We start from the raw sequence: 89382 nt of genomic DNA, 5'->3' as shown, positions 1-89382 counted from the left end.
GGTTATAGCGAAGTGGGAAACGCCCGGTCACATTCCGAACCCGGAAGCTAAGCCCTTCAGCGCCGATGGTACTGCACTCGACAGGGTGTGGGAGAGTAGGACACTGCCGGACTAACATTAAAAAGAAGTTGGAGGCCGTTCCCGGGTAATACCGGGAACGGCCTCCAATCTTTGTTTATAGAGTCGGATCACGTCGCGTCGGGGTGCCGCCGGAGGCGTTGAAACCCCAGGCAGTTGTGCGGCGGTAGACTGGGTCGAATACCTGACCGGCGTGCGACGCGTGCGCGATGCAGACATATCTGAACCGAGAAAGTTGTACCGCTGTGGCTGATGAGAGCACCCCGAACGACGATGAGCGTCGAGACCGTGAAGGTCCGGCTCGAGGGGGATCGGGACGTTCTGGTCGGTGGGAGCGCGCTGCGGGCTCCGACGGGCCGGCTCGTCGTGATGACCGGGGCGGGTCCAGGGATTCGCGAGGTCGTGATGACCGGCCGCGTCGCGACGAGAGGCCTCGTCGTGATGAGAGGCCTCGTCGTGATGACCGGCCGCGTCGCGACGAGAGGCCTCGTCGTGATGACCGGCCGCGTCGCGACGAGAGGCCTCGTCGTGATGACCGGCCGCGTCGCGATAGTGGTGACCGGCTGCGTCGTGATGACCGGCCGCGTCGCGACAGTGACGCGAGCCCGCGTCGTGATGACCGGGGCGGACCACCGGAGTTTCATGGTCGAGACGATCAGCGAGGGCGACCCGAGCGGCGAGACAACGCTGACCGGGCAGTACGTGGCCCGCGCAGCTGGGATCGAGCCTCGGTGCGTGACGAGGACGGGCACCGTGAGCGACGCCGAGAGCCGGAGCTGCCGGACGAGATCACCGGCAAGGAGCTGGACCGGGCGGTCTGGACCCAGCTGCGGACGTTGACCAAGGAGAATGCGGACGGGGTGGCCCGACACCTGGTCGCGGTCGCTACCTACCTGGAGGATGATCCGGACCGAGCGCTCGAGCATGCGGAGCACGCGGCCCGCCGGGCGGGCCGGGTGCCCGGGGTGCGCGAGGCGCTCGGCCTGGTGCGCTACCGCCGGGGCGAGTTCGCCGACGCGCTGCGGGAGTTCCGGACGGCGCGCCGGCTTTCCGGGTCTCACCACCTGCTTCCCTACATGGTGGACTGTGAGCGCGGTCTTGGCCGTCCCGACCGCGCCCTGGAACTGGCGTCCTCGGCCGAGGCGGCGCAGCTGTCCGAGGCGGACAACATCGAGCTGGCCATCGTCGTGTCGGGTGTCCGGCGTGATCTCGGACAGCCGCAGGCCGCCGTCGTCGGGCTGCGAATTCCGGCGCTGCAGCGTGCTACGACTCAGCCGTGGGCAGCCCGCCTGTTCTACGCCTATGCGGACGCGCTGCTCGCCAGCGGTGACGAGGCACAGGCTCGCGACTGGTTCGCGAAGGCGTTGGACGCCGATGAGGAGGGTGAGACCGATGCTGCCGACCGGCTCGATCTGCTCGACGGGGTGGTGATGACGGACCTGCTCGAGGACGAGGACTGGTCGCCGGACGACGAGTCCACAACCTGACCTCCCGGAGCCTGTGTGTCCACCCGCGGCACATTTGAGTGGTGCCATCCAGCCGGCAGGAACCACCCTCGTGTGTACGACGGACATGAGGGGAGTGACGCAGATGGACGAGGTGGCGCAGGTCAATGAGGTGCGGCTCGTGGGGAGGCTGTCGGTGCTGCCGGTCCAGCGTCTTCTGCCGAGCGGAGATGAGCTGGTGACGCTGAGGGTGGTGGTCAAGCGACCGCAGCGGCGCTCGGGTGGCCGAGTCCGCGGCGGCGTCGACGCGATCGAGGTCGTCTGCTGGTCGGCGCGCACCCGGCGGCGGGCACTGACGCTGGCCGTCGATGACATCATCGACGTCAGCGGGGCACTACGCCGCCGGTTCTGGCGTGGTGGGAGCGGTGTGACGAGTATGTGTGAGGTTGAAGCCACGTCGATCTCCCGGGTGGCACGCAGTGCGTAGCCCGGCACCGGACACAATGAGTGCATGACGGACACACTCCTTTCACGCTATGACGCGCTGGTCTGCGACCTGGACGGGGTGGTGTATCGAGGGCAGCAGGAGGTGCCCTACGCGGCGGACTCGTTGAACGCGGCACGCAGCGCCGGCGCAGGGATCGTCTTCGCGACCAACAATGCCTCCCGAACTCCGGCGGACGTGTCGGATCACCTTGTGAGCCTGAAGGTCGACACCAACCCGGAGGAGGTGCTGACCAGCTCCATGGTGGGTGCACAGGTCCTTGGGGAGGCCTTGGCCAAGGGCGCGAAGGTGCTCGCGATCGGCGGCCCCGGCGTCGCAGTCGCGCTCGAAGCAGGCGGACTTTCCCACGTCACGCCGAAGGAGCATGCTGCCGGACGCGTGGTAGCCGGGGTGCTGCAAGGTTATGGGGCGAGTGTCACGGCCGGTGACCTCGCCGAGGCGGCCTACGCCATCCAGGCCGGTGCGCACTGGGTGGCCACGAACACCGACCGCACGCTGCCGACCGATCGTGGCGTCGCACCGGGCAATGGCACGCTCGTCGAGGCCGTGCAGACGACCGTGGACGTCAAGCCCGAGGTGGTGGGAAAGCCGGGGCCGCTGATGTATCAGCTGGCGGCGACGCGACTGGGGTCCGATGCCGGTCGGACGCTGGGAATCGGGGACCGCATCGAAACCGACATCGCCGGTGCGCATGCCGCCCACATGGACGCTCTGCACGTGCTGACCGGGGTGCACCGACTGGCGGATCTGGTGGCCGCGCCGAACGACCTGCGTCCTCGCTTCGTCGCCCGTGACCTGCGCGCCCTTGACGAGCCCTACGACGAACCCGTCGACGAGGGAGGTGGTCACTGGCGGGCCGACGGCGTCCGGGGAGCCCTGGTCGGCGAGGAGGAGTCGGCCCGCGTCGAGCTGGTGTCGGATGCACAACCAGGCGAAGGAGACGTTGAGATGGCGCAAATCCGTATTGCCCTGCGTGTCCTGTGGCAGGCTGTCGATACGCGTCAGTTGTCGGTGGCCCAGGCTGTGGCTGCGATGTCGGCGACGCACTAGCGTGAGAGCACTGATGCGCAGGTTCACGTCCGCACCACGAGGAGATCGATATGGCCATTGACAGTGTTCGCGCGGCTCTGCAGGTTGTCACGGGGGCCGGGGAGCTGACCCGGACCAAGGCGCTCGAAGCCGCCGGGGGGCTACTGGCAATCCCCGGCGTCGGCCCGACGGCGGCGCGCGCCACGCAGGCCGCGGGTCAGGTCAGCACGCTTGCGGACGAGCTCATTGCCGCCGCCGCCGCCAACCGAGAGATGATGCGCGACCTGGTCCGGCAGGAGCTGGAGGCGCAGCTGCAGCGACTGGGCTTGACCACGACCAGTGAGCTCGGGAGCGCCCAGGACGAGATCGACCGGCTCAAGGTCGAGCTGGCGCAGCTGAAGGTGGCCGTCGCTCGGGTGGGGGACGACCAGCGGGTCCAGGCAACCACGACGGCAGTGCCCGCACCGACGCGCCCGCGGCGTGCGGCCATGAAGAAGGCTGCGGCGCCGGCGAAGACGACCACGTCGAAGAAGGCGACGTCGAAGAAGGCGACCGCCAAGAAGGCGACGAAGAAGGCTCCCGCGAAGAGGACAACCGCCAAGAAGGCGACGAATGACTGAGGAAACACCTGGGGACGGCCCTGCGACGACCGGTGACGACGACGTCGATGCCGCGCTACGCGACTTGCCGACGGTGCCCGAGCGGCCATCGGCCGACGCCGACCTGGAGCTGGATGCGCACATCGAGTCAGTGACGGCGGTGCACCAGCGCCTGCAGCAACGTCTGTCCGACCTGTCGCGGTGACGGCGGGCCGGACACAGCGGGTCGACCAGGAGCTCGTGACCAGGGGCCTGGCGCGGTCGCGAGCCGTGGCGCACGAGCTGGTGCGCAGCGGCCGGGTCGTGCTCGAGGGCGTGACCGTCAGCAAGCCCGCGATGCCGGTGCGTGCCGACCAGGCGCTCTGCGTGTCGGGCGAGCAGGACCCGTGGGTGGGCCGCGCCGCCTACAAGCTCCTCGCCGCGTTGGACGCGTTTCCCGACGTGGACCCGCAGGGGCTGCGCTGCGTGGACGTCGGGGCGTCGACGGGTGGCTTCACCCAGGTGCTGCTGCACCGGGGCGCGAGCCACGTCATGGCGATCGATGTCGGCCACGGCCAGCTGGCGGCGCCGGTGCGCGACGATCCCCGCGTCTCGGACCTGTCAGGCATCAGTATCCGGGACGTGGTCGTGCCGGGTGACTCACGGCCGCGGCCCGTCGTCCCCGGGGTCCACCCCGGTCGGAGCGTGCTGGAGGTCGAGCCGGCGCCGGTGGTCGTGACCGACCTGAGCTTCATCTCTCTCACGCTCGTGATGGGCCGCCTCGCGGCACTCACCCAGCCGGGCGGCCATCTGCTCGCGCTGGTCAAGCCGCAGTTCGAGGTCGGCCGGGAACACCTGGGTCACGGTGGGGTCGTCCGCTCGCCGCAGCAACGGCACCGGGCACTTGCTTCCGTGCTGGAGGCAACCGGCCAGTGCGGGCTTTCGGTGCACGGGATTACCACCAGCCCGATCGTGGGCGGCACGGGCAACCGGGAGTACCTGCTGTGGGCGCGGCATATGCCGACCGGCAAGATGGCGGGCGTGGACACCTTTCTTGACTCGGTACTTCGCGGGGACCCCGCATGAGCACCCCACGAAGTCCTCGCTGCCGCTCGGTACTTCGCGGGGACCCCGCATGAGCACCCCACGAAGTCCTCGCTGCCGCTCGGTACTTCGCGGGGACCCCGCATGAGCCGGCGGATCCTGCTGGTCGGCCACCCGGGTCGGCCCGAGGCGCTGGAGGTGGCCGCGGCCCTGGTCACCGACCTTGCCCGGCACGACATCCAGGTCGCCGGAATGCCGGAGGAGCTGCAGTCGTTCGGTATCGCCGAGCAGCCGAACGTCGTAGTGGTGGACCCGCGAGACCCTGCTGACGGCTGCGAGCTGGTGGTGGTGCTCGGCGGTGATGGCACCATCCTGCGCGGCGCCGAGCTCGGGCGCCCGAGTGGGGTGCCGTTGCTGGGCATCAACCTCGGACATGTCGGGTTCCTCGCAGAGGCCGAGCGGGACGACATCCACATCACCGTCGACAAGATCGTCGAGCGGTCCTGGACGGTCGAGGAGCGCGAGACGCTGGAAGTGGAGGTCTCCCTCGACGGGCGAGCGATCTGGTCGAGCTGGGCCCTCAACGAGGCGACCGTCGAGAAGGCGGCGCGCGAGCGCATGGTCAGTGTCATCGTCGAGATCGACGGGCGCCCGCTGTCGACCTGGGCCTGCGACGGCGTCATCATGGCGACACCCACCGGCTCCACTGCCTACGCGTTCTCCGCGGGGGGCCCGGTCGTCTGGCCCGGCGTCGCCGCCCTGCTGCTGGTGCCCATCTCGGCGCACGCGCTGTTCGCCCGCCCCCTGGTTCTGGGCCACGACGCACAGATCGCCGTAGGCCTGGTGCCACACGGTGACGGAGGCGGCGGCGTGCTCTGGTGCGACGGTCGTCGGACCACCGATCTGCCCCCCGGGGCCCGCATCGATGTGCGACGAAGCGACCTACCGGTCCGGCTCGCGCGACTGACGTCGGCGCCTTTCAGCGGTCGCCTGGTGGCGAAGTTCGACCTGTCGGTGTCGGGTTGGCGCGGCACGAATCCGCCACGCCTGGGCCAGGAGTAGCCGCGCATGCTGCGCGAGATCCGCATACGGGGCCTCGGGGTGATCGACGACGCACTTCTCGAGCTCTCGGACGGGCTGAACGTCGTGACCGGCGAGACCGGCGCGGGCAAGACGATGGTCGTGCAGGGCCTCGGGCTCCTGCTCGGCGGAAGGGCGGACCCCGCCCTGGTGCGCTCCGGCAGCAACCGGGCGCTGGTCGAAGGGATCGTGGATCTGCCGTCTGGGCACCCCGCCCTGATGCGCGCCGGCGAGGCAGGAGCCGATGAGGAAGAAGCCGCCCGTGACGGACTGGTGCTGGCCCGCAGCATCGCCGAGCGAGGCCGCTCCCGTGCCCACATCGGTGGTCGATCCGCGCCCGTGGGCGTGCTCGCCGAGCTCGGCGAGCACCTCGTGGCGGTGCACGGCCAGGCCGACCAGTGGAGACTGCAACGGCCCGAGCAGCACCGTGTCGTGCTCGACGACTTCGGCGGTCGGCCGCTGCAGGCGGCGGCGTGCGCCTATCGCGACGTGCATGACGAATGGTCCGCGTGCCGGACCGAACTGGACGAGCTGACGCAGCAGTCACGCGAACGAGCGCAGCGACTCGACCTGCTGACCGCGGGCCTCACCGAGATCGAGCGGGTCGACCCGCGGCCCGGCGAGGACGAGACGACGGCGACCGAGGTGGACCGGCTGGCGCATGCCGACGGCCTGCGTGAGGGCGCCGCCGTCGCGCACCGCGCGCTGGTCGGTGACGAGGAGGCACCGGACGAGAGTGTCTCCGTCGCGGAGCTGATCGCCAGGTCACGCCAGGGGATGGCGGGTCTGACCGGTCATGACCCGACTCTCGAGGCCCTCGACCTGCGGCTGAAGGAGATCGGGATCCTGGCGGCGGACGTGGCCGGAGACCTGTCGTCCTACCTCGCCGACCTCGAGGTGGATCCGGCCCGCCTGGCCACGCTGCAGGACCGCCGCGCCGAGCTTGCGGGGGTCATGCGCAAGTACGGCGCCTCGATCGACGACGTGCTCGGGTGGGCCAAGGACGCCGCCGCGCAGGTCGACGTGCTGGCCGGATCCGACGACCGGATCGCCGAGCTGACCCAGCGGGTGTCCACCCTCGATGTCGCGCTGAAGGAAGCGAGCGGCCACCTCACCGAGGCTCGGGAGAAGGCTGCCGGAAAGCTGGCCCGAGCCGTCACCAAGGAGCTTGCACACCTGGCGCTGGGATCCGCGCGGATCGAAGTCAACGTGCGGCCCACCCCGGGGCGCTACGGCCCACACGGTTGCGATGAGGTCGAGATCGTCTTCGCCGCCAGCAAGGGAGCGACCGCCCGAACCATCGCCAAGGGTGCGTCCGGAGGTGAGCTGTCTCGGGTGATGCTCGCCCTCGAGGTCGTCACGGCCGGTGGCCAGATGCCGACGTTCGTATTCGACGAGGTGGACGCGGGCGTAGGCGGTGCCGCAGCCTTGGACGTCGGCGCTCGGCTGCAGGCGCTCGCGAAGCACGCGCAGGTGATCGTCGTGACCCACTTGGCCCAGGTTGCGGCCTACGGCGACCGGCACCTGGTCGTGCGCAAGCACAGCGACGGTCACATCGGTCTGAGTGACGTCGCGGTCGTCGATGGTGACGACCGGCGCAACGAGCTCGCACGCATGCTCGGCGGGGTGAGCGACAGCGCCGCCGCGCGCTCGCATGCGGAGGAACTCATGCAACTGGCACGATGAGCAGTGTGAGGACCTCGATCTGGCGCCGCCCCCGGGGCCGTGATGCCCGGATCGGCGGGATCGTGCGGATAGACGCACGCACCAAGAACCTCACCAAGAGACTGCGCCCGGGCGACATCGCGGTCATCAACCACCGCGACCTGGACCGGGTCAGTGCCGAGGCGCTGGTCGCCTGCCAGCCGGCTGCGGTCATCAATGCGGCACCGTCCACGAGTGGGCGCTACCCCAACCTGGGACCCGGGATACTCGTGGCGGCCGGTGTGCCGTTGGTTGACGCCGTCGGAGACACCGTGATGACGGCGGTCACCGAAGGGCAGCACGCCACGGTCGACGGTGGCTCGTTGCTGGTTGCCGGTCAGGCCGTGGCTCACGGTGCGCTGCTGGACGCTGCTGCCGTCGAGGCGGCGATGGAGGAGGCGCGCGCGGGTCTCGCCATCCAGATCGAGGCGTTCGCGAACAACACCATGGAGTACCTGCGCCAGGAGCGCGAGCTGCTGCTGGGCGACGTGGGTGTGCCGAGCGTGCGGACGCAGATCGATGGCCGTCATGTCCTCATCGTGGTGCGCGGCTACCACTACAAGGAAGATCTGCAGACGCTGCGGCCGTTCATCCGCGACTACAAGCCGGTGCTCATCGGGGTCGACGGGGGAGCCGACGCGCTCGTGGAGGCCGGCTACCGGCCGCACCTGATTGTCGGGGACATGGACTCGGTCAGCGATGACACCCTCCGGTGCGGAGCCGAGATCGTCGTGCACGCCTACCGCGACGGTCGCGCCCCGGGCCTGGAGCGCGTCGAGAGCCTCGGGATCAAGGACGCGGTGGTGTTTCCGGCGACGGGGACGAGTGAGGACATCGCCATGCTGCTGGCCGATGCAGAAGGGGCGACCCTCATCGTCGCCGTCGGCACGCACGTGACCCTGATCGAGTTCTTGGACAAGGGCCGCGCCGGCATGGCGAGCACCTTCCTCACTCGTCTGCGAGTCGGTGGGAAACTCGTGGATGCCAAGGGTGTCAGCCAGCTCTACCGCTCGAGAATCGGCGGACCGTGGCTGCTGCTTCTGCTGGGCGTCGGACTGGCCGCGCTTGTGGTCACCATGGCCGCCACCCCGGGTGGGTCGGCGGCCCTGCAAGTGCTGTTGTCTCGTTGGGATGACCTCTGGTCGTGGATCGTCGGGGTGTTTTCGTGATCGATTTTCGCTATCACATCGTGTCGCTTGTCGCCGTTTTCCTGGCACTGGCGATCGGTATCGTCATAGGAGGTTTCTCGTTGCGCGGTCAGGTCGGTGACTCCCTGAACGCGCAGGTGACCCAGCTGCGGTCCGAGAAGAACACCCTGCGTGGTCAGGCGAGCCAGTCTGCTGCCGCCACCAAGCAGCGCGACGCCTACATCGGCGCCGTGCTGCCAACGGTGGTGACCGGATCCCTCATCCACAAGTCCGTCGCCATTGTGGTCCTTCCCGGCACCGATGACGCGCTGGTGCGGTCCACCACCACGACGGTCAAGACGGCCGGCGGCAGCGTGGCCTCGACCAGCTACCTGTCCAAGGACTGGGCCGCCGCCGGCTTCAGCAGCAAGGAGGGCATCCCTGGGCTTGCCACTGCCCTGCACATCGACTCGTCGGACACCTCCGCGGATCGGCTTCCGGGCACGGTGCTGGGCAAGGCGGTGGCCGGGGGCAGTCCCCAGAAGAGCACTGCGAGCGCTGCCGGTGTCCTGCCGCAGTTGGTCAAGGACCAGGTGATCAGCGTGCACCCGGCGCGCCCCGCGGGCGCGTCAGCGGTCGTGGTCCTGTGGTCGCCGATGAGCGCCGGCAACAACAACGGCGACGCCATCACGGCCTGGACCAACTTGGTGGCTGCGGTCGGTGCGAGCGTGAACGCCGTTGTCGGCGTGTCCGCCGGAGACGTGGGCGACGACCCGAGCACACCCGACGCCTTGGTGACCGCGCTGCGTCGCACGCCGGATTCGGCGGCCAGGATGAGCACCATCGACGACGGGGATCTCTCGATGGGGCAAGGAGCGATGGCGCTCGCGCTCCGCGACGAGCTGCATGGCAAGTCCGGCCAGTACGGCGTGGCGCACGACGCGACGGCCACGCTGCCCAAGGACCTGGGGAAATAGGTGCGACGGCTGGTAAGCGCCGCGCTGGCCGCGGCAACGACCCGGACCGCCTACAGTGCGCTGGGTCGGGTGCCCGCAGTCGCGGAGGGGCTGGCGCGCGAGAACTACGCCGGCCGGGCTGTGACGCTGCTCGAGGGCCCCGCACTCGTGCTCGGCCTCGCGACCGCAGGGGCGCATGGCGCCGCCTACGGCATGGCCGTGGCAGGGGGCGGCGTTGTCGGTCTGCTCGACGATGTTGCGGGCAGCGGCAGCAGCAAGGGCCTACGCGGACACCTGCGAGCGCTTCGTCGGGGCGAGGTGACCACCGGCACCCTGAAGATTCTTGGCCTCGGCGCCACCGGGTTGACGACGGCTGTCCTGCTCGATGGGCGGGACACCAGAGTCGTGCGCACGCTGCTGGGCGGCATGCTGATCGCCGGCTGTGCCAACCTGGCCAACCTGCTCGACCTGCGGCCGGGCCGGGCGCTGAAGGCTGCCGCGCTGATCGGGCTACCTCTTGCCGCGGCGGGATCCGCACCGGCCGCCGTCGTGGCCGGCGCCGGGGCCGCGGCGCTGCCCGATGACCTTGCGGGGCGATCCATGATGGGCGACACCGGCGCCAACGCGATCGGGGCCGTCCTCGGCGCCGTCCTGGTCGAGCGCAGCGGCCGGCTCGGTCGCCTCCTGGCACTGACCATCGTCGTCTCGTTGACCCTGGCGTCCGAGACGGTGAGCTTCTCCCAAGTCATCGCCGACACGCCGGTGCTACGACGGCTGGATGCGTGGGGCCGCGGGTGACCCCGACCCCTCGGCAGACTGCTGGGATCGCGGGCGCCGCGGGGATGATCGCGGTCGTCACGCTGGTCGCACGAGCGGTGGGTTTCGGGCGCTGGCTGGTCTTCTCCCACTCGGTCGGCAGCACCTGTGTGGGGGAGGTCTACGCGACCGCGAACCTGTTGCCGAACACGCTCTACGAGATTGCGGCGGGCGGTGCGCTCGCCGCGGTCGTCGTACCCCTGGTGGCCGGCGCCCTCGCCGCGGGCGAACCAGGGCGGGCCGACCAGATTGCCTCCGCGATGCTGACCTGGGCCGTGAGCATCCTGCTGCCCCTCGCGGTGGTCCTGGCGGCGGTAGCCGACCCCTTGGCGACGGCCATGATGGGCGACGGCGGCCCGGACTGCCCGGCGCACGCCGCTCATGACCTGGGCACAACCATGATCGTGGTCTTTGCGCCGCAGGTCCTGCTCTACGGCATCGGCATCACCTTGTCCGGCGTGCTGCAGGCACACCGGCGGTTCCTGGCCGCGGCGATCGCACCCTTGCTGTCGAGCGTCGTGGTGATTGCGTCGTATGCCGTCTACGGCCGGCTCGCCGTCGGCCTGGGCAACACTCCGGGTGCCTTGTCGGACGCGGCGGTCACGGCGCTGGCGGGAGGCACCACGCTGGGTGTGGTGGCTCTCAGCCTTCCCCTGCTGCTGCCCACGGCACGGGCCGGAGTGCGACTGCGACCGACCTGGCGATTCCCTCCGGGCATGGGCCGCAAGGCGCTGCACCTGGCTGGGGCGGGTGTCCTCGCACTTGCGGCGCAGCAGGCCGCGGTGCTGGCGACCGCGTGGCTGTCCGACCACCGGGGAAGCACCGGCACGCTGCCGGTCTACCAGTACGTGCAAGCGATGTACCAGCTGCCGTACGCCGTGCTGGCCGTGCCGCTGGCGACCTCGGCCTTCCCGCACCTGGTCGCGCGCACCCACGAGGCCTTCAGCAAGACGTTTCCGGCGGTCGTGGCGGCCGGGCTGCTCGGCGCCGCGACGCTGGTGGCGGTGGCCGAGCCGGCCACCGGGTTCTTCGGTGCACTGGATGCGAGTCGAGCCGGCGGAGGATCATCGGCGATCGGCGCCCTCGGCGCCGGCGTGACGGCATACGCCCTTGGCCTGCCGGGATTCTGCGCCGTCGCACTGCTGCTGCGCACCGCGTATGCCGCCGGCCGGGCCTGGCAGGGCGGAGCCCTCGTCGCGCTCGGCTGGCTGATCTCGGCCTGCCTGCCGTTCGCCGTCGTGGGCGGCGGTACGCACTCCGCGAAGACCACGCTCGAGGCGCTCGGCTGGTCCTGCGCGGTGGGGATGTCCGTCGCCGGCTCTGGGCTGGTGTGGCTGGTGGCGCGCGAGTGGGGCGCGGACGTGGTGCGCCCGGCCGCCCGCACGCTGACCGTCGGTGTCGTCGGTGGGGCGCTCGCGGCACTGCTCGGAGTGCTGGTCGGCCGGACCCTGCAGCCGGGCGGGCTTCTCGCGTGCGCGGTCGTGGTCGTACTATCAGCGCTTGTGACCGTGCTCGTCTATCTCGGAGTCCTAAGGATCGGCGACCCGTCGACCGGCGGCCGACTCCTGTCGATGCTGGGTCGTCTGATGCCCGCCGACCGCAGCGAGGACCCCGCATGACTAGCACCCCACAAAGTTGCTCGCTACGCTCGCTACTTTGCGAGGACCCCGCATGACTAGCACTCCACAAAGTTGCTCGCTACGCTCGCTACTTTGCGAGGACCCCGCATGAACAGCACCCCGGAGAGTCTCCCGCCGCAGCGTGTTCTGCTGGTCGTCGGGATGGTGGCCGGCGGCGCCGGACGGCATGTCCGATCCCTTGCGGAAGGCCTGACCAAGCGCGGACATCGCGTCACGCTTGCCTGCCCGAAGCAGGTGGCCGAGCGGTACCAGCTCGCAGACACGGGCGCGGACATCGTGCGCGCCGAGATCGCCGAACGCCCGCACCCGGCGACGGACGCGCGCACCATGCGCACGCTGCGGTCACAGGCCGCGGACGCCGACATCGTGCACGCGCACGGGCTGCGCGCCGGCGCGATGGCCGCTCTGGCGAGCCGCCGCACGCCAGTGATCGTGACCTTGCACAACGCCTCACCGGAGTCGGGCGCGGCGAGAGTGGTCTTCCATGCGCTGGAGAAGGTCATTGCGTCGCGGGCCGCACTAGTCCTCGGGGTGTCCGCCGACGTCGTCGCACGGATGCGGTCGCTGGGGGCCGACCGGGCGGAGCTGGCCGTGGTGGCGGCCCCGGATCTGTCCCACCCGGAGCGATCGAAGGATGAGGTTCGCGCCGATCTCGGCAGCCCCGCTGTGATGGCGTTCGCCGTGGGCCGGTTGGCCCCGCAGAAGCGTATGGACCTGGTCGTCGAGGCCGCGGCCGCGCTGCACATGGAGCTGCCCGACCTGCAGTGGTTCATTGCCGGTGATGGTCCGCTGCAATCGGACCTCGAGCGGCAGATTGCCCGCACCGGTGCACCCGTGACCCTTCTCGGGCATCGACCGGACGTGCCCGACCTGCTCGGCGCCACCGACATCGCCGTGTCCAGTGCGGTGTGGGAGGGCCAACCGGTGTGGCTGCAGGAGGCGCTGGTGTGCGGTGCCCCGGTCGTGGCGACCGAGGTCGGCGGAACGGCCGCGATCCTGGACGACTCCGGCATCCTGGTGCCATTCGGGGACGGCGCGGCGTTGCAGGCCGCGGTGCGCGCCGTGGCCACCGATCCGGCATACGCCCACGACCTTCACGAACGTGCGCTGGCCCGCGCGAAGGTGCTCCCGACCGAGCGGGACGCGATCGACCACGCCGAAGACGCGTACCGCTGTGTGATCGCGCCGGTGATGGCCTAGGCTGGGGGCCCGTGGTGGAAACCAAGCACATCTTTGTGACCGGAGGCGTAGCCTCATCGCTCGGCAAGGGCCTCACGGCATCCAGCCTCGGACATCTGCTTCGCGCGCGGGGGCTTCGCGTGACGATGCAGAAACTCGATCCGTACATCAACGTGGACCCCGGGACGATGAACCCGTTCCAGCACGGCGAGGTCTTCGTCACCGAGGATGGTGCGGAGACCGACCTGGACATCGGGCACTACGAGCGGTTCCTCGATGTGAACCTCGTCGGCAGTGCGAACGTGACAACCGGCAAGGTCTACAGCCAGGTCATCGCCAAGGAGCGCCGCGGCGAGTATCTCGGTGACACGGTGCAGGTGATCCCGCACATCACCAACGAGATCAAGACGCAGATGCGTGACCAGGCCGGCCCAGAGGTCGACATCATCATCACCGAGATCGGTGGCACGGTCGGAGACATCGAGTCGCTGCCGTTCCTGGAGGCGGCCCGACAGGTGCGTCAGGACGTCGGCCGGGACAACGTGTTCTTCCTGCACGTTTCGCTCGTGCCCTACCTCGCACCGAGCGGCGAGCTCAAGACGAAGCCGACCCAGCACTCGGTTGCGGCGCTGCGACAGGTGGGCATCGCGCCGGATGGCCTGGTGCTGCGCGCAGACCGCGAGATCCCCGACGCAATCAAGGGCAAGATCTCGCGAATGTGCGACGTCGACCTGCCGGCGGTTGCAGCGTGCGTCGACGCCCCGAGCATCTATGACATCCCCAAGGTGCTGCACGCCGGCGGCCTCGACGCGTATGTCGTGCGTCGCCTGGGCCTGCCGTTCCGCGACGTCGACTGGCACGAGTGGGACGAACTGCTGCGGCGAGTGCACGAACCGGAGTACGAGATCGAGATCGCGCTGGTCGGCAAGTACATCGACCTGCCCGACGCCTACCTGTCCGTGACGGAGGCAATGCGAGCCGGCGGATTCCACCACGACGCGCGGGTGCGGTTGCGCTGGGTGCCCAGTGACGACTGCACCACCGATGCCGGTGCGCAGAAGGCACTCGGCGGGGTGGACGCCGTCCTGGTGCCCGGAGGGTTCGGCATCCGCGGCATCGAAGGCAAGCTCGGTGCGCTGAAGTGGGCTCGCACCAAGAAGGTTCCGACGCTGGGCATCTGTCTCGGGCTGCAGTGCATGGTGATTGAGCATGCCCGCAACGTTGCCGGTATCGCGGGTGCCTCGTCGACGGAGTTCGACCCGGAGACGAAGGACCCGGTGATTGCCACGATGGAGGAGCAGAGGTCCTTCGTCGAGGGCGCCGGCGACCTGGGCGGCACCATGCGCCTCGGGGCGTATCCCGCGCGGCTCGCGGATGGTTCCGTGGTCGCCGAGGCGTATGGCAGCACGGAGGTGTCGGAGCGGCACCGTCACCGGTACGAGGTCAACAACGCCTACCGGGATCGTCTGGAGAAGGCCGGTCTGGTCTTCAGCGGGACGTCACCGGACGGCCGGCTCGTCGAGTTCGTCGAGCTGCCGAAGGATGTTCACCCGTACTACGTCTCGACGCAAGCACATCCGGAGTTCCTTTCCCGGCCGAACCGTGCGCATCCGCTCTTCGCGGGCCTGGTGGGCGCTGCTCTCGAGGCGCAGAAGGCCGGCCGACTCGTCGAGGCACCACGAGCCCACGCAGGTGAGTCCGCGAATGAGATCCCGGTTGCACCATGAGTGAGCAGGACCAGCAGGCGATCCACCAGCGGCTCGACCCGGACCTGCAGGACCGGATCGAGCAGCAGCCGGTGATCTCCCGTACGAACGCCTACCAGGGTCGGGTCTGGAACGTGGTCAGTGACGTGGTCGACCTCGGCGGCGCCGGGCGGGTGACCCGCGACTACGTGCAGCACACCGGTGCAGTGGCTGTCATCGCGTTGCGAGGTGACGCGGGCGCCGAAGAGGTGGCGCTCATCCGGCAGTACCGGCACCCGGTGCAGGCCTTTGACTGGGAGATCCCGGCCGGTCTGCTCGACAAGCCGAGGGAGGACCCTCGCGTCGCCGCGGCTCGTGAACTGCGAGAGGAGAGCGACCTTGACGCGGACACCTGGAACGTGCTGCTCGACACCTTCACCTCACCGGGAGCGACGTCCGAGGTGATCCGGATCTTCCTGGCCCGTGATGTCCATCCGGCACCGGCTCATGACTTCGTCCGTGAGGGTGAGGAGGCGGACATCCACACCGGTTGGCTGTCCCTCGACGACGCGATCGAGGCGGTGATGAGCGGACGCATGCACAACGGCCCGGCAATCGCCGGCATCTTGGCGACTCATGTTGCCAGACAACGTGACTGGGCCACCCTGCGACCCGCCGACAGCCCCTGGCCAGAGCACTCCGCCTACAGATGAAAATCACCCCACGAAGTTCTCCGCTTCGCTCCGATACTTCGCGGGGACCCCGATGAAAATCACCCCACGAAGTTCTCCGCTTCGCTCCGATACTTCGCGGGGACCCCGATGAAGAGCACCCCTGACAGGCGGCGAGCGTCCTCGCGGAGCGATGTGCCGCCGTTCCAGGTGATGGAGGTCTTCAAGCAGGCCACCCGGCGGCAGGCCACCCACGGTGACCTGATCCTGCTGTGTGTAGGACAGCCCGGCACGCCCGCCCCGCGCCCAGTGATCGAGGCCGTGCATGCCGCCGTTGAGTCCCAGACCCTCGGATACACCGACCCGGCCGGGATCCTGCCGCTGCGCGAGACGATTGCACAGCACTACGCCACGGCCTACGGCATCGAGGTGCATCCGGACGAGGTGCTGGTCAGCAACGGTTCGTCGGGCGGGTTCAGCTCGGTGATCCTCGCGGCGTTCGAGCCGGGCGCGCGGATCGCGATGCCCCGGCCGGGATATCCGGCCAACCGCAGCACGATCCAGGCGCTCGGCTGCGAGGTCGTGGACCTGGAGTGCGATGCGTCGACGCGCTTCCAACCCACCGTGGCCCACCTTGAGGCGCTGCCGGCGTTGCCGGACGGGTTGATCCTCGCCAGCCCGGCGAACCCGACCGGCACGATCATCGACGCCGACGAGCTGGGTGCGGTGGCTCAGTGGTGCGAGGAGCGCGGGGTGCTGCTGCTGTCCGACGAGATCTATCACGGGATCTCGTATGGCCGGCGGTGTGCGAGCGCGTGGGAGTTCTCCCGCGAGAGCGTCGTGATGGGCTCGATGAGCAAGTACTACTCGATGACCGGCTGGCGGCTGGGCTGGTCGCTGCTGCCACGCCACCTGCAGCGTCCGGTGGAGCTGCTGCAGGCCAACCTGTCGATCTGCGCACCCGCGGTCTCACAGGTTGGCTCGGTCGCCGGATTCACTCCCGAGGCCGCCGCAGAGCTGGACGGCCATGTCGCCAGGTATGCGCGCAACCGTGATCTGTTGCTCCGTCGGCTGCCGGAGCTGGGCATCACCTCGTTCGCCCCGCCGGACGGAGCGTTCTACGCATACTGCGACATCAGCCACCTCACGAACGACTCGTTGCAGTGGTGCGCTCAGATGCTCGAGCGAACCGGGGTCGCGCTGGCGCCAGGGGTGGACTTCGACCCGGTGCACGGTCACCGGTTCATGCGGCTGAGCTTCTGCGGTGCGACGCAGGAGATCGATGAGGCGATCGACCGCCTCGCGGCTGCACTCTGACCGCCACGGCTGCATCCAAGGTTGGTAGTACAGACGGGATCCATGGATCCCTTCTGTACTACCAAGCCGGCAGGGGGATCAGGCCGGGCGCAGGATCGCGACCAGGAAGTCGGAGTCGTCGGTGAACGGGCGCAGGTCCCAGGTCGACAGGAGCAGATCCGGCACCAGGCCCGCGTGCTTGGCGTCGTTGAAGAACTCGTCAAACGGGTAGCCGCGGCCCGCGCCGAAGCCGAACACCGCGCGGCCGGTCGGGTGCACGGCAGCGCCGACGCGCCGAAGGACCTCTTCACGCGTGCTCGGAGCAAGGAACGTCATGACGTTGCCGGCGCACACGGCCACATCGAACCGGTCACCGATATCTAGACGTGTCAGGTCCAGCTCGGCGAGATCGCAGGTGTGCCAGTCCACCTCGGGGTAGTCCTGATGGGCGGCCTCGATCAGAATGGGGTCGACGTCCACCCCAACGACGGTGTGTCCGCGCCGGGCCAGCTCTCCGCCTACTCGCCCCGGACCGCATCCGGCATCGAGGACCCGGGACTCCCGGGCAACCATCGCGTCGATCAGGCGGGCTTCACCGACCAGGTCGGCACCCTGCGCGGCCATGGCGCGGAAGCGTTCGACATACCAGGCGGAGTGGCCCGGATCTTCCTCGACCTTGCGCATCCACGCGCTTTGCTCAACCATCTATGCATTGTGACTGACACGATGCGCATCCACGAGGGCGACCCTGACCGGGTGGGCTCGCATGATTGACGCCCGGGGGTGCCCATGCGGATCGGGGCAGCCGTATGACGGGTGCTGCGGTCCGCTGCACCGCGGAGAGCGGCAGGCGCTGACCGCGGAGTCATTGATGCGTTCCAGGTATGCCGCATTCGCAGTGCGGGACGGCGAGTACCTCTGGCGCACGTGGCACCCGCGCAACCGTCCACCGGCCGTCATCCTCGACCCGGATCGTGAGTGGGTGGCGCTGCGGATCACGGACGTCGTGGATGGCACCGCCGACGACGCCGCGGGCATCGTCGAGTTCACCGCGCGCTTCCGACAGATCACCGATGGCGCGACCGGTGAGCAGCACGAGCGCAGCACCTTCGCTCGTCGCGCCGGGCGCTGGTTCTACGTGGACAGTCTCTGATCCGCGGGACCTCGCCCGCCGAGAGGCATACAAAATCTCCGAGAGGTCCATATAGTTTGTGGGCCTGTCGTTAGGTATGTATGCCTCTCGGAGGGCCGCATGCCTATTCGACCAGCGTGGGTTTGCGCAGGTCGATGGCGTGCATGACCATGTCGAAGCGCTGGTGCTCATCCGGTGCCACGAAGTCCCTCAGGCGCCCATACTCCGCAAAACCCATGGACCGATAGAGCGATTCCGCGCCGGCGTTGTCGCCGCGGAAGTCGAGGGTGAGCATCTCAACCGACTCTACGCGGGCGTGACCGATGAGTGCGGCAAGCAAAGCGCGCCCCACGCCGCGGCGCTGGAAGTCGGGTGACACCGCGAGCTTCTCGATGTCCGCGTGCGGCCGGTGAGTCGGGCGGGCATAGCGCAGCCAGTATCCCAGTCCCGCAAACCTGGTGTTGTCACCGGCAATGACGAGGCAGGCGTCCTGGGTGCCGGCCTCGACGACTGACCGCAGGAGCGCGGTGACGTCAACTCGGTCAGGTGGCGTGACCCAGCCGAGCGCCGCCCCGTCGGCGACAAGCCGAGCGAGTGACGAGGTCGCCTCATCGATGAGATCGGGGGTGAGCTCGTCGACACGGGTGACCCGAGCGACCCTCGGGGCCGGTCGGCCAGGCAGCGATGTCATACCTTCAGACGATATCGACCGGCGTCGCGCGACCCGCGGCAGTCAGGGAGAAAACCGGTGGCGGGGGAGGGCCGGTGAGGTCGTACACTGGTGTTCGTTCTCGGCGGCGGAGTGACGACCCGTCAGGTGCGCATGCACCGGCCTGGGACCGCGCGTTCGGTGTCACCGACGAGAGGTCGAGGACTCCTCGGCAAAGGTGTGGTGGCACCGCGATCTGGCCCCCGCCCACACCTCCTGGGCTGCCTTTTCGAAGGCGGCGCAGAAGTGTCGCTCTCGGAAGTTGACCGAAAGGACACGCACATGATGCGAACTCATGACGCCGGCAGCCTGCGTGCCGCCGACGCTGGAACCACTGTCACCCTCACCGGCTGGATCGGCCGTCGCCGTGACCACGGTGGTGTGGCCTTCCTCGACCTGCGCGACGCGAGCGGGATCGTCCAGGTCGTGGCGCGAGACGAGGTCCTCACCGGCGCGGCCCACGGCCTGCGCAACGAATACTGCGTGAAGGTCACGGGGAAGGTGACGCCGCGCGACGCCAAGGACGTCAACGCCGACCTGCCGACCGGCGAGGTCGACGTGGTCGCGGACGAGATCGAGGTGCTCAGCGCCTCCGCCCCGCTGCCCTTCCAGATCGACGAGCGCATCAACGTGGGCGAGGAGGCGCGCCTCAAGCACCGCTACCTCGACCTGCGCCGGCCGGCGCAGGGCAACGCAATTCGGTTGCGTAGCAAGGTCAGCCAGGCGGCGCGGGCGGTGCTCGAGGAGCGCGAGTTCGTCGAGATCGAGACACCCACGCTGACCCGGTCGACCCCCGAGGGCGCACGCGACTTCCTGGTGCCGGCCCGTCTGGCGCCGGGCAGTTGGTATGCCCTGCCGCAGAGCCCACAGCTGTTCAAGCAGCTGCTGATGGTCGCCGGCATGGAGCGCTACTACCAGATCGCGCGCTGCTACCGGGACGAGGACTTCCGCGCTGACAGGCAGCCGGAGTTCACCCAGCTGGACATCGAGATGAGCTTCATCGAGCAGTCCGACATCATCGAGCTGGGCGAGGCGATCGCCAAGGCGCTCTGGAAGGTCATCGGGGTCGACCTGCCGACACCGTTCCTACAGATGACGTATGCCGAGGCGATGGCCCGGTTCGGCTCGGACAAGCCGGACATGCGGTTCGGCAACGAGCTCACCGAGTGCACAGACCTCTTCAAGGACACCACGTTCCGCGTCTTCCAGGCCGAGTATGTCGGTGCTGTGGTCATGCCGGGTGGCGCCTCGCAGCCTCGCCGGCAGCTGGACGCCTGGCAGGACTGGGCCAAGCAGCGCGGAGCCAAGGGACTGGCCTACGTGCTCGTCCAGGAGGACGGCACTCTCACCGGTCCGGTCGCCAAGAACCTCTCCGAGTCCGAGGTCGCCGCACTGCCGGCTCACATCGGTGCGAAGCCGGGTGACTGCATCTTCTTTGCGGCGGGTGCCACGAAGTCGTCCCGCGCGCTGCTCGGTGCGGCACGGCTGGAGATCGGCAAGCGCTGCGACCTGATCCCGGAGGGCGGGTGGTCGTTCCTCTGGGTGCTCGACGCACCACTGTTCGAGCCGTCCTCGGAGGCAGTGGCCTCCGGTGACGTGGCTGTCGGCTCGGGTGCCTGGACCGCGGTGCATCACGCGTTCACCATGCCCAAGAAGGAGTTCGTCGACACCTTCGACACCGACCCCGGATCGGCGCTGGCCTACGCCTACGACATGGTGTGCAACGGCAATGAGATCGGCGGTGGCTCGATCCGTATCCACCGCAAGGACATTCAGGAGCGGGTCTTCAAGGTGATGGGCCTGTCCGAGCAAGACGCTCAGGAGAAGTTCGGCTTCCTGCTCGACGCGTTCGCCTTCGGCGCGCCGCCGCACGGTGGCATTGCGTTCGGCTGGGACCGCATCTGTGCGCTCCTCGGCGGTTTCGACTCCATCCGCGAGGTCATCGCGTTCCCGAAGTCCGGTGGCGGCTACGACCCGCTGACTGCGGCGCCCGCGCCGATCACGGACGCGCAGCGCAAGGAAGCCGGTGTGGACGCGAAGCCCGAGCCGAAGGCGCCTGCGTCGCAGGGGTCTCCGGAGATCAACCCCAAGCAGAGCTGATGCCTGTGTGTCGGCCCGGTGCGGTGCTGTGGGATGCCGACGGCGTTCTACAGGCTGCCGCGCCGGGCTGGCGCGAGCGCCTGGTGGGGATCGGCGGCGAGGATTTCCTGCAGGATCTCTTCGATGCTGAGAAGCCCTGTCTGCGAGGGGAGTCGCGGTTTGAAGACGCCGTCGCACGGGTCCTTGCGCGACACGGCATACAGACGTCCGCCGGTGACGTGATGGCGTCGTGGGCCGAGATCGTGGTCGACACAGCGGCGCTGAGCCTGGTGGACGAGGTGCGCGGTCGTGGTGTGCGGTGCTATCTGGCGACCAACCAGCAGGACTATCGCCGGGATGTGATGCGGGCTCGGCTGCCGTATGCAGAGCATTTCGATGGCGAGTTCTACTCGTGTGATCTCGGAGTCGCAAAGCCGGAGGCTCGTTATTTCACAGCGGTGCTCGATGCAGTCGAACTTCCGGTCGGTCAGGTGCTGTTCATCGATGACTCTGGCCGCAACGTGAACGCCGCTCGCGCAGTCGGGCTGCAGGCCGTGCTGCACGACCCGATTGCCGGTGCTTCCGGCCTCGCAGCCATCCTGCGCCGATACGACCTGATCTGATCAGCTCGGGAAGCGAGCTGAGGCGAGCTGCCGCGAGTGCGCCACGAGTCGGCCGGTGCTGTCCCAGATCTGGGCGTCCTCCTCGAGCAGTCCACCCGTGACTGTGCTGGTGGACAACCGCATACAGAGCCATCCGGGTGCGGGCACGGCGCGCACGTAGCCGGTGAACTCCACCGTCGGGACCCAGCCCTGGGAACCGAGGTCGAAGGACACGGGCGGAAAGGCGTCCAGTGCCATGAGCAGGGAGGTTGCGTCGAAGTCACGCTCGTCAGCGAGCTTGAGCCAGCCGCGCATCTCGCCCTTGCCGCTCGGCCGACCGATCGCCCAACCGACGGTTGCCGGGTCCAGGCGCAGGTCGAAACGCTTGAGGAAACCGGAGCCGGTCAGGGGCGTGGGCGGCGCGTCGGCGGCACTGGGGCAGTCCTCCGGTCCGGGCATGTCCGGCGCGGGCTCGGACTTGAGGACCGGCTCGGCATACCGGTCCAGGTCGCCGAGCGTCAGGAGGGCGCGCGAACGCTCCACCTCGATCCCGTCGACCCGTTGTGTCGTGCGGACTTCCGCGGTCGTCATGGAGCGACCGGTGCGCAGGATCTGCGGATACGCGGTGATCTCGCCTGCGGTGCCGGGGGAGAGGAAGACCCCGCTGTAGGTGAGCGGGTCGGCGTGACCGTCTGCCGAGGTGCTGCACGCTGCGGTCGCCGCGGTGGCCAGCGACATGAGCAGGCCGCCGTTGACGGCTCCCCCGATGGCCCAGTCATCCGACAGGGTCCCGGTGTAGCGGCCTTGATCGTCCGGCCCGGTGAGCTTGATCGCCTCGTCGTACTCGGTCATGTCCACATCTTGCCGGATGCCGCCTGCCGCCGATGAGCCGTGTCGCCGTTAACCGTCGGACCACGACCCGATGGTGTCGAGATCTCGCACCATGGTGACTCGGCTCGCGCGCGTCGAGCACCTCGGCATACGTCGGGGTGGCGTTCGAGAACGGCGACAGATCGATGCCGTCGTCCGCGGTGCCAGCATCCAGCAGGAGGACGAGATGCCGCAGCGTCCGCGCGAACGACCGCTCGCCCGCGACTACCCCCGCTTGGCGGAGTCGACCAGCCAGACGAAGGGCTCGAACTGCACCGGGCATCCCTCGGCCTGCAGCTCGGGGTGCCACTGCAGGCCCAGGGCCGGTGCGGTGGTGTGCTCGATGGCCTCGACGCCGCCGTCCGCGGCACGTGCCGTGATCCGCAGGTCGCGACCGAGTCGTCGGACGGCCTGCTGGTGGAAACTGACGCCGATCAGCGCGGCGGAGCCCACGACCTGCGCTGTGAGAGAGTCGAGTTCGGTGATCTCGATGTCGTGGACGTTGTCCCAGTGCTCCACCGAGCTCGGCTCGAGATGCTGCACCAGGCTGCCGCCGAGGGCGATGTTGAGGGTCTGCATGCCGCGGCAGATGGCCAGCATCGGCATACGCCTGGTCAGGGCCGCGTTGATGATCGCGATGTCACCGGAGTCCTGCAACGGCTGGACCAGTCGCAGGTTGGGGTGGCGCTCGGTCTCGCCGTAGAGCGCCGGGTCGGAGTCCCCACCGCCCGGCATCACGATCGCGCTCACGGCATCGAGCGCGTCGCTCGCCTGTGTGAGGTCTTCGCAGCACAGCACGACGGGCTCACCACCTGCCGCGCGGACGCTGTCGATGACGCTGCGTCGTGCGCCGAGCAGCTCGGTCGGGCCATCGTCCGACGGGAGGAACTTGGGTGCGATGCCGATCAGAGGACGGGACACGTTGGTCATCCTTGCACGGCTGGGACGAGTAGCCGGGAGGACCAGGCGTGTGCCACCCGATAGCCGAGACGGGTGTATAACCCACGAGCGACGGCGTTCTCGGAGTACATCCCGAGCGAGCAGACGCCCTCCGCCTGCACGGCATACCGGGTCAGCGCCGCGGTCATCGCCAGCCCGAGCCGCTGACCACGATGCGACGGCGCGACCGTGATTCCGGTGAGGTGGGGTATGCCGCCCGAGGTGCGTTGCATCGCCGCTGCGGCGACCAGCGTGCCGGCGTCGCGCACACCGACCCAGCGTTCGCTGGCGCCCTCGCCAGGTCGTGACTCGGCGCTGGGATTGCCGACCTTGTTGAGCGCGGTGACATCGGCGGCGTCGGTGGCGTCATCGAGCACGATGAGGCGATCCTCCTCAGGGATGCGGGGTGGCGGTGCGAGCGTCCACATCCACTCCCAGTCGCCGCCGGTGGCGATCCGGTAGGTCGGGTGGTCGGCGAACGCGGCGACGAGGTCCGGCCGCAAGGCCCGGTCGACGCTGACGGCCGCGATGTCGGACAGGTCCATCGCGCCGGCAACAAAGGCCAGCAGGGCTCGGACGTCGTCGCGTGCACCGGTCACGGTGAGACCAAGCTGACAGTGCGACTGACGCAGGCGCGGAAAGGCGACGGCACGGCCTACGGCCCAGGCATTGTCGTAGGCACCCGCCGGCACGTCGTAGCGGATGAAGGGGTCCTGATCGGTCAGGGCGAGGAGCTCGTCGTGCGTCTCGACTCGCCGCACATCGTGCGTGGTTGTCACAGTATCCAGGATCTCAGACGGACTGGTGATCCGAAGGCGCGGTCCCGTCAACTACTGACTTCTCGGGTGCAAAACGTGACTACTCGGATGTAATTCGTGACTACTCGGGGGATCAACTCACTACTCGGGGGTGCGGAACTCACTTCTCGGGAGGGGTGGAGGAGCGGATAGCGTGTGGGGCGTGGCTGATGCACCTGATGACCTGTTCGCCGCCGGCCGGGCGCAGCGCTCCGGCGGCGTCCCCGAGGACGGCGCGCGGGAGGCGGATCTGCCGCCGCTCGCGGTGCGGATGCGACCCCGCACACTCGACGAGGTCCGAGGGCAGGGTGAGGCGCTGCGGCCCGGCAGTCCCATGCGGCGACTGGTGGAGGGAGCAAGCGGGGCGGCGGGCTCGCTGTCCGCGATCCTGTGGGGTCCGCCCGGGACCGGCAAGACGACGCTCGCCCACCTGATCGCACACGCCGGCGAGCGCCGGTTCGCCGAGCTGTCCGCGATCAACGCCGGCGTCAAGGATGTTCGAGCGGTCATGGACCGGGCCGCTCGAGACCGTGACCTCTACGGCCGCCAGACGGTGCTCTTCCTCGACGAGATCCACCGGTTCAGCAAGGCGCAGCAGGATGCCCTGCTGCCGGGGGTCGAGAACAGACTGGTGATCCTGGTCGCGGCGACCACCGAGAACCCCTCGTTCAGCATCATCTCACCGCTGCTCTCCCGGTCGATCCTGGTGCGACTGACCTCTCTGGAGGACGACGACGTCGCGGCGCTCATCGAGGACGCGGTGACGAGCGAGCGCGGGCTGGGGGGCGAATTCGAGCTGGCGGAGGACGCCCGCGACCATCTCGTGCGCATGGCCGGGGGAGACGCCCGGCGGTCGTTGACGGCCTTGGAGGCCGCCGCGGGAGTTGCCCTGGTCGCGGCCGCCGGCAGCTCACGGACCCCCATCGAGCTCGCTCATGTCGAGCAGGCGATGGCGACCGCCGCGGTGCGCTACGACCGGGCCGGTGACCAGCACTACGACGTCGCGAGCGCACTGATCAAGTCCATGCGCGGCAGCGATGTGGACGCGGCTCTGCACTATCTGGCGCGGATGCTCGAGGCGGGTGAGGATCCGCGGTTCATCGCCCGCCGCATCGTGATTGCGGCGAGTGAGGACGTCGGGATGGCCGACCCGACCGCGCTGCAGACGGCGGTCGCCGCGATGCATGCCGTGGCGCAGATCGGGATGCCGGAGGCCCGCATCATCCTGGGCCAGGCGGTCGTGCACAACGCCCTGGCTCCCAAGTCGAATGCCAGCTACGCCGCGATAAATGCGGCCATCGCGGACGTGCGCGCCGGCAAGGGCGGCGCCGTGCCACCGCACCTGCGTGGCAGCGGGTATGCCGGGGCGGAACGACTCGGGCACGGAGACGGCTACCGCTATACGCATGACGAGCCGGACGGCGTCGGTGAGCAGGCGTTCCTGCCCGACGACTTGCGGGGCGAAGCCGACTACTACCACCCGACGGATCGCGGCTGGGAGTCAAAACTTGCGCCCAGATGGGTCACGTTACGGTCGATCATCCGGGGAACGGCACCCAAAAAGTAACAATTAGGTTGCCAAGTCCCCGACCTGGTCGTTCGGGGGCGTGAACTGTGGCACAGTTCACCTCGGATCGGGAACCCGTCGGCCACCTGGTGAGACACAGACCGACCCAAACCGGGTCCATTGCAGCGCAATCGACCCGAGAATGACGTCCTCACCCCTAGGAGACCATCCGCCGTGTCTATGCCGATTTCCGACCTCAAGTCAGATGAGGGCGGCCTCGTCGAGGTGCAAGGGTCGGGCAAGGTCATTGAGGGCAAGTCCCCAATGCAACTGGCAATGACGCGGTTGCGCAAGGACCGCACCAGCATGATCGCCCTCGCGGTGGTGATCATCCTGCTCCTGATTGCGATCCTGGCGCCGATCCTGGACTGGGTCGGGATCCTGGACCCGCTCAGCATCCACAACTCCGGCCCCGGCAACCTCGTCTCGGGAATAGGGTCGGTCCCCACGGGGCCCCTGGGCGGCATCTCGTGGCAGCACCCACTCGGCGTGGAGCCCGGCACCGGCCGAGACCTGCTGTCCCGGCTGCTCGAGGGCGTCACCTGGTCGATGATCATCTCGATCAGTGCCACGATCATCGCCATCGTGACCGGTACTGTGCTCGGCATCATCTCGGGCTTCACCGGCGGCAAGGTCGACTTCTTCCTCGGCCGGTTCATCGACCTGATCCTGTGCTTCCCCCAGACCCTGATGCTGCTGGCCCTGTCGGGCACGTTCATCGCCTGGATCACCCTGGTCGGCGTCCCGTCCGGGAACCCGTCGACGGGGGTCTACGTGATCCTGATCATGGGTGCGTTCGGCTGGCCCGGCTACGCCCGCATCATCCGCGGCCTGGTGCTGTCGATGCGCAACCGGGAGTTCGTAGAGGCGGCCCGCAGCCTCGGTTCGAACCGACGTCGGATCTACTTCACCGAACTGCTGCCCAACCTATGGCCGCCGATCCTGATCTACAGCACACTGCAGCTGCCCGCCTACGTCTCGACGGAGGCCGCGCTGAGCTACCTCGGTGTCGGCATCCAGGCACCGACCCCGACGCTCGGCAACATCCTCACCGACTCGGTGAACTACTCCCAGGCCGACCCGACGTACTTCTTCCTGCCGGCCCTCGCGATCGCCATCATCGTGCTCGCCTTCAACCTGGTGGGCGACGGACTCGGTGACGCACTGGACCCCCGGCATGGTCGATAGACCCAGGCAAAATGCCTGCAGCACAGACCCCTGGCAGCAATCCTGCCCAGGACGTTGGAACGCCCCTCGGCGCGACGACACACACAAGGAGAGGCAATGACCAAGAAGACGAAGTCGATTTCCGTCATCGCGGCAGTAGTGGCGGCAACGACACTGGCAGCCTGCGGTGGCAGCAGCAGCGGCGGCAGCACCGGCAGCAGCGGCAGCGCCAGTGGCGGCTCGGCGAACAATGCGTCGGCCAGCAAGGGGGGCACCCTCTACTACACCAGCAACAAGCCGCGGCAGACCTGGGACCCGCAGCGCACCTACACCGGCGAGGGCATCTCGCTCGAGGGCCGGTTGTTCTCCCGGAGCCTGGTGCAGTTCCCGGTCACCAGCGACCTGAAGGCGTCCTCGACCCCGATCCCGGACCTGGCCACCAACACTGGCACCAAGTCCAATGGCGCCAAGACCTGGTCCTTCACGCTGAAGGACGGCGTGAAGTGGCAGGACGGCTCGCCCATCACCTGCGCCGACGTCAAGTACGGTACTTCGCGCACCTTCGCGACGGACGTCATCACCGGCGGACCGAACTACATCCTGTCCTACCTGAACATCCCCACGGACAAGAAGACCGGTCTGCCGGTCTACAACGGTCCCTACAAGAAGGCCGGCCAGAGCTACTTCGACAAGGCCGTCACCTGCAGTGGCAAGACGATCACCTACCACTTCAACAAGGCCTGGCCGGACTTCAACCTCTACCTCGCCGCGTTGCGTGCCGGTGACCCCTACAAGCAGTCGCAGGACAAGGGCAACAACTCCAACTACACGGTCTTCTCCGACGGCCCCTACAAGCTCCAGGGGACATGGACCAAGGGCCAGGGCGGCACGTTCGTGCGCAACCCGGAGTGGAGCTCCAAGACCGACAACATCCGCAAGGCGCTGCCGGACAAGATCGTCTTCCAGGAGGGCGTGACCCCGGAGATCGGCGTGCAGCAGATGATCTCCGACAGCGGCACCGCGGCCAACACGGTGACGACCAACGCGATCCCGCCGGCATCGTTCTCGCAGATCACCGGTGCGGTCGCCAAGCGGACGATCAACCCGCAGTCCCCGTTCACCGAGTACCTGGTGCCGAACATGCTCCGCCTGAAGAACCCGAAGGTTCGCGAGGCGCTGGCGATCGCGCTCGACAAGAACGCCTACATCCAGGCCGGTGGCGGATCCAAGATGTACGCACCGGCCTACACGGTGACGGCGCCGGGGATCCTCGGGTTCAAGAAGAACGCGACGTTCAGCGGTCTCCCGGATTCGGGTGACCCGGCCAAGGCGAAGGCACTGCTGAAGTCGGCCGGGGTCAAGATGCCCTACCCGATCAACCTGACCTACCCGGGTGGCACCCCGACGTCTGACAAGCAGTTCGGCGCCATTGCCGCGGCCTGGGGCCAGGCCGGATTCAAGGTGACTCTCAACGGTCTGACCGACACGTACTACAACGTGGTGCAGAAGGCTGGGTCGACCTGGGACGTCTGCTGGGGTTCGTGGGGCGCTGACTGGCCGGCCATGTCGACCGTCATCCCGCCGCTGTTCGACTCGCGCCCGAACCTGACCCCGACCACGACCGGTCAGGACTACGGTTCCTACAAGAGCGCTGCGGTCAACAAGCTGATCGACAAGGCGGCGGCGCAGACTGACGTCAACGCGGCGGCCAAGATCTACGACCAGATCGACGCCATCCTGGGCCAGGACTACGCCTACATCCCGCTGGCGATCGACAAGTTCTACCGGATCAACGGCTCGAACATCACCGGCTACGTCAACAACCCGGCCGAGGCGATGTACCCCGACCTGGGCGGTATCGGCGTCAAGCACTGACGAAGTCAGTCCGATCCGACCCCCCGGTCCGGTCGTCGAGCCTCCGCGCTCGACGACCGGACCGAGGGTGAGGTGACGAAACCACCGTCGCCGGTGGCCGTGAAGGTGCGGTCCACTTCAGGCTCGGACAGTCGAATCCCCTTGCGACAGCGCCGCAGTTCGCATCAAGCTTGAGAGGAGTGCCCACCGGGCACGTCTATGTTCGCCTATATCATCCGCCGTGTGTTCTCCGGCATCATCATGCTTCTGCTGGTGAGCCTGGTGACCTTCATCCTCTTCTTCGCATCACCGGTCAACCCCGCCCGCCTCAGCTGCGGCAAGATCTGTTCCCCTGCTCTCATCGAGCAGAACAGCAAGGCGCTCGGCTATGACAAGCCGATGATCGTGCAGTGGGGGCAGTTCGTGAAGGGGATCGTCGCCGGTCGCGAGTTCCCCGAGGACGCATCGCTGCGTAAAAGTGCGCCGGAGACCATCGCGACCTGTCCGGCGCCCTGCCTGGGCTACTCGCCGTTGAATGCCGAAACGGTCAGCTCCGAGTTGGGCCCCCGGATCCCCGTCTCGGCCTCGCTGGCACTTGCCGCCTTCGTGCTGTGGATGGTCTTCGGGATCAGCTTCGGCATCATCGCCGCACTGCGCAGAGGCAAGTTCCTGGACAAACTGCTCGTCAGTGCCGCGTTGGTTGCCTATGCGTTCCCGACGTTCTTCATCGGCCTGTTCATCTACCAGTTCATCGCGCTGAAATGGGGGCTGTTCCCCGTCCCGGTCTATACGCCACTCACCCAGGATCCACTGCTGTGGCTGCAAGGCCTGGTGCTCCCGGCGATCACGCTCGCCCTGGTCTACCTGGCCGGCTATGTGCGGCTGACCCGTGCGTTCATGCTGGAGTCGATGGGGGAGGACTACTTGCGCACGGCCAAGGCGAAGGGTCTGGCACCACGCAAGATCCTCTTCAAGCACACCCTGCGCGCAGCGCTGACCCCGATCGTGACTCAGGCCGGACTGGACCTGGGGCTGCTGCTGGGCGGTGCGATCATCACCGAGCAGGTCTTCAACTACCCCGGCGTCGGCAAGCTCGCGGTGCAGGCCGCCACGACCTACGACCTGCCGACCAACGTCGGCATCGTTATCCTCATAGCCAGTTTCGTGGTGGTCGCCAACATCATCGTCGATGTGCTCTACGGCCTGATCGATCCTCGCGTGACGCTGGCCTGAGGTGAAGGAAGAGATGACGACACAGAACACGACCCTGAACGCCGACAGGCCGACCGGGAACTCCGCCGGGCCCCTGCTGCAGGTCAACGACCTGCACGTGCACTTCCCGACCGACGACGGGCTGGTCAAGTCCGTCGACGGGGTGACCTTCGACGTGGAAGCCGGTAAGACCCTCGGCATCGTGGGGGAGTCCGGCTCCGGCAAGTCCGTGACCAGCCAGGCGATCATGGGGCTGCACCGCGGCTCCTCCGCGGTGACCTCCGGTCAGGTGCTGCTCGACGGCGAGGACCTCATGGAGGCGTCCGAGTCCCGGCTGCGCAAACTGCGCGGCAAGGACGTCGCAATGATCTTCCAGGACCCGCTCTCGGCGATGCACCCCTACTACACCGTGGGCAACCAGATCATCGAGGCCTACCGGGTGCACCACCCGGACGCCAAGAAGCATGAGGCGCGCGAGAAGACCATCGACATGCTGTCGCGCGTCGGGATCCCCAACCCGAAGGTGCGGGTCGACAGCTATCCGCACCAGTTCTCCGGCGGCATGCGGCAGCGTGCCATGGTGGCGATGGCCCTGATGAACGACCCGAAGCTGCTGATCGCCGACGAGCCGACGACAGCGCTGGACGTGACCGTCCAGGCGCAGATCCTCGAGCTGATGGTCGACCTGCAGAAGGAGTTCCACTCCGCCATCATCATCATCACGCACGACCTGGGCGTGGTCGCCGACATCGCCGACGACATCATGGTGATGTATGGCGGTCGGGCGGTCGAGCAGGGCGACGTCATTGACACCTTCGGTCAGCCGCAGCACCCCTACACCTGGGGGCTGCTGAACTCGATGCCCCGGCTGGACCAGGCCCGGCAGGACCGGCTCGACCCGATCCCCGGGAACCCGCCGTCGCTGATCAACCTGCCCCCGGGCTGTGCCTTCAGTCCGCGGTGTACCTACCGTGACCGGGTGCCGGGAGACCGGTGCAGGACCGAGGAGCCGGAGCTGTTCGCAATGGGTCATCTGCAGCACGCGCGGTGCTTCCTGACGGAGGCGGACCGAATCGAGATCCGTGGTGGCAGCGATCAGGATCCGTCAGCAGGACAGGAGGCGCAGGCATGAGCGAGCTGGACGATTCCGGGACCAGTGTGGCCACGGACGACGCCCTCGCGGGTGCCCGTCAGGTGAAGGTCGGCGAGACCGTCCTGAAGATCACCGACCTGCAGAAGCACTTCCCGCAGATGAAGCCGGGCATCATTCGCCGTCCGGACGCACCGGTGAAGGCGGTCGACGGGATCTCGCTCGAGGTGCACCGGGGCGAGACGATCGGGCTCGTGGGCGAGTCCGGCTGCGGCAAGTCGACAGCCGGTCGCACGATGCTCAAGCTGCTGGAGCCCACCGGCGGAAAGATCGAGTTCGCCGGCCAGGACATCACCCACGTCAAGGGCACCGAGCTGCAGAAGCTGCGGCGCGAGATGCAGATGATCTTCCAGGACCCGTTCGGCTCGCTGAACCCCCGGCACACGGTCGGCAAGGTGATCTCGGCGCCGTTCGTCATCCAGAAGGTCAAGCCCGAGGGCGGGGTGAAGAAGGCCGTGCAGGAACTGATGGCGCGTGTCGGGCTCAACCCCGAGCACTACAACCGCTTCCCGCACGAGTTCTCCGGTGGCCAGCGTCAGCGCATCGGCGTGGCGCGCGCGATCGCCCTCAAGCCGCAGCTCATCGTGTGCGACGAGCCGGTGTCAGCACTCGACGTCTCCATCCAGGCGCAGGTGGTCAACCTGCTGGAGGAGATCCAGGACGAGCAGCAGATGGCCTACATCTTCGTCGCGCACGACCTGTCCGTCGTGCGGCACATCTCCGACCGGGTCGTGGTGATGTATCTCGGCAAGATCATGGAGGTCGCCGACCGCGACACGCTCTACGAGCGCCCGCAGCACCCCTACACCCACGCGCTGATGTCGGCCGTCCCGATCCCGGACCCGCTGAAGGCCGGCGCCCGTGAGCGGATTCTGCTGACCGGAGACCTGCCGAGCCCGCAGAACCCGCCGTCGGGCTGTGTCTTTCGGACCCGTTGCTGGAAGGCGCAGGAGATCTGTGCCACCGAGGTCCCGACGCTCGACCAGGTCAAGGGGGAGGAAAGCCACCAGGTGGCGTGCCACTTCCCGGAGGTCAGGTCCGATCTGGCGGGTTGACCACAAGGGAGGTCGGTAGCGGTCCCGGATGCGCAAGGGTGCACCCGGGACCACTGCTGCGTCTGCCGGTAGGCTGTTTCGGGTGAGTCGAGGAGATGCGATGCCGCAGTGGGCCGGGGTGTGCGCGATAGCGTGCACCCGAGCTACCGAGGGCCGCTGAGCCCGTCCCTGCCCACCCGATCGCTCCCCGAACCCCAAGAGGACATCTTCATGGAAACCGCTGAGATCCGGCGACGCTGGCTGACGTACTTCGAGAGCAAGGGCCACACCGTCGTCGCGAGTGCACCGCTCATCTACGACGACCCGAACCTGCTGTTCGTCAACGCCGGCATGGTCCCGTTCAAGCCGTACTTCCTCGGCCAGCAGACCCCGCCGTGGTCGCGCGCCACCACGGTGCAAAAGTGCGTGCGCACCGGTGACATCGAGGAGGTCGGCAAGACCTCCCGGCACGGCACGTTCTTCCAGATGAACGGCAACTTCAGCTTCGGTGACTACTTCAAGCAGGGTGCCATCGAGTTCGCCTGGGGGCTCCTGACCACGTCGCAGCCCGAAGGTGGCTACGGCCTGGACCCGGAACGGCTGTGGCCGACCGTGTTCCGGGACGACGACGAGGCGTTCGCGCTCTGGCGGGACGTCATCGGGATACCGGCCGACCGCATCACCCGCCGTGACGAGGACGACAACTACTGGCACATGGGCGTGCCCGGCCCCGGTGGGCCCTGCTCGGAGATCTTCTTCGACCGCGGGCAGGAGTATGGCGCACCGGGCGGCCCGGCGGTCGACGAGGACCGGTACATGGAGATCTGGAACCTGGTCTTCATGCAGTACGACCTGTCGGCGGTGCGCAGCAAGGCCGACTTCGACATCGCCGGCGAGCTGCCGAACCGCAACATCGACACCGGCATGGGCTTGGAGCGGATGGCGTGCCTGCTGCAGGGCGTCGACAACCTCTACGAGATCGACGAGGTCTACCCGGTGCTGGACCGTGCCGCGGAGATGACCGGCAAGAAGTACGGCGAGCATTCGAGCCATGACGCGGCGCACAGCCACCCCGACGACGTCCACTTACGGGTGGTGGCGGACCACGTCCGGTCCGCGCTGATGCTGATCGGTGACGGGGTGACCCCGGGCAACGAGGGTCGCGGCTATGTCGTGCGCCGGATGCTGCGCCGGGCGGTCCGCTCGATGCGCCTGCTGGGCTATGGCGGCAAGGCCCTGCCCGAGCTGCTGCCGATCAGCATGGAGCGGATGAAGCAGTCCTACCCCGAGCTCGAGACCGATTTCGCGAGGATCAGCCAGATCGCCTACGGGGAGGAGGAGGCGTTCCGCCGCACCCTCGACCAAGGCACGACGATCCTGGACATCGCGGTGACCAAGGCGAAGCAGTCGGCTGCCTCGGTCGGTGGCGGTCGTGGCGCGACGCTGTCCGGCGAGGAGGCGTTCGCGCTCCATGACACCTACGGTTTCCCCATCGACCTGACCCTGGAGATGGCGCAGGAGCAGGGCGTCGAGGTCGACGGCGCCGGGTTCAAGCGGTTGATGCAGCAGCAGCGGGACCGGGCGAAGGCGGACGCCAAGTCCAAGAAGTCCGGGCACGCGCACACCGAGGTCTGGAAGAAGCTGCGCGAGCTCGGCGCCACCGACTGGCGGGCCTATGACGGTCTGGCCTGCGAGGCCACCGTGCGCGGGCTGGTCCTGGATGGAGACGAGACCAAGGAGCTGGTGCCAGGGGCGACGGGACAGGTCGTGCTCGACCGCACCACATTCTATGCCGAGTCCGGTGGCCAGATCGCCGACTCGGGCATCATCACCACACCCGCCGGCACCCTGAAGGTGCTCGACGTCCAGCGGCCGGTCAAGGGATTGGTCGTGCACACCGTCGAGGTGCAGGACGGGCCGGTGCAGGTCGGCCAGAGCGTCGAGACGAAGGTGGATCCCGACTGGCGGCTCTCGGCGTGCCAGGCACACTCCGGCACGCACGTCGTGCACGCTGCGCTGCGCCAGGTGCTGGGCAAGTCGGCGCTGCAGTCCGGTTCCTACAACAAGCCCGGCTACCTGCGACTCGACTTCGCGTGGAGCTCCTCGCTGTCCACGGAGACCCGTTCGGAGATCGAAGAGGTCGCCAACCTCGCTGTGCGACAGGACCTTCCGGTGAGTGCGCAATACATGTCGCTGCCGGAAGCGCGTGAGTGGGGAGCGCTGGCACTCTTCGGCGAGACGTATGACGAGCAGGTACGCGTCGTGCAGATCGGTGGGCCGTGGTCACGTGAGCTGTGCGGTGGCACCCACGTGTCGCACTCCTCACAGGTCGGCGCACTCAGCATCCTCGGTGAGTCATCCGTCGGCTCGGGCGTGCGTCGCGTCGAGGCCTTCGTCGGCATCGACGCGCTGCGCTACCTCGCCAAGGAGCGTGCAATCGTCAGTGAGATCTCGAGCCTGGTGAAGGTCGCGCCGGCCGAGCTGCCTGAACGGATCAGCGACCTGCTCACCCGGGTCAAGGACGCCGAGCGGGAGATAGGCCGGCTCAAGCAGGAGAAGGCGCTGGCGGCGGCCGGCTCCGTGGCCGACCAGGCAAGGGACGTCTTCGGCGTGCGTTTCGTCGGCTACCAGGCCGGTGACGTCTCCGGTGACCAGGTGCGCAGCCTGGCGACCGACCTGCGGGCTCGACTCGGAGACGACGCGCCCGCGGTCGTTGCCGTCACCGGCACCGCCGGGGACCGCCCGGTCATCGTGGTGGCCACGAACGGGCCGGCGCGCGAGTGGGGCGTGCGGGCCGGCGACCTGGTGAAGATCGCCGCGAAGACGCTCGGCGGTGGCGGTGGTGGCAAGCCCGACCTGGCTCAGGGCGGCGGCAGCGACGTCGGCAAGGTGTCCGACGCGCTCACCGATGTCGAGCATGCCGTGGGAGAGGCCGTCACCTCGCGATGAGGGACGGAGTGCGACTGGGGGTCGATGTCGGCTCGGTGCGCGTGGGCGTGGCCGCCTGTGACCCGGCAGGGGCGATCGCGACCCCGGTCGCCACCCTCACCCGAGCGCCCGCCAAGGGCACCGACCTCGACGCAGTCGTGCTGGAGGTCCATGACCGCAACGCGATCGAGGTGGTCGTCGGTCTGCCGCTGACCCTCTCCGGAGATGAGGGACCGGCCGCGCAGATCGCGCGAGCCTGGGCCACCGAGCTGCATCGCCGGCTACCGGGGGTGCCGGTGCGGCTGGTCGACGAACGCCTCACCACCGTCGACGCGCACCGCGCCATGCGAGACGCCGGCGTGGACCAGCGGGCGAGCCGCAAGATGATCGATCAGCAGGCAGCTGTGCTGATTCTGCAAGTCGCGCTTGACTCCGAGCGCAATTCCGGCAACCCTGCCGGAGAGTCTGTGGGGGGACGTAAACCACGGCATCGCTCAAGGCGGGCGAACGCAGAAGGGCAGTCCTGATGAACGACCCCCACCTCACCGACTCGATCTTCGACGACGGTGATCCTGCTTCCGCGTCGGCGGGGCAGGGGGGTGATCGGGCTTCCGCGCCGACGGAGCCGGGGCGTTCGCGTCGAACTCCTGGCCGCACCCGGCACGAGCCGATCACCCGCCGGAAGGCGGGCTGCTCCTGCCTCGCGATTCTGGTCGCCTTCGTCCTCGTCCTCGGGGCGGGAGGGTATGCGCTGCGGGACGCGCTGCCGCACTTCGCCAGCAGCGCACCGACCGACTACGTCGGCAACGGTACGGGCTCGGTAGACATCACGGTCAACCGCGGCGACACGGGATACGTCATCGGGCAGACCTTGCAGAAGGCCGGCGTGGTGATGTCCGCGACGACGTTCGCGAGCACCGCCAACAGCAACACGAAGTTCGCGCAGGTCCAACCGGGCACCTACCGCCTGCGCAAGCACATGAGTGCCAGTGCGGCGATCACGCTGATGCTGCAACCGGCGGCGCTGGTCAGCCACGGGATCGTGATTCGGGAGGGACTCTGGGACCAGGAGATCTTCGCGCTGCTGTCCAAGAAGACCCATGTGCCCCTGGCCGACTACCGGAAGGTCGACCCGCGGACACTCGGTCTGCCGGCCGCCGCGCGCGGCAAGCTCGAGGGTTTCCTGTTCCCCTCCACCTACACCTTCGACAAGGGTGCGACCGCCCAGCAGCAGCTCAAGATGATGGTCGCGCTCGGCAACAGCAACCGGGCGAGCCTCGGGATACCCGATGGCAAGCTGCTGCACATCATGACGGTGGCGTCGCTGGTGCAGGGGGAGTCGCGCCTGGGCAGCGACGGCCCGAAGGTTGCGCGCGTGGTGCAGAACCGGCTGGCGATCGGTATGCCGCTGCAGATGGACTCCACGGTGCACTTCGCCGAGAGGCAGCGGGGCACAGTGACGACCACGAACGGTCAGCGGGCGAGCAACAGCCCGTACAACACCTACAAGGTCCGCGGGCTGCCGCCGGGCCCGATCAACAACCCCGGGCTGGCGGCCATCACGGCCGCGCTGCATCCGGCGAGTGGGTCGTGGCTGTACTTCGTGACGGTGAACCAGGCGACGGGCAAGACGTTGTTTGCCACCACCTATTCACAGCAGCAGGTGAACGAGGGTAAGTTCCACGCATGGTGCAGGGCTCACCCGGGCAAGTGCTGATGCATCGGGCCGCGGTGCTCGGGAAGCCGATCGAGCACTCGTTGTCGCCGGTGCTGCATCACGCCGCGTACAACGCGCTGGGGCTCACCGACTGGGAGTACACCCGGCACCAGGTCGACGCGCACGGCCTGGAGGGGTTTGTGGCCGGTCTGGATCACACCTGGAGAGGGCTGTCGCTCACCATGCCGCTGAAGGAACAGGCCCTGCTGATGGCCTCGTCGGCGAGTTCCGTGGCGCTGCGCACCGGCTCGGTCAACACGTTGGTCCGGTCTACCGACGGATGGTTCGGTGACAACACCGACGTGCATGGGATCCGTCAGTCGCTTGCCGACGCGGGCCTTGGGATCGACCTTCCCGGCGGCGAGGCCGTCGTCATCGGGTCCGGTGCGACCGCGCGGTCCGTGCTTGCCGCACTGGCAACCTTCGGGGTGCGCCGAGTCACCTTCCTCGTCCGCTCGCGGGCCAGGGAGTCGACCCTCGCGCAGGCTCGAGACCACGGCATGACGACGGCGGTTCGGCGGATGCCGGATGGCGCGTCGTCCTGCGCACACGCTGCACTGGTCGTCAGCACTGTGCCGGCCGCCGCGGCGGACGGGCTGGCCGCCGCCATTCAGGACGAGAAGTCCGACAGCGAACGGATCACCAGACCCATCTGGCTGGACGTGGTGTATGCCGGATGGCCGACGATGCTCGCCCGTGTCGGCGCCGCGCGGGGCGCGGTTCTGGTGCCGGGCATCGAGATGCTGATCCATCAGGCGGCACAGCAGGTGCGCCTGATGACCGGTCTGGAGCCGCCACTTGCCGCCATGCAGGCCGCCGGACGGGCCGCGGTGTCGTCGTTGTAGCCACCACAGGGCGGATAGGTGCGGCCCGTCGCAGCCGCGACGCCCGCGTGTGAGACGGGGTCCAGGCGCATTCCGGGCGCGTGGGAGGATCGGCACATGCTTCGATGGTTGACCGCGGGAGAGTCACACGGCCCGGCCCTTACGGCCGTCATGGAGGGCCTTCCGGCCGGCGTGGAGATCGACAGCGGGCGGGTGGCTGCCGCGCTGGCACGGCGGCGGCTGGGATACGGCCGTGGTGCCCGAATGAAGTTCGAGCAGGACAAGGTGAGCTTTGTCGGCGGGGTTCGACACGGCTTCACCCTCGGATCGCCGATCGCGCTCACCATCGCCAACACCGAGTGGCCCAAGTGGGAGGTCGTGATGAGCCCCGACCCGGTCGACGAGAGCGCGCTGCAGTCCGCGGACGACGTCGGCGCGCCGAAGGAGCTGGCGCGCAACAAGGCGCTCACTCGCCCGCGGCCCGGTCACGCGGATCTGGTGGGCATGCAGAAGTACGGCTTCGAGGATGCGCGACCGGTGCTGGAACGAGCCTCCGCCCGGGAGACCGCCGCACGGGTGGGACTCGGCGCGGTGGCCGCGGCGTTTCTGGAGCAGGCCTACGGCATCCGCCTGGTCTCGCACACCGTGGCCATCGGCGGAGTCGGCAGCGACGACGACGCCTCGCTGCCCCGCCCGGGCGACGTGGCGGCGCTCGACGCCGACCCGGTGCGGTCGCTGGACCCGGCCAGTTCCCGGGCGATGATCGAGGCGATCGATGCGGCGAAGAAGGATGGGGACACCCTCGGAGGTGTGGTCGAGGTGCTCGCCTACGGCCTGCCGCCGGGTCTGGGGTCGCACGTGCACTGGGACCGCCGGCTGGACGCGGAGCTCGCTGGCGCCCTGATGGGGATCCAGGCGATCAAGGGGGTCGAGGTCGGCGACGGCTATCGCACCGCCGCTCGGCCCGGTTCCGCTGCGCACGACGAGATGGTGCGTTCGGACGGGATCATCCGCCGGGTGTCCAACCGGGCCGGGGGAACCGAGGGAGGCATGTCGACCGGTGAGCCACTGCGCGTCCGGGCGGCGATGAAACCCATTTCGACGGTGCCGCGCGCACTGCGCACGATCGACGTGTCATCCGACGAACCGGCGACCGCGATTCACCAGCGCTCCGATGTGTGTGCCGTGCCGGCTGCGGGCGTCGTCGCCGAGGCGATGGTGGCGCTGGTGCTCGCCAAGGTGGCACTGGAGAAGTTCGGTGGCGACAGCGTGGCCGAGACCGCCCGCAACCACGCCGCCTACCTGGCCGCCATCCCCGCGGGTATGCGGTCGTGGTGAGCCCGCGCGTCATCCTCATCGGACCGCCGGGAGCGGGCAAGAGCACGGTCGGAGCGATGGTGGCCGATCGGCTGGGCCTGCCGTTCGTCGACACGGACGCGCTGATCGTGCAGGAGCAGCAGCGCAGCGTCAGCGACATCTTCGTGGTGGACGGTGAGGAGACCTTTCGTCGGCTGGAGGCCGACGCAGCGCGGCGGTCGCTGGATGCCGAGACCGTGCTGGCCCTGGGCGGTGGCGCGCCGATCCAGGACGCGGTCGCCGAGCTGCTGGCCGGCCACCGCGTGCTCTTCCTCGATGTGGCGATCGCGGATGCGTCCGGTCGGATCGGGTTCGACCAGTCCAGGCCGTTGCTGGCCGTCAATCCCAGAGCGACCTGGTCGCGCATGATGACGCAGCGACGCCCGGCCTACGAGCGCCTGGCAACGTGGGTGGTGGACACCGCCGGCAAGGATGTCGAGACGGTCGTGGAAGAGGTCCTCGCTCACGTGACGAAGGTCGATCATGACTGAGCACAGCGTGATTCGCGTCGCAGACGGTTATGACGTGGTCATCGGCGAGGGCGTGCTCGCGCAGGTCGGCGGAGCGCTGCCCACCGGCACGGCTCGGGTCCTGGTCGTGCACGCCCCGGTCATGGAGCCGCAGGCCGGTGACCTCGCAGCCACGTTCGATGCGCAGGGGCTGCAGACGCAGATCGTGGCGCTGCCCGATGCAGAGGGCGCCAAGACGGCGCAGGTCGCGGCCGACCTGTGGGCCCGCCTGGGGCAGGCCGGTTTCACCAGGTCCGACGTCGTGGTCGCCGTCGGTGGCGGGGCAACGACCGACCTCGGTGGGTTCGTGGCCGCCACCTGGCTGCGCGGTGTGCAAGTGGTGCAGGTGCCGACCAGTCTGCTCGGGATGGTCGATGCCGCCGTGGGTGGCAAGACCGGCATCAACACGGCCGAGGGCAAGAACCTCGTCGGTTCGTTCCACCCGCCGCACTCGGTCTGGTGCGACCTCGCGGTGCTGCGCACGCTGCCTCCGGCGGATCTTGCCGCCGGTCTGGCGGAGGTCGTCAAGTGCGGATTCATTCGTGACCCGCGTATCCTCGACCTGGTCGAGCAGCACCCCAGGGAGGCGGTCGACCCCACGAGCGCGGTCCTGCGTGAGCTGGTCGAACGTGCGGTGCAGGTGAAGGCCGACGTGGTGGCGGTCGACCTCAAAGAGTCGTCACTGCGCGAGATCCTCAACTACGGGCACACCTTCGGGCACGCGATCGAGCAGCGGGAGCACTACACGTGGCGGCACGGTGACGCCGTGGCGGTGGGCATGGTGTATGCCGCAGAGCTCGCCCGTCTGGTCGGCCTGATTGGCGCGGATCTGGTGGAGCGACACCGCCGGGTGCTCGCTTCGCTCGGTCTGCCGACGACCTACCCGGCCGGGCACTTCGACGAGCTGCTCACCGTGATGCGGCGGGACAAGAAGACTCGTGGATCCATGCTGCGATTCGTGGCGCTGGAGAGCGTCGGGCGGGTCACCCGGATCGAGGGGCCTGCAGACGACATGCTGCGCGCGGCATACGACGCAGTCAGCAGCTGAACCCCACGAAGTTCTCCGCTCACGCCTCGCTGCCGATGCTTGTGCGGCAACCGCCATAGGTTGACGCTCGGTGGTCATCTGGTGCGTAGGCCGAGAGCTGCACGCTTTTCAGCGTCACGGGCCCGAGCGCGCGATCGCCATGCGCAGGGTGACACGTTGCCGCCCCTGACCCAGACGAAGTCAGGATGTCCAAAGACGGCAAGATCGTCCATGACGCAAGGTGAGCCAAGACCCAGTCGTCTCTGCCGCCCAGCCGCTGGCCCGTATCGAAACCTCTTGACACGTCGGGTCGTAGCCCAACTTCTGGTTGTGGGCGGAGTTCTCCCCTTGGGAGGGTCAGGCGGTTTGCGCCTGGTCTGGTGGTGCGCCGGGTCAGTGGGTCGTCCGGGGGTAGCGGCTGGGTCGGCATTCGCCCGGGGACCAGGTCCCACACCACCTCGGTCTCGCCGACCTCCCCCGCCTCGCTTCGCTCCGTGCGGGCGGTACCCCCATCGGTAGGTATCAGGCAGACACCAACGGGCAGGCACGCATTCGACGCCCACATCGAAGAGCTTCGGCGCATCGCAGTGGGGTTCTCCGATGCGTCCGCGGACACCGAGTAACGCACGCCCAACTCCTCAACTGACCCAGCGCGGTCGTGATGACACTGCAACGCCTGCCAGTCGATCAGGGATCCGTCAAGAGTCACCGTAGGCCGATCCGCCAGCGGTGATGCGTCTGCCGCTGGACGAACAAGATATGCGGCATACGACCAGTCGCTGCATAACGGGACTGACGCGATGGCGCGCCCACAGGCGGACGCCGAGAGTGATGTCAGGAGGCATCAACGCGTGGCTCCGAGATTCACCGGCGTGGCCGTCGCGGGGGCCACGGAGCTAACCCCACGAAGTTCTGGACGTAGGCGTGCCGGCGCCGATGTTCGGGCGGCCCCGGCACGTCGGGTGCGGTAGTCAGGCGTTGATCAGGTCTTGTTGGCCTTCATCTGGGCCACACCCATGATGGCGAGACCGAGCAAGAGGACGCAGGCTCCAACCACGATGTTGCTGATCATCGTGCCGGTGGAGGCACTGATCCCGTGAATCAGCCAGGTCGACACGATGAGCCACACGCCCATGAGCGGTGCGACCCAGGCCATGCCGTACATCCGGCCGGCCGAGTCCGCGCATACGAGCGTCATCACCATGATGGCGATGCCGACGATCAGATCGCTGACTGCCAGCGCCGTCGTCGTGCCGCTGAAGCCGATGACCCATGGTGAGATCGCTGCGTACCCGCCGCCGAGGAACATCAGTCCCTCGGCAACCTGGGCCCGTGGAGTCCCCGCCGCCCGGTCATAGCGGTCCCGCAGGGCCACGATGTCCGGGTGGTGTGCCATCGACGTGTCCATACTGTGTTGCGTTGTCATGACCCACCTCCTATGTGGGGGAGTAGTTACTCTCCTATTGTGCTCCTGCCGCAGGCTAATGGCGCCGGGACCCCTGTGGTGGATACTGCCACTGAGGCTGACTCTACGAGCGCATGCGAAGTGCCCTCGATCGGTATGTGCGAGGGTGGATCGAGACTCGAATACCTGGAGGCAGACATGGCACAGAACGTCGCACAGAAGCTGATTGCAGGTCATCTCGTGGATGGTCAGATGGAGCCGGGCTCCGAGATCGGGCTCCGCATCGACCAGACGCTGACGCAGGACGCGACCGGCACGATGGTCATGCTCGAGCTCGAGGCCATGGAGCTCGATCGAGCGAAGACCGACGTGTCGGTGCAATATGTCGACCACAACCTGCTGCAGGCCGACGAGCGCAACCCCGATGACCACGTATTCCTGCAGTCGGCGGCGCGCCGCTTCGGACTCTGGTTCTCCAAGCCCGGTAACGGCGTCTCACACCCGACCCACCAGCAGCGGTTCGGCAAGCCTGGCGCGACGATGGCCGGCTCCGACTCGCATACGTGCGCGGCCGGTGCGATCGGCATGCTGGCCATCGGCGTGGGCGGGCTCGAGGTGGCAATGGCCATCGCGGGGGAGCCGCTCTATCTGCGAATGCCGCAGATCATGGGAGTGCGGCTGACCGGCGAGCTGCCGCCGTGGGTCTCGGCGAAGGACGTCATCCTGGAGATGCTGCGCCGTCACGACGTCAAGGGTGGCGTCGGCAAGATCATCGAGTACTACGGCCCTGGACTGGCCGGACTGTCGGCCATGGACCGGCACGTGATCGCCAACATGGGAGCCGAGCTCGGAGCAACCACAAGCGTTTTCCCATCCGATGACGAGGTGCGCGCTTTCCTGCGGGCAGAGGACCGCGAGGACGACTGGACCCAGATCCTCGCCGACGACGGCGCGACCTACGACCTCGAGGACGAGATCGACCTGTCCACGCTCGAACCGCTGATCGCGAAACCGTCGTCGCCGGGCAACGTCGTGCTGGTCAGCGAGGTCGCCGGTGAGCCGCTTTCTCAGGTGGTCATCGGGTCGTCCGCCAACCCGGGTCTGCGCGACTTCGCGATCGTTGCGGAGATCATGCGTGACCAGCAGGCGGTCCCTGACGTCTCGGTCGACGTCAACCCGACCTCGCGTGAGATCCTCGAGGATCTCACCAAGGGCGGCTGGCTCTTCGATCTGATCAAGGCCGGCGCCCGCATCCACCAGTCCGGATGCATGGGGTGCATCGGCATGGGGCAGGCGCCGGCCACGGGACGCAACAGTCTGCGCACCGTCCCACGGAACTTCCCCGGACGCTCTGGCAGCAAGGAGGACTCGGTCTGGTTGTGCTCGCCCGAGACTGCGGCGGCGGCCGCGCTCACCGGCAAGATCACCGACCCGCGACGGCTTCCAGACGAGCTGGGGATCGACTACCCGAGGCTGTCGTTGCCGACCCAGGCGAGCGTGAATACCGCGATGCTCGTCTCGCCGATCCCGGCGGACGAGGCGCGCAAGGTCGAGCTCGTCAAGGGTCCGAACATCTCCGGCCTGCCCGAGCTCGACCCGTTGCCCGACCGGATCGAGGTGCCGGTCGGTCTCAAGGTCGGCGACAACATCTCGACCGACGAGATCCTGCCGGCCGGCGCGAAGGTGCTGCCCTACCGGAGCAACATCGAGAAGATCTCGCAGTTCACCTTCGGCCAGGTGGACGAGGAGTATGCCGAGCGGGCCATGTCACTGCGCGAGGGCGGCGGACACGTCGTGGTCGGCGGGGAGAACTACGGCCAGGGTTCCTCGCGCGAGCACGCCGTGATCGCGCCCCGGTATCTCGGGCTGCGAGCGGTTCTCGCCAAGTCGTTTGCTCGGATCCACTGGCAGAATCTGGCCAACTTCGGGATCCTCGCGCTCGAGTTCGCGGACGCCGGCGACTATGACGACATCGAGCAGGGGGACACGCTCGTGCTCGAGGACGTGCGCGACGCCATCGGCAACGGAGATACGGTCGAGGTGCGCAACGATCGGACCGATCGCACCTACCGGCTGACACACCGCCTGTCGCCGCGGCAGGTGCGGATGGTGCTCGCCGGCGGTCAGATCCCGCTGCTTCGGGAGGGCAAGGACTGAGAGGTGCCCACAGCGAGCCGCCACGAAGCCGCGCGCCGGCCCACGTTCGCACCCATTCGGGGGCACGCACGAACGTAGGGGTGAATTCCGGTGGTGTGGATCGCCTGGTTGCGGCAGGCTGGGGTCATGATCCACGTTGAGGGCCTGACGCGTAAGTACGGGAGCTTTACCGCTGTTGACGACATCAGCTTCGAGTGCCGGCAGGGGACGGTGACCGGTTTCCTCGGCCCGAATGGTGCGGGCAAGACCACCACGATGCGGGTGATGGTGGGCCTGACTCCGGCGACCCACGGCCAGGTCACGATCGGTGGCCATCATTATCGTGAGATTCCCAATCCCGGACGCCACGTCGGTGTCCTGCTCGACGCGTCGGCCCAGCATGCGGGCCGCACAGGTCGGGAGGTGCTGCTGCTCAGCAGTCGCACGATGGGTCTGCCCGATTCGCGCGTGGAGGAGATGCTGGAACGGGTGTCCCTGGAGCCCGCCGAGGCCAAGCGGACGGTGCGCAACTACTCGCTGGGTATGCGCCAGCGCCTGGGTATCGCCAACGCGCTGTTGGGTGACCCGCAGGTGCTGATCCTTGACGAGCCCGCCAATGGCCTGGATCCCGCCGGGATCCGGTGGATGCGCGACCTGCTCAAGGGGTACGCCGCTCAGGGCGGCACCGTGCTCTTGTCCAGCCACCTGCTGCACGAGGTGGAGCAGGTGGCCGATGAGATGGTCGTGATCGGACGCGGCAGGATTGTTGCCCGCGGCACCCGCGCGCAACTCCTGCGGAGTGCTTCCGGCGGCCTGGCCACGACCCTGGTCACGGCTGTGGACAATGAACAGCTGCACCGGGCGCTGACCGTGAAGGGCATCGAGGCCACTGCGGCGGGCGCCAGCCTGCGGGTGAGCGCCGAGCCGATCGACGTGGGCCGGGTCGCGGCCGAGGGATCGATCGTTCTGACCGACCTGCGGGCCGGCAACGAGGACGGCCTGGAGGAACTGTTCCTCCAGCTCACCGCCGACTCTCAGCGCGAGGGCGCACCCCAGCAACCGGCACAGCCCATGCCGGAAGGAGTCAACCCGTGAGCACCGAGACCCTGGACCTCTCCTCGACACCGGCGATCCCGTTCACCCGACTGGTGCAGGTCGAGTTGCGCAAGATGTACGACACGCGCGCTGGGCGCTGGCTTCTGATCTCCATCGCCGGCCTGACCGGGCTGGTGCTGGTCATTCAGCTGATCGTGTTGCTGGTCAAAGATCAGTCGGCAACGCTCGGCTCCTTCGGGGCCGGTGCGAACATCCCGATGGTGATCCTGCTGCCCGTCCTCGGGGTGATGTCGGTGACCGGGGAGTGGAGCCAGCGCACCGCGATGGTCACCTTCGCACTCGTCCCCTCTCGGGGGCGGGTGATCGCCGCAAAGTACGTCTCGGCGCTGGCCATCGCGCTGATCGCGGTGGTCGTGGCCTACGTGCTGATGATCGTGGCGAACCTGCTCTACGGTGCCTTCTCCAGCCACCCGATGGTGTGGGACTTTGGCGGCGCGTTCGGGATCTTCTTGGTGTTCCTGCTCTACGTGATCAGCCTCTCGATCGGGTTCGCGTTCGGTGCCGCCATCCTCAACACCGCGGGGGCGATCGTTGTCTACTTCGTCTACGACTTCGTGTTGCCGGGGCTGATGGAACTGGGTGCGCACCTACTGTCCTGGTTTCACTCGATCAGGCCGTGGATCGACTTCTCGAACGCCCAGACCCCGCTGCAGGGCGGCAGCTCGGTGACCGGTCAGCAGTGGGCACACCTGCTGGTCTCCGGCTCGATCTGGCTCGGCATCCCCCTCGCGATCGGGATACGGCGCATGTTGCGGGCGGAAGTCAAATAGCCTGACGAGCTGCCGGCGATATGCGGGAGCGGGCCGGTGTCCCCTACACTTGGGGCGACCCCTTCTGACCTTCCGGTGCGAAGCCGTGTCCAAAGGCCGGTCTCGAGCCAGGCAATGGCCGGGGCCCCGGCAGCACCCGGCATACGAGAGAGATGAGCACGTGGCAAGCACGAACGAGTTGAAGAATGGTCTGGTGCTCAACATCGAGGGCCAGCTGTGGTCCGTCGTCGAGTTCCAGCACGTCAAGCCCGGCAAGGGCCCGGCCTTCGTGCGCACGAAGCTCAAGAATGTCCTGTCCCGCAAGGTCGTCGACAGGACGTTCAACGCCGGTGTGAAGATCGACACCGCCAGCGTCGACCGCAGCGATATGCAGTTCCTCTACAAGGACGGCGACGACTTCGTGTTCATGGACACGAAGACCTACGAGCAGATCAACATCCCGGTCGAGACGGTGGGGGGCTCCGCGGACTATCTCCTGGAGAACCAGGAGGCGATCATCGCGCAGCACGATGGCACCGTGCTCTATGTCGAGCTGCCGGCCTCGGTCACCCTGGAGATCACCCAGACCGACCCGGGCCTGCAGGGCGATCGCTCCACCGGCGGCACCAAGCCGGCGACCCTGGAGACCGGCGCCGAGATCCAGGTGCCGCTCTTCCTCGAGTCCGGCACCAAGGTCAAGGTCGACACGCGTGACGGGTCCTACCTGGGTCGGGTCAGCTAAGCGACATGGGTGCTCGCACGAAGGCCCGCAAGCGGGCGCTCGACCTGCTCTTCGAGTCCGAGCAGCGGGGAGTCAACGCCCTCGAGCTGCTCGATGCTCGCGTCGCGGCACCCGTGACCCCCGCCCCGCTCCCCGCGTATACGGCGGAGCTGGTGCGGGGCGTCGTCGGCAAGTGGAGCGCCATCAACGAGGCGCTGACGACCTACAGCCGCGACTGGCCGCTGGACCGTATGCCGGGTGTCGACCGGTCGCTGCTGCGCCTGGCCGCGTGGGAGCTGATCTACAACCCGGACGTCCCGGACGCCGTGGCGATCTCGGAGGCGGTCGGCCTCGCGAGGGAGCTGTCGACGGACGAGTCGCCGAAGTTCGTCAACGGACTGCTCGCCCGGATAGCGGAGATCAAGACGACGCTCGTCTGAGCGTCGGGAACAGGTCCCCGGCCATCGCGGCACCCGCAGGCAGCTGCCGCTCCAGTCCGTCGAACTGCGGTGAGGTCACCCAGTGCCGCGGTGCATGCACCATGTCGTCGCCGAGGAAACGCAACGAGAAGGCGCGCCTGCGGTTCGTGCCCGGCACGCCATACGAGTGGTGCAGCGTCAGCATGTGGAAGAAGACCGCGTCGCCCGGTTGCATCGGCCAGCTGCGGATCTCGTAGGCGGACCGGTCGGCCTCGACGTCGGGCAGGTCGGCGAGCGTCCCCTCGGGGAACCACTTCGCCTCGTTGGTCATGAACGAGCGCGGCATCAGCCAGCCCTGCCGATGCGACCCGGACAGGAACTCCAGGGTCGACTCCGCCGACACGGCGTCCACGGGGGCCCACATGGAGCAGTTGTCGAACCCGTCCACGTTGTAGTAGGGCTGGTCCTGGTGCCAGGGGGTCTCCTGCCTGGTGCCGGGCTCCTTGACCAGCACGTGGTCGTGGTACAGCCGCACCTGCTGACTGCCGATGAGGGCTGCCGCGACGTCCGCCGCATGCGAGTCGAACGCGATCTGACGCAGCTCGTCGATCCGTTGCCAGTTGCAGAAGTCCTCGACGAAGCTTCCCGGGTCCGCCTCGTCGCTGGCCACCTTGAAGCGCGGGCTGGGGTCGGCCAGGACGCGCTCGATACCGCGCTCGATCCGAGCGACCTCCTCGGCAGAGAACAGCCCCCGAACGATCACCGATCCGGTTTGGCGGTATTCATCCACCGTGCTCTCGTCAAGGACGGGCACCGGTGGGTGGGCGGCTGTGGCGGTCATCTGCATACCTCGTGACGGTCGGCTGGGGAAGTGCTTCCAGTCTGACGCCACCCGGCGTCGCCGGAGGAGCTTTCGCCGCGAATTCTCGAATCCGGCCGACCCGCAGGGTGACCCACACCGTGGGCACCGACGCGGGAGTCCTGTCAGGGTCGCGCTATGATGCCTTCGACAGACATCCTTTAACGATCCGTCCCGTGAGGCGGCGAAGGAGGTCCCGACGCATGCAGCGTCCCGACTCGCAGAACAACAACGCGCCCTCCGCCGGGCGCGTGGTCCTCTCCGCAGACGATGTGACTCGCGCACTGCGCCGCATCGCGCACGAGATCCTCGAACACAACAGGGGAGCCGACGACCTGGTGGTCCTCGGCATACCGACGCGGGGAGAGACCCTTGCGCACCGCCTGGTCGCTGCCCTCGCCGCGGTCGAAGACGTGGCCGTGCCGGTAGGCTCACTCGACGTCACGATGTACCGAGACGACCTGCGTCGACAGCCCATGCGTGCCGCGCAACCCACCCGCATCCCTGAGTGCGGTGTGGACGACAAGGTCGTGGTCCTGGTCGACGACGTGCTCTACTCCGGGCGGACCGTGCGCGCAGCACTCGATGCCCTGGGCGACATCGGCCGGCCTCGAGCGGTCCGGCTCGCCGTCCTGGTCGACCGCGGCCACCGCGAGCTGCCGATCCGCGCCGACCACGTCGGGAAGAACCTGCCCACCGCACACAGCGAACGCGTGCACGTGCGTCTCTTCGAAGACGATGGGGCGGATGAAGTCAGAATCCTCGATCAGGAAGAGGTGGCCGGTCGATGAAGCACCTGCTGTCCGCGGCAGACCTCGACAAGGACCAGGTGCTCGAGCTTCTCGCGACCGCCGAGCAGATGCACGAGCTGCAGGACCGGGAGGTGAAGAAGCTTCCGACCCTGCGCGGGCGCACCCTCGTCAACCTGTTCTTCGAGGACTCGACTCGCACGCGATCATCGTTCGAGCTGGCCGGCAAGTGGCTGTCGGCCGACGTGGTCAACGTGTCCGCGAAGGGTTCCTCGGTCAGCAAGGGTGAGTCCCTGCGCGACACCGCGCAGACCGTCGCGGCGATGGGGATCGATGGACTGGTGATCCGCCACCCCGCCAGCGGCGCACCGCACCAGGTGGCCCAGTGGGTGGATGCCTCCGTCGTGAATGCCGGGGACGGCACCCACGAGCACCCGACCCAGGCCCTGCTGGATGCCTACACGATGCGCCGGCAGATCGGTGACCTTGCCGGTGCGCACGTGGTGATCGTCGGAGACCTCACCCACTCTCGAGTCGTCCGCAGCAACCTCATCCTGCTGCAGACGCTCGGTGCGCGCGTGACCCTGGTCGCACCGCCGACCCTGATGCCCAGCGGTGTCCAGAGCTGGTCGGACACCGACGGGTTCGCCACCACATACGACTTCGATGAGGTCCTGCCCACCGCCGACGTGGTGATGATGCTGCGGGTCCAGAAGGAACGGATGAGCGGCGGATTCTTCCCGACACCAAGGGAGTACACCGTTGGTTATGGGCTGACCCGTGACCGACTGCAACGCATGGCGAAGGATGCCGTGATCTGCCACCCCGGCCCGATGAATCGGGGCCTGGAGATCACCGCGGACGCCGCCGACAGTGCCCGATCGCTCATCCTCGGCCAGGTCTCATCAGGCGTCGCCGTGCGAATGAGTGTCCTCTACCACCTGCTGGGAGGCGCCAATGTCTGACCGGACCTACCTGATCAAGGGAGCCGACCTGCTGGGTACGGGTCGCACCGACCTGCTGCTAGAGGACGGCCGGATCGCCGCCGTCGGCAAGCTCGGCGATGCGGCACAGGCAGCAATGATCGAGGCCGATGGACTTGTCGCACTGCCAGGACTCGTCGACCTGCACACGCACCTGCGCGAGCCCGGCCGGGAGGACGCCGAGACGATCTCGTCCGGATCGGCGGCGGCCGCCGCGGGTGGGTTCACCGCGGTGCTCGCGATGGCGAACACCCAACCCGTCACGGACACGGCGGAGGCCGCCGAGCGCATCCTGGACCTTGGCCGGGCGGCCGCGCTGGTCGACGTCCAGCCGATCGGCGCCGTCACCAAGTCGCTTGCCGGTGAAGAGCTCGCCGAGCTCGGGCTGATGGCCAGGTCGCGTGCGAACGTGCGTGTCTTCTCCGACGACGGCCGGTGCGTGCACGACGCGCGGATCATGCGCCGCGCGCTGGAGTATGTGAAGGCGTTCGGCGGGGTGATCTCGCAGCACGCCCAGGAGCCGCAGCTGGCGGGCGGCTCGGCATGCTGTCACGAGGGCGAGCTGTCCGGGCGGCTGGGGCTGCCGGGCTGGCCCGGCGTGGCCGAGGAGGTCATCGTCGCCCGCGACGTCATGCTGGCTCGTCACACCGGTAGCCGGGTGCATGTGGCACACGTGTCCACGGCCGGGTCGGTCGAGGTGGTTCGGTGGGCGAAGTCCCAGGGGATAGCGGTGACCGCCGAGGTCACGCCGCATCACCTGCTGCTGACCACCGACCTATTGAGCGGCTACGACCCCGTCTTCAAGGTGAACCCGCCACTTCGCCCGCAAGAGGATGTCGACGCGCTGCGAGCCGCCCTGGCGGACGGCACGATCGACGCGGTCGCCACCGACCACGCACCGCATGCCCGCCATGACAAGGAGCACGCGTTCGCGGAGGCAGCCTTCGGGATGCTGGGCCTCGAGCAGTGTCTGCAGGTCGTCACCACGACGATGGTGCAGACCGGGCGTATGACGTGGGCGGACGTGGCAGCGGCACTGTCCACCCGCCCGGCACGGATAGCCGGACTGGCGGGCCACGGGCGCCCTCTCGCGGTGGACGAGCCGGCGAACCTGGTGCTGATCGACCCGAGCGCCACGGGCACGATCGATGCGGACGCGTCGCAGTCGTTGTCCCGCAACAATCCTTGGCACGGTAGGACGCTGCAGGGCCGGGTGCACTCGACCTTCCTGCGCGGACGCGCCACCCTTCTCGACGGTGAGGTTCAAAAGTGAATATCCCCACGAAGTCCTCTCTCGTACCTCCCCCGCTGACTGGAGACAGTGTGCCAGCGGGAGGTGCCCCCAGTTCGGTACTTCGCGAGGGCCCCAGGACTACTGCGAGCGTGACGGATCCATGGACGGACCGGGCGCCGGCGGTGCTGGTCCTCGAGGACGGCACGACCTACTCGGGGGAGGCCTACGGCGCCGTGGGCACGGCCTATGGCGAGGCGGTCTTCTCCACCGGCATGACCGGGTATCAGGAGACGCTGACCGACCCGAGCTATCACCGGCAGGTCGTTGTCATGACGGCCCCGCACGTGGGCAACACCGGTGTGAACGATGAGGACTCGGAGTCCGCCAAGATCTGGGTCGCGGGGTATGTCGTGCGCGACCCGGCGCTGCGCCCATCGAACTGGCGCTCGGTCCGCACACTCGAGGACGACCTGCAGGAGCAGGGCGTTGTCGGCATCTGCGGCATCGACACCCGCGCCCTGACGCGGCACCTGCGCGAGCGGGGAGCGATGCGGGTCGGCATCTTCTCCGGCGAGGCGGCAGCGGCCGGCGACCACCTCGCCAGCGTGCAGGCCGTCGATGACATGGGCGGCGCGGAGCTGGCGTCCCAGGTGTCGACCACCCAGGCCTATGTCGTCCCGGCCGTCGGCACCAAGGTGCTCACCGTCGCGGCCGTGGATCTCGGTATCAAGGCGATGACACCGCACCGGTTGGCGGAGCGCGGGATCGAGGTCCACGTCCTGCCGGCCGGTGCGACCTTCGAAGAGATCACCGCAGTGCATCCGGATGGGGTGTTCTTCTCCAACGGCCCCGGTGACCCACAGGCGGCGCCCCAGATCAACGTGCTGCGGCAGGTGCTCGATGCGCGGATCCCGTTCTTCGGCATCTGTTTCGGCAACCAGCTGCTCGGACGCGCGCTGGGATTCGGCACGTACAAGCTGAAGTACGGCCACCGAGGGATCAATCAGCCGGTGATGGACCGCACCACCCACAAGGTGGAGGTCACCGCACACAACCACGGGTTTGCCGTCGACGCACCGCTGGACGGCGAGTCCGAGGCGCCCGCCGGTGACAGTCTCGGACGGGTCCGCGTCTCGCACGTGTGCCTGAACGACGATGTGGTCGAGGGCCTGGAGTGCCTGGACATCCCGGCTTTCTCGGTGCAGTACCACCCGGAGGCGGCCGCCGGACCGCACGACGCCGCATACCTTTTCGACCGATTTGTCGAACTGATGAACGCTAAGAAGGGACAGCACTGATGCCGCGCAGAGAGGACATCAAGAGCGTCCTGGTCATCGGGTCAGGGCCGATCGTGATCGGCCAGGCCTGCGAGTTCGACTACTCCGGCACACAGGCGTGCCGGGTGCTGCGTGACGAGGGTCTGCGCGTCATCCTCGTCAACTCCAACCCGGCCACGATCATGACCGACCCGGAGTTCGCGGACGCGACCTACATCGAGCCGATCACCCCGGAGGTCGTCGAGTCGATCATCGCCAAGGAGCGCCCGGATGCCGTGCTGGCGACCCTTGGTGGTCAGACCGCCCTCAACGCCGCCATCGCGTTGCACGACGCCGGTGTCCTGGAGAAATACGACTGCCCGCTGATCGGCGCGAGCGTCGAGGCGATCCAGCTCGGGGAGGATCGCGAGCGTTTCAAGGGTGTCGTGCAGCGATGCGGCGCCGAGTCGGCGGAATCCGTCATCTGTCACACCATGGAGGACTGCCTCGCGGCCGCAGAGAAGCTCGGCTACCCGATGGTGGTGCGACCGTCCTTCACCATGGGTGGGCTCGGGTCCGGCTTCGCGTATGACGAGAAGGACCTGCGTCTGATGGCCGGGGCAGGGCTGCAGGCGAGCCCGACCACGGAGGTGCTCCTCGAAGAGTCCATCATGGGCTGGAAGGAGTACGAGCTGGAGATCATGCGGGACCACGCGGACAACGTGGTGGTCGTCTGCTCCATCGAGAACCTGGACCCCATGGGAGTGCACACCGGTGACTCGATTACCGTCGCACCCGCGCTCACCCTCACCGACCGCGAATACCAGAACCTGCGGGACATCGGCATAGCGGTCATTCGTGAGGTCGGCGTCGAAACCGGCGGCTGCAACATCCAGTTCGCCGTCAACCCGGAGGACGGCCGGGTGATCGTCATCGAGATGAACCCGCGGGTCTCCCGCTCCAGCGCCCTTGCGTCGAAGGCGACCGGGTTCCCCATCGCGAAGATCGCCGCCAAGATGGCAATCGGGTACACCCTGGACGAGGTGCCGAACGACATCACCCGCGAGACCCCCGCAAGCTTCGAACCGAGCCTCGACTACGTCGTCGTCAAGGTGCCGCGGTTCGCCTTCGAGAAGTTCCCGGCCGCCGATCCCACGCTGACCACGACGATGAAGTCGGTCGGCGAGGCGATGTCGATCGGGCGCAACTTCACCGAGGCCCTGCAGAAGGCCCTTCGGTCGATGGAGCGCAGCGGGTCGTCGTTCCACTGGCGGGTGGACGACAAGCCCTCCCTTGAGATGGCACGCGCGCTGCTGGAGACGGCCAAGAAGCCGACCGACGGTCGGATCATCCTGGTGCAGCAGGCCCTTCGTGCCGGCCTCAGCGTCGAAGAGGTGCACGACGCGACGAAGATCGACCCGTGGTTCCTCGACCAGATCGAGCTCATCAACCGGGTCGCCGAGCGGCTGGGGGAGGCGCCGCAGCTCACCCCGCAGCTGCTCCGCCTGGCCAAGCGGCATGGCTTCTCGGACGGTCAGATCAGCCAGATCACCGGCACCGCCGAGGCCGTGGTGCGCGGTGTCCGGCACGCGCTGGGCGTGCGCCCGGTCTACAAGACCGTCGACACCTGCGCCGCCGAGTTCGCGGCGCAGACGCCCTACTACTACTCGACCTACGACCAGGAGAACGAGGTCCAGACCCGCGAGCGGCCGGCCGTCATCATCCTGGGCTCCGGGCCGAACCGGATCGGGCAGGGTGTCGAGTTCGACTACTCGTGCGTGCACGCCTCGTTCGCCCTGCGCGACGCGGGCTTCGACACCATCATGGTCAACTGCAACCCGGAGACGGTCTCGACCGACTACGACACCTCCAGCCGGCTCTACTTCGAGCCGCTGACCCTGGAGGATGTGCTGGAGGTCGTGCACGTCGAGCGCCAGGCCGGCCCGCTGGCCGGTGTCATCGTGCAGCTCGGCGGGCAGACACCGCTGGGTCTCGCGAAGGCGCTCAAGGACGAGGGCGTGCCGATCGTGGGGACCACCCCGGAGGCGATCGACCTTGCTGAGGACCGAGGCGCCTTCGGGCGGGTGCTCGCCGAGGCGGACCTGCCGGCGCCACGGCATGGCACGGCATACAGCGCCGATGAGGCGGTCGCGGTCGCTCGAGAGATCGGCTATCCGGTGCTGGTGCGGCCTTCGTACGTGCTCGGTGGGCGCGGCATGGAGATCGTGTATGACGATGAGACCCTCGCGGAGTACGTCACCCGGGCCACGAAGACCGACAGCGAGCACCCGGTCCTCGTCGACCGTTTCCTGGACGACGCGATCGAGATCGATGTGGACGCGCTCTTCGACGGCACCGAGATGTACATCGGCGGCATCATGGAGCACATCGAGGAGGCCGGCATCCACTCCGGCGACTCGGCGTGCACCCTGCCCCCGGTCACCCTGGGCCAGGAGGAGATCGAGCGGGTCCGAGAGTCCACGCGCAGCCTGGCGGAAGGCGTTGGAGTGCGTGGTCTGATCAACGTCCAGTTCGCACTGGCACAGGACATTCTCTATGTGCTGGAGGCGAATCCACGGGCCAGCCGGACGGTTCCGTTCGTCGCCAAGTCCACCGGTGTGCCCCTGGCCAAGGCCGCGGCACGCGTGATGCTGGGCGCCTCGATTGCGCAGCTGCGAGCCGAGGGGCTGCTCCCGCCGGAGGGTGACGGGGCTGCGCCACGCGTCGGCGGACCGATCGCGGTCAAGGAGGCGGTGCTGCCCTTCAAGCGGTTCCTCACCGCCGAAGGGCTCGCGGTCGACAGCCTGTTGGGGCCGGAGATGCGTTCCACGGGCGAGGTCATGGGCATCGATGACGACTTCGGTGCGGCCTTCGCCAAGAGCCAGCTCGGCTCGATCACCGGACTGCCGCGGGAAGGCATGATCTTCGTCTCCGTGGCCAATCGCGACAAGCGCGCGATGATCTTCCCGATGAAGCGCCTGGTCGACCTCGGGTTCACACTGCTCGCTACGCCTGGCACGGCGGATGTATTGCGCCGCAACGGGATCCCGTCGCAGGTCGTACGCAAGCACAGTGAGGGGCGTGGTCCCAGCGGCGAGCCCACCATTGTCGATCGCATCCTCGCCGGAGACGTGGCAATGGTGATCAACACGCCGTCCACGCAGGGCTCCCGCGCCGACGGATACGCCATCCGCGCGGCAACAACGAGCATGGACCGCCCGATCATCACCACCGCCCAGCAACTGGGTGCAGCGGTGCAGGGCATCGAGGCCCAGCTGAACGGCGCCTTCAAGGTCAAGTCGCTGCAGGTGCATGCCCGCGAGCTGGATATCTATCGGCGCGGCGACGGGAAGCAGGGATGAGTGTCATGGCGCCCTTCGGAGTGCGCCTGCAGGAGGCGGTCGACCGGCACGGGCCGCTGTGCGTGGGCATCGACCCGCATCCTGAACTGCTGCGCTCCTGGGATCTGTGCGACGACATCCGCGGACTGCGGGCGTTCGCGGAGGCGGCGGTCGAGGCGTTCTCCGGAAACGTGGCGGTCGTCAAGCCGCAGTCGGCGTTCTTCGAGCGGTTCGGCTCAGATGGCGTCGAGGTGTTGGAGGACACCCTCGCCGCGCTCAAGGAGGAGGGCACGCTCAGCCTGCTGGACGTCAAGCGCGGCGACATCGGGTCGACCATGCAGGCGTACGCCACGGCCTACCTCGGCGACTGCTCGCCGCTGGCGGCCGACGCGGTCACGCTGAGCCCCTACCTCGGGTTCGAGAGCCTGCGACCGGCCTACGACCTCGCTGCGCAGCACGGGCGGGGCGTGTTCGTGCTGAGCCTGACGTCGAACCCCGAGGCCCGTTCGCTGCAGCATGCCCAGGCCGAGCGGCAGTCGATCGCCGGTGCCGTCATCGAGAGCGTGGGCGGGCTCAACGCCGACGAGGGAGGCGATGCCCGGTGGGGCAGCTTCGGAGTCGTCATCGGGGCGACGGTCGGCGATGCGCTGCACCACCTGCGCCTGATCGAGCCGTTGGTGGCCTCGCGTGCCCCGGTGCTGGCACCCGGGATGGGCGCCCAAGGAGCCACCGCAGAGTCGATCCGCCGAACGTTCGGTGATGCCGTCGGGCAGGTGCTGCCGACAACTTCGCGGGCGGTGCTGAGCGCCGGGCCCAGCGTGCGCCGACTGCGCGACGCAGTGTTGCAGGCGCAGGAGGATGTCGCCGGCCTACGGCCCTGATGGCGCGATCCCGATTATGCCGAGCACGGACCTCGATGGTCCATGAGCCGGCCAGACCGGTTGTTGTCTAGATTCGACACATGAGCTGTCACCTCTCCGAACTGGTGCTCAACTGCCACAACCCCGAAATGCTGTCCCGGTTCTGGTGCGAAGTGCTCGGCTACGTCGAGCTGGGTCGCGACGGCAACGACATCGAGATCGGCCCAGAGTCGGGATTCGGCGGTCCGGCACCGACCATCGTGTTCGCGCTCGTGGTCGAGAAGAAGACCGCACCCTTGCGACTACACCTCGACCTGAACCCGGTGGACCGCGGCCAAGACGCCGAGCTGGACCGTTTGCTGGCCCTGGGCGCCCGCCCGGCCGACGTCGGCCAGACGGGCGAGGAGTCATGGCACGTCCTTGCCGACCCGGAGGGCAACGAGTTCTGCCTCCTCCGGCGCCGCCTGTCGAGACAGTAGGACCGGCACAATGTGTTCCAGTGGTCGCCCGAACCCGAGTCGTCGAAGTGCCCCCAAGTCGTCAACCCACGACACTCGCAATTGGGGTCGTAACGTCGAGGGAGACCCGGTTCTCGAAATCGCCTGTCACTGCGTGATTGTTTAATCCCCAGTCGAGAAGATCTCCACTGGATCCGTCAAAACATGCAATCGCATAGGAGAAGACCCGTGCGCGGGCTCCCTGTGGGTGCGACTGGCTCGCGGTTGAGAACTGTCCGTGTGCTTCGGCGCAGACCACCACGCGCGCGTCCTCCGACGCCGGCGCTGCGCCCGGTTCTCCCATTGCCGCGTTCGCGGTCCCTCGATCGGTCCCGAACGCGCTGCCCGAGGTGATGTTCGATGGCCACCTTCCTGTTGCGCGAGAGCCATCGGCCGCCCCGGACGACGGGTTCGACTGCGTGGCAACAAGCATCAATTCCCGCCGTGCTTGTGCGATCTGAGTGTGGGTCAGGGGACGGTCCACGGGCTCCGAGCCTGCATGTGCAGCGGTCGCAGTCGACGCCCGATCAGTGCCCAGGGCCGACACCCGCGACGTAGCCGAGCCGCCCGGACCTTCGGTTGGCGTGGCACAGGAGGTGAGCACCAGCAGTGCAAGCCCCAGTGCCGCGAAGGCGCCAGATCGTGAACGTCGCATCCCGGCTCACCTCCTGCACGTTCAAAACCAAGTGTCGCGCGAGCGAGGGCAAACAGCAACAGCAAGAGCAACAGCAACCGCGGGCTCGGAGCGGCGCTGTTCGAATGGCCACCGGCGACGGAGAGTCGATCGATGTGTGGACGCAAGGTGCGTCGGGCATGCCGCCGACCTTCGCGTCAATGGGTTGGCTGTTTACCGTGGCGGACTCGCCCGGCGCGGGTGGGATCCGAGCTGGCGGGACCGTGCCCGGCGGCGTAGCTCGTGGACAATCACCTGCTCGCGGTGCACCAGGTCGGCCAGCGCAGGCTCCGGATCTTCGGCGGCGCCACGGCGCGATCGTCGCAGATCGTCCTCCACCTCGGACAGCTGCGCGATGAGTTCGCGCACCGACAGTACTGCCAGTCCGACCGGTTCCATGCGGGCCCCCTGCCCTCGTTCACCACCATCACCGGTGAACTTACCCGCTGGGGCCACGGCCGGGACTCGACCGAGGCGCACTGTCACGCAGTCGTTACCGTTGTCTCGCGCGCCGAGAATTCCTGCGCCGCGCCGGGTGCCCTCAGCAGCCGGCGGTGTCAGGTCGTAGCTCGTTGGGGTGCACGTGTTCGACGGCGCCGTTGTGGAAGCGGACGGCGATGAGTCGTTCTGCGGTGCGAGCGATGACGATGCCGCCAGTTCCGCGAGCGACGCGTCGATTCCACACGGGCCCGATCGCGTTCGCCGCGATGACTCGGTCACCGACGTCGTACTCTGGCGGATCATCGAAGCTTGTTGTTGGCACGTGGCACCTCGGGGAACATTCTAGACACCTCGAGCTCTTCGGGTGGCCCGGACCGTGCCGACATTCTCCGCGAGCCACTGGTTGCTCGCGGAGCTCAAACAAGTAGGCGGGACATCGCGCCGAGAGTGCGATCATCTCTCCGGCCGCCGCGTCGAGATCGCCAACCCCTGTCGGGCCGTGACTGGTGGGGTGCTCGGCTGGTCATACCGCTTCCCGTAGCCGGGTCAGCCGGGCCCGCCGGGCGACCCATCGCCCACTGACCCAGCCCACCGCGCCGAGCACGATCAGGGCCCCGATCCCGGCAGCGGCGACGGCCGCCCAGGCGGCACCGTAGTTGATGATGGGAATGTCTGGTGGGGTATCGAACAGGGGAATCTTGGGCATCGCGACCTGGGCGCCGACCACGCCGCAGGCGACGCCCAGGAGCACGGACAGGACGACTACCGGGAGCTGCTCACCGATCGAGATGAGTCTCAGGCGGCGTGAGGACAGGCCGGTCATCCGCAGCGCGGCGTAGTCACGAGACCGCAGCCGCCAGGTGGTGGTGACCGCGATCAGCAGCGTCAGCGCGGCGATGATCGCGGCGACCGCGCCGACCACGACCCCCAGCTGCAGCGCCCAGGTGGTCGCGGTCTGGTCGTACCGGTGCAGTGCTGCCCCGGTGGTGGTCGTCGACGGGGCCGCGATCCCTTCCCTTTCCAACGCCGCGGTGACCTTACCGATCAGGGTGGGGTTGTCGCGGGCGTACCAGACCTGCACCTGGATCGTGCTGGCCGGTAGGGCGCCGAGCCGTTGCAGGCTGGCGATATTGACCAGGCTGCTGTCCGGCGGCGCGCCGGGCACGAACGGGAGGGAACCCACCCGGGTCATGCGCTGCAGCAGGCCATCCAGGCCCGGCGCCTGGAAGTGGTTGCCCTGCGAGCCGGCGGGTAAGGGCCCGGCGACCAGCGCCGGGAACGTGCTGGGCACCGACGTGCTGCCCAGGGTGACGTCGGAGGTCCCGGACTGCCGGAACCCGATCACCAGCCCACCACCGGCAGCGTCCGAGACGGTCGTCGACCCGTTGGTGGCAGCGGTGGTGTTGCGCCACGCGCCCGCCTCGCCGAGGGTCAGGGGGTGACCCGAGACGGACATGGCCCGCAGGGTGACCCTCCCGGTCAGGGGGGCGGTTACCCCGCCTGGCGCGTAGAAGTCGAACCCGGTCAGCAGGCACCCGTTCGCGCAGCCGATCGGGGCGCTGAGCGTGTGCGGGGCCGAGCCCGCGACGGGCAGGGCGCCCAGCGCGATCTCTTGCTGCTGTGAGTGGGAGTCGACAATGATCGCGCGCAGCTGCACCGGCACCAGCGACGTGCTGCGGCCGGTGGTCGTCAGTTTCGCGGACGTGGCGCGCACGGTCATGGTGGTGCCGGTGACCTGGATGGCGCGGTCCTTGGGTGCCAGCTTGTCCCAGGGGATGCCGGCCACGTCCAGGCCGGGGAACTGGCCGATCCGGGCGAACGCGGCCGGGTCGACTGCCACCGTGGTCGTGCCCTGCTGTCCGGGGGAGGAGACCATTGCGATGGTGGTCGCCGCTCGTCCGGTCGGGTCGGCCTGGTGCACGGCGGCCTGAACGGATCCGACGTCGGGGCTGTTGATCGTGCTGACGGCTGCCGCGCCGGTCTCGGCCTCGGCGCGGGCGCCACGGTTACGGGCCCCGACCAGGACCGCGTCGCCGGCGAAGACGAGCAGCGCGGTCGCGACGGTGATGGTGGCGATGACTTTTCGGGTGCTGGGTCGGCGCCCGGTCTGCAGCAGCGCGAGCCCGCCACTGATGCCCCCGCGGCGCAACATCCACCGGCCCAGCCGCGCGGTGCCCGGGCCCAGGAGGTGGGCCAGCAGCAGGCCCGCCGTCAAGGCCAGCAGGGTCGGCGCCGCCATCCCGGCGATCCCGGTCAGCGATCCGATCGCGGCCGCGACGAACGCAGCGCCGGCCAGCACGATCACCAGCAGGTCGCCCGCCCCGATGGCCCACCCGGCCCGGCGCGGAGGCACCCGCCGCAACAGCTGCGCGGGATCCGCGCGTGCGGTGGACCGGGCCCTGACCCACGCCATCCCGGTGAGCCCGACCACCACCGCACCCGCCGTGGCCCACACCGGCCACCGGACCTCGAACGGCGTCCCGGCCGCCAGCCAGGTGTGCTCGGCCGCCCACGTCAACAGGGCCGCCCCGGCCACCCCAGCGACCCCGCCCAGCCCGACCACCGGCCCCACCTCGGCCAGCAGCATCCGGCGGGCGCGCCGCCGGCTGAACCCGCGCAGCCGTGCCAGCGCGACCTCCGGGCGGCGCGACTCCATCGCCGCGCCCAGCACCAACCACAACGTCAGCGCGGCCAGCAGCGCCAGCTGCACCATGAACAACGGCACCAACGCGTTCGCCTGCTCCCGCCCGTGCCTCGCCCGCGCGGCCAGGTCACCGATCCCGGTGGACACGATCGCGCCCGGTGTGATCGTCGGCGTCCACCCGATCGTGTACGAGATGGTCGGCGGCTTGTTCGCATACGCCTGAACCCGAGGCGCCAGGCTCAACAGCTGGTCGACACCGACTCGACCCGCTGCCATCGGTAGGTCGATCTCATTGACGACCCCCATCCACGACGTGCCAGGGCCGGCGTGCCCGGTCCAGGCACGCTTGCCCGCAAACGTTGTCGCAGGGCTGAACCACCAGTCGTGGCTCGTCGCGCCCCCGCCGGAATCCTGCCCGGGCAACGGATGAGACGTCCCTGCATACCCCGTCGGGCCGCTGCCGAACCAGTAGGCACTGCGCATCGAGTCCGGACGGTAGATCCCGACCACCCGCAACGTGCGATGCGGCGCCACGGCCGGCTTCACCGAGGAGAACACCTCTGCCACCGGGATGGTCGAGCCCACCTGCCAGCCAAACAGTTTCGCGTCCTGCGCGCTGATCGCGATGTCATTCTTGGAGGCCGGGCACCGCCCGGCCGTGAACAGCAGCTGCCGGCACATCCCCGAGCGCCACACCAACTGCCCGATCCGAGAGCCCGCGGTCACCGGGTGCGTGCCCACCTGCACCGATGAGCTCTGCACCGGGGAGCCGAAATACTGCCGAATCGACTGGGGCACCGAGCCCACCAGTCGCGACGTCGTCACGGGCTGCGCGTCCCTACTCTCCGGGGTCTGCGTCATCACCCGGACCCCCGACACATCCACCGCCGCCCGCGACAGCGCAGTCCGCACCATCGACTGCTGCAACGCCCGGTCATACCACGGCGCGAACACCGCACACCCAGTCACCAACGCAGCCAACAGCCCAAGCGCGACACCCTGCACCCACCGGTACCTCAACGCCCGCAGCATCAAAACCCCCGTTACATGCTCAGAAGAAGAGAGAGCTCGTGGGCATACCGTTCACGGGCCCCAACTGCCCGGCGATCACAGCATCGCTCGCCTACCAGCCCACGAACTCGCGATTCACGGACCCGACAGTACCGCTGCAGCTCCCCGGCACCGGCCACTCGACCACAGCGTTACCCCACCGATACACCAGAGCGACACAGACACATCCACGAACCGACTATTCTGATCGGAGGGAGTGCCCGAAATTCGAAACTTGCGATAGTCCCCGGTCGGCGAGGTGACGCTCGCGCCGGCGCGGACTGCACGGCCGCTTGGGGCCCGCGACCCCGAGCTGGTTCGGCTGGTAACGGCGACCCGCGCACGACGGATCTGGCCAGTGGTGTCGCCTGTGCAGGCAGTGGTCGATCGGAACCGGTGCTCCACGGTCTGGCCGGATGCGTTCACGCGGTGCCTGACGAGCGTTGCGGCCGCCACCGGCTCGCGGACGATGGCCGCTGCTGCCACGAGTCTGGCCACCGATGCTTCGACGTCGTCGACGACCTCCCGTCCGGGCCGCTCCCGCCCGCGCCGCCGTCTTTGGTGAGTGAACGCGAGAATGACCTTCCCACGCCGAGGACCGCCTGCTAGCCTCGGTTGGAGGTTCCCATGACCCGACGCGTTCTTGGCGTGTTTGCACATCCCGACGACGAGGTGTTCTGTGCTGGCGGCACTTTCGCCGGGATGGCGGCACGAGGGGTGTCGGTGTCGCTGCTGGTGGCCACCCGGGGTGAGGCGGGGCAGATCAGGGACGCGGCGGTGGCGACCCGCGACACGCTGCCCGCGGTCCGTGAGGCCGAGTTGCGACGGGCCGCAGCCGAACTGGGCGTTGCGGGTGTGCGGCTGCTTGACCACCGCGATGGGACGTTGGTCGGCCTCGATGACGGTGTTCTCGCCGCCGAGGTGGACGCGGAGATCCGCCGGCTGCGGCCGCACGTGGTGGTCACGTTCGGCGCCGACGGCGGCTACGGCCATCCCGACCATGAGACGATCAGCTCGGTCACCACCGAGGTCGTCCGTCGGCTGGTGGGGGAGGAGAGGGCGTACGCGCCGCAGCGGCTCTACCATTCCTGCTTCCCGTCAAAGCCGATGGTGTTGGCGGAGCGGCTGGCCCGCTGGCTCAGCGGGTTCGGGGAACGCTTCTACGGCGACGTCTCGTTCGCGTACGGCCTGTGTCTGCTCGCCGAGGGGTCGTCCACTTTGCATTTGGTGCGCGACGAGTTGCGCACGGCGTGGTACCCGGCCGGCACCTACATCGTTGAGCAGGGCGAGGTCGGCGAGAGCCTTTACCTCATCCTGTCCGGGCGGGTTCGGGCCACGCAACTGCACGATGGGCGGCTGCAGGTGTTGCGCACCATGGGGCCTGGCGAGTTCTTCGGCGAGCTCGGTCTGGTGTGGAGTGGCCGCCGCACGGCGAACGTCGTGGCCGAGGAGAACGTGACCTGTCTGGTGCTGTCCGGCCGGTCGCACACCGCGTTCGATCCTCGCGGTGCCACGACGTCGACCGTGATCGCGGAAACAGCGGCCGAGCGCGACCCGTCCACGACGGTGGTCGACGTGCGCACGCACATCCAGGACAAGGTGCGCGCTATTGCCGCCCACCGCAGCCAGTACCCATTTGACGTGGCGGCATTTCCCCTCGAAGTGCTGCAGGAGATGCTCGGCACCGAACGCTTCGTGCGCGTCCTACCGCCGCCCGAGTTCGAGTCCAGCCTGCTCGGAGAACTTGCTGGCGACGAAGCGGCGCCGCTGGCGTGGGCGGTGCCGACGGGGCAGCAAGACATGGCCGAACCACCGAGCAGTGCCCTGTTGGAACGGATCCGCGCCGGGGTGATCGGCGATGACGAGGTCATGGACACGCCCTACGGGCCACGTCGGATGATCTATGCCGACTGGACGGCATCGGGACGTTCTCTGGACTTCATAGAGGATTTCCTGCGCAAGGAGGTTCTGCCGCGCTACGCCAACACACACTCGGAGACCTCGGGAACCGGGCGCGCGACGATGCGACTGCGCGAGGACGCCCGAGAGATCATCAGACGTTGTGTAGGCGGGGACGAGAGCACCGCGGTGGTGTTCTGCGGCTCGGGCAGCACTGCGGCCATCGACCATCTCGTGGGGGTGCTGAACCTGCGGATCCCTCACGACCTGGACGCGCGGCACGGTTTCACTGCCATGATTGCGCCGCACGAGCGACCTGTGGTGTTCATCGGTCCGTATGAGCATCACTCCAACGACCTGCAGTGGCGCGAGTCGATCGCCGATGTCGTCGTCATCCCGGAGGATGCGCATGGCGGCGTCGACCTCGCGGCGCTCGAGCGCGCGCTGGTGGAGCACGCCGACCGGCCGTTGAAAATCGGTAGCTTCTCGGCCGCGTCCAATGTCACCGGCATCATCACCGACACCTGTGCGGTCGCTGCGCTGCTGCATCGGCACGGCGCGCTGTCGTTCTGGGACTATGCCGCCGGCGGCCCGTACCTCGACATCGACATGAACCCGTCCGTTGACGGAGCCGACTCCGGGCTCGTCTACAAGGACGCGGTGTTTCTCTCGCCGCACAAGTTCATCGGCGGGCCCGGCACCCCTGGGGTGCTGGTAGCGCGTCGGGATCTGTTTCGAAACACTGTGCCCGTCGTGCCAGGTGGCGGGACGGTGATCTTTGTCGATGAGCAGACCACCCGATACGACGACGAGCCCGAAGTACGCGAGGAGGGCGGTACGCCGTTCATCGTGGGTTCGATCCGGGCCGGGCTGGTGTTCGGGCTCAAGAAGGCGGTTGGTACCGAGCTCATCCACACCCGAGAGGAGTTCTTCCTGCGACGGGTGCTGACCGCGTTCGACAAGGTTCCGGAGCTCACGGTGCTCGGTGACCGCAGCCGTGCGCGACTTTCGATCGTGTCGTTCCTCATCCGGCCCAGCGGCGAGCAGAAGCAGCTGCACTACAACTTCGTCGTGGCCGTCCTCAATGATCTGTTCGGAATCCAAAGTCGCGGCGGCTGCTCCTGCGCCGGGCCGTACGGTCACCGGTTGCTGAACCTCACGCCCGAGTTCGGGAGCTTGCTCGACGAGGAGGCCGCGAACGGCTGCTTCGGGCTGCGGCCCGGCTGGACCCGCGTCAATCTCAACTGGTTTGTCTCGACCGCGGTCTGCGACTATGTGATCGACGCCATCACGCTCATGGCCCGCGAGGGGTGGAAGCTTCTGCCGGACTACGAGATGGACGCTCGCAGCGGCTTATGGCGCTACCGCAGCGGCCCGGTCGAGCCGCCGTTGCGGCTGTCGGACCTGCACTATGACGCCTCGGGGACGCTGCACTGGCCGGACCACCATAGGCGGGCCGGCGAGCACGTTCTGACGGCGCAGCTTGAAGAGGCCCGTGAGCTGCTCGCCAAGCGCGGCGGCTTCAGCTTCGGTCAGCGGGTCGATGGACTATCCGAGCGTGCCGAGCAGAACCGGTGGTTTCTCGTGCCAGAACGGCAGGTTGGCTGATGTCCCAGCAGCAGCGCGCGTCGGTGCACTCGTGGCACCTTCTGCCGCAGGTGGTTCCGTACTCACAGCTGGGCACGCCGACCGAGCGACGCGCCTGGTGGGCACCGGTCGGCTGGGTGCTGGTGGCCCTGTGCATGCGCTGATGTACGCCGTCTTTCTCGGGCTCACCCTGGTCATGCTCGCCCACGTCGGCGCGCGGCGGTTGCATGTGCGGCAGCGCCGCTACCACCGCCGGCCCGAGGATCTGCGCATTGCGATCATCGGCGCGGGCTAGAGCGGGCTGCAGCAGTGGGCATACTTCCACAACTCGACCTGGCGATACAGGGCGTCACGCCGAGCGAAGCACTTTTCAAGCACGCCTTCGAGGTGTTAGCGCTCGCGAAGGAGACTCCCCTCCAGGTCGATCTCCTGCCACGCGAGTCCAAGCGCACACACGGTTAGCGGCCGCCCGCTGACCGCAGCGACCCGAGTGCGGTCAGCGGGCGGCCGCACTCGGGGTGACGATCGTCTCGACGCGGCGGAGCAGCGGTTGCGCGCCAAGGCGTTCAGTGATCACCCGTGCGTCCTCGGCGAGGAGCCTTGCCTCGCCGGGACCTAGATCCAGAATCTGTGATGTCGAGCAGCGGACGAAGCGATGTGTCCCGCAGGGGGGTGCTCTATCCGGTGCACCTACGACCTGACCGTGTCCGGAAGGCGATCGCTCTGCAGAAGGTTGAGGTCTGGTGCATGCTCTACCCTTGGCCATAGCGTCATACCGTCCGCACGGTCGGCGTTCGCGGGCTGATACTGGACGTTTTCTCGCCGGGTCCGGGGGCGTCGCGGGGCTTCCTGGCCCTCGAGGTGCTTAGCCGAATACCCGGCGACGCATCGAGCCCAGCCGCCTCTGGCGACGACCAGGGCACCACATGCGGAATCATCGTCGCCTACGCCCTGGCCTCGGACCTGCCGCTGCTACTTCGTCGACTGTCGGTGCCCGCAGCTGCACCGAGCGGCAGGACCGATCGGGCTGTGCCTACAAGCCGGCCCGCGTTGCGCGTCTGGTCGATGCGCACGCTCAGGGGGTTCTTCACGCGCACCCTGCGCGCCGACGCCGAACAGCGGGTCATCACCATCGGGCCCTGGCAGTGGGTGCGCCACCCCGGGTACACCGGGTCGCTGTTGATCTGGACCGGATTTGCCCTGGCCTCGCGCAATGTGCCTGCGGTCGCCGTGATCACGGCGCTGTTGGGCCAGGCCTACCAACGACGCATCATCGCCGAGGAGCAACTTCGCCGGGAGCTGCCGGGCTACACCGCCTACGGCCAGCGCACGAAGAAGCTGGTCCCATTGATCTGGTAGCCGTCTCCAGGGTCACCGTAACGCCATCGACAGGCGGTGGCCGGCGGTCAGGGCCCGCTGCTCCGACGCCGTCGAGGCCAAGTCCTCTCCGTAGGCCGTTAGCCTCGCGTACATGGTGAGCTTTGTGAAATCGGTGACGTTCGACTGCCGCGACGCGCTGGAGGCGGCGGCGTTCTGGGCTTCAGCGCTTGGCTCGAACGTCGATGAGGACGGTACCTCCGATCGAGCGTGGGTTGAACCGCCGGGCTGGGGCGGCCCTTGCTTGTGGTTTCAACGCGTGCCCGAGGCCAAATCGGCCAAGAATCGACAGCACTTCGATCTGCGCGCAGTGGGCGACCTCGGGTCGGAGGTCGAGCGGCTTCAGCGGCTCGGTGCGACGGTCGTTCGCGATGACGAAGACCTGGTGGTCATGGCAGACCCCGACGGGAATGAGTTCTGCGTCGAGCCCTGAGCTAGATGCGGCGGCCGAGGCGCTGACCGGATCCTCTCGACCGCTGACCCGATGACTCCGCCACCTGCGCGACACCGACAATCGCGGTCGACGATCCGCTGGTGGATCCGGACCTGGTCGCCGCTCGGACGGCTAGAATCGGCGGGTGCCCACAAATACCTATGGCCGTTGGCCCTGGGTCGCGGCAGGGGGCGTGTTGCCCACCTGGTCGGCCGCGGTCGCGGCCCGCCGCTGGATGAATGAGGATGGGGGATGGACGGCGGGCTTGGCGCTGCCGATCCTGCTCGCCCATCAAACGGAAGAATGGGTGCGCCCTGGCGGTTTCCTTCCGTTTGTCAACCAGCATGTGCTCGGTAGCGCCCGGCCGGACTGGCCGCTGACCGAGCGTGCCGCCTTCCACATCAATGTCAGCATGGGCTGGATCAGTGCCGTCGCCGCCGCGATGCTCTGGCGAAGGACTCCTGCGCCGGCGGCCGCAGTGCTGTGGCTGGAGGTCGGCAACGCTGCGTTTCATACGGGTTTGGCGCTGCGCAAGAGGAGCTACAACCCAGGTGTCGCAACCGCCGCATTGCTGATGGGGCCGCACGCCGTGGCCGGCGTGCGGTGGATCCGGCGCTCAGGACGACTGACCCCTCGAGCCAACGCGGCAGCGGTGGTCGCGGGCTTGAGTCTGACCGCCCTGCCGCTCCCGCTGAAGGTGCTTATGCGTCGCTCGGCCGGTGGGACGCCGATCACCCGGTCAGACCCGCGTCGTGCCTAGCTCGTGGCGGTCATGGTTGCCCGGGCCACAGCACGGAGCCGCCCGCGGAATGGCCGTATTCGGGCCCTCGGGCAACGTCGATTCGGCTCAGCTTTTCGACCTGATGGGCCGCTGCGAGGCGCTGCGGGCATGGGCGAGAGACCACGGCGTCGTCTTGGACGACACTCCTGGCAGCCTGGCCGGTCTCGACGAACGGGTTGACGTATGGAGCGCCGAACCCGACATCGGCCCGCGCCTGGGCCACGAGGTCGGCGGCTACCTCGGCACCGTGATCGTCACGAACGTCCCCGGTGCCGCCTGGCGAGCATGGCCCAACGGCCACCCCGTCGTGCGCCAGCCATCCGGCCGTGACGTTGACGTCATGGCCCGGGCCGCCCGTCGAATAGCGTCGCATCACGGGACCCTCGCCTCGATCTACACGGACTCGCTGTAGGCGATCCCAGCGGCTCACCTGCCACTGCAACCAGGCCCGGGTGGACCGTGCCTTCACTGCGTCCACGTCTCGGCTTGTCGCTCTTGACGCGGCTACGTCGGACATGGGAGTCTCTCCGCGGCGCGGAAAGCGCTTTCCATCCTGAGAGGACCTCCGCATGAACGCCGTTTCAGACCAGGTCTCGCTGCGCGAGCAGGAGCCCGCAGGCCGGTTGTCCGTGTTCCACGGAAAGCACACCACCCTGTGGGTGTTCCTGCTGTTCGGCTGGCTCATCAGCTATGCCGACCGGACGGTTACCGGTCCCGTCATCGCCTGGATGATCAGCGAGAAGGCCGGCTTCATCGGGGACGCGACCAACCCCGCCACGCTGGGCGGTCTTGTCGGGTCGATGTTCTTCGCCGGCTACATGCTCACGCAGTATGCCGGGGGACGACTCGGCGATCGGTACGGCCACCGCGAGATGTTGGTGCTCTCGCTGCTCTGGGCCGGGGTCATGACCCTGGTCTCCGGAATGGCGGCCGGACTCGTCGCATTCGTCGCCGCGCGTGTGCTGACCGGCCTCGGTGAGGGCACGTTCTACTCCAACGACCGCACCATGATCATGAACCACACGCCGTCGGCGCGCAGGACGCTCGGACTTGGGGTGGTGCTCTCCGGGCTGTCCGTCGGGCTGACCATCGGGATCCTCGCCACGCCGTACCTGATCGACTGGGGCGGCCACCTGGGTCTGGGCGGGGGCGCCTGGCGGGTTCCACTGTGGGTGCTGGGTGTCGGCTCCCTGCTGGTCGCCCTGGCGACCTATGTCTTCTTCACCAAGAACGGTGACGGACGGCTGCGTCTGGGGCCACCCGTGCTGCGACTCGCGCTCTACTCACTACCGACCGCGGTCGTGATCGTCGGCCTGTTCGTGCTGGCGGACAAACTGAGCTGGAGCGACTGGTTGACCGCGTGCGCGGTCGGGGTGCTGGCCCTGGTGGTCATCCTGGTGGTGGTGCGCGACGTGGCCCGGTCCGGCCGTGCGAAGACCCTGCTCAACGGCAACATGTGGCTCATCTACGTCGGGTTCATCGCCGTCATGTGGAACCTGTGGTTCTTCAGCTTCTGGTCGGTGGAGATCGTCAAGGAGACCGCGCACAGCAGCCTCATCGCCGCCGGCCTGACCGCCTCGTTCAACGCCGGCGCCGGGATCATCGGCTTCCCGCTCGGCGGATGGATCGCGGACCGTCGGGCGCGTCAGGGCAAGGGGCGCAAGCCGCTCGCCGTGACCTGCGCACTGGTGCACACCATCCTCGCGTGCGCCTTCGGCCTCAGCATCGTCGGTGGCAAGCCCTCGATGCTTCTGCTCGGGCTGATCCTCTTCTCCTCGGGCCTCTTCTTCAACGCCTTGCAGCCAATCATCCACGACATCACCGGCAACCTCGTCCCTGCGAGCGAGCGCGGATCCGCGTTCGGCATCTTCAACCTGATCGCCGAGGCCGGAGCCGTGGCGAGTCCGGTGGTGAGCGGGGTCCTGCGGGACTCGACGGGCAGCTGGGCTCCCGGAGTGTTCACGGCCGCCGGCGTGATGGCGGTGTCCGTAGTGCTGTTCGCGTGCGTGCGTGAACGGGTAACGTCGGCCGCCGGTTGATCCGGCTGCCGGGCCGCTCAACCGTCGGGCAGCCGGCTCGTGACGTTCGCCGTTCCTCGGCCTGCGTGTCGTCGCGATCGCAGTCTTTCGCCTGAAAACGGGGTGGAAGGGCCGAGAATTACGATCTGGTTGACGGGCGGCGATCCGACCGGAACGGACCAGCACCTCCGGTCGGCCCGGGGTGGGTGGTCCGGGGAAACCCAGACGCGGGCGCCGGTCAGCAGAAGGTCTCGCATCCCGCTATGGTCGCAGCGAGCGACGATGCCCGGGCTGACAGCGGTCACCGATCGAACGCGGTTGTGGGGACCCACCGTTGCCGAAGCCCGGTGCGACTCGCTAGGTTCCGAGGTAGAGATACAGCCCGATCACCGCGCAGCACCCATCCGCCGCACCCGTCCAGGAGAGAATTCGTGGCCCTACCCCAGCTGACCCCAGAGCAACGCGCCGACGCACTGGAGAAGGCCGCAGTCGCCCGTCGTGAGCGGGCTGCCGTGAAGAACCGGCTGAAGTATGCCCAAGGGTCGCTGGGCGACGTGATCGATGCGGGCAAGGACAACGAGATCATCGGCAAGATGAAGGTGTCCGCGCTGCTGGAGTCGATGCCGGGAGTGGGACGCGTGCGGGCGCGCCAGATCATGGAGGAGATCGGCATCGCCGAGACCCGCCGGGTCCGCGGTCTGGGCACCAATCAGGCGCGGGCCCTGCTGGAGCGTTTCGAGCAGGCGTAGGTCATGACACAGCTCTTCGTACTGGCAGGGCCCACGGCCGTGGGCAAGGGGACCGTGGCGGCATACATCAGGAAGCACTTCCCGGAGGTGTGGCTGTCGGTGTCCGTCACGACCAGGACGCCGCGCCCCGGTGAGGTCGAGGGCGTGCACTACCACTTCGTGGACCAGGCCGAGTTCGACCGGCTGGCTGCGGAGGGGGAGCTGCTGGAGTATGCCGTGGTGCATGGCCGAGAGAGCTACGGGACCCCACGACGTCCACTGCTCGAGGCCCGTGCCCAGGGCCGGCTGCCGCTGCTGGAGATCGACCTCCAGGGTGCCCGTCAGGTCAGGCAGCGGATGCCGGACGCGTTCTTCGTCTTCTTGACCCCGCCCAGCTGGGATGAACTGGTGCGCCGGCTGGTCGGCCGGGGCACCGAAACGCCGGAGGAGCGGGAGGTCCGACTGGCCACTGCACGGCGTGAGCTGGCGGCCCAGGAGGAGTTCGATGTGACCATTGTGAACGACGACGTTCGTCGTGCGTCGCAAGAACTCGTACACTTGATGCAGCAGCACGTGTCTGCTGCGCCCTGACCGACGTCGCGACTTGCTCGGCGTCGACCGGAAATGACATCGCATCAACCAACGAAACGAGAGTTCTTCGTGTCTGGTACCAAGGCCGCCCCCGAGGGCATCACCGACCCGCCCATCGACGACCTGCTGAAGGTCGCCGACTCCAAGTACGCGCTGGTCATCTACGGCGCCAAGCGGGCTCGTCAGATCAACGCCTACTACTCGCAGCTGTCGGAGGGCCTGCTGGAGTACGTCGGACCGCTGGTCGACAGCCAGGTCAACGACAAGCCGCTGTCCGTTGCGCTGCGTGAGCTGAACGAGGGTCTGCTGAGCATCGAGCAGGTCGAGGCCTAAGCAGCGCGTATGCGGATCGTCCTCGGGGTGGGTGGCGGCATCGCCGCCTACAAGGCGTGCTCGCTGCTGCGCCACTTCTCCGAGGCGGGCCACGACGTGACGGTGGTGCCGACGGCGTCGGCACTGCACTTCGTCGGTGAGGCGACCTGGGCGGCCCTGTCGGGCAAGCCCGTGTCCACCGACGTGTGGACGCGCGTGCACGAGGTGCCGCACGTGCGCCTCGGGCAGGAGGCAGACCTGGTCGTCGTGGCCCCCGCGACCGCCGATCTGCTCAGCAAGGCCGCGCACGGCATGGCCGACGACCTGCTGACCACGACTCTGCTCACCGCCCGCTGCCCGGTGGTGCTGGCGCCCGCGATGCACACCGAGATGTGGTTGCACCCGGCGACGGTGGCCAATGTGGCGACGCTGCGGTCGCACGGCGTCCACGTGATCGACCCCGCGTCGGGGCGTCTGACCGGTGCAGACTCGGGTCCGGGACGGCTGCCGGAGCCCGCCGAGATCGCGGCGCTCTGTGAGGACCTGCTGGCCGACGCCGGGTCCGGGCACCCTTCGCAGGCAGGTGAGGCCACCAGCCTCGCCGGGCGCCGCGTCGTCGTCAGCGCCGGAGGCACCCACGAACCGCTGGACCCGGTCCGGTTCATCGGCAACCGGTCGTCCGGCAAGCAGGGCATCGCCCTCGCGCAGGTGGCCGCCGAGCGTGGCGCCCAGGTCGTGCTGGTCACCGCGAACGTGACGCTGCCGGTGCCCGCCGGCGTGGACCAGGTGCGGGTCGAGACGACCCTGGAGCTTGAGGCGGCCGTGCGCAAGTCTGCCGTGGACGCGGACGTGGTGGTGATGGCCGCCGCCCCCGCCGACTTCCGGCCGGCGCACGCACTGGGCAGCAAGCTGAAGAAGTCGGGCGATGCCGGTCTGACGCTCGAGCTGGTGCAGAACCCGGACATTGTCGCGGGTCTGGTCGCCGCCCGGGACGGCGCCCGGGCGCCGATCATCGTGAGCTTCGCCGCCGAGACCGGTGACGCGAACGGGTCCGTGATGGACCACGCTCGAGCCAAGTTCGCCCGCAAGGGCAGTGACCTGCAGGTCGTCAACGAGGTGGGCGTGCACAAGACCTTCGGCCAGGACGAGAGCACCGTGCACCTGCTCCGCCGAGGCACCGACGAGGTCACGACCGTCGGGCCCGAAAGCAAGCGGGTCGTGGCCGCCGCGGTGTGGGATGCCGTGCGAGAGCTGCTCGACACCGTTTAGACTCCGGCGAGACATCCCTCGCGGATGATCCAGCCAGCAGCCGCTGCATAGATGAGGAGATCCGCAGGTGACACGCCTATTTACGTCCGAGTCAGTGACCGAGGGGCACCCCGACAAGATCTGTGACCAGATCAGTGACTCGATTCTCGACGCCATGATCGCCGACGACCCCACCGCTCGGGTGGCGGTCGAGACGATGGTGACGACCGGGCTCGTGCACGTCGCCGGTGAGGTGGCGACCACCAGTTACGTTCCGATCGCTCAGCTGGTCCGGGACACCATCGTCGAGGTCGGCTACGACTCGTCGCAGAAGGGCTTCGACGGCCGTTCCTGTGGCGTCTCGGTGTCAATCGGACAGCAGTCGCCGGACATCGCCCAGGGTGTCGACACGGCGCACGAGAACCGGCACGGCGGCGTCGACCCGCTCGACAAGCAGGGCGCGGGCGACCAGGGCCTGATGTTCGGCTATGCCTGCGACGACACGGCAGAGCTGATGCCCCTGCCGATCTTTCTCGCCCACCGGCTCGCCGAGCGGCTCACCGCGGTCCGCAAGAACGGTGCGCTGGCATACCTGCGCCCGGACGGCAAGACCCAGGTCACCATCGAGTATGACGGGGACAAGGCGGTCCGGCTGGACACCGTGGTGCTGTCGACCCAGCACTCGCAGGACATCTCCCTGGAGGGGATGCTGGAGCCGGACATCGAGACGCACGTCATCAAGCCGGTGCTCGATGAGCTGGCGGCGGCGGGCAACCACCTGGACACCTCCAACTTCCGCAAGCTGATCAACCCGACCGGTCGTTTCGAGATCGGTGGACCGATGGGTGACGCGGGACTGACCGGCCGCAAGATCATCGTCGACACCTACGGCGGGATGGCCCGTCACGGCGGCGGCGCCTTCTCGGGCAAGGACCCGTCGAAGGTCGACCGGTCCGCGGCCTATGCGACCCGCTGGGTCGCCAAGAACGTCGTCGCCGCCGGTCTGGCGAAGCGCTGCGAGCTGCAGGTGGCCTACGCGATCGGCAAGGCGCAGCCGGTCGGGCTCTACCTCGAGACCTTCGGGACCGAGACCGCGCCCCAGGACAAGATCGAGGCGGCCATCACCCAGGTGTTCGACCTGCGCCCCGGCGCCATTGTCGACCAACTGGACCTGCTGCGGCCGATCTACCAGCCGACCGCCGCCTACGGCCACTTCGGGCGCACCACCGCTGAGGGCGTCAAGAGCCCGTTCACCTGGGAGCGCACCGACCGGGTGGAGGCACTGCAGAAGGCCGTCCGAGGCTGACACCCTGCACGATCGTAGGCGGCGGGAGTCACGCAGTGCGTGGCTCCCGCCGCCGTTGTCCCGGGCACGGGGCCGGGTCTGTCGCCCCCTGCCGATAGAAAGGTCTCATGACCGGCGACGAGCATCCCGCGAGCACGGAGCAGCTGCAGCTGCTGCATGCCGCCGCGGCACCGCGCTCGAAGCCGCGCGCTCGCCAGACCGACCTCGCCTCGACCAACCCGGTTGCGCGGGTGCTCGTCGAGGTGTCGCTGGCGCACCTGGACCGCCCGTTCGAGTACGCCGTGCCCGCGAGCATGACCGACGAGTGCGTGCCCGGCGCGCGGGTGCGAGTGCGGTTCGCGGGCAAGGACCGGTCCGGATTCGTCGTTGAGCGCACGGCCGACGCCGAACATGTGGGCAAGCTCTCGCCGGTCCGCCGGGTGGTGTCGGCAGAGGCAGTTCTCACGCCGCAGGTGGCGCGGCTGTGCCGCGCCGTCGCAGACCGCTACGCGGGGACGATGAGCGACGTCGTGCGGCTGGCCGTACCACCCCGGCATGCGGCCGCGGAGCAGGCGCTGGACCGCGCGGAGGCGGCCGGCCGGGCCGGTGCGCCACCCGGCGAGGTGGCGACACCGCATACCGCGTGGGACCGGTATCCCGCGGGCAGCGCCCTGCTGCACCGGCTCGCAGACGGGCAGGCGCCGTATGCCTCCTGGCTGGCAGCGCCCAGCGTCGACGCGGGCCAGGACTGGCCGGTGGCCCTCGCGCAGCTCGCCGCGGCCACGCGGGCCGCCGGCCGCGGCGCCCTGCTGGTGATGCCCGACCAACGAGACACCGACCGGGTTGCGGCAGCGCTGACCGAGCTGCTAGGCGCGGACCACTTCGTGCGGCTCACCGCCAGTCAGGGACCGCAGGCGCGGTACACCTCGTGGCTGAAGGTGCTGCGGGGGCAGGTGCGGTGCGTGGTGGGCACGCGCGCGGCCGCGTTCGCGCCGGTGCACGACCTGGGCCTGGTCGCTTGGTGGGACGACGGCGACGACCTGCTGGCCGAGCCGCGCGCGCCCTACCCGCACGTGCGGGAAGTGCTGCGGCTGCGAGCCGAGCAGGAGGATGCGGCTCTGCTGGTCGGCGGGTTCAGCCGGTCGGTGCACGTGCAGCAGTGGCTGGAGCAGGGGCTGGTGCGGGCCGTCGAGGCGGTCGTGGACCGATCCGAGCTGCCACGGGTGGTCGTCGCAGGAGACGAGTGGGAGGTGGAGCGCAGCGGCCCGGCGGCGCACGCACGCCTGCCATCGTCCGCCTGGCAGGCGGCCCATGCCGCGCTGGCCAGGGGACCGGTGCTCGTCCAGGTGCCCAGACGCGGCTACCTGCCGAGCCTGCGCTGTCAGAGCTGCCGCGCGCCGGCTCGGTGCCCGCAGTGCCAGGGTCCGCTGCAGCAGCCGCAGGCCGGCGAGGCCCCGACCTGCCGGTGGTGCTCGAGTGCGTTGACCCGGTTCGTCTGTGCGGAGTGCGGCGGCGGACGGCTTCGATCGGGCACGGTCGGTGCGCGGCGGACCGCCGAGGAGCTGGGTCGGGCATTCCCCGGGGTGCCCGTGGTGCGCTCCGGCGGGGGCGAGGTCGTCGCCGAGGTGGGGTCGGACCCCGCCCTGGTGATCGCGACCCCTGGCGCCGAGCCCCTCGCGGAGGACGGTTACGCCGCGACCCTGCTGCTGGACGGCTGGGCGCTGCTGGACCGACCGACTCTCGACGCCGGTGAGGAGACGCTGCGACGCTGGATGGCCGCGGGCGCCTTGACGCGACCGGCCGGGCGGGACGGCGTTGTCGTGGTGTGCTCGGTGGACTCGCGGGCCCCGCAACCAGTGGTCCAGTCGCTGGTGCGCTGGGCGCCGGGGTGGTATGCCGAGCGTGAGCTGGCGGAGCGACGGGAGCTACGGCTGCCACCGACGAGCTGGATGACGCTGCTGACGGGGCAGGAGGCGGACGTGCGGCTGATGGCGGACGCCGTCCACTCCAGCGTCGAACGGATCGGCCCACTGGTTGTGTCCGGGCGTCGGCCGGGCGAGGACAGCTCTTCTCGGATGCTGCTGCGTGCGAGCTGGTCGGAGGCGGACCAGCTCACCCGAGAGCTCGTCGCAGCGCGGGCTGCCCGCAGCGCCCGCAAGGATCCCGGCAGTGTGCAGGTCCGGGTGGACCCGGAGGGGACGATGCTGTGAGCGGCTCGGTACGGTTCTGCACATGACTGCCGCGCTACCCGGAGACCTCGGAGACCTCACCGAAGACCTTCCCGACGACCTGACTCCGAGTCCGGTCGACGTCGTCGTCTTCGACCTGGGGAATGTGCTGATCCGGTGGGACCCCGCGCCGGCGATCTCGGCCGCGGTGGGTGAGGAGCGCGCGGCCCGATTCCTGGCGGACGACTCCTTCGACTTCGGCGGCTGGAATCACCAGCAGGATGCCGGCCGGTCCTGGGCAGCGGGCGAGGCCGCCGCACTCGCGACCCATCCGCATTACGAGCAGGAGATCCTGGCCTACCGGCAGCATTTCGACGCGTCGATGACTGGTGCGATCGAGGGCACCATCGAGATCCTGCGGGAGCTGCACACGGCGCACGTGCACCTGGTGGCGCTGACCAACTGGTCGGCGGAGATGTTTCCCTTCGCTCTGAAGCGCTTCGACTTCCTAGGGCTGTTCGAGGACATCATCGTGTCGGGTGAGGAGGGCGTCGCCAAGCCCGATCCCGAGATCTTCGAGGTCCTGGAGGAGCGCATCCACCACCTCGGCAGTCTGGACGACAGCATCTTCATCGACGACAGCCCGGCCAATGTGCAGGCCGCGATGGAGGCCGGGCTGGACGCAATCCCGTTCGTGAGCGCCGCCGACCTGCGGTCCGACCTGCTCGTGCGGGGCCTTCCACTGCAGGACGCCTGAGCATGCGACTGATCTTTGCGGGCACGCCCCGGGCCGCCGTTCCGTCGCTGCGAGCGCTGATCGAGTCCGACCACGAGGTGGTGGCCGTCGTGACCCGGCCGGACGCGCCTGCGGGGCGTGGTCGTGGCCTGCGGCAGTCACCCGTCCGCGAGGTGGCGCAGGAGCACGGCATACCCGTGCTGACCCCGCGAAGGCCTCGTGAGCCCGAGTTCATCGAGGCGATGACCCGGCTGGAGCCGGATGCCTGCCCGGTGGTGGCCTATGGCGCGCTGGTGCCGCGAGCGGCGCTGGACGTTCCCCGACGTGGCTGGATCAACCTGCACTTCTCGCTGTTGCCGGCGTGGCGTGGTGCGGCGCCGGTGCAGCACGCGGTGATCGCCGGCGACGAGGTCACCGGTGCCACGACGTTCCTGCTCGAGGAGGGGCTCGACACTGGCCCGGTGCTCGGCACCATGACCGAGACGATCCGCCCGGGTGACACCAGTGGCGACCTGCTGGATCGACTGGCCGAGGGCGGGGCCGGCCTGCTGGTGGCGTCCCTCGACGGCCTGGCGGACGGGTCGATCACCCCGGTTCCCCAGTCCGTGGAGGGCGTGTCCCTGGCGCCCAAACTGAGCGTTGACGACGCCCGAATCCGCTGGGAACGACCGGGGTTCGCGATCGACCGGCAGATCCGGGGGTGCACTCCCGCACCTGGTGCCTGGACCACCTTTCGCCGGCAGCGGCTCAAGGTCGGCCCGGTTGCCAAGGTGCAGGCGGCGGCCGAAACCGGCGAGGCTGCGCCGACGCCGGGGACGTTGCGGGTGACCAAGCGAGCTGTGCAGGTCGGGACCGGCGTGGGCGTGCTCGAGCTGGGCACTGTGCAGCCGCACGGCAAGAAGCCGATGAACGCGGCAGACTGGGCCCGAGGGGTCCGGATCGAGGCTGGAGAGGTGCTGGGTGCCTGAGGACCAGGACAACCGGGGCAACCGTGGCTTCCGCAATGCGCGGGGCCGCCAGCGTCCAGAGGTGCGCCGCGACACGGATCGTCGCCGATCAGTGGCGCGACCGTCGGACCGGCGACGCGGCTCCGACCCGGCGAGGCGCGTCGCCTGGCACGTCTGCCGCAGGGTCGACGAGGGAGCCTACGCCAACCTCGAGCTGCCCAAGGTGCTGAAGGCGGAAGGCATCCAGGGGCGGGATGCGGCCTTCGCGACCGAGCTGACCTACGGCGCAATCCGGATGCGCGGCCTCTACGACCCGATGATCGAGCTTGCCGCCGGACGCCCTGCACATCGGATCGATGCGCCGATCCTCGACACGCTCCGGCTGGGCGCGCACCAGCTCTTCGGGATGCGGGTGCCGGCCCACGCCGCCGCCTCGGAGACCGTCGGGCTGGCGCGGGACGTCAACGGCGCGGGAGCCGCGGGTCTGGTCAACGCCGTCCTGCGTCGGCTCAGCGAACGGACCCGCGAGGAGTGGACCGAGCAGCTGACCGCCGGCCTGAACCCGATCGAGGCTCTGGCGATCCGACATTCCCACCCGGCGTGGATCGTGCGCGCACTGCGCGGCGCGCTGCTGGCCGCCGGGACTGCCACTCGGGAGAGCGTCGAGGACGACCTACAAGCCTTGCTCGAGGCGGACAACGCGGCACCGCACGTGTCCCTGGTGGCGCGCCCGGGCCTGTGCACGGTTGACGAGCTGGTCGGCGTGGGCGCATCGCGGTCCGTGCTGTCGCCGGTCGGGGCCGTGCTCCCGTCGGGGGATCCCGGCGCGATTCGCGCGGTGCGTGAGACGCGAGCGGCGGTGCAGGACGAGGGTTCTCAGCTGGTCGCTCTGGCACTGGCCGGTGCAAGCATGCCTGGCGGGGACCGCCACGAGGAGTGGCTCGACCTGTGCGCCGGCCCCGGTGGCAAGGCTGCACTGCTGGCCACGCTGGCCGCACGGCAGGACGCCGTCCTGTTCGCCAACGAGGTCAGCAACCACCGCACGCAGCTCGTGCGCAAGACCCTCGCGGCGGTGCTGGACGCAGGCATCGAGGTCATGGTCGGCTCCGGTGACGGTCGGGACCTCGGTGGCGAGGAGCCGGACACCTACGATCGGGTGCTGGTGGACGCGCCGTGCACCGGGCTGGGTGCGCTGCGTCGTCGCCCCGAGGCGCGCTGGCGCCGCACCGCCGGCGACGTGCCGACCCTGGCCACCCTGCAACGAGACCTGCTGACCTCGGCGATCGACACGGCGCGACCGGGAGGCCTGATCGGGTACGCGACCTGCAGCCCGCACGTCGCCGAGACCACGCAGGTCGTGGACGAGGTGCTGGGCAGGCGCGCCGACGTCATACGCGAGGATGCCCGACCACTGTTTCGAGACACCGCGGGCCGCCAGGTCACCGACCTCGGCGCCGGACCCACGGTGCAGCTCTGGCCGCACCTGCACGGGACCGACGCGATGTTCTTCGCGTTGCTCCGCAAGCAGACCTAACGAACCTGGGAGAAGAATGCAGATCACCCCGAGCATCCTGTCGGCGGACTTCGCGAACCTCGAACGTGAGCTGCAGCGCATCTCCGGTGCCGACTGGGCGCACGTGGACGTGATGGACGCGCACTTCGTGCCGAACCTGACCATCGGTCTGCCGGTGGTCGAGGCTCTGGCGAAGGTGAGCCCCATCCCCTTGGACTGTCACCTGATGATCGAGGACCCGGACCGCTGGGCCCCCGGGTATGCCGAGGCGGGGGCGGGCAGTGTCACCTTCCACATCGAGGCGGCCGGGGATCCGGTGCGCCTGGCCCGCGACATCCGCGCCGCCGGTGCGCGGGCGTCGATGGCGATCAAGCCCGGCACCGCGTTCGGGCCTTACGAGGAGCTGCTCGACGAGGTCGACATGGTGCTGGTCATGACGGTGGAGCCGGGCTTCGGTGGGCAGTCGTTCATGGCCGACCAGATGCCCAAGGTGCGTCAGGTCCGTGAGGCCGTTCGGCGCCGCGGCGGCGAGATCTGGATCCAGGTCGACGGTGGCGTCTCGGCCGACACCATCGAGCAGTGCGCCGAGGCGGGGGCGGACGTGTTCGTCGCCGGGTCGGCCGTCTACGGGGCGCAGGACGCCGCGGCCGCGGTCGACCAGCTGCGCGACCTCGCGCTGTCCTGCGGTCGGCACCCGTGACATACTGAGGGGCACGTGCTCCGGGGTCGGTGAAATTCCGAGCCGGCGGTGATAGTCCGCGACCCGGCTGCTTAGGCAGTCGGTTGACTTGGTGAAACTCCAAGACCGACGGTTAAAGTCCGGATGGGAGGCGCACGCGGTCCGTGTCATGCGGGCCGAGGACTGGCATGTCGGTCGACCCCTGTGGGGCGCCCGCCCGGCCAGTCGCTTCCAGTCACCCCGGAGTCCGAAGGACAGGACTTCGAAGGAGTGACATGGCACCGCCGGCCGCCGACATCATGGACGAGTCGATGATGCGCGCCGCCCTCGGACTTGCCGGGCGGGGACCCGCGGTCGACCCCAACCCCCGTGTGGGCTGTGTGCTGGTTGTCGGCGAGACGGTCGTCGGCCAGGGCTGGCACGCCGGCGCAGGCACTCCGCACGCCGAGGTGGCCGCCCTGTCGCAGGCGCGAGACCTGGCCCGCGGCGCCACCGCCTACGTCACGCTCGAACCGTGCGCGCACACCGGCCGCACCGGGCCGTGCGCCCAGGCACTGATCGACGCCGGCGTGGCCCGGGTCGTGTTCGCCCAAGCCGATCCGAACCCGGCCGCTCGTGGCGGTGCGGATCTGCTGGCCGCACACGGGGTGCGCGTGGAGGCCGGCCTGCTCGCCCGGTCGGCGGCCGCACTCAACCGTGCCTGGACCTTCGCCGTCACCCACGACCGGCCGATGGTGACCTGGAAGCTGGCCACCACTCTCGACGGGTATGCCGCGGCCGCCGACGGGAGTAGCCGTTGGGTGACCGGGGCGCAGGCCCGGGCCGACGTGCACCGGCTGCGGTCACGGGTCGGCGCCGTGCTGGTGGGGACAGGGACCGTGCTCGCCGACGACCCATCCCTGACCGTCCGCGACGCGGCCGGCCATGCGACCGGCACGCAGCCCCTACGGGTGGTGCTGGGGGACCGGGCGATCCCCGCAACCGCCCGCGCCCTGGACGGCCAGGCAGAGACGCTGATCACGCCGGGCCATGACCCGCGGGACGCGCTGAAAGCCCTGCAGGACCGTCAGATCCGCCACGTGCTGCTTGAAGGCGGCCCGACCGTCGCCGCCGCGTTCCTGCAGCACGGGTACGTCGACGAGATCGTGGCCTACGTGGCTCCGAAGCTGCTGGGCGGGGGCCTGCCGACTCTTGCGTCGCTCGGCATCGGCTCCATCGCCGACGCACTGGAGTGTGAGCTGACCGAGGTCGAGCAGCTGGGGCAGGACGTCCGTCTGCGCCTGACACCAACGGGAAGGAACCAGTGATGTTCACCGGCATCGTCGAGGAGCTCGGTCGGGTGGTCGCACTCGAGCGGCAGGGCGACTCTGCCGTGCTGCGGGTGCACGGCCCACAAGTGGTGTCCGACGCCACGCACGGCGCCTCCATCGCCGTCAACGGAGTCTGCCTGACCGTGGTCGAGCACGACGCCGAGACGTTCGCCGTCGATGTCATGGCCGAGAGCCTGGAGCGCTCCAGCCTGGGCGGTCTGCAGCCGGGCGACGCGGTCAACCTCGAGCGAGCGATGCCCGCGAGTGGCCGGTTCGGCGGACACGTCGTGCAGGGCCACGTGGACGGGACCGGGGTGATCATTGCCAAGGAACCGGCGCCGAGGTGGACCGTGGTGCGAGTAGGCCTGCCTGCGAGGCTCGCCGGATACGTCGCCGAGAAGGGGTCCATCACCGTCGACGGAGTCTCCCTGACCGTCGTCTCCGTCGAGGAGGACTCCTTCACGGTGTCGTTGATCTCGACGACCCTCGACCTCACCACGCTCGGACCCAAGGCGCCCGGCGACCTGGTCAACCTCGAGGTCGACGTCCTCGCCAAGTATGTGGAGCGACTCCTCGACGTCCGGGAGGGCACTCGATGAACATCTTTGATCGGCTCTACGACGCGCATCTGACGATCGGCGGCCAGGGCATCACCTGGCGGGAGATCATCGGCAACCTCTTCGGGCTGCTGTCGGCGCTCGGCGGGATGCGGCGGAAGGTCTGGGCGTGGCCGGTCGGGATCGTCGGAAACGCGCTGCTCTTCACGGTGTTCTTCGGGCTCGGCTTCACCGCACACGGCGGCCAGGTGCTCTTCGGGCAGGCCGGCCGACAGATCTTCTTCATCCTCACCTCGGTCTACGGCTGGTGGCTGTGGAACCGGACGCGCGGTAGCCGCGACCGGGGCGCCCCCGCCGTGCACCCGCGTTGGGCCACCGGCCGGCAGCGGATGCTGATGATCGGCTTCTGGGCGGTCGGCGTGCTGCTGTGCCAGTGGCTGTTCCGGGCGATCGGCGAGGGTTTCCCCGCCCCGAACTTCTACTTCTGGGCGGATGCGTGGATCTTCGTCGGGTCCATGGTCGCCACCGTCGCCATGGCGCGCGGCTGGACCGACTTCTGGCTGGCCTGGATCCTGGTCGACCTGGTCGGGGTCCCGGAGCTCATCTACTTCAAGTACTACCCCTCGGCGGCGCTCTACGGCATCTACGCGCTGTTCGTGCTGTGGGGCTTCGTCGTCTGGCTGCGCATCTCCCGCCGGGAGCAGGACGAGCAGCCGGCAGCTCTCGAATCGGCAAGGCAGGTGTGACGACATGGCACTGGCAACAATTGAGCAGGCGCTCGTCGAGCTCAGGGCGGGGCGACCCGTCCTCGTCGCCGACGACGAGGATCGGGAGAACGAGGCCGACCTGATCATGGCGGCCGAGTTCGCCGACGGCCACTGGCTGGGATGGGCCGTGCGCTACGGGTCCGGGGTGATCTGCGCGCCGATGCCGGACGAGGTTGCGGACCGGCTGCAGCTGCCGCCCATGGTCACCGACAACGAGGACCCGAAGGGCACCGCCTACACCGTGTCGGTGGACGCGCGGGACGGGGTGAGCACGGGCATCAGTGCCGCCGATCGGGGCCGGACCCTGCAAGCGCTGGCGGACCCGAAGGCAACGCCGGACATGCTGACCCGGCCGGGTCACATCTTCCCGCTGCGAGCCCGCGCCGGTGGGGTGATCGCGCGGCAGGGCCACACGGAGGCAGCCGTCGACCTGTGCCGGTTGGCAGGACTGTCTCCGGTCGGAGCGATCGTCGAGCTCGTGCACGATGACGGCTCGATGATGCGGTTGCCGGATGCGCAGCGGCTCGCCGAGGAGCACGGGCTGGTGGTCATCACGATCGCCGACCTGGTGCGCTGGCGGCGGCAACATGACCGCGTGCGACTGGGCGCCCAGACCCAGCTGCCGACGCGGCACGGCGCGTTCAGTGTGCACGGGTACGTCGACCTGCTGACCGGGCAGGAGCACCTCGCCCTGGTGAGCCCGCTCGGGCTGGACCAGGACGCGCCGCTGGTGCGAGTGCACTCCGAGTGCCTGACCGGGGACACGTTCGGCTCGCTGCGGTGCGACTGCGGACCTCAGCTGAACGCCTCCCTGGAGATCATCGCGCGCGACGGCGGGGTGGTGATCTACTTGCGTGGTCACGAGGGGCGTGGCGTCGGGCTCGTCGACAAGCTGCGGGCCTATGCGCTGCAGGACACCGGCCTGGACACCGTCGACGCGCAGACCGAGCTCGGACTACCCGTCGACGCGCGCGAGTTCGACGCGGCCGGCTCGATACTCAGCGATCTCAAGGTCGACACCGTGCGGCTGCTCAGCAACAACCCGGCCAAGCGCGACGCACTCGAGCAGAACGGCATCACGGTGCGCGAGATGGTGCCCCTGGAGGTGGGGCGCACCGCGCAGAACGCGCACTACCTGCAGACCAAGAAGGAGCGCCTCGGCCACCTGCTACACAGCCCCGGGGAGAACCCCACGAAGTCCGGCAGCAGGGGAGAGCAGGCATGAGCGGCGAGGGAGCACCCAGCCTGTCGATCGATGGGCGCGGGCTGCGGGTGGCTGTGGTCGCGGCATCCTGGCACCGGCAGGTCATGGACGGCCTGTTGGACGGCGCCCGCCGCGGCCTCACGGAGGCCGGGGTGAGCGATCCGCTGGTGCTGCGAGTGCCGGGCACCTTCGAGCTGAGCGTCGCCTGCGCACGGCTCGCCCCCGCCTACGACGCGCTGGTTGCCCTCGGCGTCGTGATCCGCGGTGGGACGCCGCACTTCGAGTATGTGTGCCAGGCCGCCACTCTCGGACTCACCCAGGTGAGCGTCCAGACGGGTGTGCCCGTGGGCTTCGGTGTCCTGACCTGCGACAACGACCAGCAGGCGCTGGATCGTGCCGGACTGCCGGGCTCGACCGAGGACAAGGGGCACGAGGCGGCCACTGCCGCGGTGGCGATGGCCGTGGCACTGCAGGCGGCCACTCCCCGCCAGCGGGAGGCGCCTCGACCCGGCGCATCCGCGACACCGTAACCTGGCCATCGTGAAGACCTTCGAGCAGCTGTGGGACGAACTCCGTCAAAAGGCGGAGGATCGACCCGACGGCTCCAAGACCGTGGACGAGCTGGACGCCGGTGTGCACTTCATCGGCAAGAAGGTGGTCGAAGAGGCCGCCGAGGTGTGGATGGCGGCCGAGCACGAGGGGCATACACGCACGGCGGAGGAGATCAGCCAGCTGCTCTACCACCTACAGGTGCTGATGCTCGCCACCGACCTCACCCTCGAAGACGTCTACTCCCACCTCTGAGTCACCCCGCGAAGTCCTCGTTCGTATCTCACTCGGTACTTCGCGAACACCCCGACACAAAAACATCCCATGACGACCAAGGAAAGCCAATGCTCCGTATCGCGATGCCCAACAAGGGTGCGCTGTCCGAGTCCGCCGCACAGATGCTGCGCGAGGCCGGCTACCCAGGTCGCCGGGACAGCAAAGAGCTGGTGGTCCATGACAGCGAGCTGGACGTCGAGCTGTTCTTCCTGCGCCCGCGCGACATCGCCGTCTACGTCGGGCAGGGCACGCTCGACGTCGGCATCACCGGCCGGGACCTGCTGCTGGACTCCTGCAGTCCCGCAGCGGAGGTGCTGGCCCTCGGGTTCGGCGCCTCGACCTTCCGGTATGCCGGCCGGCCCGGCACCGCACGTTCCGCGGACGACCTGGCCGGTCGCCGAGTGGCGACCAGTTTTCCCGTGCTTGTCGAGAACGATCTGCGCAAGCACGGCGTCGAGGCCTCCGTCGTCCGGCTCGACGGTGCGGTCGAGACAGCGGTGACGCTCGGGGTTGCCGATGTCGTCGCCGATGTCGTCGAGACGGGGACCACGTTGCGCAACAACGGGCTCGAGATCTTTGGAGATCCGATCCTCAAGAGTGAGGCGGTCCTGATCCGCCCCGCCGATCGAGAGCCCAGTAGCGCGGCGCAGGTCCTGGAACGGCGTCTCCAAGGAGTCCTGACGGCGAGCCGTTACGTCATGATGGATTACGACATCCGGGTCGATCTGGTGGAGCAGGCGTGCAGCCTGACGCCCGGGCTCGAGTCACCGACGGTGTCGCCGTTGCACCGCAAGGGATATGTCGCAGTGCGCGCCATGGTGCCGCGCAAGCTGACCAACACGGTCATGGACGGGCTCTACGAGGTCGGTGCACGAGCGATTCTCGTCACCGAGATCGCCGCGTGCCGCCTGTGACCGGCAAGCCCTACGCCGTATTCCGCCCCCGGCGGGCACTCGTCGTGTCCGTGTTCGTGGCCCTCGTGGTCGTGGTCGCGCTCACGGTGGCCGCGCTGCGGATCCAGCACGGTGGCATCACCGGGTGGACGAACGCGGACACCGCCATGATGATCGCTTTCGCGGTGGTCGTGGCCCTGTGCGTGCTGCGGTTCGGGCTCGTCCGTGCGGTGCCGACACCGGACGGGCTCAAGGTGCACAACCTGGTCCGTTCGCAGCTGGTGCCCTGGGCGGACATCGTGAGTGTCCAGTTCGGCGGCGGTGCACCGTGGCTGATGCTCGACCTGGCCGACACCGAACAGCTCGCGGTGATGGCCGTGCAGCGGGCGGACGGCAAGTTTGGCGAGGACGAAGCGATGCGCCTTGCGATCCTGGTGCAACAGCATTCACGCACCGGCCGCGACGACTGACCGCTAGCAGGATCAATCGGTCCCGCCAGCTGTGCACTTTCCCGCGAAAGGCGCACGTGTAGCTGCGCGCTTCGAGCGCAAGTGCGCAACTCGGCGGTGGTCGGTGGTGCAGGAGTCAGCCCGTGCTGAAGCTCAGATGGGCATGGTCTCGGGTGTGGTCACGCCGGAAGAGGTCGTCCTCCTGATCGCGCCACATGCTCCACATCGGCCGGTAGGCATCCCCGTCCCGGGCCAGCCCACGCCGTCTGCGGACCGCCGGTGGTGCGTCCAGCCAGACGCGCACGTCGGTGCAGATCCGGGCGGGCCCGGTCGTCGACCCGCAGCCCTCTACGACCAGAAACCGGCCGGGGAGGACCCGGATCGACTCGGCATACGCCTGGGTCACCCAGTCATAGCGCCGGTATCCCGCGTGCTCACCACGACACACCGGTGCCAGGACGTCCTGAGCAAGCCGGGGGACCGACTGAGCCAGGCCGTGCCATCCCGTGTAGAAGTCGTCCATGTGAACGACCTGAGCGGATCCCAAGCAGGTCGCGACCAGGTCGGCGGTTGTGGTCTTGCCGGCGCCGCTTCGGCCATCGATGCCCACGATGACGGTCCGCGGTTGCCCGACCGACGCGGACCGCGCCGCGCGCACAATGAGTGCGACCGCTTCGTCAAGGGGGACCGGGCGCATGTGAGCGAGCGTAGCGCTCGAATCCCCTGCTGGGACAGCGCGAACACTGGACTGTGCGGGTGCCGCGCAATGTGCAGTCGATCGAACGCGCGGCTGCGATCCTGCGCATCCTTGCTTCGGGCGACAGGCCCCGCCCACTCGGAGTGCTCGCCGAGCTCGTCGGCCTGCGCAAGAGCACGGCCCGCGGCATCGTCCGCACGCTGACCAGTGTCGGTTTTCGTGCGCCAGGGCCGCGACTCAGGGGACTACGTCCTGTCCCATGAACTGGCTCCGATCGCGCTCGCACAGATGGACCTCAATGAGCCCTGCGCGCGAGCAATGAACTGGGTTGACACGCTCGCGGCCAAGACCGGGATGTCCGCGCGACTGGTCGTCCTTCCGCGGGTTCCGGCCGAGCATGTCATCGGTGGTGAGATCGTGCAGCAGGTCTTCAGCTCCAATCGCACGAGTCAGCATGTCGAGGTCGGTGAATCGACGCGGTCCGTCGTGCGCGGTATGCGATCGACTACGAGGAGTTCCGCGTTCGCATCGGGGGAGTCGCCGCACCGGTGCTGGGGAGTGGGGGAGTTGTCGTGGCAGCTCTGGGGGTTCGCGGGCGATCGACAAGGTCTCTACGGCCACGCGTGAGGTCCGGCCCACCGTGCTGAGCCGGTTGCACGAGGCCGCTCACGGCACGAGTCGCGCGGTCGTCGCGGAGCGTTGGTAGGAGTGGTCGAGCAGTTCGTCCCGAGCATCGACCAAGGGACCACGTCAACGCGTGCGATCATCTTCGACCGCCGGGGCCGACTCGCCGGTGCCGCACAGCAGGAGCACAAACAGATCTTCCCCAGCCCGGGGTGGGTCGAGCACGACGCGATGCAGATCTGGCGGAACACCGAGCGCGTCGTTCCCCGGGCGATGGCCGAGATCGGCATCGCCGCCGAGCAGATTGCCGCCGTCGGAGTGGCAAACCAACGTGAGACGTTCGTGGTGTGGGACCGGCACACGGGCAAGCCGGTGAGACGGGCAATCGTGTGGCAGGACACCAGAACCGGGCATCTGATGGAGGACCTGCTGCGGGATCCGGGGGAGGACTACTTCCGGGACCGCTGTGGAATACCGCCGGCGGTCTACTTCACGGCGCCGCGCCTTGCGGGCTGCTGCAGCGTATCCCGGAGTTGAAGGCGCGGGCCGAGCCCGGGGACCTTCTCGTCGGCACCATGGAGACCTGGCTCCGGCGTAAGGGCCGTGGTCATAGAAAGTACCTCTGCTCGGGGCATGGTGGATCTGTATATCCAGCAGGATGTTTCGATGGCGGTCCCGGGGACGACCGATGCCCCCGGGAACATGGGTGGCCTCAGTCGACATCGACCCAGTCGAGGGTGCGCTTGACGGCCTTCTGCCATCCGGCGTAGCCCTCGGCGCGCTCGTCGTCGCTCCACTCCGGATCCCACCGCTTGTCCTCGTTCCAGTTCGAACGCAGCTCGTCCGTGTTCTTCCAGAAGCCGGTCGCCAGACCGGCGGCGTAGGCCGCTCCGAGAGCGGTCGTCTCGGCGACGACTGGCTTGGAGACCGGCACCCCGAGAATGTCCGACTGGAGCTGCATGCACAGGTCGTTGGCGGTGACGCCGCCGTCGACCTTGAGCACCTCGAGCTCGACCCCGGAGTCCTTCTCCATCGCGTCGCTGACGTCCTTGCTCTGGTAGCAGATCGACTCGAGGGTCGCGCGAGCCAGGTGGGCGTTGGTGTTGAATCGGGACATCCCAACGATGGCGCCGCGTGCGTCCGACCGCCAGTAGGGTGCGAAGAGACCGGAGAACGCCGGCACGAAATACATCCCGCCGGTGTCCTTGACTTGGCTGGCCAGCCGCTCGATCTCGGAGGCGCCGGAGATGATGCCCAGCTGGTCGCGCAGCCACTGCACGGCGCTGCCGGTCACCGCGATCGAGCCCTCGAGCGCGTAGATGGGCTTGCTGTCACCGAACTTGTAGCCCACCGTGGTGAGCAGGCCGGCCTTGCTGCGGACCAGCTCCTCACCGGTGTTGAGGAGCATGAAGTTGCCCGTTCCGTATGTGTTCTTGGCCTCACCGGGGGAGAAGCACACCTGGCCAACGGTTGCGGCCTGCTGGTCGCCGAGGTCGCCGCTGAGTGGCACCTCCCCGCCGACCGGGCCACGCCGCAGCGTTGTCCCGTAGAAGTTCGGGTCGGAGCTGGGGCGGATCTCGGGGAGCATCGAGCGAGGGATGTCGAAGAAGGAGAGCAGCTCGTCGTCCCAGTCGAGGGTCTCCAGGTCCATCAGCATTGTGCGGCTGGCGTTGGTGACGTCGGTGACGTGCACACCGCCGTCGGTGCCCCCGGTGAGATTCCACAGCAGCCAGGTGTCGGTGTTGCCGAAGATCGCGTCACCCGACTCGGCGGCCGCGCGGACTCCCTTGACGTTGTCGAGCATCCACTTGATCTTGCCGCCGGAGAAGTAGGTTGCCGGAGGCAGGCCGGCCTTCCGGCGGATGACATCGCCCTTGCCCTCGCGTTCGAGCGCGGAGGCGATCCGGTCGGTCCGAGTGTCCTGCCAGACGATCGCGTTGTAGTACGGACGGCCGGTCTTCTTGTTCCAGACGACCGTTGTCTCACGCTGGTTGGTGATGCCGATCGAGTCCAGGTCCTTGGCGTCCAGATCGTGCTTGGCCAGTGTCGCCGCGATCACGGTCTGGGTACGGTCCCAGATCTCCAGTGGGCTGTGCTCGACCCACCCAGCCTGGGGCATGATCTGCTCGTGCTCCAGCTTGTGCTTGGCCACCTCGTTCCCTGCGTGGTCGAAGATCATGAATCGGGTGCTGGCCTGCGTCTTTCACGGGTTGAGGTGTGACGCGCGGTCGGGGGACGTGAAAGTGCCTGTGCTGTAAGAGATACTTGGGTTTGCGACAACTCAGGATCTCTACAGGACAGGCACTTTCAAGGTG

The 89382-nt window shown here is 68.5% G+C and carries 85 protein-coding genes, 1 rRNA gene, 1 pseudogene and 1 riboswitch; of the genes and pseudogenes, 75 read left to right on the top strand and 12 right to left on the bottom strand.

Going from position 1 to position 89382, the window contains the following annotated elements:
- The 18 genes from rrf to FGL98_RS16135 form a co-directional block, all read left to right on the top strand.
- Window positions 1-112 (top strand): 5S ribosomal RNA (gene rrf / locus FGL98_RS16215); the annotation flags it as partial.
- Window positions 113-330: 218 nt separating this feature from the next.
- Complete coding sequence (locus tag FGL98_RS25495; RefSeq protein ID WP_186526210.1) at window positions 331-918, top strand: hypothetical protein; 588 nt, start codon at window positions 331-333, stop codon at window positions 916-918.
- Window positions 810-1565: a tetratricopeptide repeat protein gene (locus FGL98_RS25490; RefSeq protein WP_186526209.1), complete on the top strand. Its 756-nt coding sequence runs from the start codon at window positions 810-812 to the stop codon at window positions 1563-1565. Before FGL98_RS25495 ends, FGL98_RS25490 begins: the two co-directional genes overlap by 109 nt.
- 103 nt (window positions 1566-1668) lie before the next feature.
- The gene (locus tag FGL98_RS16205) at window positions 1669-2010 is read left to right on the top strand and encodes a single-stranded DNA-binding protein (RefSeq protein WP_146318352.1); all 342 of its coding nucleotides are present in this window, start codon (window positions 1669-1671) and stop codon (window positions 2008-2010) included.
- A 24-nt stretch (window positions 2011-2034) separates the two neighbouring features.
- Window positions 2035-3078, top strand: coding sequence for an HAD-IIA family hydrolase (locus FGL98_RS16200; protein WP_146318336.1), 1044 nt, complete (start codon window positions 2035-2037; stop codon window positions 3076-3078).
- A 50-nt stretch (window positions 3079-3128) separates the two neighbouring features.
- Window positions 3129-3677: a hypothetical protein gene (locus tag FGL98_RS25485; protein WP_186526208.1), complete on the top strand. Its 549-nt coding sequence runs from the start codon at window positions 3129-3131 to the stop codon at window positions 3675-3677.
- On the top strand, window positions 3670-3861 hold the full coding sequence (locus FGL98_RS16190) for a hypothetical protein (RefSeq protein WP_146318332.1): 192 nt from the start codon (window positions 3670-3672) through the stop codon (window positions 3859-3861). Before FGL98_RS25485 ends, FGL98_RS16190 begins: the two co-directional genes overlap by 8 nt.
- Window positions 3858-4721, top strand: a complete 864-nt coding sequence (locus FGL98_RS16185) for a TlyA family RNA methyltransferase (protein WP_146318330.1) — start codon at window positions 3858-3860, stop codon at window positions 4719-4721. The genes FGL98_RS16190 and FGL98_RS16185 overlap by 4 nt, the downstream gene beginning before the upstream one ends.
- A 102-nt stretch (window positions 4722-4823) precedes the next feature.
- Window positions 4824-5741 (top strand): NAD kinase, encoded by a 918-nt coding sequence (locus FGL98_RS16180; protein WP_146318328.1) that lies wholly within the window; start codon window positions 4824-4826, stop codon window positions 5739-5741.
- 6 nt (window positions 5742-5747) lie between these two features.
- Window positions 5748-7445: a DNA repair protein RecN gene (gene recN / locus FGL98_RS16175; protein WP_146318326.1), complete on the top strand. Its 1698-nt coding sequence runs from the start codon at window positions 5748-5750 to the stop codon at window positions 7443-7445.
- Window positions 7442-8632: a putative cytokinetic ring protein SteA gene (steA, locus tag FGL98_RS16170; protein ID WP_146318324.1), complete on the top strand. Its 1191-nt coding sequence runs from the start codon at window positions 7442-7444 to the stop codon at window positions 8630-8632. Before recN ends, steA begins: the two co-directional genes overlap by 4 nt.
- The gene (locus FGL98_RS16165) at window positions 8629-9567 is read left to right on the top strand and encodes a copper transporter (RefSeq protein WP_186526207.1); all 939 of its coding nucleotides are present in this window, start codon (window positions 8629-8631) and stop codon (window positions 9565-9567) included. Before steA ends, FGL98_RS16165 begins: the two co-directional genes overlap by 4 nt.
- Window positions 9568-10344: a hypothetical protein gene (locus FGL98_RS16160; protein WP_146318320.1), complete on the top strand. Its 777-nt coding sequence runs from the start codon at window positions 9568-9570 to the stop codon at window positions 10342-10344.
- Window positions 10341-11981, top strand: coding sequence for a murein biosynthesis integral membrane protein MurJ (gene murJ / locus FGL98_RS16155; RefSeq protein WP_146318318.1), 1641 nt, complete (start codon window positions 10341-10343; stop codon window positions 11979-11981). The genes FGL98_RS16160 and murJ overlap by 4 nt, the downstream gene beginning before the upstream one ends.
- A 108-nt stretch (window positions 11982-12089) precedes the next feature.
- Window positions 12090-13202, top strand: coding sequence for a glycosyltransferase family 4 protein (locus FGL98_RS16150; protein WP_146318316.1), 1113 nt, complete (start codon window positions 12090-12092; stop codon window positions 13200-13202).
- Between the two features lie 11 nt (window positions 13203-13213).
- Window positions 13214-14908: a CTP synthase gene (locus FGL98_RS16145; RefSeq protein WP_146318314.1), complete on the top strand. Its 1695-nt coding sequence runs from the start codon at window positions 13214-13216 to the stop codon at window positions 14906-14908.
- The gene (locus FGL98_RS16140; protein WP_146318312.1) at window positions 14905-15579 is read left to right on the top strand and encodes an NUDIX domain-containing protein; all 675 of its coding nucleotides are present in this window, start codon (window positions 14905-14907) and stop codon (window positions 15577-15579) included. Before FGL98_RS16145 ends, FGL98_RS16140 begins: the two co-directional genes overlap by 4 nt.
- Window positions 15580-15687: 108 nt before the next feature.
- Window positions 15688-16854 (top strand): pyridoxal phosphate-dependent aminotransferase, encoded by a 1167-nt coding sequence (locus FGL98_RS16135; RefSeq protein WP_146318310.1) that lies wholly within the window; start codon window positions 15688-15690, stop codon window positions 16852-16854.
- 78 nt (window positions 16855-16932) lie between these two features.
- Here the strand turns inward: FGL98_RS16135 and FGL98_RS16130 are convergent, their stop codons facing one another.
- Window positions 16933-17538 carry a class I SAM-dependent methyltransferase gene (locus tag FGL98_RS16130; protein ID WP_146318308.1) on the bottom strand — a complete coding sequence of 202 codons (606 nt, stop codon included), beginning with the start codon at window positions 17536-17538 and terminating at the stop codon, window positions 16933-16935.
- Between the two features lie 61 nt (window positions 17539-17599).
- On the opposite strand from FGL98_RS16130, the gene FGL98_RS16125 reads away from it, so the two are divergent.
- A complete protein-coding gene (locus tag FGL98_RS16125) occupies window positions 17600-17986 on the top strand; it encodes a YchJ family protein (RefSeq protein ID WP_146318306.1) in 387 nt (128 codons plus the stop codon).
- Window positions 17987-18089: 103 nt separating this feature from the next.
- On the opposite strand, the gene FGL98_RS16120 is transcribed toward FGL98_RS16125, so the two are convergent.
- Window positions 18090-18656: a GNAT family N-acetyltransferase gene (locus FGL98_RS16120; protein ID WP_146318304.1), complete on the bottom strand. Its 567-nt coding sequence runs from the start codon at window positions 18654-18656 to the stop codon at window positions 18090-18092.
- Between the two features lie 300 nt (window positions 18657-18956).
- On the opposite strand from FGL98_RS16120, the gene aspS reads away from it, so the two are divergent.
- Entirely contained in the window at window positions 18957-20774 is a 1818-nt protein-coding gene (gene aspS / locus FGL98_RS16115) for an aspartate--tRNA ligase (protein ID WP_146318302.1), read from the top strand.
- Window positions 20774-21376 (top strand): HAD family hydrolase, encoded by a 603-nt coding sequence (locus FGL98_RS16110; RefSeq protein ID WP_146318300.1) that lies wholly within the window; start codon window positions 20774-20776, stop codon window positions 21374-21376. Before aspS ends, FGL98_RS16110 begins: the two co-directional genes overlap by 1 nt.
- On the opposite strand, the gene FGL98_RS16105 is transcribed toward FGL98_RS16110, so the two are convergent.
- The 3 genes from FGL98_RS16105 to FGL98_RS16095 form a co-directional block, all read right to left on the bottom strand.
- Window positions 21377-22207 (bottom strand): thioesterase family protein, encoded by an 831-nt coding sequence (locus FGL98_RS16105; protein WP_146318298.1) that lies wholly within the window; start codon window positions 22205-22207, stop codon window positions 21377-21379.
- 243 nt (window positions 22208-22450) lie between these two features.
- On the bottom strand, window positions 22451-23146 hold the full coding sequence (locus FGL98_RS16100) for a gamma-glutamyl-gamma-aminobutyrate hydrolase family protein (protein WP_186526206.1): 696 nt from the start codon (window positions 23144-23146) through the stop codon (window positions 22451-22453).
- A 5-nt stretch (window positions 23147-23151) separates the two neighbouring features.
- The gene (locus FGL98_RS16095; protein WP_146318294.1) at window positions 23152-23943 is read right to left on the bottom strand and encodes a GNAT family N-acetyltransferase; all 792 of its coding nucleotides are present in this window, start codon (window positions 23941-23943) and stop codon (window positions 23152-23154) included.
- 181 nt (window positions 23944-24124) lie between these two features.
- Between FGL98_RS16095 and FGL98_RS16090 the strand changes: the two genes are divergently transcribed.
- The 13 genes from FGL98_RS16090 (at window position 24125) to aroB (ending at window position 40327) form a co-directional block, all read left to right on the top strand.
- Window positions 24125-25528, top strand: coding sequence for a replication-associated recombination protein A (locus FGL98_RS16090; protein ID WP_425461001.1), 1404 nt, complete (start codon window positions 24125-24127; stop codon window positions 25526-25528).
- Window positions 25529-25708: 180 nt separating this feature from the next.
- Window positions 25709-26716 (top strand): ABC transporter permease, encoded by a 1008-nt coding sequence (locus FGL98_RS16085; protein ID WP_146318348.1) that lies wholly within the window; start codon window positions 25709-25711, stop codon window positions 26714-26716.
- 96 nt (window positions 26717-26812) lie between these two features.
- Window positions 26813-28570 carry an ABC transporter substrate-binding protein gene (locus FGL98_RS16080; RefSeq protein ID WP_146318291.1) on the top strand — a complete coding sequence of 586 codons (1758 nt, stop codon included), beginning with the start codon at window positions 26813-26815 and terminating at the stop codon, window positions 28568-28570.
- A 198-nt stretch (window positions 28571-28768) separates the two neighbouring features.
- On the top strand, window positions 28769-29782 hold the full coding sequence (locus FGL98_RS16075) for an ABC transporter permease (protein ID WP_146318289.1): 1014 nt from the start codon (window positions 28769-28771) through the stop codon (window positions 29780-29782).
- A 13-nt stretch (window positions 29783-29795) separates the two neighbouring features.
- On the top strand, window positions 29796-30893 hold the full coding sequence (locus FGL98_RS16070; protein WP_146318287.1) for an ABC transporter ATP-binding protein: 1098 nt from the start codon (window positions 29796-29798) through the stop codon (window positions 30891-30893).
- On the top strand, window positions 30890-31966 hold the full coding sequence (locus FGL98_RS16065) for an ABC transporter ATP-binding protein (RefSeq protein WP_146318285.1): 1077 nt from the start codon (window positions 30890-30892) through the stop codon (window positions 31964-31966). The genes FGL98_RS16070 and FGL98_RS16065 overlap by 4 nt, the downstream gene beginning before the upstream one ends.
- 210 nt (window positions 31967-32176) lie before the next feature.
- Window positions 32177-34894 (top strand): alanine--tRNA ligase, encoded by a 2718-nt coding sequence (alaS, locus tag FGL98_RS16060; protein ID WP_146318283.1) that lies wholly within the window; start codon window positions 32177-32179, stop codon window positions 34892-34894.
- A gap of 8 nt (window positions 34895-34902) precedes the next feature.
- Window positions 34903-35400: a Holliday junction resolvase RuvX gene (gene ruvX / locus FGL98_RS16055; RefSeq protein WP_342779984.1), complete on the top strand. Its 498-nt coding sequence runs from the start codon at window positions 34903-34905 to the stop codon at window positions 35398-35400.
- Window positions 35400-36590: an endolytic transglycosylase MltG gene (gene mltG, locus FGL98_RS16050; RefSeq protein ID WP_146318278.1), complete on the top strand. Its 1191-nt coding sequence runs from the start codon at window positions 35400-35402 to the stop codon at window positions 36588-36590. Before ruvX ends, mltG begins: the two co-directional genes overlap by 1 nt.
- Window positions 36560-37435 (top strand): shikimate dehydrogenase, encoded by an 876-nt coding sequence (locus FGL98_RS16045; RefSeq protein WP_146318276.1) that lies wholly within the window; start codon window positions 36560-36562, stop codon window positions 37433-37435. The genes mltG and FGL98_RS16045 overlap by 31 nt, the downstream gene beginning before the upstream one ends.
- A 96-nt stretch (window positions 37436-37531) precedes the next feature.
- Complete coding sequence (aroC, locus tag FGL98_RS16040) at window positions 37532-38752, top strand: chorismate synthase (protein WP_146318274.1); 1221 nt, start codon at window positions 37532-37534, stop codon at window positions 38750-38752.
- Window positions 38749-39261 carry a shikimate kinase gene (locus FGL98_RS16035; protein ID WP_246136582.1) on the top strand — a complete coding sequence of 171 codons (513 nt, stop codon included), beginning with the start codon at window positions 38749-38751 and terminating at the stop codon, window positions 39259-39261. The genes aroC and FGL98_RS16035 overlap by 4 nt, the downstream gene beginning before the upstream one ends.
- Complete coding sequence (aroB, locus tag FGL98_RS16030; protein WP_146318270.1) at window positions 39254-40327, top strand: 3-dehydroquinate synthase; 1074 nt, start codon at window positions 39254-39256, stop codon at window positions 40325-40327. The genes FGL98_RS16035 and aroB overlap by 8 nt, the downstream gene beginning before the upstream one ends.
- A 961-nt stretch (window positions 40328-41288) precedes the next feature.
- Here aroB and FGL98_RS16020 read toward each other — a convergent pair.
- Window positions 41289-41732 (bottom strand): SPW repeat protein, encoded by a 444-nt coding sequence (locus FGL98_RS16020; RefSeq protein ID WP_146318268.1) that lies wholly within the window; start codon window positions 41730-41732, stop codon window positions 41289-41291.
- 177 nt (window positions 41733-41909) lie between these two features.
- Here FGL98_RS16020 and FGL98_RS16015 point away from each other — a divergent pair, with 177 nt between their 5' ends.
- From FGL98_RS16015 to nusB, 5 genes are all read left to right on the top strand, one after another.
- Window positions 41910-43868, top strand: a complete 1959-nt coding sequence (locus FGL98_RS16015) for an aconitate hydratase (RefSeq protein WP_146318266.1) — start codon at window positions 41910-41912, stop codon at window positions 43866-43868.
- Window positions 43869-43994: 126 nt separating this feature from the next.
- Window positions 43995-44942, top strand: a complete 948-nt coding sequence (locus tag FGL98_RS16010) for an ABC transporter ATP-binding protein (RefSeq protein WP_146318264.1) — start codon at window positions 43995-43997, stop codon at window positions 44940-44942.
- On the top strand, window positions 44939-45733 hold the full coding sequence (locus FGL98_RS16005; protein ID WP_222432217.1) for an ABC transporter permease subunit: 795 nt from the start codon (window positions 44939-44941) through the stop codon (window positions 45731-45733). Before FGL98_RS16010 ends, FGL98_RS16005 begins: the two co-directional genes overlap by 4 nt.
- 160 nt (window positions 45734-45893) lie before the next feature.
- Window positions 45894-46454, top strand: a complete 561-nt coding sequence (efp, locus tag FGL98_RS16000; protein WP_146318262.1) for an elongation factor P — start codon at window positions 45894-45896, stop codon at window positions 46452-46454.
- A gap of 5 nt (window positions 46455-46459) precedes the next feature.
- Window positions 46460-46873 (top strand): transcription antitermination factor NusB, encoded by a 414-nt coding sequence (gene nusB / locus FGL98_RS15995; protein WP_146318260.1) that lies wholly within the window; start codon window positions 46460-46462, stop codon window positions 46871-46873.
- Here nusB and FGL98_RS15990 read toward each other — a convergent pair.
- The gene (locus tag FGL98_RS15990; RefSeq protein WP_146318258.1) at window positions 46854-47693 is read right to left on the bottom strand and encodes a phytanoyl-CoA dioxygenase family protein; all 840 of its coding nucleotides are present in this window, start codon (window positions 47691-47693) and stop codon (window positions 46854-46856) included. The two genes, nusB and FGL98_RS15990, sit on opposite strands and share 20 nt — an antisense overlap.
- Before the next feature lie 221 nt (window positions 47694-47914).
- Between FGL98_RS15990 and pyrR the strand changes: the two genes are divergently transcribed.
- The 7 genes from pyrR to FGL98_RS15955 all read left to right on the top strand — a co-directional run bounded on the left by pyrR (window position 47915) and on the right by FGL98_RS15955 (window position 56613).
- Window positions 47915-48502, top strand: a complete 588-nt coding sequence (gene pyrR / locus FGL98_RS15985) for a bifunctional pyr operon transcriptional regulator/uracil phosphoribosyltransferase PyrR (protein WP_146318256.1) — start codon at window positions 47915-47917, stop codon at window positions 48500-48502.
- Complete coding sequence (locus FGL98_RS15980; RefSeq protein WP_146318254.1) at window positions 48499-49425, top strand: aspartate carbamoyltransferase catalytic subunit; 927 nt, start codon at window positions 48499-48501, stop codon at window positions 49423-49425. The genes pyrR and FGL98_RS15980 overlap by 4 nt, the downstream gene beginning before the upstream one ends.
- Entirely contained in the window at window positions 49418-50716 is a 1299-nt protein-coding gene (locus tag FGL98_RS15975) for a dihydroorotase (protein ID WP_146318252.1), read from the top strand. Before FGL98_RS15980 ends, FGL98_RS15975 begins: the two co-directional genes overlap by 8 nt.
- A gap of 110 nt (window positions 50717-50826) precedes the next feature.
- A complete protein-coding gene (carA, locus tag FGL98_RS15970) occupies window positions 50827-51975 on the top strand; it encodes a glutamine-hydrolyzing carbamoyl-phosphate synthase small subunit (protein WP_146318250.1) in 1149 nt (382 codons plus the stop codon).
- Window positions 51975-55295 (top strand): carbamoyl-phosphate synthase large subunit, encoded by a 3321-nt coding sequence (gene carB, locus FGL98_RS15965; RefSeq protein ID WP_146318248.1) that lies wholly within the window; start codon window positions 51975-51977, stop codon window positions 55293-55295. The genes carA and carB overlap by 1 nt, the downstream gene beginning before the upstream one ends.
- Window positions 55296-55300: 5 nt before the next feature.
- Complete coding sequence (gene pyrF, locus FGL98_RS15960) at window positions 55301-56155, top strand: orotidine-5'-phosphate decarboxylase (protein ID WP_146318246.1); 855 nt, start codon at window positions 55301-55303, stop codon at window positions 56153-56155.
- Between the two features lie 80 nt (window positions 56156-56235).
- A complete protein-coding gene (locus FGL98_RS15955) occupies window positions 56236-56613 on the top strand; it encodes a VOC family protein (protein ID WP_146318244.1) in 378 nt (125 codons plus the stop codon).
- Between the two features lie 865 nt (window positions 56614-57478).
- Here the strand turns inward: FGL98_RS15955 and FGL98_RS15950 are convergent.
- The 3 genes from FGL98_RS15950 to FGL98_RS15940 form a co-directional block, all read right to left on the bottom strand.
- A complete protein-coding gene (locus FGL98_RS15950) occupies window positions 57479-57703 on the bottom strand; it encodes a hypothetical protein (RefSeq protein ID WP_146318242.1) in 225 nt (74 codons plus the stop codon).
- A 142-nt stretch (window positions 57704-57845) separates the two neighbouring features.
- Window positions 57846-58067 (bottom strand): hypothetical protein, encoded by a 222-nt coding sequence (locus tag FGL98_RS15945; RefSeq protein WP_146318240.1) that lies wholly within the window; start codon window positions 58065-58067, stop codon window positions 57846-57848.
- Window positions 58068-58268: 201 nt separating this feature from the next.
- The gene (locus tag FGL98_RS15940; RefSeq protein ID WP_186526205.1) at window positions 58269-61358 is read right to left on the bottom strand and encodes an FtsX-like permease family protein; all 3090 of its coding nucleotides are present in this window, start codon (window positions 61356-61358) and stop codon (window positions 58269-58271) included.
- Between the two features lie 708 nt (window positions 61359-62066).
- On the opposite strand from FGL98_RS15940, the gene FGL98_RS15935 reads away from it, so the two are divergent.
- The 26 genes from FGL98_RS15935 to FGL98_RS15820 all read left to right on the top strand — a co-directional run bounded on the left by FGL98_RS15935 (window position 62067) and on the right by FGL98_RS15820 (window position 85767).
- The gene (locus tag FGL98_RS15935; protein ID WP_146318236.1) at window positions 62067-64946 is read left to right on the top strand and encodes an aminotransferase class V-fold PLP-dependent enzyme; all 2880 of its coding nucleotides are present in this window, start codon (window positions 62067-62069) and stop codon (window positions 64944-64946) included.
- Window positions 64946-65089: a hypothetical protein gene (locus FGL98_RS25480; RefSeq protein WP_186526204.1), complete on the top strand. Its 144-nt coding sequence runs from the start codon at window positions 64946-64948 to the stop codon at window positions 65087-65089. Before FGL98_RS15935 ends, FGL98_RS25480 begins: the two co-directional genes overlap by 1 nt.
- The gene (locus FGL98_RS26750) at window positions 65089-65220 is read left to right on the top strand and encodes a hypothetical protein (protein ID WP_281289185.1); all 132 of its coding nucleotides are present in this window, start codon (window positions 65089-65091) and stop codon (window positions 65218-65220) included. The genes FGL98_RS25480 and FGL98_RS26750 overlap by 1 nt, the downstream gene beginning before the upstream one ends.
- 734 nt (window positions 65221-65954) lie before the next feature.
- Window positions 65955-66284, top strand: a complete 330-nt coding sequence (locus tag FGL98_RS15930) for a methyltransferase family protein (RefSeq protein ID WP_186526203.1) — start codon at window positions 65955-65957, stop codon at window positions 66282-66284.
- Window positions 66285-66396: 112 nt separating this feature from the next.
- Window positions 66397-66735: a VOC family protein gene (locus FGL98_RS15925; RefSeq protein WP_146318225.1), complete on the top strand. Its 339-nt coding sequence runs from the start codon at window positions 66397-66399 to the stop codon at window positions 66733-66735.
- 145 nt (window positions 66736-66880) lie between these two features.
- Window positions 66881-67495 carry an HXXEE domain-containing protein gene (locus tag FGL98_RS15920; protein WP_146318223.1) on the top strand — a complete coding sequence of 205 codons (615 nt, stop codon included), beginning with the start codon at window positions 66881-66883 and terminating at the stop codon, window positions 67493-67495.
- Entirely contained in the window at window positions 67488-67928 is a 441-nt protein-coding gene (locus tag FGL98_RS15915; protein WP_146318221.1) for a DUF6278 family protein, read from the top strand. The genes FGL98_RS15920 and FGL98_RS15915 overlap by 8 nt, the downstream gene beginning before the upstream one ends.
- A 157-nt stretch (window positions 67929-68085) precedes the next feature.
- On the top strand, window positions 68086-69555 hold the full coding sequence (locus FGL98_RS15910; protein ID WP_146318219.1) for an MFS transporter: 1470 nt from the start codon (window positions 68086-68088) through the stop codon (window positions 69553-69555).
- 410 nt (window positions 69556-69965) lie between these two features.
- On the top strand, window positions 69966-70283 hold the full coding sequence (gene mihF, locus FGL98_RS15905; protein WP_146318217.1) for an integration host factor, actinobacterial type: 318 nt from the start codon (window positions 69966-69968) through the stop codon (window positions 70281-70283).
- A 3-nt stretch (window positions 70284-70286) separates the two neighbouring features.
- On the top strand, window positions 70287-70853 hold the full coding sequence (gmk, locus tag FGL98_RS15900; RefSeq protein WP_146318215.1) for a guanylate kinase: 567 nt from the start codon (window positions 70287-70289) through the stop codon (window positions 70851-70853).
- Between the two features lie 69 nt (window positions 70854-70922).
- On the top strand, window positions 70923-71186 hold the full coding sequence (gene rpoZ, locus FGL98_RS15895) for a DNA-directed RNA polymerase subunit omega (RefSeq protein ID WP_146318213.1): 264 nt from the start codon (window positions 70923-70925) through the stop codon (window positions 71184-71186).
- A gap of 9 nt (window positions 71187-71195) precedes the next feature.
- The gene (gene coaBC, locus FGL98_RS15890) at window positions 71196-72434 is read left to right on the top strand and encodes a bifunctional phosphopantothenoylcysteine decarboxylase/phosphopantothenate--cysteine ligase CoaBC (RefSeq protein ID WP_146318211.1); all 1239 of its coding nucleotides are present in this window, start codon (window positions 71196-71198) and stop codon (window positions 72432-72434) included.
- 67 nt (window positions 72435-72501) lie between these two features.
- The gene (gene metK, locus FGL98_RS15885) at window positions 72502-73719 is read left to right on the top strand and encodes a methionine adenosyltransferase (protein ID WP_146318209.1); all 1218 of its coding nucleotides are present in this window, start codon (window positions 72502-72504) and stop codon (window positions 73717-73719) included.
- 107 nt (window positions 73720-73826) lie between these two features.
- A complete protein-coding gene (locus tag FGL98_RS15880) occupies window positions 73827-75908 on the top strand; it encodes a primosomal protein N' family DNA-binding protein (RefSeq protein ID WP_186526202.1) in 2082 nt (693 codons plus the stop codon).
- A 22-nt stretch (window positions 75909-75930) separates the two neighbouring features.
- Window positions 75931-76623 carry an HAD family hydrolase gene (locus tag FGL98_RS15875; RefSeq protein ID WP_146318207.1) on the top strand — a complete coding sequence of 231 codons (693 nt, stop codon included), beginning with the start codon at window positions 75931-75933 and terminating at the stop codon, window positions 76621-76623.
- A gap of 2 nt (window positions 76624-76625) precedes the next feature.
- Complete coding sequence (fmt, locus tag FGL98_RS15870; RefSeq protein ID WP_146318205.1) at window positions 76626-77570, top strand: methionyl-tRNA formyltransferase; 945 nt, start codon at window positions 76626-76628, stop codon at window positions 77568-77570.
- Window positions 77563-79083 carry an RsmB/NOP family class I SAM-dependent RNA methyltransferase gene (locus FGL98_RS15865; protein ID WP_246136581.1) on the top strand — a complete coding sequence of 507 codons (1521 nt, stop codon included), beginning with the start codon at window positions 77563-77565 and terminating at the stop codon, window positions 79081-79083. Before fmt ends, FGL98_RS15865 begins: the two co-directional genes overlap by 8 nt.
- A 16-nt stretch (window positions 79084-79099) precedes the next feature.
- Window positions 79100-79762 (top strand): ribulose-phosphate 3-epimerase, encoded by a 663-nt coding sequence (gene rpe / locus FGL98_RS15860; RefSeq protein ID WP_146318203.1) that lies wholly within the window; start codon window positions 79100-79102, stop codon window positions 79760-79762.
- Window positions 79763-79774: 12 nt separating this feature from the next.
- A riboswitch (FMN riboswitch) is annotated at window positions 79775-79901 on the top strand.
- Between the two features lie 115 nt (window positions 79902-80016).
- Entirely contained in the window at window positions 80017-81048 is a 1032-nt protein-coding gene (gene ribD, locus FGL98_RS15855) for a bifunctional diaminohydroxyphosphoribosylaminopyrimidine deaminase/5-amino-6-(5-phosphoribosylamino)uracil reductase RibD (RefSeq protein WP_146318201.1), read from the top strand.
- Complete coding sequence (locus FGL98_RS15850) at window positions 81048-81650, top strand: riboflavin synthase (RefSeq protein ID WP_146318199.1); 603 nt, start codon at window positions 81048-81050, stop codon at window positions 81648-81650. Before ribD ends, FGL98_RS15850 begins: the two co-directional genes overlap by 1 nt.
- Window positions 81647-82354 (top strand): nicotinamide riboside transporter PnuC, encoded by a 708-nt coding sequence (gene pnuC / locus FGL98_RS15845; RefSeq protein ID WP_146318197.1) that lies wholly within the window; start codon window positions 81647-81649, stop codon window positions 82352-82354. The genes FGL98_RS15850 and pnuC overlap by 4 nt, the downstream gene beginning before the upstream one ends.
- A 4-nt stretch (window positions 82355-82358) precedes the next feature.
- Entirely contained in the window at window positions 82359-83600 is a 1242-nt protein-coding gene (locus tag FGL98_RS15840; protein ID WP_146318195.1) for a bifunctional 3,4-dihydroxy-2-butanone-4-phosphate synthase/GTP cyclohydrolase II, read from the top strand.
- Entirely contained in the window at window positions 83597-84109 is a 513-nt protein-coding gene (ribH, locus tag FGL98_RS15835) for a 6,7-dimethyl-8-ribityllumazine synthase (protein WP_146318193.1), read from the top strand. Before FGL98_RS15840 ends, ribH begins: the two co-directional genes overlap by 4 nt.
- Window positions 84110-84119: 10 nt before the next feature.
- Window positions 84120-84383, top strand: a complete 264-nt coding sequence (locus tag FGL98_RS15830; protein ID WP_146318191.1) for a phosphoribosyl-ATP diphosphatase — start codon at window positions 84120-84122, stop codon at window positions 84381-84383.
- A gap of 89 nt (window positions 84384-84472) precedes the next feature.
- Window positions 84473-85318, top strand: coding sequence for an ATP phosphoribosyltransferase (hisG, locus tag FGL98_RS15825; RefSeq protein ID WP_146318189.1), 846 nt, complete (start codon window positions 84473-84475; stop codon window positions 85316-85318).
- Window positions 85306-85767, top strand: coding sequence for a PH domain-containing protein (locus tag FGL98_RS15820; protein WP_146318187.1), 462 nt, complete (start codon window positions 85306-85308; stop codon window positions 85765-85767). Before hisG ends, FGL98_RS15820 begins: the two co-directional genes overlap by 13 nt.
- A gap of 115 nt (window positions 85768-85882) precedes the next feature.
- Here FGL98_RS15820 and FGL98_RS15815 read toward each other — a convergent pair whose 3' ends face one another.
- Complete coding sequence (locus FGL98_RS15815) at window positions 85883-86443, bottom strand: nucleoside/nucleotide kinase family protein (RefSeq protein WP_146318185.1); 561 nt, start codon at window positions 86441-86443, stop codon at window positions 85883-85885.
- 53 nt (window positions 86444-86496) lie between these two features.
- Here FGL98_RS15815 and FGL98_RS27150 point away from each other — a divergent pair, with 53 nt between their 5' ends.
- From FGL98_RS27150 to FGL98_RS15800, 3 genes are all read left to right on the top strand, one after another.
- On the top strand, window positions 86497-86706 hold the full coding sequence (locus FGL98_RS27150; RefSeq protein WP_425461000.1) for a helix-turn-helix domain-containing protein: 210 nt from the start codon (window positions 86497-86499) through the stop codon (window positions 86704-86706).
- A 207-nt stretch (window positions 86707-86913) separates the two neighbouring features.
- Window positions 86914-87090: an IclR family transcriptional regulator domain-containing protein gene (locus tag FGL98_RS27145; RefSeq protein ID WP_146318338.1), complete on the top strand. Its 177-nt coding sequence runs from the start codon at window positions 86914-86916 to the stop codon at window positions 87088-87090.
- A 61-nt stretch (window positions 87091-87151) separates the two neighbouring features.
- Window positions 87152-87604 carry an FGGY family carbohydrate kinase gene (locus FGL98_RS15800; RefSeq protein ID WP_222432216.1) on the top strand — a complete coding sequence of 151 codons (453 nt, stop codon included), beginning with the start codon at window positions 87152-87154 and terminating at the stop codon, window positions 87602-87604.
- A 175-nt stretch (window positions 87605-87779) separates the two neighbouring features.
- Here FGL98_RS15800 and glpK read toward each other — a convergent pair.
- Window positions 87780-89258 (bottom strand): annotated as a pseudogene (gene glpK / locus FGL98_RS15795) (glycerol kinase GlpK); the annotation flags it as partial.
- Window positions 89259-89382: the final 124 nt, after the last annotated feature.

Source organism: Leekyejoonella antrihumi (genome assembly GCF_007845645.1).
GTDB classification, from domain to species: domain Bacteria; phylum Actinomycetota; class Actinomycetes; order Actinomycetales; family Dermatophilaceae; genus Leekyejoonella; species Leekyejoonella antrihumi.
The sequence above is the reverse complement of the archived record's forward strand: the minus strand, read 5'-3'. Positions and strand labels throughout refer to the sequence as shown.

Excerpts from the sequence above, each read along its gene's own strand:
- FGL98_RS16105 (WP_146318298.1), bottom strand. The coding sequence starts at position 22,207 with ATGACCGAGTACGACGAGGCGATCAAGCTCACCGGGCCGGACGATCAA.
- FGL98_RS16130 (WP_146318308.1), bottom strand. The coding sequence starts at position 17,538 with ATGGTTGAGCAAAGCGCGTGGATGCGCAAGGTCGAGGAAGATCCGGGC.
- FGL98_RS15980 (WP_146318254.1), top strand. The coding sequence starts at position 48,499 with ATGAAGCACCTGCTGTCCGCGGCAGACCTCGACAAGGACCAGGTGCTC.
- FGL98_RS15850 (WP_146318199.1), top strand. The coding sequence starts at position 81,048 with ATGTTCACCGGCATCGTCGAGGAGCTCGGTCGGGTGGTCGCACTCGAG.
- coaBC (WP_146318211.1), top strand. The coding sequence starts at position 71,196 with ATGCGGATCGTCCTCGGGGTGGGTGGCGGCATCGCCGCCTACAAGGCG.
- fmt (WP_146318205.1), top strand. The coding sequence starts at position 76,626 with ATGCGACTGATCTTTGCGGGCACGCCCCGGGCCGCCGTTCCGTCGCTG.
- nusB (WP_146318260.1), top strand. The coding sequence starts at position 46,460 with ATGGGTGCTCGCACGAAGGCCCGCAAGCGGGCGCTCGACCTGCTCTTC.
- pyrF (WP_146318246.1), top strand. The coding sequence starts at position 55,301 with ATGGCGCCCTTCGGAGTGCGCCTGCAGGAGGCGGTCGACCGGCACGGG.
- carB (WP_146318248.1), top strand. The coding sequence starts at position 51,975 with ATGCCGCGCAGAGAGGACATCAAGAGCGTCCTGGTCATCGGGTCAGGG.
- FGL98_RS16075 (WP_146318289.1), top strand. The coding sequence starts at position 28,769 with ATGTTCGCCTATATCATCCGCCGTGTGTTCTCCGGCATCATCATGCTT.
- FGL98_RS26750 (WP_281289185.1), top strand. The coding sequence starts at position 65,089 with ATGTACGCCGTCTTTCTCGGGCTCACCCTGGTCATGCTCGCCCACGTC.
- FGL98_RS15950 (WP_146318242.1), bottom strand. The coding sequence starts at position 57,703 with ATGGAACCGGTCGGACTGGCAGTACTGTCGGTGCGCGAACTCATCGCG.
- FGL98_RS15990 (WP_146318258.1), bottom strand. The coding sequence starts at position 47,693 with ATGACCGCCACAGCCGCCCACCCACCGGTGCCCGTCCTTGACGAGAGC.
- mltG (WP_146318278.1), top strand. The coding sequence starts at position 35,400 with ATGAACGACCCCCACCTCACCGACTCGATCTTCGACGACGGTGATCCT.
- alaS (WP_146318283.1), top strand. The coding sequence starts at position 32,177 with ATGGAAACCGCTGAGATCCGGCGACGCTGGCTGACGTACTTCGAGAGC.
- FGL98_RS25480 (WP_186526204.1), top strand. The coding sequence starts at position 64,946 with ATGTCCCAGCAGCAGCGCGCGTCGGTGCACTCGTGGCACCTTCTGCCG.
- ribD (WP_146318201.1), top strand. The coding sequence starts at position 80,017 with ATGGCACCGCCGGCCGCCGACATCATGGACGAGTCGATGATGCGCGCC.
- FGL98_RS16085 (WP_146318348.1), top strand. The coding sequence starts at position 25,709 with ATGCCGATTTCCGACCTCAAGTCAGATGAGGGCGGCCTCGTCGAGGTG.
- ribH (WP_146318193.1), top strand. The coding sequence starts at position 83,597 with ATGAGCGGCGAGGGAGCACCCAGCCTGTCGATCGATGGGCGCGGGCTG.
- pyrR (WP_146318256.1), top strand. The coding sequence starts at position 47,915 with ATGCAGCGTCCCGACTCGCAGAACAACAACGCGCCCTCCGCCGGGCGC.
- FGL98_RS16065 (WP_146318285.1), top strand. The coding sequence starts at position 30,890 with ATGAGCGAGCTGGACGATTCCGGGACCAGTGTGGCCACGGACGACGCC.
- FGL98_RS16205 (WP_146318352.1), top strand. The coding sequence starts at position 1,669 with ATGGACGAGGTGGCGCAGGTCAATGAGGTGCGGCTCGTGGGGAGGCTG.
- FGL98_RS16140 (WP_146318312.1), top strand. The coding sequence starts at position 14,905 with ATGAGTGAGCAGGACCAGCAGGCGATCCACCAGCGGCTCGACCCGGAC.
- FGL98_RS16080 (WP_146318291.1), top strand. The coding sequence starts at position 26,813 with ATGACCAAGAAGACGAAGTCGATTTCCGTCATCGCGGCAGTAGTGGCG.
- FGL98_RS16120 (WP_146318304.1), bottom strand. The coding sequence starts at position 18,656 with ATGACATCGCTGCCTGGCCGACCGGCCCCGAGGGTCGCTCGGGTCACC.
- aroC (WP_146318274.1), top strand. The coding sequence starts at position 37,532 with ATGCTTCGATGGTTGACCGCGGGAGAGTCACACGGCCCGGCCCTTACG.
- FGL98_RS16180 (WP_146318328.1), top strand. The coding sequence starts at position 4,824 with ATGAGCCGGCGGATCCTGCTGGTCGGCCACCCGGGTCGGCCCGAGGCG.
- FGL98_RS16200 (WP_146318336.1), top strand. The coding sequence starts at position 2,035 with ATGACGGACACACTCCTTTCACGCTATGACGCGCTGGTCTGCGACCTG.
- hisG (WP_146318189.1), top strand. The coding sequence starts at position 84,473 with ATGCTCCGTATCGCGATGCCCAACAAGGGTGCGCTGTCCGAGTCCGCC.
- FGL98_RS25495 (WP_186526210.1), top strand. The coding sequence starts at position 331 with ATGAGAGCACCCCGAACGACGATGAGCGTCGAGACCGTGAAGGTCCGG.
- steA (WP_146318324.1), top strand. The coding sequence starts at position 7,442 with ATGAGCAGTGTGAGGACCTCGATCTGGCGCCGCCCCCGGGGCCGTGAT.
- FGL98_RS16015 (WP_146318266.1), top strand. The coding sequence starts at position 41,910 with ATGGCACAGAACGTCGCACAGAAGCTGATTGCAGGTCATCTCGTGGAT.
- FGL98_RS15815 (WP_146318185.1), bottom strand. The coding sequence starts at position 86,443 with ATGCGCCCGGTCCCCCTTGACGAAGCGGTCGCACTCATTGTGCGCGCG.
- FGL98_RS15875 (WP_146318207.1), top strand. The coding sequence starts at position 75,931 with ATGACTGCCGCGCTACCCGGAGACCTCGGAGACCTCACCGAAGACCTT.
- FGL98_RS15935 (WP_146318236.1), top strand. The coding sequence starts at position 62,067 with ATGACCCGACGCGTTCTTGGCGTGTTTGCACATCCCGACGACGAGGTG.
- FGL98_RS25485 (WP_186526208.1), top strand. The coding sequence starts at position 3,129 with ATGGCCATTGACAGTGTTCGCGCGGCTCTGCAGGTTGTCACGGGGGCC.
- FGL98_RS16190 (WP_146318332.1), top strand. The coding sequence starts at position 3,670 with ATGACTGAGGAAACACCTGGGGACGGCCCTGCGACGACCGGTGACGAC.
- FGL98_RS16125 (WP_146318306.1), top strand. The coding sequence starts at position 17,600 with ATGATTGACGCCCGGGGGTGCCCATGCGGATCGGGGCAGCCGTATGAC.
- FGL98_RS15925 (WP_146318225.1), top strand. The coding sequence starts at position 66,397 with ATGGTGAGCTTTGTGAAATCGGTGACGTTCGACTGCCGCGACGCGCTG.
- FGL98_RS15910 (WP_146318219.1), top strand. The coding sequence starts at position 68,086 with ATGAACGCCGTTTCAGACCAGGTCTCGCTGCGCGAGCAGGAGCCCGCA.
- FGL98_RS15975 (WP_146318252.1), top strand. The coding sequence starts at position 49,418 with ATGTCTGACCGGACCTACCTGATCAAGGGAGCCGACCTGCTGGGTACG.
- FGL98_RS16045 (WP_146318276.1), top strand. The coding sequence starts at position 36,560 with ATGGTGCAGGGCTCACCCGGGCAAGTGCTGATGCATCGGGCCGCGGTG.
- FGL98_RS16010 (WP_146318264.1), top strand. The coding sequence starts at position 43,995 with ATGATCCACGTTGAGGGCCTGACGCGTAAGTACGGGAGCTTTACCGCT.
- aspS (WP_146318302.1), top strand. The coding sequence starts at position 18,957 with ATGATGCGAACTCATGACGCCGGCAGCCTGCGTGCCGCCGACGCTGGA.
- FGL98_RS15880 (WP_186526202.1), top strand. The coding sequence starts at position 73,827 with ATGACCGGCGACGAGCATCCCGCGAGCACGGAGCAGCTGCAGCTGCTG.
- FGL98_RS15840 (WP_146318195.1), top strand. The coding sequence starts at position 82,359 with ATGGCACTGGCAACAATTGAGCAGGCGCTCGTCGAGCTCAGGGCGGGG.
- FGL98_RS16150 (WP_146318316.1), top strand. The coding sequence starts at position 12,090 with ATGAACAGCACCCCGGAGAGTCTCCCGCCGCAGCGTGTTCTGCTGGTC.
- FGL98_RS16020 (WP_146318268.1), bottom strand. The coding sequence starts at position 41,732 with ATGACAACGCAACACAGTATGGACACGTCGATGGCACACCACCCGGAC.
- recN (WP_146318326.1), top strand. The coding sequence starts at position 5,748 with ATGCTGCGCGAGATCCGCATACGGGGCCTCGGGGTGATCGACGACGCA.
- FGL98_RS16070 (WP_146318287.1), top strand. The coding sequence starts at position 29,796 with ATGACGACACAGAACACGACCCTGAACGCCGACAGGCCGACCGGGAAC.
- pnuC (WP_146318197.1), top strand. The coding sequence starts at position 81,647 with ATGAACATCTTTGATCGGCTCTACGACGCGCATCTGACGATCGGCGGC.
- FGL98_RS16110 (WP_146318300.1), top strand. The coding sequence starts at position 20,774 with ATGCCTGTGTGTCGGCCCGGTGCGGTGCTGTGGGATGCCGACGGCGTT.
- FGL98_RS15955 (WP_146318244.1), top strand. The coding sequence starts at position 56,236 with ATGAGCTGTCACCTCTCCGAACTGGTGCTCAACTGCCACAACCCCGAA.
- FGL98_RS16135 (WP_146318310.1), top strand. The coding sequence starts at position 15,688 with ATGAAGAGCACCCCTGACAGGCGGCGAGCGTCCTCGCGGAGCGATGTG.
- gmk (WP_146318215.1), top strand. The coding sequence starts at position 70,287 with ATGACACAGCTCTTCGTACTGGCAGGGCCCACGGCCGTGGGCAAGGGG.
- rpe (WP_146318203.1), top strand. The coding sequence starts at position 79,100 with ATGCAGATCACCCCGAGCATCCTGTCGGCGGACTTCGCGAACCTCGAA.
- aroB (WP_146318270.1), top strand. The coding sequence starts at position 39,254 with ATGACTGAGCACAGCGTGATTCGCGTCGCAGACGGTTATGACGTGGTC.